This is a genomic window from Mesorhizobium sp. NZP2077 (assembly GCF_013170805.1).
Taxonomy (GTDB): Bacteria; Pseudomonadota; Alphaproteobacteria; order Rhizobiales; family Rhizobiaceae; genus Mesorhizobium.
The window spans coordinates 2982060-3094505 of the sequence record NZ_CP051293.1 but is presented as its reverse complement, the minus strand read 5'-3'; the positions used below and the strand labels follow the sequence as shown (position 1 = coordinate 3094505).

The window sequence follows — 112446 nt, the reverse complement described above, 5'->3', positions numbered from 1 at the left end:
GGTCGCCGTGCACCGGACTTTTCTCGACGAAGGCGACGCCACGGCCGTGGCCCGGCGCATCCGCGAGCCTGGTATGCGCCGTGGCGGTCTGATCCTGGCGGTGCCGGACGATCCGTTGATCCGTGCGGCCCTTGCCGAAGTCGAGGCGCAAGGCGTACCGACGGTCCAGGTGGTGACCCGCATCGCAGGCTCGAAGGCCGATTATGTCGGCATCGACAATTACGCCGCCGGCCGCATGGCCGCGCAGTTGATGAGCCGCATGCAGACGGGCAGTGGTGGCATCGTCGCGCTCTGCCACAGCCAGATCTACCAGGTGCACCGCGACCGCATCCGCGGCTTTTCCGATTATCTTGCCGAGCATCCGCGCGCCGACCTCACCTTCGCCGAGGTGCTGTTTGGCCATGACGAAGGGCGCCGCAGCGCAGACCTTCTGGTCGAGGTGTTGAGGCACCGCCCCGATCTCGCCGGCTTCTACAATGCCGGCGGCGGCAACGGTTCGCTGAACGAGGTGCTGGCTCGCCATCCGCGCCGCCATGAGATTTTCTTCGTCGGCCATGAGCTGACCGAGTGCAGCAGCGCGGCCCTGCGCGCGGGCACCATGGACGTCGTGCTCGACCAGGCGCCGGAAGCGCAGGCTCGCCGCGCAATCGATCTCATCCTGGCCCGGCTTGGCCTGCACGACCTGCCAATCGACAACCCGCCGATCCGCTTCATAACTTTCACCGCCGAGAACCTTTGATCTGATTTGATCAAGGAACAAGCGGCCTTCCGCCGGCCGCGATGCTACGCCTCTCGCAAATGGGAGGATCACTGGTGGCGAGACGGCTGACGGTACACGACCTGCAAGGCGCCAAGGGCAGCAAGAAATGGCTGCAGCTGCATGTCGACACGCCGTCCGAGGCGGCGGCCGCTGTCGCGTGCGACATCGTCATCCTGTCCTGCGAACCCGACCACAATCTCGAAGCCATTCGCCAGGCAGCACCCTTCGCCTTCCTCTCCGCAGGGATGCCGCATGGCGCGGTCGCCTCGCCTGACGAAGCGGTGCGGCTCGGCTTCGCGATGATGAAGCGCGGCGCCGATGCGGTCTATTCATCGCATTCGCCGCGCTTCATCGAGGCCATGGCGGCCGAAGGCATTCCCGTCACCGGCCATGTCGGCCTGGTGCCCAACCGCGCCACCTGGACCAATTTCCGCGCCATCGGCAAATCAGCCGAAGAGGCGATCACGGTGCTGCGCGCCGCCAAGGATTTGGAGAATGCGGGCGCCGCCTGCATCGAGGTCGAGGTGGTGCCGGTCAGGCTTGCCGAGCACATCACGCGCTCGACACCGCTGATCACCATGGGCATGGGCTGTGGCTCGGCCTGCGACACGCAATATCTGTTTTCCTCCGACGTGCTCGGCACCCACAGCGGCCACTATCCCCGCCACGCCAGGCGCTATGCCGATTTTGTCACGTTGGAAACCGAACTGCAGGAGAAGCGCATCGCCGCCTTCCGCGCCTTCGGCCGCGACGTGACCGATGGCCGTTATCCCGAAGCCCAGCACCAGGTGGACATGGACGATGCCGCCCATGACCGCTTCCTCACCCTCTCCCAGTCTTTGTGAAGCCAAGTCTTTGTGAAACCAAGACCTTGCGAGACCGCCATGGACGATCTGAAGTACGGCACACGCAACAAGCGCGGCGAATGGGCTCCGAACGAGCCTGCCGGCACGGCGCCGCTCTTTACCTTCCCGCCGCGACCGCTGGCGTTCCTCAAATGGCTGCCGCACTATTTCCTGCCCTACAATCTCCTCTTCGCGCTCTCGGCGGTGGCCTGGTGGCACTTCGTGCTGCCCGATGTCGAGGTGATGAAGACGCTTGGCTGGGACTGGATCCTGCGGCTGTTCCTCGTCAACTGTGCGGCATTGCTTGTGTTCTTCGGCGTCTTCGAACTCCGACTCTACATGTTGAGAAGCCAAGGCAACCGATTCAAATACAACGGCAAATGGCCGTCGGAGCAGAAGAGCAAGGCGTTCTTCTTCCAGAACCAGAACCTCGACAACATGCTGCGCACCTTCGGCACCGGCATGCCGATCTGGACGGCGATAGAGGTCGGCATTCTCTACGCCTACGCCAATGGCTATGTGCCGTGGCTGACCTTCACTTCGCACCCGGTCTACCTCTTCGGCCTGGCGCTGGCGGTGCCGATCATCCACGAGACGCATTTCTTCCTGCTGCACCGCGCGATCCACTGGCCGCCGCTCTACAAATGGGTGCATTCGGTGCACCACAATTCGGTGAACCCGTCGCCATGGTCGTCGCTGGCGATGCACCCGGTCGAGCAGTTCGGCTACCTCGGCGTGGCGCTCTGGCACCTGGTCATCCCGTCGAACCCGATCCTCGCGCTCTATCAGTTGCACTACGCCGGCTTCGGCGCCATTCCCGGCCATGTCGGCTTCGACAAGATCGAGCTGGGCGAGAATGCGAGCGTCGATAGCCATGCCTACATCCACTACCTCCACCACAAATATTTCGAGGTGAACTACGGCGATGGCCTGATCCCGTTCGATAGGTGGTTCGGCACCTTCCACGACGGCAGCAAGGATGGCGAGGCCCGCATGCAGGCCCGCTATGAGCAGAAGAAGGCGCGCGCCAACGCCGCCAACTAACAGCCCAAGCAGACAGCCACACGGATGGCGCCAGCCATCCACCCATCCATCCCGCAAGGGCCGGTAATCAAGGGAGGAGTGAACCGGCACTCCATCCAAGGGAGGAAACCGTGAAGAAACTTCTCATTTCGACTGCGCTGGCCACATTGATGTCGACAAGCGCATTCGCGGCCAAGATCGGCGTCAGCATCGTCAACTTCGACAACAATTTTCAAACGCTCCTGATCCACGGTATGCAGGACCACGCCAAGGAAAAAGGCGCCGGCATCCAGGTCGAGGACGCGCAGAACGACGTCGCCAAGCAGCTCGACCAGGTGAAGAACTTCATCGCCAGCGGCGTCGACGCCATCATCGTCACGCTGGTCGACACCAACGCGTCGAAGACGATCAGCGAGGAAGCCGCCAAGGCCGGCATTCCGCTGGTGTTCGTCAACCTCGAACCCTCGGAAATGAAGAACTTGCCGGACAAGCAGGTCTATGTTGGCTCCAACGAGGTTGAATCCGGCACGCTGGAAGCGTTCGAAGTCTGCAAGCTGTTGCGTGCAAAGGGCAAATCATCAGGCGCCACGGCCTACATCGTCATGGGCAGCCTCGTTCACCAGGCGGCCCTGCAGCGAACCAAGGATGTCGAGCAGGTCTTCGCCACCGACATGTGCAACTTCATCAAGGTCACCGACAAGCAGTCGTCGGAATGGGCGCGCGACAATGCGCAGAATCTGATGACCAACTGGCTGACGGCGGGGCCGGCGCCGGACGCGGTGATCGCCAACAATGACGAATCCGCAATTGGCGCCATACTGTCGCTCAAGGCCAACGGCGTCGACATGAAGAAGGTCGTGGTCAGCGGCATCGATGCGACGCAGGATGGCCTGCAGTCGATGAAGGCGGGCGACCTCGCGGTGACCGTGTTCCAGAACGCCAAAGGCCAAGGCGGCGGCGGCGTCGACGCGGCCCTTGCGCTCGCCAAGGGCGAGAAGGTCGATCGCGTCGTTTATGTCCCCTTCGAACTGGTGACGCCCGCCAACATGGCCGACTACCTCAGCAAGAACTAAGGGCCCACCGGGACCGCCATCGAGGCGGTCCCGGCAAGCCATCGCAACGGAGAAGAAATGTCCAATTGGATCAAGGCCTGCGGCCTCGACGACATCGAACAGGAAGGCGCGCGCCGTTTTGATCATGGCGGCCGGACCTACGCCATCTTCCGCTCGCCCGACGACGAATTGTTCTGCACCGACGGGCTGTGCACCCATGAGGCGGTCCACCTCGCCGACGGGCTGGTGATGGACTACGAGGTCGAATGCCCCAAGCACGGCGGCGCCTTCGACTATCGCAACGGCGCAGCCAAACGCCTTCCGCCCTGCATCAATCTCAAGAGCTACGCGGCGCGCTTGGAAGACGGCGCCGTGCTGGTCGACCTACCGGACTAGCTCAAAACAAAAACGACGCCGTCGCCGGGTTCGGTCCATCCCGTCCATCGGCCGAATCCATGCCGGCGATCGTCTCCAAATCCTGCGCGTCCAGTTCGAAGTCGAAGACGTCGAAATTGGCCACGATGCGGTCCTGGCGGACCGATTTCGGGATGACGATCAGCCCTTGCTGGAGGTGCCAGCGGATGATCGTCTGCGCGGCGGATTTGCCGTGCTTCCCGGCAATGCCGGCTATGGTCGGGTCGCTGAGCAGCCGGCCGCTGCCCAGCGGGCTCCAGCTCTCCGTTTGGATGTTATGCCCGGCATGAAATTCCCTGAGCGCGTGCTGCTGGAAACGCGGATGCAGTTCGATCTGGTTGACCACCGGGACCACACCGGTCTCGCCGATGATGCGCTCCAGATGGTCCTGGTTGAAATTCGAAACGCCGATCGACTTGATGCGGCCGGCCTGCTTCAATTCGATAAGGGTTTTCCAGGCCTCGACATATTTGTCCCGGCTTGGCACTGGCCAGTGAATCAGGAACAGGTCGATCTGCTCGACGCCGAGCTTCTTCATCGTGTCGTCGAAGGCTCGCAGGGCCGCATCGCGTTGGTGGGCGCCGTTTCGCAGCTTCGAGGTGATGAACAGCTCGCTTCTCGGCACATCGGAAGTGCGGATCGCCTCGCCGACCCCTTCCTCGTTCTGATAACCCTCGGCGGTGTCGATCAGCCGGTAGCCGGCCTTGATCGCCCAGCCGACCACATCAGCGGTGATGCCGTGATCGACCTGCCACACGCCAAGGCCAAGCTGCGGGATGGTGGCGCCGTCGTTCAGCGTGATCTGTTCGGGCATGGTCGGGTCCTTTGCGAAGAGATGTCCGGGCGGTCGCCCAACGCAGCCTATCTAGGCACGGACCGGGGCGACGACCAGTCGCCGGCGGACAAATTCGCGCGGCTCGACTTCACAACCCTGATGCCTCCGTCAGAGGAATAGGCTCATTTCGGCCGGCGCACCGCCCGCACCACCGCGGTGGATGTGCTGCCGCAGTAGAGGCGGTCGGCGCCGTCGGATTCCAGCCCCGAAATGCTCACCCCGGCCGGCATGTCTAGCCGCTCCAGAACCTTGCCGGTTTTCGGGTCGACGCGGCGCAGATCGCTCTCGTCACCTTCCCAGGTGGCGTGCCACAGCTCGCCGTCCACCCAGGTCACCCCGGTGACGAAGCGACTGGATTCGATGGTGCGCAGGATTTTTCCGGTTTCGGGATCGATCTGGTGGATTTTGCGCTCCCGGTACTGTCCCACCCAGAGCGTGCCTTCGGCCCAGGTCAGCCCGGAGTCGCGGCCACCGCCCGGCGCCGGGATCGTCGACAGCACCGCGCCGGTATCGGGATCGATCTTCTGGATGCGATCATTGGCGAGCTGGAAGAAATGCCGGCCGTCAAAGGCGGTGCCGGCATGGGCGGCGACATCGATCGACCGCAGCTTCTGCCCGCTTTCCGGGTCGAAAGCGTTCAGCCTGTCCCCCGAGGCGAACCAGACATTCTCGCCGTCAAAGCTCACCCCATGTATGCGCTCGACACCGGGAAAGGGTCCGTACTCGCGCAGGATTTCGGCCGGTGAATGTTTCATGTCTTGATCCTCGATTGTGGTCATCCACCCTTTCCTAACTACTTGGCAGCGGCGCCGGGAGTAACAAGGTGGTCGTGAATCCAGCCACTGGCGGCGTCATCCAGCGGCGCGCCCTTCCATGGCCGAAAGACTGCACCTTGCCGGCCTCGGCAAGCGGCTCGAGCGCCCGCTGCACGCTGCGCTGGCCGGTGCCAAGCGCCAGCGCCAGCGCCGAACTCGACCAGGCTTCGCCGTCGGCCAGCAGGGCCAGCACCGCCGCATGCCGCTCCTCGATCGGCCGCGCCAGCACCATCACCGCGCGCGCCTGGCGCGGCGCCAGCGCAAAACCGCGCTTGGTGGCACTGATGTCAGCCAGCGCGCCAAGCTCGGCGCGCAGCCGGCCGATCTCGACGCGCAGCCGCGCGCGATGCGATTCATCCGCATGCTTGCCGCCAAAGGCCCGCGCCACCAACTCCTCGCGCGACACATCCCCGGGCCATGCCTCGGCAAGCGCACGCGCGAGTGCGAACAGCACCGGCCGGCTGGCCAGCGAGACCGTTCCGTCCCCGGCGCGCACGGCATAGCGAAATGCATCGACGACCAGCGCCGGGGATGCCTGCAGCGCCTCGACCTCTTCGAGCAGCAGCGGCCGCTCCGCGCCTTGCGTGATCAGCCGCGCGGCGGGTGTGTCCAGCGCCCGGGACGCGCTATCGACCTCCGCCATGAGACCGGGAATGCCGGCCTGGCGGGCGGCGTGGCGCGCCCATTCGAGTGCTGCGCGCGCCGGCCGGGTTCTGAGCCGCCGCATGGCGATGCCGGCGACAGCGAGCTCATGCGCGGCCCGCGCGGCCGGCGGCAGCGGCGTCGGGTCGAGACCGGCCAGCACATGCTCGGCCTCGTCAAGCCGGCCGATGAGCAGCAGGCGCCGCACCTTGAGGTGGCCGGCATGCGCCGCGTTCAGCCGGTCGCCATGCTTTTCCAGCGTTGTGCGCGCCGCGTCGAGCGCCTTGGCCGGCCATCCGAGGTCACGCGAGACCAGCGCGATCTCGGCCTCGGCAACGACGCATCTGGCGCGCGCGACAGCCTCTTTCGGGCTGAACGCGCGAGCCGCCCGCCGCAAGAGCAGCTTGGCGCGGTCGAAGTCGCCGAGCTGCGCCATGGCGATGCCGCGCAGCGCCAGCGCCGGCGCATCCTCGCGCAGCGCAACGCGGTCGAGTGCGCCGAGCGGATCGCCCGCCGCCAGCGCCAGTGCCGCTGCCGTGATCAGCGAGTCCATTCAAATCCCGTCACACTTGTAACTCCCACCCCCACCGCATGCGGCCCTAACTTAGATCAACACCGCCGGCCGGCAAGCCGCACGGTTGACGCCTAAAATAAGCATCTTAGCTGTCGCTATTAAGCATCTCACTAGAGGTAGTTGAAAATGCCTGCAACCGAAGATCTCGAACACACCGCACGGCCCCGCCACCCCTGCTGCGCCGGGCCGGATGATGCAAATCCCGTCGCGGATGTAACTCACCCCACCCCGCTTCACCGCCCTAGCCTGGATACCCAGGCAACAACAAACCGCACCACTGGCAAAGGAAAAGACCAATGACCAAGCACATGACGATGCAGACCCCCCCGATCGTTTCACCGCAGGAATGGCAGGCCGCGCACGCGCAGCTTCTCGTCAAGGAGAAGGCGACGCTGCGCGCCAAGGACGCACTCGCCGCCGAACGCCGGCGCATGCCATGGGTCGAAGTGGACAAGGCCTATGTGTTCGAGGGCCCCAATGGCAAGGAAAGCCTGCTCGACCTGTTCGAAGGCCGCCGCCAGCTGATCGTCTACCGCGCCTTCTTCGAGCCGGGCGTCTATGGCTGGCCCGATCACGCCTGCCGCGGCTGCTCGCTCGGCGCCGACCAGGTCGGCCACCTCGCCCATCTCAACGCCCGCAACACCACGCTTGCCTACGCTTCTCGCGCGCCGCAGGCCGACATTGCCCGCCTGAAGACGCGGATGGGCTGGGACATACCCTGGTACACGATCACCGACAGCTTCGACAAGGATTTCGGCGTCGACGAATGGCATGGCCACAATGTCTTCTTCCATGACGGCGACCGCGTCTTCCGCACCTACTTCATCAACAGCCGCGGCGACGAGGCGATGGGCACGGTCTGGAGCTATCTCGACGCCACTCCGCTCGGCCGCCAGGAGATATGGGAGGATTCGCCCGAAGGCTATCCGCAGACCCCGCTCTACAGCTGGTGGAACTGGCACGACAATTACGAAGCCGGGGCCGACAAGAAATGGGCCGAAGTGTCCGCTGCAGGCGAAGCCGCGTTCAGGGACAAGGGCGAGCAGTAAGGGCCATCCAGCTTGGGTTCCTCTCCCTCACGGAGCGGGAGGAACCCAAGTCCTGGTCTCGGCCCCGCCAAGTCTCGCCAAAGGAAAAAGACCATGAGCGATATCCATTCAGGTACCGGCCGCGCGGCCGCCGAAAACACCGCCCCCCTCGGCATCGCCGACTGGCTGTGCCTCGCCGCGGCACCGACCTTCGCCGTGATGGCCCTGCTTTCCTGCATTCAAGGTGGCGACGCGGCCATGTTGTGCATGGGCGCCAACGCCTCTCCGCTGACCGGCATGGCAGCCATGTATCTCTTGATGAGCGCCTTCCACCTGGCGCCCTGGCTGCGGGTCATTTCAGGCCGCCAGGTCCGCTAGATTCGCGTCAAACTTCCCACATTTCGGAGACAGACAATGAAGCTCGTCAGGCTGAGGGCGCCCGGTGGCTTGGACAGGCTCGACCTGGTCGAGGAAGACCCGCCCCAGCCAGGGCCTGGCGACGTGATGGTCAGGATCCGCGCCTGCTCGCTAAACATGCGCGACGATTTCGCGGTGCAGGGCAAGACACCGCTCGCCGATGGCCGTGTGCCGCTGTCCGACGGCGCCGGTGACGTGATCGCCGTCGGCAGCGGTGTCGATGCGCTCAAGCCCGGCGACAGCGTCGTCAGCGTTTTCTATCCCTGGTGGCTGGACGGCGATATGACGCCCGCCACCAGGCACGATGTGCCGGGCGACAGTTTTGACGGCGTGGCCAGCGAATATGTCTGCATGCCGGCGCAGGCCTTCACCAGGGCGCCTCAAGGCTACACCCATGTCGAAGCCGCGACGCTGACCTGCACCGGCGTCACCGCCTGGCGCGGCCTGGTTGCGTGCGGCAAGGTGAAGCCCGGCGACACGGTGCTGGTCCTCGGCACCGGCAGCGTGTCGCTGTTTGCACTGCAATTCGCCAAGGCCGCCGGCGCCCGGGTCATCGCCACCTCATCCGATGAGGAAAAACTGGAAAGGCTCAAAAGCCTCGGCGCCGACGCCGCCATCAATTACAAGGCCGTGCCGGACTGGGGCCGCAAGGCCAGGGATCTGACGCACGGTCGCGGTGTCGATCACGTGATCGAGGTCGGCGGCCCCGCCACGCTGGCGCAATCGATAACCGCCTGCCGGACAGGCGGCCACATCGCCCTGATCGGCGTGCTGACCGGCTTTGCGGCTGAAGTATCGATCCCGGCAATATTTTCGAACCAGATCCGCATCAGCGGCATTTCCATCGGCAGCCGGGCGGACCAGGAGGACATGATCCGCGCGATCGATGTCAACCGCATCAAGCCCGTCGTCGACCGCCGCTTCCCGCTGCGCGACATCGCCGCCGCCTTCACGCATTACGCGGCCCAGAAGCATTTCGGCAAGGTTTGCCTGGAGCTTTAGGCGCTGCCGCGGACGCGGAGGTACTGACGACCTCGCTTTGCACCTTGCCCAACACCGCGGCAATCCATCAGCAACAGCTAATTGACAGCCTGCGGGAAACGGCGCTCACTGGCCTGTACAGGTGGATTGCAGCATCAGGCGGGCGACATCGGCCGCCGGCGTCACCCTGGGGAGGATGCCATGCCAACCGTAATCGGCCATCACAACATCTCGAAGGACACCAAGCACTGGCTCAGTTCACCCAAGCGCAAGGAGCTTTTCGGCTCGCTGGGGATCACCAACATCCGCACCTTCGTCGATCCGCAGAACCCGAAACGGGTGGCCGTGATGATGGACGTTCCCGACATGGATAAGATGGCGGCGCTGATGCAGAGCAAGGCGGCGGCCGACGCCATGACGCACGATGGCGTCGTGCCGGAGTCGCTGGTGATTCTGGTGGAAACGAAGGGGTAGTCACCAGTCGAGGCGGACGGCGATCTTGCCGAAATAGCCGCCCTCCGCAAGCACGCGGAACGCTTGACCGATGTCCGCGACGCTAAAGGTCCGGTCGATCACGGGCTCGATGCGCGCGGCGCCGATGGCTTGCATCGCACGACCGAGATCCTCGACGGAGCCGGTGTTGTTGCCTTGCACCCGCAGGGCCTTGACGATGATTGGCATCAGGTCGAGCTCGAACTTCGTTCCGGTCAGGAAGCCGATCGTGTAGATCAGGCCGGTCTGGCGGGCGGCGGCGAGCGAGCGGGTGAATGTATCGGGCCCTGCGGTCTCCAGCACCAGGTCGACGCCGATGCCATCGGTCAGGCGCCGGACCTCATCATCCCAATCGGGAAATTTGCGGTAGTTCACCGTCTCGTCGGCGCCGAGCGCACGCGCGCGATCGAGCTTGGCATCGGACGACGAGGTGATGATGACGCGGGCGCCCCTGGCCTTGGCAAGCTGCAATGCGAAGATGGAAACGCCACCGGTTCCAAGGAGCAGCACCGTCGAGCCCGGCCCGGCATCGGCGAAAGCGAGCGCATTCCACGCCGTGGTCGCCGCGATGGGCAGCGTGGCGATCGCTTCCCATGACAGATGGTCCGCCGCCTTCACAACCGATACGGCATCCACCGTCGCGATCTCGAGCAGCGAACCCGGCAGCGATACCCCGCGCATCGTATTTGCTTTCGCTGCCGTGGGGCGGCCCGCGACCCACAGCGCCTTGGGGTGAATGGCGACACGATCGCCGATCTTCAATCCGGTCACCCCGTCGCCGATTGCTATGATCTCGCCCGATCCGTCGGCAACCGGCGTCAGCGGAAAGACGATGCCGGGATATTGTCCCTTTGCAACGGCGAGATCGATGAAGTTCAGGCTGGCGGCGCGCATGCGCACATTCACCTGGCCGTGTTGTGGCGCCGACGGGTCGGGCAGCTCGATCTGGCTCAGAGCGTCGAGCGAGGGCTTGTTCAGGATGATGGCACGCATGTCTCGGTCCTTTCGGGATCATTGCACTGATATCATTTGACCTCTGCAAAAAATGAATTGAAGAGAGAGATCTTGCAGTTTATTGCTGCAAGATATGCAGCAATCGAATTCCGTTCCTGACACCGAAGCCTTGGCGGCGTTCATCGCTGTCGCCGAGGAAGGCTCGTTCAGCGCCGCCGGCCATCGCCTCCACCGCGATGCGACCGTCGTCTCGCGACGTGTCCAGAACCTGGAGCAAAGTCTTGGCGTCCGGCTGGTCGAACGCTCGACGCGCCGGGTGGTGCTGACGGAAGCCGGTGATCTCTATCTCGGTCGGATTCGCCCCCTGCTGGGCGGCTTGCTGGCTGCTGGCCTGGAAGCTGGGCGGTTCTCGGATGCGGAGCCGCGAGGCCGCCTGCGGCTGGCCTTGCCAGGCAGCTTTGGCCGCATGTGGCTGATGCCCATGCTGGTCGATTTCCTTGCGGCCTATCCCGGAGTGACGCTCGACGTCGCCTTTTCCAACCGTTTCGTCGACCTGATCGGAGAAGGCTTCGATCTCGCCATCCGCCTGGGGGTATTACCCGATTCGCGGCTTATGACCCGCAAGCTGGCGGAGCGAAAGCGGATGATCTGCGCTTCGCCCGCCTATCTTGGACGGCGGGGCGTCCCCGCGTCGCCCGAGGACCTCATCGGTCACGAGTGCCTTGTCTTCGCCGGCAAGACGAACCCCAATGCATGGGAGTTCATCATGCCTGGTGCGCGGCAACTCGTGGTGCCCATTTCAGGACCTTTCATCTCGGACGATGCCGAAGCCCTGGTTCTGGCCGCCATTGCCGGGCAGGGATTGCTCTATGCAACTGACTGGCTTGTTGGACGCGAGCTTGCCGACGGACGTCTCGTGCGGATTCTCGAAGGCTTTCCGGTTCCCAGCGAGGGCGCCGTCTATATGGTGCATCCCTCATCCCGCCATGTCCCGAACAAGACCCGCGCATTCGCCGACTGGATCGTCGAGCGGTTTTCCGGGCGACTGCCCTGGCAGGGATGACGTATTGCGAACGGGCGATCGTTCGGCCGCATAGACCATTCTCGCCCGGCAAAGCCAGCCATGGGCGCGGGATCCCTCCCGCGCCGATGCTGCTACCTCAATTGCACTTCGGCTTGGCGCCGTTGCAGGCGTCGACGAGTTCGGCCGGCGGATCCTTGTGGAAGACGGTCTTGTAGGATTCCAGCACGTTGGACTGCACCACCGGCAGCGACTGCACGCCGACCCAGGCGGGCGTGGGTTGCCCGATCAGCGCCTTCATCATGGCCATTGCCTCGGCGACGCCCTGGTCATAGGGGCGCTGCGAACCGGTTGCCTTGAGCGGACCGCCCTTGGCGATCTCGATCGCCGACTGCAGGCCGAGATCGACGGTGGTGATCGGAATGTCGATGCCTTGCGCGCGCATCGAGGACAGCGTGTCGAGCGCCGGCTGGTCCCACACCGCGTAAAGTCCCTTCACATCGGGATTGCCGGTGAGGAAGTCGCCTGCGATCTGCGACACTTTCGAGGGATCGGTGAAGTCGACCTGCTTCATGACGATGTCGGGCCGGTTCTTCTTCATCCACTCGCTGACGCCCTTGGTGCGCTCATTGGTGCTGAAATAGTCAACGCCGAAATTCACCAGGCCGATCGTGCCGCCCTTGGGCATGCAGGACGCCAGGATCGTCGCCGCGATCTGGCCATTGCCCTGGCTGTCGGCCGAGATCATCGAGGCAAAATCCTTTGGCGATGAGAGGCCAACCGGAATGCTGTCCATGAAAACCAGCTTGATGCCGGCCTCGCCCACCTTCTTGTAGGTCGGCGCCGTCGCGGTGAAATCAACGGGGATGGAAATGATGCCGTCGGGGTGCTGCTGGATGGTGTTCTCGATATCGGCGATCTGCTTGTCGACCTGATATTCGGCCGAGGCCACGCCGGTGACGGTGACGCCATATTTGGCCAGCGTTTGGCTGATGCCCGCCACTTGCAGCTGCGACCAGTCGAGGTTCACCGTCTGCATGGAAATGCCGACCTTGAACTTGCCGGCCTTGACCTTGGCGGCCTCGTCGTCGGTCAATTTCAGCTCGTCGGGCGAGGCTGCCTTTTCGCCATGCGGGCCCTGCCCGACAATGCCCTTAGGGCCGAGCGTGGCGAGGTCGACGCCGGTAACGCAGGTGTCGGGCGTCTGCGCAAGACTCAGGGACGTCGACAGCGCGAAGGCGCTGGCGGCGAGGCTCAATGTTCCGAACAGGATTCGTGCCGAATGTTTCATGACTTTCCTCCGTTGATTCTTGATGTTCGTATGCCGTTTGGAGCCGGCGGTTCTGCTGGTATTCGGTGATATCCGGGGATGCGCGCCTTACCTCCTCGTGAACGCGACCGCGGCGACGATGATTGCTCCCTTGATGACGAGTTGCAGCGACGAGCTGACGCCGAGCAGCACCAGCCCGTTGTTGAGCGTGCCGATGATCAGGCTGCCGAGCAGCGTGCCAAGCACGAAGCCGCGGCCGCCGAACAGGCTGCAGCCGCCGAGGATGACCGAGGCGATGACGTCGAGTTCCATGCCTTGCACCACGTCGGGCCGCGCCGCGTGCGAACGCGCCGACAGGATCAGCGACGCCAGCCCGGCGAGCGTCCCGGTCAGCACGAAGGCCAGCGTCGTGACCTGCTTGATATGGACGCCGGAATAGAGTGCCGCCGTCGGGTTGCCACCCGCCGCGTAAACCCGCCGCCCGTAGACGCTGTAGTGCAAGAGCAATATGCCGGCGACGGTGACGCCGAGCGTCCACAGGATCGGCGCCGGGATGCCAAGCACCGAGCCTTCGCCGAAGATCGCGAAATAATACTCGTTGGTGATGATCACCGGCTTGGTGTTGGTGACCATCAGCGCCAGGCCGCGCGCACCGCTCAACGTGCCGAGCGTCACCAGGAAGGACGGGATTTCAAGCCGCGTGGTCAAGACACCATTGATCAACCCGATCAGCGCGCCGGTACCCAGTCCCGCCACCGCGCCGACGACCCAGTTGTTGGCGACGAAAGCCATGGCCAGCGATGCGCTCATGCCCGACAGCGCCAGCGTCGAGGCGACCGACAGGTCGATCTGCCTGGAGATGATGACGAACGTCATGCCGACCGCAATGATCGAGACCAGCGTCGTCTGCCGGCCGATGTTGAGAAAATTGTCGATCGACAGGAACCAGGGCGACGCCAGGCTGAAGACGATCAGCATGATGGCGAAGGCGACGTAGAGCATGTAGGGACGCTCGCCTTGTAGCAGATGCCGCAGCGCCGAGCGACCGCCCGGTTGATTGACGGCAGCTTTTGCCGGGCTTTGGGTTTCGGTCATGCCGCGTGCTCTTCCGATGGCTGCGAAAGTTGAATCAGGTGATGGAGGTCCTCGGCGCTGCCGAATTCCTGCCGCGCAATCGTCTTGGTGATGCGGCCATCGACGACGATCGAGATGCGGTCGCAAAGCTGCAGCAGTTCGGACAGATCCGAGGACACCAGCAGCACACCACTTCCTGCCGCTGCCGCGGCACGAATGACGCCGTAAATCTCCTCGCGCGCGCCGACATCGACCCCTACCGTCGGCTCGTCGAGCAACAGCACGCGCGGCCGCGGCTCGTTCCATTTGCCGAACACCACCTTCTGCTGGTTGCCGCCGGACAGGTTCTTGACGAGGGTCGACGCACCTGGCGCCTTGACGGCCAGCCGGCGCATCGCCGCATTGGCGTGCTCGCTCGCCGGACCGCGCTGCAGCCAGCCGAGGCGCGAGAAAGTCGGCAACCGGGGCAAGGTCAAATTGCGCTCGATCGAATGTTCGAGAACCAGGCCCTGCAGATGCCGGTCCTCCGGCACCAGCGCGATGCCCTGTCCAATTGCCGCCGCCGGGTCTGTGCCCTTCAGCGACACGCTGTCGAGACTGGCCTCGCCCGACTGGACGGGCCGCAGGCCGAAGATGGTCTGCAGGATTTCGGTGCGTCCGCTGCCGATCAGGCCGGCGAGGCCGTGGATCTCGCCGCTGCGCAATTCGAGGTTGACGCGATCGAGCCGGTCATTGCTGACATCAGTCAATTCGAGCACGGGCTTTTGAGATGAACCAGGGGAAGTCGATGACGGCGTGCTTTGCCCGGCGCCGTCGGTCTTCAAAACGGCATGATCCGGCCCGACGATCGCGCCCACCAATTGCCGCATATAGGTTTGCGCCGTGACGAATGTTCCGGCGTTCTGCCCGTCGCGGAACACGGTCACCCGGTTCGAAATCCGGAACACTTCGTTGAGGCGATGGGTGACGTAGATCACCCCGACGCCGCGCGCGGCGACCGCGCGGATCGCCTCGAACAGGATCTTTTCTTCGTCGTCGGTCAGCGCCGAGGTCGGCTCGTCCAGGATAAGCAGGCGGACATCGCCCATCAGCGCCTTGGCGATCTCGGTCATCTGGCGATAGGCGAAGGGCAGCGACCCGACCATGGCGCGGGCATCGAGCGGAATGTTCTGCGATTTGAGGAAGGCTTCGGCCTGCGCCACCAGCTGGCGTTTTTTCAGGAAGCCAAGCCGCGTCTTCGGCTCTCGCCCCAAAAGCAGGTTGTCGGCGACTGAAAGGGACTCGACCAGGCTCAGATCCTGGTAGACGACCGCGACGCCGGCATCGCGCGACTGGGCGGGCGAGGCGAAGGAGACCCGCTTGCCGGCGATTTCGATCGAGCCGCCATCATGCACATGCACACCGCTCAGGATTTTGATCAGCGTCGATTTGCCGGCGCCGTTTTCGCCAAGCAGCGCGTGGACTTCACCGGATTGGATCTCGAGGCTGACGCCGCGCAGCGCATTGACGCCGCCGAACCGCTTCCTGACGCCCTCGACGCGCAGCAAGGGGGCCTCGGAAATCAGCGCAATCGAACCCTGTTCGATCATGACGCCCGCACTTCCTCCCTTTGACGCGTCCCCTACCCAGACTGTCGAGAGTCTCTTTTGAGACTTCCCTTACTTTTTTTGTGACTTTTCCATCAGAAGTACGAAATGTCAAACGGAGTCCGACGGCGGCCGGAATGAATCCGGCCCGACTTCGCCATGCTCGGTGACAATGGCGTCGAAGCCGTCCATGACCGAGAAAAAGGCGCGCTTGAGCTTGCCGATCTTGCTCGAGTCGATGACCAGATAGTTCTCGCGCGCCAGGCTCATCACCTTCTGCTTCACCACTGCCTCGTGAAAATGTTCGCAGGTGGCGCCGCGCTTGGCATCGACGCCGGCGGCCGACAGGAAGGCGGCGTTGATGCCGACGCTGTTCAAGATCTCGAAATCATGCGTGCCCGAGAACGACGCCGACGCCGGATGGTAGACGCCGCCCAGCATGATGATGGTGACATTGGCTTTGCGGCTCAGGCGCTCCGCGACATTCATGGCGTAACATATTGCCGTTATTCGATAATTGTCGGGAATGAGATCGATCAGATGGATCAGCGTCGTGCCGCAGTCGATGAAGATCGTCTCGTCGGGCCGTATCTTGCGCACCGCATACGCGCAGGCCTCGCGCTTCGCCGCCGCATGGCTGTCGGCCGCGGTCGCCAGCTCGTAGGGAATATCGGCCTCGATCTCGGCCGCCGCCAATATGTGTCCCCCGAGATAGGCGATCTGCCCCTTGTTGGTGGCGATGTCGCGCCGAACTGTCATCTCCGAGACGCCGAGAAGCGTCGCCGCCTCGCTGAGATGGATAACCCGCCGCTGCGACAGCAGATCGATCAGCCGTGCCGTCCTTTGCGCTTTGCGAGCAGTCATGCGTTGGGCCTGTGCATTCCCTGAAATGTGAGGAATTTAACAACTGTGCGCATTCAGTTGCAAGTGCGATGGTGCCGGGACGCCCGGCCATGGCAAACGGCTACGCCGAATTGACGGCTCACGGGAGCGAAGCGGCAAGAAAACCGCGATCGACCAGGTATCGGTCGAGTGTGTCCAAAAACGCGTCGATGTCGAGCCAGGCCGTGGCTGTGCGGGTCTGGATCCTCCGGCACCCGCGGCATCCCGCGCTGAGTTGCAGGCATGATGGTCTTTGTATTCAGGGCGTTGGCGAACCGGTCGCGATCAAAGCGGTTCATTGGCCGTCACGGCACCGGCCAGGTAGGAGATCTGGATGTCATGGCTGATCAGCGGTTGGAGATCGCTCGCCCGCTGCGTGAATTCCAACCCGCACCGGTCGACATAGGCACGATCGACGCGTTCGCAGAACCCGGGGTCGATGATCTTCTCGCCATCCCAGAAGACCGCGTGGCCGGTGTTGGCAACGGTCGGCGAAACCACGCCGATGATCGCCGGTTTGGCCCACAGCATGTAGATGCTGCTTAGCAGAACGAAGCCGCATTTGTTGGCGACGCCGCGCATGATCGAGTGGCTCATCGGCCCGCCGAACGGATAGGCAGGATCGCAGCCGCGCGCGATCGCCTCGATCTCCTCGTAGGTCCGACCCGTCAGCATCGCCAGCGCGCAAACCAGGCAGTCGTCATGGGTCCGCTGATAGACTGCGGGTTTTCCGGTATGGGCGCATTCGGTGGTCGGTGTCGGGAGCATCCGCGCCACGCGCCGCTCCAGCGCGTTCTCGAACGCCGCGAAGAGCTTGTGCATGGCGCCCTTCTTATAGGGAAAGATGCTCTCCCAATCCATCGAGTGGACGATCATCGCGACATCCGCCTCGAACACCAGCAGCCGGCCGTCGGCGAGTTCGGCGCAATCGATGGCGAAGTAGTCCAGCCCGAGACGTCGATGAAGCGCATCGAAGGAACGGGCGTGGCGCACGGCGAAGTCGCTGTCGAAATTGGCCATCCACAGCGCTTCCTCGGCACGCCTGTCTTCGTGCTCGGTCATGCCGGCATTGAGATAGTGAACCATCCAGTGCTCGGAGACTGCGAGATGGCTGGCATAGGGCCGCCCGTTGATGAAGGCCACGCGCTGCTTGCGGAATTTGTGGTCCGTTCCGCTATAGTCGATGAAGGGCGTGACGTAGAACTCGCGCTCGGCGTGCGAGTCCAAATAGGCTGAAAGCTCAGATCGCGTGGCGATCTTCTCCATGCCCTTGCCGGCATGCGTGCCGAGCGGGCGGACGATCACCGGGAAGGCGTTCGCCGCGAGGATCGCGCCGATCTCGATGTCCCCGCAAGCCAGTTGCTCGAGTAGGGCCCGATCGACGCGCGCGGCGGCAGGCGCAAGGATCGATGGCTCGTCCTTGAGCGCGTCCGCGACCCCGTCGCGGGACAGCGCCATGATCAGGCGCGGCGCATTGTTCATGATCGGGCCGGTCCAGCCGCGCAGCAACCGGTCGAGGTTCGCCAGCACCGGCTGATTTTCCGCCGACTCGCCGACCGCCACGAAGGCGACATCGTGCGCTGGAACATCCTTGAGGTCGGCGGTGTCGGCGTCGACATAGTGGAGCAGGATATTCGCGTCTGAGGCCTCGAGCAGGAACTCGATCGGCGTGTTGGCCATGAAGTCGCCGGCTGTCACGAATACCAGAACGTTTGGCCCTGTCCCCTTCCCGTTGCGTATCCGGTATTTTCGACTGATGTCGAGTGCGGCCTTCTGGCTGAGCACCGCCTTGTCTTCCTCACCTATGGCGTGAAGCAGGATCGACACATCCAGAAAAGCGGCGGAATCGGTAGTATCGGCGGAAACCCGACCGAACAGCTCGTTCCACAAGGGGGAAATATCCCTGCCCTCGAAGACCGCCCGCACGATGGGCGCCTTGCCCATGATCAGATTCTGTTCGTCGAATGCTTCGATTTGAACTGCCGCGCTTTTCAAGCCCTGAAGCCTTCCGTCACGCGGTGGTTACGGCCGGTTCAGCCTCCACGCCGCCCGCACGAATGTGCGGCGTCACTCTGGCCCCCGGCGCTTGTGCGAGCCTTGTGGTGTCCTGATGCAAAGCTGGGAATAATTCATGTCTGGCGGATCACAGGCGCAGGCGCGGATCGGAATTCGCGTGGGTTGGCGCGAGTGCGTCAGGTGCGATGTGCAAGATAGTCGCGAAGGCGGTGCAGGCGCCGTTGAATCTCCGGCGTGTCTAACAGAAATGAGCCGCCGCCGGGTCTGTACATCGCAAGGCTCATAACGGCACTTTGAACAAGCTCATCATCAGGATAGGCGTCGTCGAGCAACACTTCCAAGCTGTTGGCGGCTGCCAAGCTGGTGTCCTCGCCGCTGACAAACCTTGTGAGCACCAAGGCAAGATCGTCCAAGGTGTCACCCTTTCCCTGCCCCGAACCGCAAGCCGTCCATCAACAGCTTGACCAGCCGGCGCGAGCGGTCGCGCCACTCTGGCGTGTCGGGCGCTGAGTAGATGCCCGAAAGCGCATGCAGCACATCGGAGGCGTCGACATCGCCACGGATGGTGCCGTCGGCCACCGCCGCCTCGACCAGTTGCCGCAACGCCTGCGACACTCGCCCGGACGTGTCGGAAAACAGCGTCGAATTGGTGCTGAACAGGATGCGCAGGCTGGTCGCTAGGCCGCGTTTGGTGGCGATGTAGTCGACGAAGCGCTGCATCCACTGTTCCAGCGCCACATCGGACGGATGTTTTGCCGCGAGCTCACCAGCGGCCGCGCACAGGCCCTCCGCCTCACGCCGGTACACCACCTCGACTAGATGCTCGCGCGTCGGGAAATGCCGGTAGAGCGTGCCGATGCCGACCCCGGCGCGGCGCGCGATCTCCTCCAGCGAGGCATCGATGCCTCGCTCGGCAAACACCGATGCCGCCACCTCGACCAGCCGGTCGCGGTTGCGCCGTGCATCCGCGCGCAGCGGCTTTTCCACTGCGGCCTTCTCTTCGGCGATGTCGGCTACGGCCAATTTTTTCTCCACGGAAGAAATATGGGGGCTTGAACCCGGCCGGGCAAACCCCCACGTTATAAACGGAGGCGCCTCCGCTTTAGTGGAGTGCCCTTATCATATAAGAAGGGGAAGCAGTATGTCACGTCTTTCGAACCTGCAAGCCGACATCTCCCCTGCCCGCCTGTCCCCTGCCCGCCTGCCTCTCGGGAGATCCGCTGTCATCTCCACTTTCGCCCCGTCCTGACCATAAGGTTACCTTGCCCTTCTCCGGCAAGGCACCAGTTCACTTCCCATCCGCGTCAAGCAAACTGGAGCCAGACGCCCATGACCAGCCTTCCTATCACCCTCACCATCAACGGACACCGACACAAATTGGAGGTCGATCCGCGCGTAACCCTGCTCGACCTCTTGCGCGAGCGGCTTGACCTCACCGGCACCAAGAAGGGCTGCGACCGCGGCCAGTGCGGCGCCTGCACGGTGCTGGTCGACGGCAAGCGCATCAACTCCTGCCTGGCGCTGGCGGTCAGCCAAGACGGCGCCAATGTCTTGACCATCGAAGGCGTCGCCCACGGCGAGGAGCTGCATCCGGTGCAGGCCGCCTTCATCGCCCATGACGGCTTCCAATGCGGTTTCTGCACGCCCGGCCAGATCATGAGCACGCTCGGCCTGATCGCCGAGGGACAGGCCGGCGACGATCCCGAACGCATCCGCGAGGGGCTGAGCGGCAACATATGCCGTTGCGCGGCCTATGGCGGCATCGTCGAGGCCATCGTGGAAGCCCAGGAAAAACTTGCCACAGCCGACCGGAGGACCGCGGCATGAGAGACTTCGACTATATCAGGCCCGCCACCATTCCCGACGCCATCGCGGCGGCGGCCGAGCCGGGTTCGGCCTACCTGGCCGGCGGCACCAATCTGCTCGACCTGATGAAGGGCGGCATCACAAGCCCCGAACGCATCGTCGACATCACGCGGCTGCCGGAACTCAACCGCATCGAACGGCTGGACGATGGCGGCCTGCGCATCGGTGCGCTGGTCCGCAATGCCGATCTCGCCCACGACGCGGCGTTCGCAAAAGCCTATCCGGCGGTGGCAGAAGCGCTGCTGTCAGGTGCCTCGGCGCAGCTTCGCAACGCCGCCACTGTCGGCGGCAATCTGTTGCAGCGCACCCGCTGCAGCTATTTCCATGACACCGCCAGCGCCTGCAACAAGCGCGAGCCCGGCGCCGGCTGCGATGCACTGGGTGGCGAGAACCGCCTGCACGCGGTGCTCGGCTGGAGCGATGCCTGCATCGCCACCCATCCGTCGGACTTCTGCGTGCCGCTGGTGGCGCTCGACGCCGTCGTCGAGATCGAGGGCAAGAAGGGCCGGCGCCACGTCACTCTGGCTGAATTCCACCTTCTTCCCGGCGAAACGCCGCAGCGGGAGAATGCGCTGGAGCCCGGCGACCTGATCGTGGCGGTGCGCCTGCCGGCGGAGGCCGCTTCCTTCGCCGCTAACGCCCGTTACCTGAAAGTCCGCGAGCGCACCTCCTATGCCTTCGCCGTCGTCTCGGCCGCCGCGGCGCTTGTCGTCGATGGCGGCAAGATCCGCGCCGCGAGGTTGGCGCTCGGCGGCGTCGCGGCCAAGCCGTGGCGGGCGCGCTCGGCGGAAGCCGTCCTGCTTGGCGCCGATGCCAACGCGGCGACCTTCGCCAGTGCCGCCGACGCCGCCTTGGCCGATGCCAGCCCCTCCGGCGACAATGCGTTCAAGATCGAACTTGCCCGCCGCATCGTGGTCAGGGCGCTGATTTCTGCCCTGGCGGGAACGCCCGAGCGAATGCCTGCCCTGCCTGCCTCACCGTTCTCGAACATTCCCGGAGCGCGCCATGACGCTTGAACTCAGCCTCAACCAGCAACCAGCCCATGCCAGGCAGGGCTCCAGCATCGGCCAGCCACTGACCCGCCGCGACGGCTTCCTGAAAGTCACCGGAACCGCGCGCTACGCGGCCGACAACCATCCGCCCGGCATGCTCTACGCCGTGCTCGCTGTCTCCAGCATCGCGCGCGGCCGCGTTGCCTCGCTCGATGTCGAGGCTGCCAAAGCCCACAAAGGCGTCGTCGAGGTGATGACGCCACAGAACCGGCCGGCGCTCGCCATCGATCCGGATGCCAAGGACCATCCCTTCATGTTCCGGCTCGACCTGTTGCAGAACAACCGGGTCCGCTACCCCAACCAGAGCATCGCCGTGGTGATCGCCGAAACGCTGGAGGCGGCGACCGAGGGGGCGGCGCTGCTCTCGCCGCGCTATGAAGCGCTGCCGGCGCGCGTCGGTCTCGACGGTGCCGAAAGCTTCGTGCCGCGCGGTGTCGGCGTCGGCGGTCCGGCGGTGCAGGACAAGGGCGATGTCGAGGCCGGCCTCAAATCGGCGAAGACGCGCATCGAGGCCACCTACGAGACATCCGCCCAGTACCACAACGCCATGGAGCCGCATGCGATCGTCGCCGCCTGGGATGGCGACAAGCTGTCGATCGACACGCCGAGCCAGGGCCTGGCCATGGCGCAGGGCCGCATAGCCGGACTGTTCGGCATCGCGCCGCAAAACATCCACATCCGCAGCCCTTTCCTCGGCGGCGGTTTCGGTTCGAAAGGCATGATTTCCGGGCCTCAGGTGCTGGGCGTTCTAGCTGCGCGTCTCGTTGGCCGTCCCGTCAAGCTGGTGCTGCGGCGCGAGCAGATGTACGGGCCGGTCGGCCACCGCGCGCCAACGCGCCAGACCTTGCGCATGGGCATGGATGGCGAAGGGCGGCTGACGGCCATCGACCATCACGCCAGGACCACGTCGAGCACCTTCGACGATTTCTTCGAACCTGCGGCGGACGCCTCGCACACGCTTTATGCCAGCCCCGCCATCACCACCTCGCACGAGGCGGTGCGGCTCGACACCGGTACACCGCTGTTCATGCGCGCGCCCGGCGAAGCCACCGGCTCGATCGCGCTCGAGAGCGCCATCGATGAGGCGGCGCACGCCTGCGGCATGGACCCACTGGAATTCCGACTGCGCAACTATGCCGAGGTCGAGCCGATGACCGGCAAGCCGTTTTCCTCCAAGGCATTGCGCGAATGCTACAGCCAGGCCGCGAAGGCATTCGGCTGGGCGAGCCGCCCGCTGCAGCCCCGCTTGATGCGCGACGCCGACGGTTTCCTCACCGGCTGGGGCATGGGCACGGCGACCTTCCCGGCCCTCATGTTCCAGGCCGAGGCGCGCGCGGTGCTCAAGGCCGATGGCAGCGGCCTGATGGAGACCGGCGCGCAGGACATGGGGCAAGGCGCCTGGACCGCCTTCGCCCAGATCGCCGCCGATGGGCTGGGGCTCGACATCGACCAGGTCGATTTCAGGGCCGGCAGCTCCGACCTGCCCAATGCGGGCATTGCCGGCGGCTCCGGCCATACGGCGACGGCCGGCACGGCGATCCACAATGCGGGCGCCGCCGTGATCGCCAAGCTCGCCGATCTCGCCACCGCCAACGAGGCCTCGCCCCTGTTCGGCGCCGGCAATGAGGGCGTTGTTGCGCGCGGCGGCCGGCTGTATCGCCGCGACGACGAAAATCGTAGCGAAAGCTATGCCGAGATCCTTTCTCGCGCCGGCCTCGCCGAGATCGAAGGCCATGGCAAGGGTGCTCCGGATCCGGCGTCCCAGGAGACCTACGCCAAGCACGCGCATGGCGCCGTCTTCGCCGAGGTCAAGGTCGATCCCGATTGCGGCCAGATCCGCGTCACTAGGCTGGTCGGCGCTTTCGCCGCCGGGCGGGTCATCAATCCCAGGCTTGTGCGCAGCCAGTATTATGGCGGCATGATCTGGGGCGTCTCCTTCGCGCTGCACGAGGAAGCCATTACCGACCGGCGCTCGGGCCGGATCCAGAATGCCAACCTCGCCGAATACCATGTCCCGGTGAATGCCGACGTTCCATCGGTCGAGGCGCTTCTGGTCCATGAGGACGACCCTTACGTCAACGCGCTCGGCATCAAGGGCGTCGGCGAAATCGGCATTACCGGCACGGCCGGCGCGGTTGCCAACGCGGTCTGGCATGCAACCGGCGTGCGGCCCCGCCGCTTTCCGATCCGCATCGAGGACCTGCTGGTCTGAGAGAGACTGCGTAACAAACGGAAAGCCGGGCGCCTGGCTTTTCAGATGACGAATACCCGGAGCGACAGCGAAGGGACGGACAGGTGGGTCCCCGCCTGTCCAACACGCAATCAATCCCTTCAGCGTCAAGCAACTGGAGCCCGACGCCATGACGAAAACAACAATCCCCGTTCGTCTCGACATCAACGGCCAGCATCACGAATTGCAGCTCGAACCGCGTGTCACGCTGCTCGATGCCTTGCGTGACCGGCTCGGCCTGACCGGCACCAAGAAGGGCTGCGACCATGGCCAGTGCGGCGCCTGCACCGTGCATGTCGACGGCGAGCGCGTGCTCGCTTGCCTGACACTGGCGGCACAAGCCGAGGGTCGCAGCATCACCACCATAGAGGGGCTTGCACGGGAGGGCGAACTGCATCGCGTGCAGGCTGCCTTCCTCGAACAGGACGCCTTCCAGTGCGGCTATTGCACGCCGGGCCAGATCATGTCGGCGGTGGCCTGCATCCGCGAGGGCCATGCCGGCTCGGATGAGGAAATCCGCGAATACATGGCCGGCAATCTCTGCCGCTGCGGCGCCTATCCGCACATTGTCGCCGCAGTCCGTCAGGCAGCCCTGGAGGTCGCATCATGAGGGACTTTTCATACCTGCGCGCCACGTCGGTCGATGCGGCACGCCAGGCGGCCGCCCTGCCCGGAGCCATGCTGCTGGCCGGCGGCACGACGCTGATCGACCTCGCCAAATGCGGCGTCGCCGAGCCCGATAGCCTGGTCGACATCACCCATCTCAAGGGGCTGGACAGGATCGAAGTGAATGAGCGCGGCGCAACCATCGGCGCGCTCGTCAGAATGGGCCATGTCGCCGACCATGCCGACATCAAGAGCCGCTTCCCCGCCATCTCGGAGGCACTGTGGCAGGCGGCGTCCGCACAGATCCGCAACATGGCGACCGTCGGTGGAAATCTGATGCAGCGCACCCGCTGCCCCTATTTCCGCGATCCCGCCAACTTTTCCGCCTGCAACAAGCGTGTATCAGGCTCTGGCTGTTCGGCGATCGGCGGCGTTACCCGTGGCCACGCCGTGCTCGGCACCAGCGAGGCCTGCATCGCCATGTATCCCGGCGATCTCGCCACCGCTTTGGTCGCCTTCGACGCGACAGTCCATCTCGGCGAGCGTAAACTTCTGGTGGACGACTTCTTCCTGTTGCCCGGCACCACGCCCGACAGGGAACATGCGATCGAGCCGGGTGAGATGATCACTGCCATCGAAATCCCCGGCTCCGCCGCCGCCCGCCGCTCGACCTATCTGAAGATCCGCGACCGGCAATCCTATGAATTCGCCGCCGCAAGTGCCGCCGTCGGCCTCGAACTGGAAGCCGATGGCCGCACCATCCGCGACCTGCGCGTCGCGCTCGGCGGCGTTGCGACAAAACCCTGGCGTGCACGCGCCGTGGAAGACGCGTTGACAGGCAAGGTGCTGGAGCCGGAAACCGTCCGTGCCGCCAGCCTGCTCGCGGTCGAGGGCGCGGTCGACCATGGCGCCAACCACTACAAGATCGAGCTCGCGCCGCGCGTCGTAGCTAGAGCCATCCTCAAATTGGGAGAGACGGCATGACCGTTCACATCGCAAGACATGGCGACGCCTCCGATGGCGCGCTGGCGGAAGCCGTCGGCGGCCGGCTGTCCCGCGTTGACGGCCTGGCCAAGATCACCGGTGCGGCCAAGTACGCCGTCGAGCAGCAGCTCGAGGGCCTCGCCTATGCCGTGCTGGTCGAAAGCACGATTGCGTCAGGCAAGGTGTGCGCGATCGACACGGCAGAGGCGCAGGCTGCACCGGGCGTGCTGCAGGTGCTCACCCCAGACACCATCATCAGCCTGAAAACCGCGGCGGACTGGTTCGGCACGCCGCCGCCCGACCAGCCCTACTGCCCGCTGGCTCGCGACATCACCTTCTCGGGCCAGCATGTCGCCGCTGTCGTCGCCGAAACCTTCGAGCAGGCCGTCGCTGCCGCCGCGCTCGTCAAGGTCAGCTATGACCAGACGCCGGCAATCGTCGACCTCAGCGACGGCAAGGCCGGCGACGGCGTTCCGATCGACGCCATGACCAAGGAATGGGGCGATGCGCCCGCCGCCTTCGCTTCGGCGCCGGTGCGGATCTGTGCCGCCTACAACACGCCGCGCGAATACCAGGCGCCGATGGAGCCGCATGGGCTGATCGCGCGCTGGGAAGGCGATCATCTCACCGTCTGGGAGCCGAGCCAGTGGCTCGACGGCATGGCCCGCACCTATGCCGAATGGTTCGAAGTGCCGTTCGAGAATGTGCGGCTGGTCTCGCCCTATATCGGTGGTGGCTTCGGTTCCAAGGCGCTGGCGCTCAGCCATGGTGCGGTGGCCGCAAGTGCGGCCAAAATGCTCGGCCGGCCGGTGCGTCTGGTGATGACGCGGCCGCAGACTTTTACCGGCTACGGCGGCCGCGCCGCGACCCGGCAAACGGTGACGATCGGCGCCGACCGTGACGGCGTGATCCAGTCGATCGTGCATCGCGGCGTCAATGAAACATCCATCGACGGCATGTGGGTCGAGCCGCTGGGCTCGGTCACCTCGATCATGTACGCGACGCCGAATTTCTCCTCGAAGCAGAATGTCGTGCGGGTGAACTCGGTGGTGCCGGGCGCCATGCGCGCGCCGGGCGAAAACCCCTCGGCCTTCGGCATCGAAAGCGCTATCGACGAGCTTGCCTATGAGGTCGGCATCGATCCGCTGGAGATTCGCCTCAGGAACTACGCCGAGCAGGACCCGCACGCGAAAAAAGCCTGGTCGACCAGGCAGTTGCGCGAGGCTTTTGCCGCAGGCGCTGAACGTTTCGGCTGGTCGAAACGGACACCCGAACCGCGTTCGATGCGCGACGGCAACCAGCTGATCGGCTGGGGCGTCGCCGCCGGCACCTATCCGGTGCGGCGCGCCTATGGCGAGGCGATCGTGCGCATCCTGGCCGACGGCTCGGTCGAGGTCGAAAGCTCGTCGATCGACATGGGCCAGGGCACCTACATCATCCTGGCGCAGACCGCCGCAGAGACCATCGGCGTGCCGGCCGACGACGTGGTGGTGAAGCTCGGCGATTCCCGCTTTCCCCGCGCCGGCGTCACCGGCGGCTCGCGCCTTGCCGGTGTCATGACAGGTGCCGTCTACAAGGCCGCGACCTCGGCGCTCGACCAGTTGGTCGGCTTGGCCATCGGCGATCCGCGTTCACCCTTCCACGCGCTGCAAGCCAACACGCTGGTCGTCGCCAACGGCCGCATCGCTTCACCGCGCGGCGACGGTCTCTATGTCTCGATTGCCGAACTGTTCAAGAGCGTCGGCCGCGACCGGATCGAGGCCACCGGCGACACCATGCCGGCCAATTCGACCGCCGAGGAGCGCTACAAGAACTACACCACCATCGCCATGTCGCTGCCGCACACCGAAGGCGACTATTCCCGCCACTCCTGGTGCGCGCATTTCATCGAGGTGCGCGTCGACGAGGATTTCGGCACGGTGCGTGTGTCGCGCGTCGTGTCGGCGCTCGATTCCGGCCGGCTCTACAACCCGAAACTCGCCGAAAGCCAGTGGAAGGGCGGCATCATCATGGGCATCGGCCAGGCGCTGCTCGAGGAAGGCATCATGGACCGCCGCCACGGCCGCATCGTCAACAACAACCTCGCCGACTACCTCGTGCCGACCAATGCCGACATTCCCGACATCGAGGTGATCTCGGTGGGGATACCCGATTTGCACTCCTCGGTGCTTGGCGGCAAGGGCGTCGGCGAACTGGCCATTGTCGGCGTGGCACCCGCGATCGCCAACGCGGTGTTCCACGCGACAGGCAAGCGGGTGCGGGACCTGCCGATCACGCTGGAGAAGCTGATTTAGCGCCGTAACGGCCCGCTCGTATCACAACGGGAGGGCCGTCGTGCCGGCTCCGTCGGCCTACCCGGGAATATCCCAGTTCGATCGTGCCAGAACATCGGCGGGAGGAAGGAACTCTTCGGTCTTGATATCCCGGCGCTGGATCTCATCGGCGACAAATTCCTCGGATCCCCACCCGCCGCTTCTGATTTTCAACGGGATGCCGTCCTGCGTGAGACAGTGGTGAAGGCTCCCGTCCGCCATGTTCGGCGTCATGTCGAACCACGCGCATGGCACGCCCAAAACGCTACTATTTTTGCCGGTTCTTTTCGGGGTGCCGGCGCTGCCAAGACCATTGGGAAAGTAGATTCTTTGTCCGGGCAGGTATTTCTGCAGCATGGAGAGCCGTTCGAACGCGCCACCTTTGAGCGTATTGAAGGATAGTTGCTGCCCCGTCCGGTCGTTCCAGATGACGAGATATCGCCGCCCGTCAGCATATGATCTTTCATCGTATGTCCAGCCGCCGTGCCGGCGCACTGTCCTTGTCGCACCTTCGGAATGCATATGGAGGGCATAGTCAGGAGACTGTTCACCGTCGGTTGCGCCTGGCGCCGACTGGTCGTCGAAATGCAGCCATTGCGCGACGTCGAGCAGATCGGCGGGCGGCCTTACGTCCTCGGCGGGCACAGGCCGGCGTTCGAGCCTGACCAGCGTCACAAGCTCCTGCGGCGAACCACTGTTACCCAGCACCTTCGCGCCGATCTCAATCCCGTCGGCTGTCAGGCAACTCAGCCATTGTGGCCCGTTCTTCATCCTGTCCGGATCACCGCGCAGGAGTTTCCGCACGGTGCATGTTTCGCCGGCATGCAGTTCCGTTTGCCCGGTCTGGCTTGTTCCGCGTACTCCAAGCGACGATTCGGGTGTCTCGCGGTAAATCAGGACGGACGAATAGCTTGCCTGTGGATGTGGGCGGATGACGATAGACGTCTCAATTGCCGGATTTCCATAGATGGTCGCTTGCTGTTCGTCGACACGCACCCAACCGCCATGCTGTGTGACGATCCGCGTTTGTGGCCCGGTTGATTTCCCCCATGCCTGCTCGGTCGTCATTGTCGCGACGTAGTCGGGGACATCGGCCGAAGGCGCATAGGGTATGCCGCCTGCCCACGCAGGGGAACTTGCCAAGAGGAAGCCCGCCATGATCGATAGTTTCATCACGGCTCTCCCCTCGCTCCACATAGCTGCTTGGCTGCACGATTTCCCGCAACAGCGGCGATTTTGCGACGGCAGCACGCGAGTCAATCTCGGAGGCGGTGTTCCATGCCACCGGCAAGAGGGTGCGGTATTTGCCGATCACGCTGGAGAAGCTGATTTAGGGTGCGACGCGGAAGCTACTAATCTCCCCTCGAGGTAAGATGTCGCCAAAGGCGACAGAGGGGGTCGTCGCGTTTAGAGCGCCGACCCCGTCCGCGGCGGCAGGCCGAGCCCCGCCGGCCCCCTGGCCTGCCGGCCATCTCCCGAGGGAGAGTTGTACCTCCAGCGTCAGAACTTGTAGCTGAGCCCGACGCGGACATCGTGCGTCTGCAGATCGACATGCGTTTCCGTGAGCAGACCGGCTGCTATCGAGAGGTCCTTGCTGCCGAAGTCGGAGTAGCGATATTCGGCCCGCGCGATCCACCGGTCGGTGAAGGCGTGCTCGATGCCGGCGCCAACGGTCCAGCCGACATGGGTCTCATCGTGGAATGGTATTTGAACGGCGCCGCTGCCGCCGATCGCAGTCACTTCATACTTTGCCGCGGCCACGCCGGCAGCGATGTAGGGCAAAGTCCGGTCGAAAGCGTAGCCCGCCCGCAGCCGCGCCGCGCCCGACCACTTAAGTTCGCTCTTAAGCAATGTGCTGAAACCACCGCCACTGGCATCGAGGGGCGTCAGTCCGTCGGCATTGCTGTAGGCGATGTCAGCCTCGGCGCCGATCACGAAGCTGTTCGCCATCTGGTAATTGGCGCCGATATGAATGCCGCCAATAAAACCGTCTGGATCGAGGGGAAGGTTAAGGTCCGTGGCCCCGCCGAAGCCGCCGCCGGCGATGAAGAGATTGGACTTTCCGGCCACATAGCCGATGTCGACGCCGGCATAGAGGCCGGACCAGTCGTAGCCGGAAACCGGCGAAACCTCATTGATATCAGCCGCGCATGCTATGCCGATCGGCGCGAGGATGAAGGCCGTAGCGAGAAGGATCGTTTTCATTGTTGTCTGCCGCCCCAGGGTTGTGGTCCCCGCCGCGAAAATGCTCCGCGGCGATCGAGCACCCGGTGTTGCATTGTCAGGCGGTCACGTCTTGGGCTGGGCCGCACTGGAATTGTCGCGGACAGCGGGACGGCGCTTTCCCGGATGGTGTGGCGATTCAGCCGCAGTCGATTTGGCGTTCGACAGAACTGGCGGCGCGAGACTACCTGGCGCCGCTCGGCGTCGAGCCGAAGCGGCGGCGGAAGCAGCGATTGAAATAGGACACGTCGGAGAAGCCGCTGAGCAGCGCGATCTCGCTGATGCGCATCCGGTCGTTGCGCCTGTCGGAAAGCATCCGGTGCGCCCTCTGCAGGCGTAATTCGAGAATGCGCTCGGCAAAGCTCACCCCGGTTTCCTGCAGCAGGTCATGGACATAGCGCACGGAGAGCCGCAATTGCCCGGCAACGCTCTGGGCTGAAATGGCGGGATCGGCGAAATTGTCCCGCATTTTTTGCAGGATGGCCTGCAGCCTTGCCGCGCGCAGGCCGCGCAGACCCGCGAGTTCGGCGGCCTCGCCCTTGGCGCCGGTCGCCAGGCCGATCAGGTCGACGATGGTTTCGGTGGCATGGCCGACAAGATCGGGTGAGACCAGGGCCGGGCCAGCTTCCAGGAAGCTGCAATAGCGCTTGAGCATGTCGAGCGCCTCATTGTCGGCTCCGATGATCAACGCCAACCGGTCCTCGACATGCGTGAAGGCATTCTCCAACACGATGCGCGGGAGCACCACATTGGCCCAGACATTGTTGTCGCCGCCCGTCATCTGCAACGCCTCCGAAGCCGAGACCAATGCGGCCTCGCCCTTGCCCACACGATAGTCGCGGCCGATCTGTGTGCCGCTGAGCACCGTATCGCCATTGTTGACCAGCAGCAGATAGCCGTCACGGCCATCGGCGGCGATATTGCTCGCCTTGCGGCTGGCATGCCTGATGGTCCCGGCCATCTGCCCGAGCACCAGCGGTCCGATGGCCGTGGCCTCGATCGCCGCCTCGAACGACAGTTTTTCGGAAATCGTATATTCGACCGACCAAATTTCGGCGACGTGGATGTCCTGCCAAAGCGCGAACCGTGCGTGGTGGTCCAGATGCGAAGGCAGGTCGACCGATGAGAAGACATTCTTGTTCAAGCAGCCTGGCCTTTCCTACGCGCGCGTCTTCACTTGGACGCGCACCGTATTGGACCAGATGACGGCCTGTCCAGAGCAGGAAATACTTGTGCGCCTGGCGACAATTCCAATGCCGTTCTGGGCAAGAATATTTCCAGGACTTCATTGATCGAGCCGGTGGAATTCCGGAAATACTCGGAAATATCCGCAAGGGGGCGGCGGCGCCCGCCATCGCCAGGCTTGCCGATCCCGCCACCGGCAACGGAGCCTCACCGCTGTTCGGCGCGGCAACGAAGGCGTGCTGGGGCCGCGGCCGCGTCTACCGGCGCGACGATGAAAGCCGCAGTCGTATACCGCGACATGGCGAAATCCGCCGCCCGTCACCATATCATCACTGCCAGATGACGATTGTCCTCCAAGAGGCGCAGTCATGATCGTTTCCATGGATTGCCGGCCAACGGTCCCCCGACGGGGGCCGATTGACGCCCTTTGCGACACTTGCCGCGGCCTTACGCGATCGGAAGAGGTCGCGCCAACGGAGTGACGATCATGAACCCCATCACCTTGTTCCTCACCACGGTCTTCGCCCTTGCGGGCATCGGCCTCGGCGCCACGACGAACCCGTGGCTCGGGGCACCATTCATTATTATCGCACTGCTCATTGCCGCCTCGCTGAAGATGGCCAACACCTGGCAGAAATTCGTGGTCCTGCGCGCCGGCAATCTGCAGGGCGTCAGGGGTCCCGGGCTGTTCCTGATCATTCCGGTCATCGACAATGTCGTTGCGGTGATCGACGAACGCATCCAGACCAGCGCCTTCAATGCCGAGCAGGCGCTGACCAAGGACACAGTGCCGGTCGATGTCGATGCGATCATCTTCTGGCATGTCCATGACGCACGCCAGGCGGCGCTCGAGATCACCAATTACCGTGAGGCGATCGACCGCGTCGCACAGACATCGCTGCGCGAGATGATCGGCTCGTCGATGCTGTCCTCGCTGTTGTCCGACCGCAAGGCGGCCGACGAGCACCTGCGCGATGTCATAGGTCAGAAGACAGCCGAGTGGGGCGTCACGGTGATGTCGGTCGAGATCCGTGACGTCGCCATTCCCGTGGCGCTGCAGGATGCGATGTCGCGCCAGGCGCAGGCCGAGCGGGAGAAGCAGGCGCGTGTCATCCTCGGTTCCGCCGAGGCCGAGGTCGCCGGCAAGTTCGTCGAGGCAGCCAATATCTACGCCGGCCATCCCACCGCGCTGCAGCTGCGCGCCATGAACATCATCTATGAGACGACGAAAGAACGCGGCGCAACGATCCTGATCCCGACTGCCATGGTCGACAGCCTGAACCCGGCAGGCGCCTTTGTCCGCGCTGGTCAACCGGCAACGCCCAAGGGGGCTGCGTAGCGGCCCTAAGCGTGGCTGTGATACGACTGCAACTATCTTTTCAGGCAACCGGAGGACACACGATGGAGCATGCACGGAGCAAGATGGCATTTGCCGTTTTGGTATTAGGCTTGTCCCAAGGCCTCGGCGCAGCACAGGCAGAGCAGATCAAAGCATCCGGTTGCGCAAGAGCTGGCACCGAAGCCGGCTGCATCATTCTGCAGGATGGCAAACAAACATATGAAATTACCTCGGCCAGCCCGAAGCCGGCCATCGATACCTATGGAACCGTGACTGGCACTATCAGCAGCAAAATGACCATGTGCATGGAGGGCAAGCCGCTTGAAAACGCTGAATGGAAGCCGGATCCAACGAAGGCCTGCGCCAACTAGAGCAATTCCAGGAAAAGTGTGAAACTGGAACGGCGCAATCGGCAGATCCGCCCCCCTACTCCGGCGAAGGCACCGGCGGCTTCGAGGTCAGCGCCGTGCCAGCGGCCGCGACGATGACGGCGGCGATGCCGGCCAGTTGCGGTAGGGTCAGGCTCTCATGCAGGAACAGGAAGCCGGCCAGCGCGCCGAGCCCCGGTTCCAGGCAGGTCAGCGTGCCGTAGATACGGGCCGGCATGTGGGTCAGCGCCACCATCTCCAGGAAGAACGGCAGCGCGCTGGAGAACAGGCCGACAAGCAGCGCGCTGACCAGGATCGACGGCGCGAGCAGGCCCATGCCCGCTTGCGCCACGCCGAAGGGCAGCGCCAGCACGGCGGCGATCGCCATGCCGTAGGCGGTGGTGCGGGTGCCAAGCTCGGCGCCCGCCTTCTGCGCGAGCACGATATAGAGCGCCCAGAAGCCGCCGGCCGCCAGCGCCAGCATCACGCCCACGGGGTCGAGCGGCTGCAACGAATGGATGAAGGGCGAGAGCAGCACGATGCCGGCGACGGCAATCGCGATCCAGGCAAAGTCGCTGGCGCGCCGCGAGGCCAGCGTCGCCACCAGCAACGGGCCGGAAAACTCCAGCGCCACTGCGACGCCGAGCGGGATCCTGGCAAGGGCTGCGTAGAACAAAAGGTTCAGCGCGGCGAGCGTCACGCCATAGGCGACCAGCCATGGCAAGGTGGTGCGCGTCGGCCGCATCTGCCAGGGTCGCAGCACCGCGATCAGCATCAGCGCGCCGATGATCAGCCGCAGCGTCGTCGTGCCTTGCGCACCGATCACCGGGAACAGCGTCTTGGCGAAGGTGGCGCCGATCTGGATCGACACCATCGCGCCCATCAGCGCCGCGACGGGCAAGGGCGCCGCTTCGCGATTGGCAACCGGTATAGATGTCACTTCTGCTCACCCTTCCCTGCCGTGCCGGGCATCGCGACCGGCGGCATGACTGGCAGCTATGGCCTCCCCGGGCAGGCCTGTCGTGAGGCACGGAAAGACAGTCGGCTGGGGCAAGCGCTGGAATGGGTTCGGAAGTCGGAGAACACACTTCCGGCCATTCACGGCATTGTTGGGGCAGCCTGCCTAAGCGGTCGCGGCAACCGAGCGCTTGAAGACGATGGTGACCCGCGTGCCCTCGCTGGCGCTCGAATTCACGTCGAACTCCGCCTTGGCGTTTTCGGTCAGCGAACGCGCGATCAGCGCGCCGAGCTTGCCGGGCTTGGGCCAGGTCTCGCCATCCGGGAGGCCAATGCCGTCATCGGCGACGACAATACGGCAGCCATCGCCGTTGACGATGCTATGCAGCGTGATCGTGCCGCCGTCGCGCCCTTTGAAGGCATGCTTGAGCGCATTGGTCAAAAGCTCGTTCACCACCAGCCCGGTCGGCATGGCGACGTTGACCGACACCGGATAGGTATCGACCTTCATGTCGAGGCGAATGCCCTCGACCGCGTGCGAGTTCATCACCGCCGACGCGATCTGGCTGAGATAGACGCCGAGATCGACCTCGTCCTTATGATCGTCGCCCGACAGCGTCTGGTAAAGGATCGCCAGCGCGTCGACGCGGCCAGCCAGCCTCTCGAAGCGCTTCTGGTCCGGCTCGGTCGCGTTGCGCGTCTCCAGCCGGATCAGCGCGGTGATCATCTGCAGATTGTTCTTCACCCGGTGCTGCAGTTCGCGCAGCAGCGTGTCCTTCTCGCGCACCCGTTCCTCGACCGACACTGCCTCCTCGGTCTCGCCATGGGCCGAAACGTCGACCAGCGCCACCAGCCGGAAGCAGACCTTGCCATTGTCGTCCTCGATGACGTTGGAATAGACGTCGATGATCGCCGGCGTGTCCTGCGCCCGCTCCAGCCGGAACGTGCCGACAAAATCGGTCTCCTCGACCACCGCTTCGGACAGCGCGCGGTCCTTCTGCCGGTGCAGGCCGGTGCCGGAAAGCGCCTCCCAGTGCTTCTGGGCCAGCCTGACCGCCTTCAGGCCTGACAGTTTCTCGAATTCCGGATTGGCATAGACGACACGCTCCTTCGCGCCGAGGTCCGATACGGCTATGGCGATCGGCACCTGGTCGAGGAACTTCTTGAACTGTTCGCTTTCCAGCGCGCTGGCAAGGTCCGGCGTATCGAGCAACTGCTCGACCGCTTCGGCCTTCTGTGTATCGGATGTCATCTGCGGCGCCTGTGCTGTGCGTGGGCGCCATCAATATCAGCGATGCGGCATGCCCGCCATCACAATGCAGGAGGGGGCATTTTCGCTCGTCTTAGGCCGCCAAGATAGTCCGCCGCCGGTTCAGCCGCCGAACGACACGCCCCTGCGGCGCATCCCTGCCTGCACGCCGCGCACGATGAGCCGGGACAGCATCTCCATGTCCCAGGGCATTCCCGGGCGCCATACATCCAACAGCAAGGCGATCCTGGCTTCATCGGCGTTGTTCATCACCTCATGCGGGTAGGTGTCGTCCCAAAGCATGCCTTCGCCGTCGGTGATCCGTTTCTCCTGATGGTTGATCATCATGACGGTTGCCGGGCGGCCATCGGCCTGTCGCGGGATGACCAGGCCAAGGTGAAACCGCATGATGCCGCGGAAAGGTCCGCGATGACTGGGGATGTGCTTGCGCGGCGCGAGGAACGAAACCGCCGCCGATTTGACTTCCGGGCATTCGGCGAGCAAGCGGCTGAGAACCGGCATCCGCGCGAGGTTCTCCGGCACCGCCATGTCATAGGCCTTGAGCACGAACATGCGCCAGTCGAGGCCGTCATTGGCCGAGATATCGGCCTGCTCCGGCATGATGTCGTGGAAGAGCGGGACCTTGCCCAGATGCACGCCAAGCGCTTCATCGCGGATGTCGCGCCAGGCATCGGTGAATTTCGCCACGTTGGGAAATTCGCTGGCGGTATCGAGGATCGCCGGCGCGTCTATTCGCTTTTCGTAGACACGCCGGATCACATCGGATGCAAGATCGTAGGTATGGGACATCGCGTTGCCTCCGCCACATTATAACCGGACGGCTACCGGTTTTGCTTACACATTTTGTTCATTGTGCCGTCATCGTCGCCGCCAGCCGTGGCCCGGTCTTGACGTCGACGATCTCGGGCTTTGAGCTGTCGACCGCGCCGTCCCAGCCGCCGCCGAGCGCCTTGTTGAGGGCGATGTAGTTGGTCGCCAGAAGGACGCGGCTTTGCAGCAGTGAATCCTCGGCCGAATAGAGCGAGCGCTGGGCGTCGAGCACATCGAGAAGGCTGGTCTCGCCGGCCTTGTAGAGCGTGCCTTCGAGATTCGCGGCCTCGGCATAGGATTTGGCCGACGCGGCAAGCTTGCTGATCCGGATGCGCTCCTGCGCCGTCAGCACCAGCGCATTCTCGACATCCTCGAGCGCGGTCAGCAGCGAAGCGCGGTAGGCGATGAAATACTGGTCGCGCTGCGCGCGAGCGACATCGGCGGCCGCCTGCAACTGACCGGCATTGAACAGCGGCACGCTGAGCGAAGGCCCGAAGGACCAGCCGATCGACGAATTCTTGCCGAGATCGCCGAGATTGAGCGCCGCCGTGCTGATATTTCCCGTCAGGCTGACCGAGGGATAGCGCGCCGCCTCGGCCTGGCCAACCTTGGCGGTGTACTGTGCATATTGCCGCTCGGCCATGCGCACATCCGGGCGCGACAAGAGGATGTCGGCGGGAATCCCGGTCGGCATCGGCAAACGCGGCGACGGGATCGGCTTGCTCCGCTTCAGCCGCTCGGCGAGCGCCGCCGGCGGGCGGCCTGTCAGCACCGACAGGCGATGCACCGCCTCGGCATAGCTTGCCTCCAGCGTCGGCACCGCGGCCTCGGTGCTGGCAGCCTGCCCCATTGCCTTGGCGACATCGGCCGCCGTTGCCGATCCTGCCAGCAACATGATGCGGGTGAGTTCGGCGGTCTGCCGCTGCGATACGGCCGAACGCCTGGCGAGCGCGATGCGGGCCTGGTAGCCGCGCGCCTGGGTGTAATAGGACGCGACATCGCCAACCAGGGTCAGAAGAGTCGAACGCAATTCCTCTTGCGCCGCGTCGACGCCGTAGCGCGCGGCCTCGACGCCCCTGCGGTTGGCGCCGAACAGGTCGAGTTCCCAGCTGGCGTCGAAGCCTGCCTGGTACTCGCTGTAGATGGAATCGGTCCCCGATGTGGTCGCGGCCGACTTGTTGCGCGTCACCGAGCCGGAACCATCCGCCGACGGCAGCAATGTGCCGGCGCTCTGGCGATAGCTGGCGCGCGCCTCGCGGATCTTGGCCTTGGCGGTGGCGACGTCGAGATTGCCGGCGACGGCTTCCTCGACAAGCGTGTTGAGCTGCGGATCGCGCAGGCGCTGCCACCATCGCGACAATTGCGCCGGCTGGACGGATTTCGTCGGCTTCTCGCCACTCCAGTTCGCCGGCATCGGCAGGATGGGCATCCGATAGTCGGGGCCGACGACGCATCCGCTGAGCAAAACAGCCGTAATCATGGACACAATGAGCCGCCCCGCGGCAACCGGGCCACGTTCAAAACCTGTCATGGAAAGTTTCCTTATTGCTGGTTCGCCGTCGCCGGCTTCTCGTCGGTGCCCTGCCCGGTATCCTGCCCAGTATCTTCCTTGGCCGCCCCGCCCTTGAAGATGCGCCGCACCGTGACAAACAGCAGCGGCACCAAGAAGACGCCGATCACCGTCGCCGCGATCATGCCACCCATCACGCCGATACCGACCGAGTTCTGTGCCCCCGAACCGGCGCCGCTGGCGATGGCGAGCGGCGTCACGCCGAGGATGAAGGCCAGCGACGTCATCAGGATCGGCCGCAATCGTTGCCGCGCCGCCTCGAGCGTCGCCTCGACGAGCCCCATGCCGGCGGCCTGCCGCTCGATGGCGAACTCGACGATGAGGATGGCATTCTTGGCGGCGAGGCCGATCGTGGTCAGCAGGCCGACCTTGAAATAGACGTCGTTGGTCTGGCCGAAGAGGGTCGCCGCCGCGAGCGCCCCGAAAATGCCGATCGGCACCGACAGCATGACCGCGAACGGGATCGACCAGCTCTCATAAAGTGCCGCCAGGCACAGGAACACGACCAGCGCCGAAATCGCATAGAGCGACAGCGCCTGGTTGCCCGAAAGCCGTTCCTGGTGCGACAGCCCGGTCCATTCATGCGAATATCCGGCAGGCAGTTGCGCGACGAGCTTGTCGATCTCGTCCATCGCCGCACCCGAGCTCACGCCGGTGGCCGCCGCGCCCTGGATTTCGACCGCTGCCGAGCCATTGTAGCGTTCAAGCCGGGGCGAGCCGAAGGTCCAGTGGCTGGAGGCGAAGGCCGAGAACGGCACCATGGCGCCACTGGCATTGCGCACCTGCCATTTGTCCAGATCTTCCGGCTGCATGCGGAAATTCGCGTCCGACTGCATATAGACCGGCTTCACCCGCCCGCGATCGATGAAATCGTTGACGTAGTCGCTGCCCCAGGCGCTCGATAGCGTGTTGTTGATGTCGGAGAGGCTGACGCCAAGCGCGCTGGCCTTTTCCTGGTCGATGTCGATGGAGAATTGCGGCTGGTCCTCCTGGCCGTTGGGACGCGTGTTGGCCAGCACCTTGCTCTGCGCGGCCAGACCCAGAAGCTGGTTGCGCGTCTGGATCAGCGCGTCATGGCCGGCGCCGTTGACGTCCTGCAGGTAGAAGTCGAAGCCATTGGTGTTGCCAAAACCCTGGATCGCGGGCGGGGCAAGCGCGAACACCTGCGCGTCCCTGATCTTGCGGAAGGCACCCATGGCGCGGCCGGCGACCGCTTGCGCCGCCAGGGCCGGCGATGAGCGCTGGCTGAATTCCTTCAACGGCACGAACGCAATGCCGACATTCTGGCCGGCGCCGCCGAAGCCGAAGCCGGAAGCGGTGAAGACGCCCTGGACAGCCTCCTTTTCTTCCTTGAGATAGTGGTCGGTCACCTCAGCCAGCACACGCTCGGTCCGATCCTGCGTCGCACCGACCGGCAGCGACACGCTGGTGATCAGGATGCCCTGGTCCTCTTCCGGCAGGAACGAGCTCGGCAGCCGGGCAAACATCCAGCCCATGGCGACGACGATGGCGAGGAAGACGGCGAGAAAGCGCCAGGACCGGTTGATGATGCCGTGCGAGCCGTCGCGATAGGCTGATGTGCCGCGGTCGAAGACGCGGTTGAACCAGCCGAACGGGCCGGTCTGCGTGGCATGGTCCTTGGGCCGCCGCAAGATCGTGGCGCACAGCGCCGGCGTCAGCACAAGTGCTACCAGCACCGACAGCACCATGGCCGAGACGATGGTCACCGAGAACTGTCGGTAGATGATGCCGGTCGAGCCACCGAAGAAGGCCATCGGCACGAACACCGCCGACAGCACGGTGGCGATGCCGACCAGCGCGCCGGTGATCTCGCCCATCGATTTTCGCGTCGCCTCTTTCGGCGACAGATCTTCCTCCTGCATGACGCGCTCGACATTCTCGACCACGACGATGGCGTCGTCGACCAGCAGGCCGATGGCCAGCACCATGGCGAACATGGTCAGCGTGTTGACCGAATAGCCGAACAGCGACAGCACGCCGAACGTGCCGAGCAGCACCACCGGTACCGCGATGGTCGGGATGATGGTGGCGCGCAGATTCTGCAGGAAGATGAACATCACCAGGAACACCAGCACGATCGCCTCGGCCAGCGTCTTGACCACCTCCTCGATCGACAGCCGCACGAAGGGCGAGGTGTCGTATGGGTAGACGACCTCGACTCCTTGCGGGAAGGTCGAGCTCAGCCGGTTGATCGTCGTGCGCACTGCCTCGGCGGTGTTGATGGCGTTGGCGCCGGTCGCCAGGTTGACGGCGACGCCGGCCGCCGGCTGGCCATTGTATCTGGCCTGCGTCGTATAGCTTTCGGCGCCGAGCTCCACGGTGGCGACGTCGTTGAGGCGCACCAGCGAGCCGTCCGTCTGGCTCTTCAGGATGATGTTGCGGAACTGTTCGGCGGTCTGCAGCCGGCTCTTGGCCGTCACGGTGGCGTTGAGCTGCTGGCCCTTGCGTTGCGGCATGCCGCCGAGCTGGCCGGCCGAGACCTGCGTGTTCTGCGCCTCGATCGCCGAGGCCACGTCGCTCGGCATCAGCGTGTATTTTGCGAGCTTGTCGGGATCGAGCCAGATGCGCATGGCATAGCTGGAGCCAAACAGCTGCGTCGAGCCGACGCCTTCGACGCGCTTCAGCGTGTCGTTGATGGTGCTATCGACATAGTCGGCCAGATCGGTCGAGTTCATCTTGCCGTCACTGGAGACGAAGCCGATGACCATTAGGAAGCCGGTCGAGGATTTGGAGACGGTGATGCCGTTGCTCTGCACCACCTGCGGCAGCTGCGACTGCACCAGCTGCAGCTTGTTTTGCGTCTGCACCTGGGCGGTGTCGGGATCGGCGGCGGTGGTGAAGGTCAGCGTGATGGTGGCCGCACCGGTCGAGGTCGAGGTCGCCGTCATGTAGTCGAGATTGTCGATACCGGTCATGCCTTGCTCGATGACCTTGGTCACCGAATTCTCGACCGTCGATGCATCGGCGCCCGGGTAGGTGGCGCTGATGTTGACCGTAGTCGGCGCGATCTGCGGATATTGCGAGATCGGCAGCGTGCTGAGCGCCAAGAGTCCACCCAGCATGATCACGATGGCGATCACCCAGGCGAAGATCGGCCGGTTGATGAAGAATGCTGACATTGCTCAGTTCCCGGTCGAGGCGCCTTGCGCCGGTTTTTGGCCACTATCGGCCACCGCCGTGGAAGATGCGGACGAAGAGGTTTGCGCCCGATCCTTCACCTCGCCGGTCGTCTCGTCGATCGTCACTTCGACGCCGGTCGCATCACCGCCGGGGCGCACGAGCTGCAAGCCCTCGACGATGACGCGGTCGCCGTCGCCGACGCCCGAATCCACCAGCCAGTTGTTGCCGACGCTGTTGCGCACTGCGAGCACGCGCGTCTCGACCTTGCCCTGCGCGTTGATGACCATGGCGGTCGCCTCGCCCTTGGTGTTGCGGGTGACGGCGCGCTGCGGCACCAGGAAACTGTTCTGGGCGACGCCCTCTTCGACCAGCGCCCGCACATACATGCCCGGCAGAAGCAGTCGGTCGGGATTGGGGAACTCGGCCCGCAGCGCAAAGGTGCCGGTCGTCTGGTCGACATTGGCGCCGGCGAATTCCAGCTTACCGGTCTGGTTATAGATGGTGCCGTTCTCGAGCTTCAGCTTGACGCTGACATTGGGGCCGCTGAACTTCAGCCGGCCCTCATTGATCGCCTGGCGCAGATTGAGCAGATTGGTGCTCGACTGCGTGACGTCGACATTGATCGGATCGAGCGAACGGATGGTGGTGAGCAAGGTGTCCTGGTTGGCGGTGACCAGGGCGCCTGGCGTCAGCGACGACTTGTCGATGCGGCCGTCGATCGGCGCGGTGATCTTGGTGTAGTCGAGATTGATGCGCGCGGTTTCGACACTGGCCTTGGCGGACGCCACATCCGCATTGGCCTGCGCCAGCGTTGCCGCGGCATCGTCATAATCCTGTTTCGAAACAACGTTCTGCTTCAACAAGCCGGCATAGCGGTCGAACTTGGCCTGCGCCGTCGGTACCGCCGCTTCGGCCTTCTGCTGGGCTGCCTGCGCACTGTCATAGGATGCCTGGTAGCTCGCCGGGTCGATGAGGTAGAGCGGCTGCCCGACCACCACCTCGCTGCCCTCCTTGAACAGCCGCGCCTGGATGATGCCGTTGACCTGCGGGCGCACATCGGCGGTGAGCGAGGCCGACGTGCGTCCCGGCAGTTCGGCGGTGATCGCCACCGATTGCGGATGCAGCGTGACGACACCGACCTCCGGCTTGCTTGCACCGGCCATGCCGGCGGGAGCTTTGCTCCCCTCCTGCGAACAGGCCGCCAGAAGAACCGTGGCGGCAAGCGCTGCGGCCCATGGCGCGAGCCGGCGTACCGGCTGGGAAGACGGGCTAGACTGGATAGACATGGGCTGGATGATCTTTCGCTGGAGTTGCGGTCGCCGTCTGGCTGTCGGGATCGGATCGCTCCACCAGCAGCCGGGCAAGATGCCGGCCAATGAAGTGCTGGATGTCGTCCATGAAGGTGTAGACGACTGGCACGTGGACGAGACTGAGCACGGTCGAGGAGATGAGCCCGCCGATCACGGCGATCGCCATCGGCGCCCGCGTCTCGGCGTCGGCGCCGATGCCGAGCGCGATCGGCAACATGCCGGCGCCCATGGCGATCGATGTCATGACGATGGGCCGTGCCCGCTTGCGGGCGGCATCGAGCAGTGCGTCGAAGCGGCTCATGCCACGCTCCTTCTGAGCGACCAAGGCGTACTCGACAAGCAGGATCGAGTTCTTGGCCGCAATGCCCATCAGCATCAATATCCCGATCAGCGGCGATATGCCAAGCGCCTTGCCGGTGATCAGCATGAAGCCGAGCGCACCGCCGACCGACAGCGGCAGCGCGACCAGGATGGTCACCGGCTGCACGAAACCGCGGAAAAGCAGCACCAGCGTCAGGTACATCAAGAGAATGCCGGCGGCGATTGCGGTGGCAAAGCCGGAAAACAGCTCCTGCATGCGTTGGGCGTCGCCACGCGCCAGCTCTTGCACGCCGGCGGGCAGGCTGCGCATCGCCGGCAAGGCATGGATGGCCGTGGTCGCCTGGCCAAGCGTCATGCCGGAAAGATCCGCCTCTATCGTGGCGCTGCGGCTGCGCCCGACCCTTGTGATGCTGTTTGGCCCGGCATTGAAGCCGATATCGGCGACGGCGCCCAGCGGCACCGTGCCCTTGCTGCCGATCAGCGGCAGCATGGCCAGTTTCGCCGGGTCGTCGATAGCGCCGTCGGGCAAGGTCACGACGACAGCCACCTGGCGGTCGCCTAGATTGAACTTGGCCAGGCTGGTGTCGGTATCGCCGATGGTGGCGATCTTCACCGTCGACGCGATCTCGGTCGGTGTCACGCCAAGCTCGGCCGCCCTGGCGCTGTCGGGGCGCACGATCAGTTCCGGCTTGGTCGTCGCCGACGTCGAGGTCGGATTGATGAGGCCGGGCACCGACTTCATCCCATCGATCAGCGCATCGCTCGCCTTCTGCAGCGCCCCGCCATCGTCGCCGACCAGCGTGATCGCCACCTTGGCGCCGGCAAAGCCGTCGGCGCCGAACTGGATGCGGGCGCCCGGGATGTCGTTGAGCTTCGGTGACGCCTCGGCCTCGAACTGCTGCTGGCTGACGCTGCGCTCGCCGCGCGGCTTCAGATTAACGGTGACGTTGGCGCTGCGCACCTCGGCGGAGGTCGACCCACGGTTCGGCCCGCCGCCCGAGGTGGCCGCGGTGCCGATGGTGGCAAAGATGCTGTCGACGGCCGGCTCGTCCTTCAGGCGCCGTGTGATGTCCTGGACGACATCTGTCGTCTGTTCGATCGTCGACCCCGGCTGCAGCTCGACCGAGATCATCGAGCGGCCGCGATCGGTCGCCGCCATGAATTCGGTCGGCAGTTTCGTCGCCAGCGCCAGCGAACCGGCGAAGAAGGCGATGCCGGCGACAAGCGTGATCCAGCGATGATCGAGCGCCTTGCGCAGCAGCCAGAGATAGGTCGGCACCCAGGCCGGCAGGTCGTCCTCGCTGTGGCCGCCAGCGCGCACCAGATAGGCGCCCATCAGCGGCGTCAGCATGCGCGCCACCAGCAGGGAAAACAGCACCGACACGCAGACGGCGACGGCAAAGGAGAAGAAGAATTTTCCTGGAATGCCGGGCATGAAGGCGACCGGCAGGAACACCGCCACGATGGTCGCCGTGGTCGCCACCACGGCAAGCCCGATCTCGTCGGCGGCCTCGATTGCCGCCTGGTAGGCGCTGGCACCGGTCTGGCGCATATGGCGCACGATGTTCTCGATCTCGACGATGGCGTCGTCGACGAGGATGCCGACCACCAGTGACAGCGCCAGCAAGGTGATGTTGTTGAGCGAAATGTCGAATGCGGCCATGACCGCGAAGGTCGGGATCAGCGACAGCGGCATGGCGACCGCCGAGACAAGCGTCGCCCTGATGTCGCGCAGGAACAGCCAGACGACGCCGATGGCCAGCAGCGCGCCAAGCCACAGCGCCTCGAATGCGGCGTCATAGCTTTCCTGCACGAACCCGGAGGATGAGGTGACTTCAGTGAATTTCGCGGTGTCGGTCTTCGTCGCTATCTCCGCGATTGCGGTCCGCGCGGCTTTGACCACGTCGATCTCGCTCGATCCGACCGACCTGTAGACGTTGAAGGCGACGACCTGCCTGCCGTCGAGATAGGCGGCCTGGCGCGGCTTTTCCCAGCTGTCGACCACGCGGCCGAGATCCGAGAGCTTGACGCCGCCGGCGCCCGACAGCGCGATGCGGGTATCGGCCAGCGCCCCGACGGTGCCGGCACTGGCCAGCGTACGCACCGACTGCTCCTGGCCACCGACGCTGGTGCGGCCGCCCGGCTGGTTGACGTTGTTGGAGGCGAGCGTCTGGCTGACATCGCCGGCGCTGATGCCGAGTGCCGTCAGACGGTCCGGATCGAGCTCGACGCGGATGACGCGGTCGACGCCGCCCGAGCGGGTGATCTTGGAGACGCCGTCGACGCCGAGCAGCGCCTTGGCGACATCATTGTCGATGTACCAGCTCAGTGCGTCCGGCGACATAGAGGGCGCCTCGACGACATAGGTCAGCACCGAATTGCCTGACGCGTTCATCTTGGCCACGACCGGCGTCTGCGCGGCCGCCGGCAGGCTCGACTGCACCTCGGACTCGGCGTTGCGGACATCGTTGGTGGCGGTCTCGGGGTCGATGCCGAGCGTGAACTCGACGGTGGTGACGGACGAGCCCTCGCTGATCGAAGTCGAGACGTCGTCGACGCCTTCGAGCGTCGCCACGGCATTCTCGACCACCCGCGCCACCTGCACTTCCATTTCGCTCGGCGCCGCGCCCGGCTGCGAGACGGTGACGGTGACCGTCGGCAGGTCGATGTCGGGCATGTTGTTGGTGCGCAGCTCAGTGAAGCCGTAGAGGCCGGCAATGGTCAGCGACAGGAACAAAACGATGGTCGGCACCGGGTTGCGGATCGACCAGGAGGAAATGGCGTTCATCGCGCCGCCTCCGTCACCTTGCCGCCGGCGTCAGTGCCCGCTTGCGCGTCGGCGATACGCACCAGATTGCCGTCGCTGAGGAAGCCGGCACCGGCGACCACGACGCTGTCGCCCTCCGACAGCCCGCTTTCGATGGCGACGCGGCCGTTCTGGTGCGCGCCGGTGGTGACTGTGCGGGCGGCGGCCTTGCCGGCGGCATCGACGACGAAGACAACAGGTTTGCCGTCCTGCCAGACGAGCGCGGCCTCGGCGACGCTGAGGCTCTGAGAGGCGGCGCCTGCGATCGAGACGCGGGCGAACATGCCGGCTTCAGGCCCGAGCCTTCGCCGAGCGCGACATAGACGGTGGCGAGCCGCGTCGTCGAACTGACCGTCTGCGCGATCGAAGAGACGCTGCCGGCAAAAGTCCGGCCCGAAGCGTCGACGACGCTGGCCGCCTGCCCGACCGAAATCGCCGGCAGGTCCTTTTCGGGGACAAGCACGCCGACCTCAAGCCTGCCGTCGCGGATGATCTTCATCAGCTCGGTGCCGGCCTGGACGATCGAGCCGGCAACCGCCGGCCGGCTGGAGACGATGCCGTCGAAGGGCGCTCGGATCGTCGCCTGGTCGAGCTCGGCCTGCAGCCTGTCAGCGGCGGCCTTGGCCTGCTCGACCGAGGCCCGGCCGGTCTTGACGGCGGTCGCCTTGTCTTCCGCCGTCTCGGCGCTGATTGCCTTGCTGGCCAGCAGCCTGTCGGCGCGGCCGGCGGCGGACACGGCGGCGTCCAGCGTCGCCTGCGCCTGGTCGACCGCGGCCTTCTGCTCGGCCAGCTGTGCCTTGAGCACTGAGGCGTCGAGCCGGGCGACGACATCGCCGGCCCGCACATGGTCGCCTTCGCCAACCAGAAGCTCGGTCAATTTGAGGCTGGAGGTCTCGGCGCCGATGGTTGCTTCCTGCCAGGCAGCGACGGTGCCGGTGGCGCTGATCGACGAGGCGATCGCCTCGGAGCGCACCTTTTCGACCGCGACCGTCAGGCTGGCCCGCGGCGCCGCGACCGCCTGCGCGGCTGGCTCGACTGTCGAGCGGCCATAGGCGCTCAGCGCCGCCATGGCGACCAGGACGATCAGCACGCCGCCCATGACAAGATAAGTCTTACGCGATCTTGCGGTCATGATGTCCGTGGCTGTTGGGCTGCTGCGAAACCGGCAGCGACAGCCGCCAGGCGGCAAAGTGCAAGCGCACCGCGCCCTTCAGCGTGTCGGCGGGCAACGCCGCCGGCGCGGCGGCATGATTGGCGCGCTGACTGACCGAGAGCCTCGGGCTCATCGATGCGATCAGCCGCAGCATCATCATGGCTTCCCACATTGCCGTGTTTCCAGTGCATCGTTCGAACGGTGGGATGGCGGACATGGCCCGCCATCCCTGAAAAAACCGGCCGGCCCGAGAACGGGTTGGACACCGCGCCGGCCGGCGCAGCCGGAGGGAGTTGTCAGCCATTCCCGGGTTGGGGTGGCGGAAGCTGTCTGCCCTGGTCGGGCGGACCTCCAGGTCCGGCTGCATCTTCCGGCGGGCCGCCCCAGGGACCGGGGGGTGGTCCGTGGGGGCGTTCCGCCGAAGCCAGGATTTCGAGCTGTTCGGGCGTGAGCTTGGTGCGCAGCTCGGCGATCGCGTCTTTCAGTTTGGCGGCTGAAGCCGCGCGAGCCGTGACGTCATCGGCCAGCCTTTCCTGGATGGCGAAGGGATCGGGCCCGCCGCCCGGTGCCGCATCGGGGCCCTTGGCCTCGGGCTCGCCAGGGCCGGGGCCACCAGTGCCACCGGGACCACGGTCATGCCGTGGCGGCGAGAGCACGGCCTGCAGCGCGCTGGTATAGTCGCGCCAGGCGTCGAGCTGCTGGCTGCGGATGCCGACGCGCGTCTCCAGCGCCGCCAGCCGGGCGGCCAGCATGAATTCCGGCGGCGGTCCCATGCGGTGCGGGCCGAAGCCTTCGGGACCCTGCCGGCCAAAACCCTGGGGACCGGGCCGCATCGGCCCATGCGGTCCATTCTGGCCGAACCAGGGCATCGGGCCATGGTCCGGTCCATCCTGAGCCATGACCGGCGGTTCGCCGGGCGCGGCGCCGGGGTCGGGCTGAGCCGCCAGCACGGGGTGGATTGCGGCGACGGAAAACAGGCCGAGCGCAAGAAGTCTGCTTCGCATGACGATGTTCCTTTCTCTCATGCATCGGACGGCCATGAGGATAGGAAGCCTGTTTGTCTGCTTCACGTCGGCGTGTTGCCGAAGGTTTCCGCAAAAGGGCAATTTGTTTCCGAATGTTTCTGGCTCCGGGTCAGAAACATTGCGTTGCAATTTTCCATGCCGCTTTGGCGCGCGCTCCCTATAATCACGCCTAAGCAAGGGCACGAGCAATGCAGTCACAACCCCATATCCTCGTCGTCGACGACGACCGCGAGATCAGGACGCTGCTCGGCCGCTACCTCGACGGCCAGGGTTTTCGCGTCTCGGTGGCGGCCGACCGGCGCGAATGCGAGCAGAAGCTCGGCGCCGGCCAGTTCGACCTCGTCGTGCTCGACGTCATGCTGCCCGACGGCTCCGGCCTCGACATCTGCCGTGCCATGCGCGACCGCAAGCCGCATGTCCCCGTCATCCTGCTGACGGCGCTGAAGGAAGATGTCGACCGCATCATCGGCCTGGAGCTCGGCGCCGACGATTATCTCGGCAAGCCGTTCAACCCGCGCGAACTCACCGCCCGCATCCGCGCCGTGCTGCGGCGCGCCGCACCCGAGGAGGCGCCGGCGCCGCGCGCCCGCATCTACCGCTTTGCCAGCTACCGGCTGGAGCCGGACACCCGCAAGGTGATGGATGCGCGGGGCGAGCTTGTCGACCTCACCGGCGCCGAGTTCGACCTGTTGCAGGTGTCCTCGACCGCCCGGGCCGGCTGCTGTCGCGCGACCAGCTGCTTGATCTGACGCAAGGCCGCGAGCGCGACCCGCTCGAGCGCTCTGTCGACGTGCTGATGAGCCGGCTGCGCCGCAAATTCTCCGACACCGGCGACGGGCCGCTGTTCAAGACCGTGCGCAATGGCGGCTACCAGCTGACCGCGCGTGTCGACGCGGTGGAGGCGCAGGCGTGAACTCGCTGCGCCGCCGCCTCATCCTGCTGCTGGTTATTTCGATCGTCGGCGTCGTCGGCCTGGCGACGGCCGCCGTCATCAGCGTGCGCGGCGGCGGGCCGCCGCCGGAGCTGACCGTGCCCTGGATTGCCCAGCAGATGGAACTCGTGGTGCGGCTGCTGCCGGGGCCGATACCGGACGTGCTGCGGGTGCAATTCTCAGACCATCCGGCCGCCGGCAAGGTCGCCCGCCCGGAAACGGAAATGCTCAACGACATCCTGCAACGCCGCGGCTTCGACCTCCTAGCGATCATCAGCAAGAAGCCGGACGAACCGGGCCAGATCGCCTCGGTGCAGATGCCCGACAGGCGCTGGGCGATCATCGAGGTGCCTCACCTCAACCCGCCCGGGCGCGAATGGCTGATCCTGGCCGGCTGGATCTCGCTGATCGTGGCCGGCGCCACCGCCGTCTCGGTCTATTTCACCTCGGTGCTGATCCGGCCGCTCGAAATGCTGGAGGCCGCCGTCTCCAAGATCGGCTCGGACGGCGTGCTGGCCGCTGTGCCGGAAGCGGGCTCGGCCGAGGTCAAGGCGACGGCGCATGCGCTGAACCAGCTCTCGTCGCGGCTGCGCACCGCCATGGAAAGCCGCATGCGCCTGGTCGCCGCCGCCGGCCATGATTTGCGCACGCCGATGACGCGCATGCGCCTGCGCGCCGAGTTCCTCGACGAAGACCGCGACAAATGGCTTCACGACCTCGACGAGCTCGACCGCATCGCCGACAGCGCCATCCGCCTGGTGCGCGAGGAGGTCAACCAGGATGCCGTCGAGCCGCTCGACCTGCGCAAGATGGTGGAGGATATCGAAGCCGAGATGGCCACGCTCGGCCATGCCGTCTCGATCGGCCACGTCGACAAGGTGTCGGTGCGTGCCGGCGCGCTTGGCCTGCGCCGCGCGCTGCGCAATTTGATCGTCAACGCCGCCACCCACGGCAAGGCCTGCAGCATCGACCTCGCTTTGGACGACAAGCGCGCCGTGCTGACCATTTCCGACCACGGCCCGGGCATCCCGCCCGACCTGATCAACAAGGCCTTCGAGCCCTTCTTCCGCGTCGACCCCGGCCGCCAGCAATTCATCCCCGGCGCGGGGCTGGGTCTGGCCATCGCCAAGGAGATCATCGAGCGCTATGGCGGGACGGTGACGCTGGAGAACCGCAGGGGTGGCGGGCTGGCGCAGACGGTGGTGTTCGCGGCGGTGTAAGGGGCATCCCAACCCGGATTTCTGGTACTCGCCTAGATAAGAGACATCTAAAGAATACCCCCCACTTTCCACCCGCTGATCAATCGAGCCCCAGCCACACAATAAAGCTCGGCCCGCCAAGAATTTCAGTCAAAACAGAACTAATTTTCGCGGCCTGTTAAAGCGAAACTTCAGATTTATGTGCAATTTTCCTGCCGCAGACTTGGGGCCGACACTATCCGGCCCGGGGCGTGGAGACGGGTTCATTGCCGGAGACTGAAGCAACGACATCGGCGCTTGCGCAAACCGGACCTGTCGGCGCGCTGCCGGCCACGCTCGACGAATCCGCCGTTGTCGCGCTCGACGAGGCAGCCAAGGGCACCGGCTTCGATCCGGACCTGCTGCGCGCCACGCCAGCGCGCGACATCCGCCTGCAGATCGAGGCCATGGTGGCGCTTCTGGAGAAGGTCGACCATCGCAGGCTGCTGGCCAGGCAAGGCATGCTGGCGCGCATGACCGGCGCCGATGTCGAGGCGCGGCTGGAATTCGAACTCGCCGGCCAGCAGGTCATGATCGCCGCCAGGCAGCTGCGCCAGGCCGCCCAGAACGGCAAGCGCCTGCGCATGCTGATGGCCAAGGCGCGCGCGGATCTCATGGCCGAGCAATCCAGGCTGGAAGGCGTTATCGCTGCGGCAAGACGGCTGCTGGCCACCTCGCCCGGCAGCGACGATTTCGTCGTCGCCCGCTTCGAGCGCCGCCTGGCCTCGATGATGGCCATGCACGCAGCTAACATCCTCACCATCCAGCAGTTCAACCTGTCCAGCGAGGTGCTGACCGGCCTGCTCGACCGTTTCACCGATGTCGACACGCTGCTCCTGCCCTTATGGCAGCGCAATGTGCTGGCGCTTGCCCATGCCGCGGGCGCAGACACGCGCCGCACCGCCGCCGGCGACTTCGTCACATCGCACCAGAACCTGATCTCCTACCTCAAACAGGACGACGCTCATGACCTCCGCTAGCCAGCTTGTTCGCGACGTCACCCAGGATCTGAGCGTATCGGGCACCGTCGACCCGGAAGTGGCGCGGCTGGCCGCGACCATCGATTTCCACTCGCCGCTGTCGATCCAGGAATTCGGCAGCGAGGTGGCGGAACGCTCGGCCAGATACACCGACGAGATCCTGGCCAGCGCACGCACCGGCGACCTCGACGACACCGGCGCGCAACTCAACCAGATCGTTGTCGCCGCGCAGCAGTTCGATCTTGAATCGCTCGACAATTCGCTGGCGCGCACACCGCTGATCGGCGGCCTGATCAAGCGCTTCGTCATGACCAAGGAAAAGGCGCTGGCGCGTTTCGAGACGGTCAAGACGCAGGTCGACAAGCTGGTCGCCCAGGTCGAGTCGACCGCCGGCCTGCTCAACCGCCGCAACCGCGACTACCAGACGATGTATGAAGGCGTGCGCGAGGAATATGCGCTGCTCGGCCGGCATGTCGAGGCGATCACGCTGCGCCTTGCCGATCTCGACGCCGAGATCGCCGGCCTGTCGGCGTCCGATAACAACGACATCGACGGCAGCGAGCGCGTGGCCGTGCTCGAGGCCAACCGCAACCAGCTCGCCAAGCGGTCCGACGACATGCGGGTGCTGCAGCATGCCGCCATGCAGATGCTGCCCATGGTGCGCATCATCCAGTCGAACAATCTGTCGCTGGTCGACAAGTTCCAGACCATCCGCCAGCTGACGCTGCCGGCGTGGAAGCGCGCCTTCATGCTGGCGCTGACGCTGGACGAGCAGAAGAGCGCCGTCGAGCTGGCCTCGACCATCGACAATGCCACCAACATGATGATGCGCCGCAACGCCGAATTGCTGCACCAGAACTCGGTCGCGACCGCCAAGGCCAACCAGCGGCTGGTGATCGACATCGACACGCTGCGCGAGGTGCACCAGAAGATCCTTCTGACCCTGGCGGACGTGCGCAAGGAGCACATACAGGGCGCCGTCGAGCGCAAGCAGGCGATTGCCGAGCTCGAGCGGCTGCGCACGGAGATGACCGAGGGCGTCAAGGCCATCGGGCTTGCCGATGCCTGACACCCCGGCCTTCGTCAGGCGGCTGGCATCGTTGGGCAGCGGGCGTTCGACGGCGCCGGCGGCGCCTGGCCAGACAGGCACCGCACGGACCAGCTCGCCACCGCGCCCCGCACCGGTCGAGACCGGCGAGCCGAGCGAGCACGCACGCCAGCTCGGCGCGGTCTCCGGTACCATCCTGTTTGCGGGCGAGCTTCTGGCCTTCGTCGGCATGATCGTGGCTTTCCTGGCCACGCAGTGGTGGCCGGCCGATCCGGCGTCGCTGTCCGGCCTCGGCGGCTCGATCTACATACCGGACCTGCTGCAAAAGCTGATCGCGTTCATCGACCCGATGCCCAGGCCGCATATGATCGGCATCGGTGTCACCGAGATCAGGCTGACCGACACGATCATGCAGGTGATCCTGATCGCCGGCGCGGTGTCCATCCTGCGCGCACGCTGGGTGCTGGCCGGACTGATCTGCGGCTTCCTGGCCTTTCCCTGGCCGATGATCGGCTATCACTTCCCCTCGGCGCGGGTGGTCCTGTGCCTTTATGCCTTCATCGCGGTTTTCGCCATCTTGCGCTTGCCCCGGCGCGCCTTGTTCATCCTGATCCCGGTCGGCGCGCTCTTCGGACCGTTGATCATCGGGGTCGCGACCTCGGTTTTCATGCAGCTTTTCGGCGCGGCCGCGCCGCCGCGGGTGCGCTACAGCGAAGTCGCCTTCGCGCAGCTTCAGGCCAACCAGGGCAAACCGGCGACGGAAATGGCCAAGAACGGCAAGCCGGTCGTCCGCGTCACGACGCTGGCCGGGTTCGACGCATCGAGCCCGCAACAGCAGGCGGCCAAGGCCTATGTGATGGCGCAGGAACTGGCGCTGCGCGGCGATGCCGCCGGGGCCGCACAGGCAGCCCGCGACGCGCTCTCGGGAGACTTCGGCGCCAACGCTTTCGACCGGCAGCGCCTCGCCACCATCATGGATTTCGCCACCGCCGGCGGGGCCTCGGGCGATGCAGCGAAGGACACCTTGCTGTCGAGCTACCAGTTGCATCGCACACTGGCCTGGGCCGCCTTGGTTGTCGGCACGTTGCTGTGCCTGATCGGTCCTTTCGCCGAGATCATCGCCACGCGCATCGCCAGGCGTGCACGCCGCACCGACAAGGTGCAGCGCCAGCTCGAGGCGCAGCGCGCCGAGCTCGCCGGCACATCCGTTAACGGCACCTTCGGCAGGGCGCAATCCTTTGGCGTACAGTCCATCGCCGCCATGGACGCGGTGTCCGTCATCGCGGCCATCGCGCGCCGCTTGCGCCTCTATCGCCTCACCGCCATGGCGCTGGCCGGCCTCGCTTTGGTCAGCTTCTACTGGGCCTATGCGCTGCACCTGCCGCCCGCGGCCGCCAACGGCGCCTTCGACAACATCGCGCTGATCGCTCGTGCCGGCGAATTCTGGAAGGCGGCGGGGCTTGCCGCATCGGCCAACTTCCCGCTGCCAACGTTGCCGTGGACGCTGGTCGGCATGATGACCTCGCCGCTGTCGCTTTTCGCGCTTGCCGTGATCGTGCTGACCAGGTTCAGGAAATACGCACGCTTCGTGCTCGCCGGCTTTGCCGTCCTATTGCTGATGGTGCCGTTGCAGCAGATGGCGCCGGTGGCGACGCCGGCGCAGCCGGCCACCGCCTCGGCCTTCGGCCCGGAGCTGCGCGCGGCCCTGCTGCAGGCGGCTGGCCAGCCGGCCCCGGCGATCGATGGCTTGCGCACGAGCACCCCGGAACAGGCCGACCTGCCGCCGATCGACGGGTCGGTCGCCGCCTACACGCTGGCGCAGATTGCCTATGTCGAGAACCGGCCGGCCGATGCCGGCATGCTGCTCGCCCGCATCGTCGATCCCGGCGTGCTCATGGGCCGCATCAACAACCAGCGCGCCGACCTGATGCTGGAATGGGCGCAGGCGAACGGCTATCCCGCCCGCGGCCTGGATTGGACGCCGAACCTGCCGCAGCCGATGGCCGAGACGCGCGCGACAGGCCAGTTTTTCCTCATCGCCGGCTTGGCACTGCTGGCACTGCTGGCCGCCACGGCCGCACTCATCGCCATCGCCGGCCGGCGCTTGAGCCGCATCAGTTCACTGGTCGACGCCCGCCGCCAGATGCAAGCCTCGATCGACGCGGCGTGGTGAGGAAATGCCGTTAGCCCTACCCCGCAATCGCCATCGGCACGGCGCTCTTGTTGGGGATCTGGATATCGATCTCCAGCGTCGACATGGTCTCGCCGCGGTCCATCGAGACCTGCAGGTAATCCTGGTCGATCTGCACATGCTTGGCGATGACGGCCATGATCTCCTCGCGCAGGATGGAGACGAGGTCGGGGTGGTTGCGGTTGCGGCGCTCATAGGCGAGCAGCACTTGCAGCCGCTCGCGCGCCACCGGCGCGCTGGAGCGCCGCTTGAAGATGTCGAGCAGGTTCATGCCGCCCTCCTTCCCAAGAGACGATCGAGGAAGCCCTTGCGCTCGAAGGGCACGACGACCGGCAGGTCCTCGCCCTCAAGCCGCCTTGCGGCTTCGATGTAAGCCTTGGCGGCCAAATTGAGCGGCTCCGACAGCGTCACCGGCGAACCGAGGTTGGAGGCGCGCAGCACGTCCTGGCTCTCGGGAATGATGCCGAGCAGCGGCACCGACAGGATTTCCAGCACATCGTCGATGGAGAGCATTTCGCCGCGCGCGGCGCGCCCCGCGTCATAGCGGGTGACCAGCACGTGCTTGGCGATCTGCTCGCCCTGTTCGGCGCGCATGGTGCGGGCGTCGAGCAGGCCGATGATGCGGTCGGAATCGCGCACCGACGACACTTCCGGATTGGTGACGATGACCGCCTCGTCGGCAAAGCGCATGGCGAGCTGCGCGCCGCGCTCGATGCCGGCCGGGCTGTCGCAGAAGACATAGTCGAACACCGAGCGCAGCTTGTCGATGACTTCGCCCACACCTTCTTCGGTCAGCGCATCCTTGTCGCGCGTCTGCGAGGCCGGCAGCAGGAACAGCGTGTCGACCCGCTTGTCGCGGATCAGCGCCTGCGACAGCTTTGCCGTGCCCTGGATGACGTTGACGAGGTCGAACACGACGCGGCGTTCCGCACCCATGATCAGGTCGAGATTGCGCAGGCCGACGTCGAAATCGACGAGCGCCACCTTCTTGCCGGTCTTGGCCACGGCCGCTCCAAGCGCAGCCGTCGAGGTGGTCTTGCCGACGCCCCCCTTGCCCGAAGTGACCACCACTACCTTGCCCATGAAAAAGCCTCCGTTGTTATCAGTTTATTATCCGGCCGCCTGACGGCCGGTCTCAGCTCAATGTCTCGACGCGCAGGCCGTCGCCGTCGAGGAAGGCCTGCACCGGCTTGCCGCGCGACACCCCTTCCATCTCCTCGGCGGTGATGTACCAGCCGTCGACCGACAAAAGCTCGGCCTCGTTGCGGCGGCAGAAGATGCGCGCGCCGGTGTTGCCCAGCGCACCCGCCGAGGCCCGCCCGCGCAGCGTGCCATAGACATGGATCGAGCCGGCCGCGACGATCTCCGAACCGGACGCGACCGAGCCCAGCACGATGACATCGCCATGCGCATGCATGATCGCCTGGCCGGAGCGGATCGGCGCCTTGATCATCAGCGTACCCGAATCGTAATGCGAAACCTGCGGCTCGCTTTCCCCGGTCTTGCTTGCGCCAGCCTTGCCCTTCGCAGCGATGCCGGCGTCGGCCCGCGCATCCAGGCCGCGCTCCGGCGCCCTGCCCTCGGCCTTGCCCTCCGATGTGCCGGCACCCTCTTGCCCACCCTTGCGGCCAGGCAGCAGCCCATCCGTCGTCGCCTCCTTGGCGCCGACCAGCAAAGGCGGCAGGTCGGGGCCGAGCACAGCCCCTTCAAGCTCAATCGCATAGATGCGAATGCCGCGCGTACCAAGCTCCGCCACCAGCGCCGCGATCTCGCTCGGCTGCGGCTTCAGCACATTCAAATCGAGCAGCACCGGCCGCCCGGCAAAATAGCCCGGCGAGTTGCCGATCCAGTGATCCAGCCCCTGCAGCCACTCCGCCATGGGCGCTTCCGGGGTCAAGGTGAAAGCGACGAAAGAGCGGGCACGAAAGCGAATGGATTTGGCCTCGAGGGGAGCGGCAAAGGTCACGGCTGGCGAATCCTTACTGAGAGGTAAACGCTAGCGAGGGAATGGTTAACGAATGGTTAATAGGGGTGGTGGATGGGGGTGGAACTGGGCAGATGCGCGAGAATTGGAAGGTCGGCTACTACCCGGCGACGTACTGGTAGCGAGAGTAGGTCGGTCGGAACTCACTTCGAACTGACGGATTGAATTCAAGTAAACTCTAGGCAAGACTAGACCGCCACTGGGGGAACAATCTTGGCGCGTTCGTCACCATCAATAACCGCCCTCGCCTCATTGCTGCTATACTCGGCGCCATGGTCTGCGCAGGCCTCGGATTGTGGGGGGATACACGGCAGGAACACCACGTCGGAAACTTCAACTTTGTGACCAGTTCATGGGTTGAGGCCAGGGGCAACCTCAAACGCTATGTTTCCTGTGTAGGGAACTTCGATGCCGCCAGCGATCTCCTGGTAACTTGGTTCATCGCTGGGCCGTTCACATCCTACGTCCCTGCCACCGAGTCCACTGAGACACCGAGGATGAGCTCCGATCTCAACCCCCGGCCAATCAACGGCTGCATTAAGTTCGGAAACTTGAACAACTACACACCCGCGCAATTCATGGGATCGGCAGCTGACGAGGCTGAAAATGCGCATTCGAATGGATGTGCGGGACTGGCACCGTCTGGCGGCGACACCATTGAAGGAGCCTTTTTGACTGACGGCTGGAGCGACAACGTCCGTGTGTTCTTCCCCAGTGATCCTGACAACCCTCACGATACGATGCTCGAACTAACCGGTACTATAGGCCTCACAAATGTCGGCGAGGGGAACTATGAGAGCTTTTTCAAATACCGAGCCGCCCGGTATAAAGATCGACCTGATGGCCAACCCGGAGATGTTACTGTCACGCCCGTCTTTCCGTACGATAGGGAAAAATTCTTTTCGGCATACTATAACACCAATAAGGAAGCGGCGCGGCTTGGGAGCGACGGCAACATCACATTCAAAGTCGATGCACTCTCTGCGATCTGGCGTCCAGTACCAGCTTACTACGAGTTTCGAGACCGCCAGAACCGCGTTCTTGGAGCAATCCCGATGCCCTTGCTTGGTACGGCCGGTGCTAATTGAAAAAGTTGGAAAATACCTTTGAGGTGGTTCTCAGCGCGGTGCCCAGCGTAGCATTGGGGTTCGTCACGGCCTGGTACGATCTGCTAAGAGACACGGCACTCGTTCGCCCTGATATTCCAAACTTGGTGAGCAACATGGCAATCGCAATAGGCGCATTGCTGACAGTGTTTCTGGTGCTAATTGGCCGCGAATGGCCACCAGGATATAAGGCAGTGCTGGGGAAGCGCAGTCTAACCGTCGGCGTGATCCTCGCACTCTGCTGTTATGGATTTCGCCTTTTCCTCAGCTACCCCCGCAATCGCTTTGTCCAAGGCGTGGTTACAAACGTGTGGGACCTTTTTGCATGGGTTTGTATCGTCGCCTTTATCCTCGCGGTGACGTTCGCCTCAATGTATGCGTTATCGAGCTGGGCGAAAGACGCCGAAGAGGAATAGGCTATTGTAGCCGGCTGGCCGCTTTCCTAGCTGGTCAGCAATGGCAAGCGGCTTAGGAGCTGAAGCGTCTTGAGGACTTAACCCGCGCCGCTGCTGGCGTTGAGTTGCCGCCTACTGCTGATGTCGTGCGTCGGCTCAAAAAGCGCAGCCTGTGTCTTTTACCAAGCAAAAAGGGCTACCGTGGCCAACTGCAACACCGAGCAAACCATGCGCGGAGTCCGAAAGGTCGATTGGCATGATCTCCGGCAAGACAAAGCTCTTACCTCGACTGCGTACGCGGGCCCTGGGGACCCGCAGCACGCGCCCCGTTCGCAAGCAGGCCGACAGTTCGCGGCGTAGCGCTCCCCGACCCTGAACGAAGAGGGCTTGATAGATGGCTTCGTGGCTGATGCGCATCGTCTTGTCGTCCGGGAAGTCGATCGGCAAGCGTCGGGCGATCTGCTCCGGGCTCCACGCGCTGGCCCATCGCCGATCCTTTCGCGGACCGTGCCGGCGGCCCTTCCACCGAACGGCCGGACCAGGAACGGCGGCGCCACTTGGGGTCATGACGACGCCGGCCAGTCGCTGCTCCACATAAGTGCGCAAGGTTGTGTTGAGCGCAAGCTTGGTCGGTTTGGGCCGATGGGCCGATCGGTCGGCGTGCCATTGGGCTGTCGATGCACGATATTCCAGCCCGCCGCTGCGCGTCGCGGCATTGCGTCGTAGCTCACGGGAGATGGTCGAGGCGGATCGGCCAAGTCGGCGTCCGATCTCGCGTCTCGAAAGGCCCTGAACGCGAAGAAGTGCGATCTCCTCACGTTCCGCAAACGCAAGGTATCGCTCTGACGGCGGCTTGGTGGAAGATCTGAACATCGCTGGTGCCATGCCGCCCGCCTGTCGGAACAATCTGGTTCCAACAGGCTGCGACATACCAGCCGCCAGCGCAGCATCTTCGCTGGTCAGCCCCTGCGCTATCCCCAACCAGAATCGCTGGAGTTCAGATCGCCCCGCCACTGGCGGACGTCCCGGTGACGGCAACGGCGCCCGTCCAGAACGGTGGGATCGTCGCTTTCCAATGCCCATCGCAACCTCCTTCGTTCAGGTGTTGCGACGACCGCTTGAATCCGCCATGTATACACGCGACCTCGCTGATCCCGATGGCCATGCCGTGGGCGCGATGTGGATGGATTTTTCCGCAATGCCTTCCGGCGACAAGGCGGACTGACCTAGGTACTCCATCGAAGACATATGGCGGCGTAGCGCAGATTCCCCACCCCTTCAAAACGGATGCACGACCCAACGACACAGGCTATGCTGCCCCGATCGGGCCGACGTCATCCAAGGGGAGGACATGACATGCAGGCAATGCCGATAGCGCATCAGGCCGCGCAACCCGTGGCCGGCCCCGTATCCTCCCTGGCCGGCTATCCGGCCGCCGTCCTGTGCTGGCTGCTCTCGGCTGGTGTCTATATCGCGGCCAAATGGGTGGCGCCTGAAATGCCGCCCTGGGGCCTCTGCTTCTGGCGGCTGACGCTTGCTTGCGCCATCCTGCTGCCGATCGTGCACCGTCATCACGACGCGATGATCGGGCTTTTGCGAACGCGCGCCGTGGAGGTCGTCGCCGTGGGGGCGATCGGCCTCACGCTCTGCCAGGGTATGATCTACCATGGCCTCAACCACACCGACGCCACCACGGCCGGCATCATCATGGCGCTGTCGCCTGTCATGACGATGGTGCTCGCCCGTTTCGTGCTTGGCGAGCCGCTCGGGCTGTGGAAGTCGCTTGGCGCGCTGGTCGCGCTTGCCGGGATGATCTTCATCGTTGCCCACGGCAACCTGACAGCGCTGCTGCAACTCAAGGTCAATGCCGGCGAGCTGTGGATCGTCGGCAGCGCGTTCTGCTGGGGCCTCTACACGGTGCTCTTGCGCCGTGCCAAATTCGGCATCGAACTGCTGCCGATGGTCGTGCTGCTGCTCGGCGCCGGTGCGCTGGTCGCCTTGCCTTTCCATGTGTGGGAACTGTTCAACGACGAACGCTCCGCCATGAACGTCCACAGCATTCTGGCACTCGCCTATCTGGCAGGTCCCGGCGGCGCCTTGATGTACTATCTCTACAACAAAAGCGTGGAAACGCTCGGCGCGAGCCGGGCAAGCATGCTGCTCTACCTGCAGACGGTGTTCGTCGCCATACTCGCCTACCTGCTACTCGGCGAGGGCTTGCACGATTACGATCTGGTCGGTGCGGCCTTCATCGTCGCCGGCATCGTACTCGCCACCGTGGTCAGGCCAGCTCAACCACGCGTGGCGTAGACATCTTGCGAGTGACGGCAAGCCGCTAGCGCTTGGCCGACCGATGTCGGCTTTGGCGGTGCGTCACCATCGCGACAGGCAGAGGCAAGCCTCAATGCCGCTTGAAATACTGCACCTCGCGCTCATGCTTCTCCGCCGCCTCGCGGTTATCGAACGTGCCCAGGTTCCGCCTTTTCCCGGTCTTCTCATCCTTCTTGCGCGAATAAAGCCGGTATTTGCCGTCCTTGAGTTTGCCGATCATCTCGCTCTCCCTCGCTACGGATCGATCAGGATTTCCGCTTGGCCTTGAGGCCGCGGGCGGCTTGCTCCGTCGCGGCGCGGTCGTTGCCCAGGCGGTCGATCAGTTCCTGCGCCTCGTCGCCCGAAATGCCAGTGCGCACGGCCAGCGCTTCGACCTCCAGCACGTCGGTGCTGGCGATCTCGCGGGTTTCCGGCAGCGCGTCGTCGGCCGTCAGCGGCAAAGCGGCTTCGCGGTCGATCTCCATCGCGGCCTGGTGCCAGTGGCGATCGTGGTCGCCATCGGCGCCGCCTTCGCGCTGCCAGATGGCATAGGCGCGGTCACGGATCTTGTCTTCGCGGTCGTCGGTCATGTCGGCTTCTCCCTTGTGTGAGGGATGAACGCCGGGTTGCGGGGATTGATCCAAAAAATTTGCGTGATTGATGGGGTGGGTGGGAGCGGGCGAGGTTTGCGCCCCTCAAGTCCCTCAAACCGGCAACCGCACATCCCCAGTGAACTCGTTCTCCACGGCCAGCAATGCCGCCACCATGTCCTTGTCGCGCTGCCGCTTCTGCAAATAGAGCCCGAGCAGCCAATCCAGCGAGATCCTGCCGGCGCCGGCGACGGCCAGCACGACCATGCCGCCCGATATCGCCAGGTCCTTTTCGAAATGCAGAAGTTCGTTCTGGCTGGCGAAGTTGGTGTGGAACAGCGTGGCGGTTGCAAGGCAGAAAAGGCCAAGGCCGATGGCGCCAAGGCGCGTCAGCAGGCCCGCCGCCACCGAGAGGCCTGCCCCCAGTTGCAGCGCGATGGTGGCGACGAACAACGGCAGGCCGACGCCTTGGGCGGCCATCGCCTTGGCGGCGCCGTCGAAATGGGTGATCAGTGTCACGCCCTCATGCAGGAAGATGAAGGACATCAGCAGGCGGCCGACGAGCAGGGTCACATCCCTGATGTGGTATTTGATGGCGAGGCCGGTGAGCTTCGCGGCGAGTTCGGTCGGGTTCATGGGTCAGCCTCCAATTTTTTGGCACGGACAAGCGCCGCACGCCCGGTCGGGCGCGCGCGCGAATGGCGCTGCGATGTCGGTTGTTCGAAAAGGCCGGAGCCGGCTCGAGGGAGAGGCGCCGGCTCCGGCAATGGGCGCCAGCCACGAGCGCCCAAAGTGTGGTGGGTTGGAAGGGACGGATTTGCGCCAGCCCCCACTTCGTCGCGGCTTCGCCGCGCCGCCTCTCCCCCACGTCCGTGGGGGAGAGGAAATGGGTCGCGCTTTACTGCGTCACCTTGGTGTCGATGGCCTTCTGCAGGTCGGCAAGCTCTTCGCAGCCGGCAGGGCAGAGTTTCTGCAGCGAGGCCAGCTGGTCCTTGGCCTTGGCCATGTCGCCGGTCTCGACATAGAGCTCGCCCAGATATTCGCGGGCGGCCTTGTGGTCGGGCTTCAGCTCCAGCGCCTTGTTGTAGTAAGTCAGCGCGGTGGTGAAGTCGCCGGTCTTGCGCAGCGTGAAGCCGAGCAAATTGTAGACATCGGCCTGCTGGTTGTCCTGCGCAAGGTCACGCAGATCGGCCAGCGCGCCCTTGTAGTCCTTGGCGGCGATCTTGGCCTGGACGGCGGTAAGGTCGGGCGCATCGGCGCCTTCGATATTGTCGACCGCATAGGCCGGCATGGTGGTGGCGACGGGAACCACGGTCAGCACGGCGATGGCGCCGAGCAGGCCGCAGAGGGCGTGCTTGCCCAAGAATGATCGTTTCATTGTCTATCTCGCTTGGTTTGGGTTGCCGTGCTCAGATCTGAACCGGCGTGAAGCCGTATGCATTGCCGTCCTTGACGAAGACGCCCGTGCCGGGGAATGGGAAGTGCGACCCGGAAATGCGGATCTTGTCCGCGATCACCCGGTCGATGATCTTGTGGCGGGTGGCAATCGCCGTCGGCCCATCCTGGTCGTAGCTGCCCTGCCATTCCGGATGCGGCGCCAGAAGGGCGGGCACGTACATGGTGTCGGCCGAAATCATAAGCTGCTCCTTGCCGGAATTGGCGAGGTACACCGAATGGCCGGGCGTATGGCCGGGTGCGGCGATGATCTGGATGCCGGGCGCAACTTCCGCGCCGTCCTGGACCAGCTTCCAGTTCTTCCATTTCGGAAAATTTTCGGCGATGCGCTTGCCCGCCGGCTTGCGGCCGTCGGGCAGCTTGGCCAGGCGGCTCGGATCGGTCCACCAGTTATATTCGGTGGCGTTGACGATCAGCTCGGCATTGGGGAACACCGGCGTGTTGGTGCCCTTCTCCATCAGGCCCCAGACATGGTCGGGGTGGAAATGCGAGATCATGATGGTGTCGATCGCCTTGTAGTCGATGCCGGCGGCGGCCATGTTGGCCGGCAGATGCGTGGCGTTGGCCTGCCATTGGCCGACGCCCGAGCCGGCATCCATCATGATCAGCTTGCCGCCCATCTTGAGCACGACGACGGTGAGCGGAATGGGCATGAAGTCGGTGGTCAGCCCCGCCTTGGCGAGTGCTGCCTTGGTGTCGTCGACGGAAACATCCTTGATGAAGGCCGGGTCGTGCGGCTTCTTCCAGATGCCGTCATAGATGGCGGTCACCTTGATGTCGCCGACCGTGTATTTGTAGAAGCCGACGCTCGGCTCCACCGGCGTCTGCGCGAAAGCGGGCCGGGTGAACTCGAGCTTGCCGGCAAGGCCGAAGGCGGCAGCAGCGGCGGCGGACTGAAGCACTGTGCGGCGTGTCATGCTGAACATTGTGTGTCTCCTGTGGGTTGCGGGTGGTGGCTAAAGTCTGAAGGCAAGGAATTCAGAGGCGACGGAGGGACGCGGTGGCATTGCTGTCGACGGAGGCGACAGGCTGGTTTTCGGCGCCGAAATGGTCGCTGCCGGCAAAGGCAGCACTCGAGGCAAGCAACATCGCAGCCACGCCGAGAGCGAGCTTGGTCATTTGACCGATCCTTGTTTCGTTTCTTCGGGTCGCGGGCCGGATTGGCCCCGCTGAAGTGAAGACCCAGCAGGGCCGCGCTTTATTCCCGGCGGTGGTGAGATTTTTTTGGAGGGCCGGATTCAAAGGGTCGCGGCCAGGCAAAGCCTGGGTTGGGAGCGCCGACGCCTTCAAAGATCCGCCAGACTGCCTCGCTCAGACACACTTCAGAAACAATATTCAACAGTTCGGAAAAACTGGCGAAAAGATCGGATGGCATAAGCATCCCTCAACGGCCGGGAATCGGCCGCCGCACACGCGCATATCAGTCGGATGCAGTGGCAGCGCAGCCGGCAAGGCCTTGCCAATCTGGCGGCAGCCTGGCAATGCGCGGCCAGCACGGGAAAGTTTGGAAATGGACTACGGTATCGATATCGCCGCATTGGACAGGGACGCGGCAAGGCCGGGCAGAGAGCCCGAAGCGGGCGACGCGCAGCCGAAAACCGGCGCCGGCGCCGCAACGGTCGCGCGCGCCCAGATCCTGACGGGCGCCGACTTCGCCCAAGCGGGTCAGCCCGACGAGCGGCTGGACAGGGTCTTCGAGCAGCTCGCCGAAACATTCGCCACCTTGCCGGCGGTGATCTCCGACGGACGCAGCTGGACCTATGAGGAGCTGGACAGCCGCGCCAACCAGTTCGCCCGCGTGCTGATGAAGCGCGGCGTGCGGCCGGGCCACCGGGTCGGGCTCATTCTCGACCGGTCGGCGGAAACCTATGTCGCCGTGCTCGCCGTCGTGAAGGCAGGCGCCGCCTTCGTGCCGCTGGCCACCGCCTTTCCGCAAGAGCGCATGGCGCTGATCATCGAAGACGCCAGCGTCAGCCTTATCGTCACCATCGCCGCCTATGCGTCGCGCGCCGACCAGCTGCCGGTCCCCCATGTGCTGATCGACAGCGCCGCCGCCGAAATCTCCAAACAGTCCGGCGCGCCGCTGAAGCCACAGAAGGCCGCCACTGCCGGCGAAGACATCTGCTACATCCTCTACACCTCCGGCACGACCGGCAGGCCGAAGGGCGTCGCCGTCCGGCACCAGAGCTTCGTCAACTTCATCCGCGTCGCCGCCGCATCCTACGGCTACAAGCCTGGCGATCGCGTCTACCAGGGCATGACCATCGCCTTCGACTTTTCTTCCGAAGAGATCTGGGTACCGTTCGTCGCCGGCGCGACGGTGGTGCCGGCACCCGGCCAGATGCCCCTCGTCGGCGAGGAGCTCGCCGATTTCCTGCGTCTTCACCAGATCACCTGCATGGCCTGCAGCCCGACGCTTCTGTCGTCGATGACATCCGACGTGCCCAGCCTGCGCACGCTCCTGGTCGGCGGCGAGGCCTGCCCGCACAATCTGGTGGTGCGCTGGTCCAAGCCCGGCCGGCAGATCCTCAACACCTACGGCCCGACAGAGGCGACCGTCACGGCAACGATGGGCGCGCTGACGCCCGACAAGCCCGTCACCATCGGCGCGCCGCTGCCCACCTATTCCATCGTCATTCTCGACCCTTCGCTGCCGGAACTGGCCGAGCCCGGTGAACTGGGCGAGATCGGCATCGCCGGCATCGGGCTCGCCGTCGGCTATCTCAACCGGCAAGACCTGACGGACCAGAAGTTCATCCCCGATTTCCTCGGCCTGCCGAACAACCCGTCGCGACGCATCTACCGCACGGGCGACCTTGGCCGGATCAACGGCGATGGTGAAATCGAATATGCTGGGCGCATCGACACCCAGGTGAAGATCCGCGGCTATCGCATCGAACTCGGCGAGATCGAGGCGGTGCTGCTCGACCAGCCCGAGATCGCGCAAGCCGCCGTCACCACCTGGGAGATCGAGCCCGGCCGCGTCGAACTCGTCGCCTATTACGCGCGCAAGGCCGGCCAGCCGGCGCTCGCGCGCGCCGACATTGCCCAGACGATGAAGCGGCGCCTGCCGGATTACATGGTGCCCTCCTATCTGGAGGAGCTGCCGGCGATCCCGATGACGGTCTCCAACAAGGTCGACCTTCGCCAGCTGCCGAAGCCGACAAGTGTGCGGCTCTCCGCCGACCGAGCCATGGTGGCGCCCGGCAATGACGACGAGCGTTTCCTGGCCGAGGCGCTTGCCGCGGTGCTGAAATTCGACGACGTGTCGGTCGAGGACAATTTCTTCGACGATCTCGGCGCCAACTCGCTGCTGATGGCGCATTTCTGCGCCCGCGTGCGCACCCGCAAGGAATGGGCGACGACGTCCATGCGCGACATCTATCTCTATCCGACGGTCGCGCGCCTGGCCAAACATCTGTCCCTGCCGGAAGAGATGACGACGGCCACCAACGAGCCTGTCCTCACCCGCCGGGCCTCGAATTTCGCCTACTGGACCTGCGGCATGGCGCAGTTGCTGTTCTACGGCGCCTACAGCTATGGGGCGCTGTGGGCGATCAACATCGGCCTCAACTGGATGTATGACGCGCTCGACGATCCGCTGCAGCTCTACATCAGGTGCGTGGCGCTCTCATCGGGCGTCTTCTTCGGCATGACCGGCTTTGCCGTGCTGGCGAAATGGGTGCTCATCGGCCGCTGGAAGGCCGGGGCGTTCCCGATCTGGGGGCTGCGCTACTACCGCTTCTGGGTGGTCAAGACATTGATCCGCACCGCCCCCGTCGTGCTCTTCCGCGGCAGCCCGCTTTACAGCTTCTATCTGCAGATGCTCGGAACCAAAATCGGCAAGAACGCCGTCATCGAATCCCGCTCCGTGCCGATCGGCACGGACCTCATCTCGATTGGCGCCAACACCATCCTGCGCAAGGAATCGCTGATCCTCGGCTTTCGGGCGCAGTCCGGCTACATCCATATGGGTCCGCTGACCATCGGTCGCGATGCCTTCGTCGGCGTCGGCTCGACGCTCGACATCGACACCTCGATCGGCGACGGCGGCCAGCTCGGCCATTCGTCCTCGCTGCAGCGCGGGCAAAGCATCCCGGACGGCGAACACTGGCATGGCTCGCCGGCCGTGCCGACCACGGCGGAGTATTGCAAGGTGCGCAACGAGAACGCTTCCGACGTCAGGCGCTTCCTCTTCGAAGCGGTCCAGCTGATCGGGCTGTTTGCCGTCGTCATCCCGCTGCCGCTGCTGTTCCACAGCTATTGGGAGAATGTCGGCGACGACTATCAGGAAACGATCGGCCTGGTCGCGATCGGCACCACGGTCACGCTTTTCGGCTATATCGCGGCTGCTTTTCTCGCCGCGACGCTGCTGCCGCGACTGCTCAGCCTGGTGCTGAAGCCGGGCCGTACCTACGCGCTCTACGGTTTCCGTTACTGGCTGCAGGCGGCCACCGAATTCTCCAGCAATTCGCGTGTGCTGGGGCTGCTGTTCGGTGACAGCTCGGCGATCGTCTATTACATGCGCGCCATCGGCTGGAACCTCAACAAGGTGGTGCAGACCGGCTCCAATTTCGGCTCCAACCAGCAGCACGAAAACCCGCTATTGTGCGAGATCGGCAGCGAGACCATGGTGTCGGACGGACTGTTGATGATCAACATGCACAAGTCGGCTTCCGCGTTCCGGCTCGAGCCGACGCGCATTGGCGAGCGCAACTATCTCGGCAACAACATCTACTATCCGCCGGATGGCCGCACGGGCGATAACGTCCTGCTCGGCACCAAGGTGATGATCCCCATCGATGGGCCGCTGCGCGAGAATGTCGGCCTCCTCGGTTCGCCTGCCTTTGAAATCCCGCGCATGGTGAACCGCGACAAGGAACTCATCGCCGGCGTCGACGAGGCCGACCGGCGCAAGCGCATCCCGTTCAAGAACTTCCACAATCTGGTGACGATCCTGCTGTTCCTGGCAACGCAATGGGTCATGCTGTTCGCCACGCTGGCGATCTGGGACCGGGCGCTGAACTATTATACCGAATGGGCGGAGGTCGCTCTCTTCGTCGCCGTGCTTTTGACCTCGGCGATCACCATTCCGTTCTACATCCTGGTCGAGCGGGCAAGCCTTGGTTTTCGCAGGCTGAAGCCGCGGATAACGACGATTTACGACGTCGACTTCTGGCGTCACGAACGCCACTGGAAGCTGGCGGATTCGCCGATCGTGAACCTGTTTGGCGGCACGCCGTTCCGGCCGATCATCCTGCGCCTGCTCGGCGTCAAGGTCGGCAAGCGCGTCTATGACGGCGGAGCCAACCTTACCGAACGCTCGCTGGTCGAGATCGGCGATGACGCCACGCTCAACGAGGGCTGCGTCATCCAGGCTCACTCGCTTGAGGAAGGCGCGTTCAAGTCCGACTACATCCGCATCGGCAAGGGCTGCACGCTCGGACCGTCCGCCTTTGTCCATTACGGCGTCGTGATGGGCGAAGGATCGGTGGCCGATACCGATTCCTTCGTGATGAAGGGCGAAGAGCTGGAACCCTACTCCATCTGGCGCGGCAACCCGGCCAAGCTGCATCGCTTCGTGGTCCCGGTCACGGAAGACGGCGCCAAGGCGTCGGCTTGAAGGCCGCAGAAGTCCGTCTCGCTCCTGTGACCGAGGCCAACCGGGCCCTGGTCGCGGCGCTGGAACTGGCCCCGGAGCAGATGGATTTCGTCGCCAGCAATGCGGACTCGCTGCGCGAAGCCAAATCCGACAGGGACGCACGGCCGCGTGTCGTCATGGCCGGGGATCGTGTCGTCGGTTTCCTGATGTACGACGCACCGGAAGATGACGACGAGGCACGCATCTATCGCTTCATGATCGACCGTGCCAGCCAGGGCAAGGGCTATGGCAAGGCCGCGGTGCGTGAAGTGCTGAAGGAAATCTGCGGGCTCCGCCACATCAGGCACGTCTCGATCTGCTATGAACCGGAGAATGAAGCGGCGCGCCAGCTCTACCGCGCCGCCGGTTTCGTCGAAGAAGGGCTCGACGAGGATGGAGAAATGATCGCCGACCTCGTCCTGCCGAGGGATGACCGCCGTTGACGTTGCCGCCCTCCCCTGAAGGCGCGTTGACCGAGGCGATGGCGGCAATCGCGCCGCCAGGCGTCCGGACCGGATGCCGGCTGATAGGCGACGCGGACGAGGCTCATCTGCTGCCCGAAGAAGCGCGTTCCATCTCCGCGCGCCAGCCGGCCATGCGGCGCGCCAGCGGCGCTGCCCGCTGGATCGCGCACCGGCTGCTGGCCGATATAGGCATCGGCAACGTCGCCATCCCGCGCGCGCCGTCGGGTGCTCCCACCTGGCCGGACGGCATAATCGGTTCGCTCGCCCATGACGACGACATGGCCGTGGCGGCTGTCGCGCGTGTCGGCCGCATCGTCTCCCTCGGCATCGATGTCGAGCCGGCCCAGGCCCTGCCGGATGATATTTCCGCAATCGTTGCAACCGGCGCGGATCGGACCGGTGCGGCGGACCGGCTTCTTGCCGGCCGCATCCTGTTTTGCGCCAAGGAAGCGGTCTACAAGGCGGCCTATCCGCTCGATCGCGAGATCCTCGGTTACGAAGACATCGCCGTCGACCTCGATGCCGGCCGCGCGACGACGAAGACCGGCCGCAAGGTCAGGCTCGCATACTGCGTTGCCCCGCGCGTGGTCGTCCTGGCGTTTGTCGGCGAATAGCGCGCCACCCTATTCGCTCACGATCTCCCGATAGGTCCTCACCGCGCCATCCAGCCCACGAATGCGCCAAGTCTCCCCTTCCCGTCCCTCGACAGGACACGGCCCGAGCGGCACTTTGCCGCCGCCTTCCGGCAGGTCGAGCACATAGACGGGGTTGCAGATGCCGGACAGGCGCGCCCTCAACGCTTCCACCAGCGCCTGGCCCTCGGCAATCGTCGTGCGCCGGTGCGCCATGCCGCGCGCGAGGTCGCCATGGTGCAGGTAATAGGGTTTGACCCCCAGCCGATACATCAGCTCGCGGCAGAGCTCTTCCAGCACCTCGACGCTGTCATTCACGCCTTTCAGGAGAACGCTCTGGTTGAGCAGCACGAAGCCCGCCTGCCGCATCGTCCGGCAGGCCGCCTCGGTGGCATCGGTGATCTCGCGCGCGTGGTTGAAATGGGTGACGACGGTGACCATCAGCCGGCCCTGCAAGGCTTCGACCAGCCCCGACGTGATGCGCGACGGCAGCGCCACCGGCACGCGCGTGTGGATGCGCAGCAACCGCACATGCGGTATGGCCTCGACGCGCGCGCGGACTTCGGCCAGGGCCTTGTCGGGCAGCGACAGCGGGTCGCCGCCGGTCAGGATCACCTCGCGGATTTCGGGATGATCCGCGATATAGGCCAGCGCCGCCTCCAGCGCCTCGCGTGTATAGCCGCGGCCGATCGAGGTCAGCGACTCCTTGCGGAAGCAGAACCGGCAATAGACCGCGCATTGATAGGTCGGGAACAACAGCACCCGGTCGGCATGGCGATGCGTCAGCCGGGGCACCGGGCTGAAGTCATGGTCGGCGATCGGATCGCCAAGCTCGCCCTCCGTCTCCACCAATTCGCCTGGTGACGGGATCACTTGCGCGCGGATCGGATCGGCCGGGTCGTTCCAGTCGATCAGATCGAGATAGGCCTTTGGCGCACGTACCTTGTGCAGCGCGGCGGCAGCTTGTACCGCTGCGCGCTCGGCCGGCGACAGCGGCAGCAGGTCGAGGTCGCGCACATGGCGCACGCCCTGGCGGACATCGTCCTGCCAGTCGGGGGCGCGGGTTGCATCTTTAAGGTCGATCATGGCAGCTCTCGGAGTGATCGCGCGGACCTATCGGCCGGATGGACGGCGCGGTCAACCGTCACCGGAAGCCAACGACGCCCGCCGCGCCGTCGGGTGCCAACCTTTATCAGGGCATCCAAGACGTGCGCCTTTTATCCGCGGTCGTTGACTCCAGTGCAAATTCGCACGCCAATGTCGGTGCATATTCCGAGCGGGGACCTGCGATGAAAAGAGCTTACGTCAAACCGGTGCTGGCAAAGCACCAGAAACTCTCGGCCGTAACGGCCCAGGCAATCAATTCCAACGACTCCCAGGCGCCTGAGTAAACCTGAACGCAGGCCGGCAAGACGAAGTCGGCGCCAACCTCGTCTACACCGCCGCTTTCGACCCACCCACCAACCCCAGCCGCAGCAAGCTCTCGGCCGTGGCGACAATCGCCTCTTCGGCCGGGCGCGGCGTCCAGCCGAGCAGGCGCGTTGCCTTTTCGCTGGTGGCGTCCATCATCACGCCGAGATGCCTGGCCAGCATCTTCGTCGTCGGATCGCCGCGCAGCGCCAGCAGGCGGATCACCCAATTGGGGATCTCCCGCCTCGGCACCTTGGCTGCGGCCGCGCCCATCCGCCGGCGTAGTACCTTTGCGACATCCGCCATCCACAGGCTGTGGCCCGAAATGCCGATGAAGCGCTCGCCCTTTGCCGCCGGACTGGTCATTGCCAGCAGGTGCAAATCGGCAAGGTCGCGCACGTCGACATAGCCTGAGTTGACCTTTGGACAGCCGGGCATGCCGTCCATCAGCCGCTTGATCAGCCCGATCGAATGCGAGAAGTCGGCGGCGAGAACCGGGCCGAGCACGGCGACCGGATTGACGACGGAGAGTTCGAGGCCGTGGCCTTCCCTTGCAATAAAGTCCCAGGCGGCGCGCTCCGACAGCGTCTTCGATTTCTGGTAGGGCGCGACAGTGCCGCTAAGGTCAGTCCAGTCGGTCTCGTTGAACGGCCGGGTCTGCGGCGCATGACCCATGGCGACAGCGCCGATGGCCGAGGTCAGCACGACACGTTTCACGCCAGCATCGCGCGCGGCCTTGAGCACCCGCAGCACGCCGTCGACGGCCGGCCGCACCCAGTCTTCCTCGCGCGTCTGGCTGCCGGAGGGCGTCGGCGAGGCGCCATGCATGACATAAGCACAGCCGGCGACCGCCTCCGCCCAGCCGGCGTCCGCGGTCAGGTCTGCGGCAACGAAGGACAGACGGTCGCCGGGCTCCGCGCCGCCTTCCCTCAGCATCGTGCGCACCTCGGCTTCGCGCTTGAGCGAGCGCACCGTCGTGCGCACGCGATAGCCGGCGTCGAGCAGCTTGAGGATGCAGTGCGATGCAATGAAGCCTGAGCCGCCGGTTACCAGCACCAATTCGTCTTTCATGTCGGTCTCCTGATATCTCCGCCGCTCGCGGCGGCCTTTCATTGGCCATCAGCTATGCCCGCCAGTTCGGATTGTGAATGTTTGAAAATCCGCATAAATTGCGCGAAAGTACAAAAATGACCGGCGATCCCTTCTCCGACATCCTCAAATTCACCAGCGCGCAGACCATGGTGACGGGCGGCTTCACCGCCGGCGGGCCATGGGCGCTGCGCTTTCCGGCGCCCGAAAAGATCAAGTTCTTCGCCGTGGTGAAGGGCAATTGCTGGATCCGCCTCGAGGGCGAGGACGAGCCGGTGCATGCGCTGACAGGAGATGTGCTGCTTTTGGCGTCCCGGCGCTCCTTCATTCTGGCCAGCGACCTGTCCGTGCCGCCGCTCGACGCCATGGCGGTGTTCTCTGGCTGCAAGATCGCGCAACTCGGCGACGGCGAGGATTTCGCGCATATTGGCGGCCATGTCCTGCTCGACCAGGCGAGCGGGCGGCTGCTGGCCGATGTCTTGCCGCCCTGGATCCACATCCAGGCCTCGTCGCCGCAAGCGACGATCCTGCGCTGGATCCTAGACCAGGTGGTGCGCGAGCAGGCGGATGGCCAGCCGGGCGCCAGCCTTGCGTCGGCGCAGCTGGCGCAATTGCTGTTCATCCAGGTGTTGCGGGCGCATCTGCAGACGTCGAGCCTGATGCCCGCCGGCTGGCTACGCGCGCTCGCCGATCCGCGCCTGGCGCCGGCGTTGCGGCTGATGCATGGCGACCCCGGCCGCGACTGGCATCTGCAGGAGCTTGCCAGGGCCGCCGCCATGTCGCGCACCAGTTTTGCCTTCCATTTCAGGCAGACCGCCGGCGTCGCGCCGCTGACCTACCTGACGCAATGGCGCATGCATCTGGCCGAACGCGCCTTGCGCGAGGAAGATACGCCCGTAGCGGTGCTTGCCCGCTCGCTTGGCTACACCTCCGAAAGCGCCTTCAGCAATGCCTTCAAGCGCGCCACCGGCACAGCACCCAAGCGATATCGGACCGCGGGGAGAGCCGAGCCTCCGGACAACGCCGAAGCACAACCGCTGGGCCTGGTGTCTTGAAAAATCAGGCGAGGCGGAGGCCCGAGACAAGTGGACAGCTCGGGGCTGTCCAGCTGGCCCCCGCCTGATGCATGCCGCCCCAAAGGGGACATCGGTTTTCAAGGAACCGACATGCAGGCCCGCGGACAGATTGGACGTTGGCGTCCGCGGCGGCCAGTCGTCATATGACGAGTATCAGCCCAGAGCGGCTACTCCTTGGCGCGGTAGGCTTCCGGGATGACGAACACTTCGTCGGCGCGGCCATAGCCGCCATCGGCGACTTCCTCGACCAGCACCATCGTGGTGGGCCGCACGACCTCGCCGAAAAAGTCGACGAACATGGCTGTGGTCCGGTGGATGAGGTCTTCCTTCTGCGCCTTGGAGAGTGCGGCCTGCGGTACTTTTATGTTGGCGAATGGCATGATCGTTTCCTTCTCTGTTGCGGTTGGGTTTCAGGTTTTGGGCTGGACCGGGGCCCTGGAGACACCGGCGACGGCCTCCTTCAGATAACGCCGCCATTGACGCGGATGATTTGTCCGTTGACCCAGCCGCTGTCCGGCCCGGCGAGGAACGAGACGACGCCGGCAATGTCGTCGGGCTGGCCGAGCCTGCCGAGCGGGCTCATCTTGGCCGTAGCCTCGATCTGCGCCGCGCTCTTGCCGTCCGTGAACAGCGCGGTCTCGACCGGTCCGGGCGCCACGGCGTTGACGGTGACGCGGCGCGCGCCAAGCTCCTTGGCCAGGATGTGGGTCATCGCCTCGACGGCCGCCTTGGTGGCGGCATAGACGCCGTAGCCCGGCTTGTAGAGGCCGACGACGCTCGAGGAGAAATTGACGATGCGGCCACCATCGCGCAGGCGTTTTGCCCCTTCCCGCATGCCACGGAACACGCCGCCGAGATTGATCGCCACCTGCGTGTCGAACGCGGCGTCATCGGTCGCGGCGATCGGCGAAGGCTTCATGATGCCGGCATTGTTGACAAGGATGTCGACGCCATCGAACGCCTTCTCGCCGGCGTCGAACAGCGCGGCAATGCCTGTGGGATCAGCGATATCGGCCTGCACGGCGATCGCCTTGCCGCCTTCGGCTTCGATCGCGCCGACGACCGCTTCGGCCTCGGCGCGGCCGCGTGCATAGTTGACGACGACGGCGATGCCGTCGGCGGCGAGCCGCTGTGCGATCGCGGCACCAATGCCCTTGGAGGCGCCGGTCACGATCGCGGTTCTGGTTGGGTTACCCGTACTTGCGTGCCGGTTTGTCATAGAAGTCTCTCCGTGTTGTCAGTGACACGGATATAGACCTTGCCATCTTCCGGATAATCAGCCGCCCCTTGACATCACTATTCGGAAATTGCGAACAAAGCCGATGGATCGCTTGGACACGATGCGACTCTTCGTTCGCGTGCTCGAACGGCGCAGCTTCACCGCTGCCGCCGCCGATCTTGGTCTGCCGCGCTCAACCGCGACGGAAGCGGTCCGCCGGCTCGAAGAGTATCTCGGCGCCCGCCTGCTGGAGCGGACGACGCGGCAGGTGAACGCCACGCAGGACGGCGAGGCCTATTACCAGCGCTGCCTCTCCATCCTGGCCGAGATCGAGGATGCGGAAGCCGCCTTCCGCAACGCCGAGCCCTTCGGCCTGCTGCGGATCGACGCCAGCACGCTGCTCACCCGCACCTTCCTGCTGCCGCGCCTGCCGGAGTTTTTGGCTCGCTATGTCAGGATCGACCTGCGGATCGGCCAGAGCGACCGGCTGGTCGACCTCGTGCGCGAGGGCATCGATTGCGTCATCCGCGTCGGCGAACCGCGCGACAGCGGCATGATCATGCGGCGGCTGGCCATGATCCGCGAGATGACTTGCGCCAGCCCCGCCTATCTCTCTCGCCACGGGATACCCGCCTCCCCCGACGCGCTCGACGGCCACCAGGCGGTGGGCTTCGTCTCGTCGCGCAGCGGCGAGGTGCTCCCCTTCGAATTCACCGTCGCCGGCAAGACCCGCGAAGTCCGATTGCCCGGCCGCGTCGCCGCCAACAATTCCGACACCGCCGCCGACCTGGCGCGGCTCGGCCTCGGCCTCATCCAGGCGCCGCGCTATCGCTTCGAGAAGGACCTTGCCGACGGCACGCTGGTCGAGGTGCTGGCCAGCTACCCGCCATCGCCGACGCCGCTGTCGGCGCTCTACCCACAGAACCGGCAGCTCTCGCCACGCCTGCGCGTCTTCCTCGACTGGGCCGCGCGCATCTTCGCCGAGGCGAACCTTTAGAACGAGGGACAGGCATCGATCGTTGCCCATCATGGTAGCTCGCCGCTATCGACCCCATCCCCGACGAAACCGTAGATGTTGAAGCAAAACGGCATTACTCTGCGCAGTCTGGGATCTAGGGGCAAAAGGATGGATTTCAGCACAGGCCATGGCTACCTCCTCATCGGCGGCCTCATCCTGGTTGGTGCCGGGCTGCTGATCCTGTCGCTGATCGTCAATCTTCGCGTCGCCCACAGCGTGCGCGACGACGTGCGCCATCGCGAAAAGCTGCTCGAATATTACCGCAACATCTTTTCACAGCTGGGCGTGATCCTGATCGGCATCGGCGTGTCGCTGTTCATCTTCTTCTTCCAGCAGAACTATCAGGACCAGCGCAGGCGCGAGACGGAACTGCAGCAGGTTCTCACCAAGCTTGCGGCGCGCATTGCCCGCGGCGCCCCCGTCCTCGGATCGCTTGGCGAATTCGACGCGCTGCTGGATGAAGGCGGACCCTATGTCAGTCCGGAACTTGGGGGAACGAACGCCGCGGTCAGCGCGCAGGGAACCGAGCTCGGCAAGCAGGTCGCCGAGATCCTTCGGGTCGAGCGCGACGTCGATATCAGGGACTTCGACCTCCTGAACCTGTCGCGCGATTTCGAATCGTCGTTCGTCGTCAACGAGCTCGATCCGACGCTATGGTTCAACATCGTGCGCGACGAGAGCGAGGTCAAATACGCCACCACCCAACTCGCCCTCGACTACAAGGACCTGCAGGACGCAATCGGTGGCGATCCGGTCGAGGTCGCGCTCGCCGATCCCGAAAAGCAGCGCAAGGTCAAACATGAGGTGCTCGACATCTTCTACGACCTGCTGCGTCAGCGCAGCAGGCGATTTCTCGGCCGCGCGTGCTGGCTCTTCAGCAACGGGCGCGGCTTCGTCACCCTCGCGCCGGTCGACGCGATCGAGGCCGATGCCAGGTCGCACCAGGAATGGATCGACCGCTCGAAACCTTTGCTGACCCAGGCGAAGTCGGGCAACGGCGATTGCTCCAAACTGCTTCAGTTCGGCGCGCCATCGTGAGTTGAGAACCGGTGGGCAAGGCCGGCGCTTTGGTGTCAATCCAATCACTCTCAACAACGGGGGCCGACCTATTGCGGACTCTTAGTTGCGGGGGGCGCTTGACGCGATCCGCCCCCTGAGGCGTCCTTCGTTTGTTACTTGGTGAATAGCGGCTTTGCGCCCTATTGCTGTCATTGATGGACACCGCGTCGTAGCCCAGAAGCAGACGTCAGTGGCGAAGTGCAATGCCGTGGCTGGCCGCTGTGCCGGCTGAACGAATTGACGATAGTCAATGCCGAAACCCGGCTAATTCGCTTCCTTGACGGGGCTGCATACGGAGCGGGGCGAGGTCAAAATCGGCCAGTTGTGCCGGCAGGCCTATGGCTCCGAGGGTTGCACTGATGGGTTTCGGCACTCATTCGGGAACGGTTGCAGTGGCCTCTGAATGGGACGTACCCATGGAGATCAAGACCGTTCTCCTAGCGCAAATTGCGAAGTCGATACCGTGGAGCATATCTGATGGGCGCATGTGGTATATGGGAGATTGCGTGAGATCAAGGACGCTGCACCGTCAGCGCGCTAGTTGGACGCCATGCTCTTTTCCACCCATTCGCAGCAATCGCAGAATCTGGTCGAGGGGGAGGCGCTGCCTTACACTTTCGTGCGGTTCATCTTCGCCGCGAGCGGATGGCATCAACTCGCCGTCTCGGCTATTTCCGTCGCCGTCTTCCTGTTGGATGCAGCACCGATCGAAACGCAGCGCCGGATCATCGACGCCGCGGTCAAGGGCGGAACAGCCTCGACGATCCTGACCCTGATCGCGGCCCAGTGCGCCCTGATCGTCGCCTTCAGCCTCAGCAAGCTCGTCATGAACGTGTATCGCGCCTGGCTCGGAGAATCCGCCACGCGGGCGCTGCGCGTGCTCATCGAGGAGCGACTCGCGCGAACCGACGTACCTGAGGACCACCCGAACAGCGGCACGGGGCTGGCGATGATCTTCGCCGAGGCCGACGATGTCGGAGTCTTCGTGGGGTCGAGCATCAGCGAGCCCATCGTCGAGGCCGGCTTCCTGATCAGCGTCTTCGCCTATCTCGCGGCGCTGGAAATCCGCATGGCGCTGCTGAGCCTCGCCGTGCTGGCACCGCAATTCGTCTTCGTCCCGCTGATGCAGCGCTCGATCAACCGACGCGTCGCGCGCCGAACGCAGACGCTGCGGCAGTTCGGCAACGACGTGCTCGCGGCCGTGCCTTTCATCGGCAACGGCCGCAATGTCGAGCGCCTCGACGAGGTCTTCGCGCTGGACATGGGCGTCATCAAGCTCAAGTTCTCGCTGAACTTCCTGATGAATCTTACCTATTCGTTCGGCAACATCCTTGTTCTCGGCATTGGCAGCCTGCTCGTCATTCGAGGACAAGCCGAGATCGCGACGGTGATCACCTTTCTCTCGGCGACGGGGAAGGTCGTCGATCCGTGGAACGACGTCGTCGACTGGGCGCGGAATTTCTCGGTTGCGGCCGTGAAGTACGAGCTGATCGTGCAGGGCATCGGTGTGACCGGTGGAGACGGGGCGCCGAAGCCAAAAGTGTCCCTGGCGAAGGACAGGATTTAGGTCGACTGAAGACCACGCCGATGCATTCGCTCAGGAGGGAGGGCGCGAGCCCTACCGGGCTGCGCCCGATGGCGTTCCCGTGTCCCCGGCGGCGCGGCCTTCATCGCCAGGGGCTTCATCGCTTCCGCCAGCCTCCAAACGCTCAACCTCCCGTCCGGACAGCTGTGAGGCGCTATGCGAACAGACCGGCCACGAGCAGTTCCTGCTGGACATTCGCCGAGGTTTCGTGAGCAGCCTGCGCACCGCTTCGGCGCAGCCCCGGTGACCCCGCTCTCAGGGGAGGGACCGGGAGTTTGACCGACGTGTTGAAGGCACTTGCCCAACGATCTTCCGGATCGCTCGGCGGAAGCGTTCTCCCTGGGTGGCCCTGGATCCGCACAACCTCATGAAGCCTGTCCTCTGGGAGCTGCCGATCAGGCGCAGCCCACCGAGAGGTCGGTTCGAAGGCTCAAGGCAAAGGTCGGCTTTCTGGCTCGATCATCCTAACAGCCGCCGGTTCGCTTCCGGCCCCGTCCCGGTCGTTGAGAAACGCACGTCCGAACAGCAGCTTCTGGCGTAACGTGCTCGCCTAACAACTGAGCCGAACGGCAACTCCACCCTGCCAGCCCTTAGTCACCCACCCGCCGCAGTGTGCCGAGACGGTTGTCGTCGAGGAAGCCTATGGTCATGGCCGACGCCTTGCCGTCGGGGCCGACGACGAAGCTCACGCCGGTCGGCCTGTCCGGCATCTCGGCGTCGGGGAAGGTCAGGAACAGATCGCCGTCGAAATGCGTCAGTGAGTAGGACCGGGCGCCGGCCGGGCCGACCTTGAGCACAAGGCTGTCTCCCGCGCTCGCCACGACCGCGTCGCCGAAGAAGTCGTTGATGTAGCGGCCGGCATAGGCACCGGCCGGTGCGCCCGGCCTTGCCGGAGACGGCTTCGTGGCATAGGTAGCCTTGGCCGCCTCGACCACCGGCCCGAACATGCCGCCGTAGATGCCGTCCCACGCCTTGATCCAGTCCTTCTCGACCGAACCCTCGAAAACGAGATCGGCAAAACTGTCGGACAGCCCCTCCGGCACGCCTGTCGGGAAGGCGTTGGCGAGGATGACGATGCCAAGCTTCTCCTCCGGGAAGACCGTCACCAGCGTACGCGCGCCGACGCTGAAGGCACCCGCATGGCCCCAGCTCAGGCCATGGCGGCCGAATTCGACATTCCAGCCGAGGCCGTAGAACGATGCGCCGCCCGAGACAGGGTTCTTGCCCCGCGTCATCAGCGGCACATGCGTCTGATCCAGCGCATCGGCGGCAATCACCGTCTTGCCTCCATAGGCCCCGTTGCCAAGGATGAGGCGCACCCATTGCGAGAGATCGCGTGCGGTGGAACTGACGCCGCCCGCGGGCGCCTGCGCATCCGGATCGCGCTTTATCTTCGCGGCCCAGGCGCCATCGACCTTGATGTGGAGTGCCGCGCGATTGGCGTGCTTGACGAAATCAGCGAGACGCGAACTGGTCGAAGCCATGCCGACCGGACGATAGAGTTTCTCCTCGGCGACCTCCTCCCAGGGCTTGCCTGTCGGCATGGCGGCCGCGATGGCGCCCTCGGTCAGTCCGAAATTGCTGTAGGAATAGCCGGCGCGAAAGCTCGACGATGGCGGCACGAACCGCAGCCGATGCAGGATCTCGGCCCGATCGTAGCCAATGTCCTCGAGGTCGTCTCCGGCAGTGCCCGGAAGCCCGCTGCGGTGCGAAAACAGGTCGCGGACGGTGAGTTGACTGGTTGGATAGGGATCGGCCAGCCGGAAGGCCGGATCGAGGTCGGTGATCTTAGAATCCCAGGACACGATTCCGTCGCTGACCAGCGCCGCCACCACGGTGGCGGAGACCGGCTTGGAAAGCGAGGCGATCTGGAACACCGTGTCCGGATCGACGGCCTCCGGCTTGCCGGCCTCGCGATGCCCGAACCCTTTCAGGAAGACCACCTGGTCATCATGCACGACCGCTATGGCGAGACCGGGCACGCCACCGTCGGAGACGGCGGCTTGCGCCAGCGCTTCCAGCTTCGGCAGGGCGGCAGCTATGCGCTCGGGTGTGACGGGGTCGGCCAATGCGGCATGGGGCCAAAGCACCATTGCGGCGATGGCGGCCCAAATCCTCAAATGACAGAGTTTCCGATCAAGCCGCATGCTCGCGCCTCCCCTCCGTGCGTCCACCCGACAATAGTACAGCCTGGCGCCGGCGAGGCCAATGCTGGCTCACCTCTGGACTTTCGCCGCAATCGACCCGCGCTGCGTTTTCGGGCAATCTCCCGGCGGCGCACCCATGGGGAGAAGATGCGCCGCCGAGGGAGGATTGCCATGACCAGGACGCCAGCAGCCAGCCTGCCGCGCTACGACGATGCCGTTGCGCGCTTCCGCATCGAGGATGAAGTCGCCAGGCTGCACGGCGACCCCGTGACCGGCATTAATGCCTACGTCGAATGCTGTGGCCGCCATACCGGTGAGAACCGGCTGGCGCTGCGCGCGATTTCGGCCGGCGGCGAGTTGCGCGAGTTCAGCTTCGACGACCTCGACGCCCTATCGGGCAGCGTTGCCAACCTGCTCAAGCAACTCGGCGTCGGTCCCGGCGATGTCGTCGCCGGCATGCTGCCGCGCATTCCCGAACTGGTCGCGCTGATCCTCGGCACCTGGCGCATCGGCGCCGTCTACCAGCCGCTGTTCACCGCCTTCGGCCCGAAGGCGATCGAGCATCGGCTCGGCTACAGCGGCGCCAAACTGGTGGTGACCAACCCGGCCAATCGCGGCAAGCTTGAAGAGATGGAGACCTGCCCGCGTGTGGCAACCATCCTTGGCACCGGCGATGCCTTGCCCCAAGGCGACATCGATTTTCGAACCGCCCTCGCTGCCGCCTCGCCGGATTGCGAACCCGTCATGCGCAAGGGCGATGACCTGTTCATGATGATGTCGACTTCGGGAACAACGGGCCTGCCCAAGGGCGTGCCGGTGCCACTCAGCGCGCTGCTCGCCTTCGGCGCCTATATGCGCGACGCCATCGGGCTCCGCCCCGACGACATCTTCTGGAACATCGCCGATCCCGGTTGGGCCTATGGCCTCTACTACGCCATCACAGGCCCCTTGCTGCTTGGCATCGCCACCACCTTCAACGAGGGCGCCTTCACCGCCAAAAGCACATACGACGTCGTCGAGCGGCTCGGCGTCACCAGCCTGGCCGGCTCACCCACCGCCTTCCGCATGCTGCTCGCCGAAGGACCCGAGGCCGCCGCCCGCATCAAGGGCCGGCTGCGGGTGGTGAGCAGCGCCGGCGAGCCGCTCAACCCGGAAGTGATCCGCTGGTTCGACGCTCATCTTGGTGCGCCCATCCACGACCATTACGGCCAGACCGAGAATGGCATGATGGTCAACAACCACCATGGCCTTGGGCATACTGTGCGTGCGGGCTCCGCCGGCTTCGCCATGCCGGGCTACCGCATGGTGGTGCTGGACGAGGCCGACAACGAACTCGGCCCCAACCAGCCCGGCATCCTCGCCGTCGACATCGCCAACTCGCCGCTGCGCTGGTTCGACGGCTATCACCAAGAGCAGACGCCGGCGATTGTGGGCGGCTATTACCGCACCGGCGACACGGTCGAATACGAGCCGGACGGCTCGGTCTCCTTCATCGGCCGTGCCGACGATGTCATCACCTCGTCAGGCTATCGCATCGGCCCTTTCGATGTCGAAAGCGCGCTCATCGAACATCCCGCGGTCAACGAAGCGGCCGTGGTCGGCGTGCCCGACCCGCAGCGCACCGAAATCGTCAAGGCCTTCGTCATCCTGGCGCCGGCCTACCAGGGCAGCTCGCAGCTGGCCGAGGAGCTTGCGCAGCATGTCAAAAAACGGCTTTCGGCCCACGCCTATCCGCGCGAGATCGACTTCGTGGCGGAGCTGCCGAAGACGCCAAGCGGCAAGATCCAGCGGTTCCTGCTGAGGAAGGCGGAGGTGGAGAAGCGGAAGGGGTGAAGCGGACCTCGAGGTAGAAACTTCGCTTTGCACCAAAGCGGCCTGTCAAAACCCACCAGCCATGAAGGCTCGAGGCTCGGCCGAACAAAGCTATTGGCTATCGTTCTTGATGCTCTGCGTGACGTTGATCCCGTCCGCCTCGATCGTCAGCGTCTCATTCAGTTCGGAACCGCTGGCTTCAATTGACTTGGCAAAGCCGACCAATTTCGCTCCCGGATCGGGTGGCCGACCCATACCTGGGTTATCAATAATATTAAACGAGTATTGCGCGATCCATAACTGCTTGTCCGGGTGCACGGATCCCCATGTGTTCGTCGTTTTGACGTGCTTTCGTACGTAGTATGCGTTGGTCTCCGCGTAGTACCAAAATACGGAAAGATGAAGGGCGCTGTCGAACTGGTCGCAACCGCCGTTCGGATTCAATATAAGCCATCCGCGAGACATGAAGGAATCGTAGCCCGGCTGGGCGTATCCGATAGAAAAATAAACAGTCTGCGAAAAATTATTGCATATTCTTATTTCTGCCGAAGCGCGCTCTGCATATATCGCCAAGGGAAGCGTGAGCGATAGAACCGAAAGGACACGTCGTAAGGCGGACATGCTAACCCCCATCGGGACGGAGCGGTCCGAACAATCCAACCCTCTTTCCGCCAGCCAAGACAAGTGCGTTGGCGGAGGCCTCGTGGGTACGCCATCCCTCGTCAAACTTGCGATGACGGCCAGTGTAGGTCATCGACGACCGTATCAGGCTGACGGCAATTTGTCACTTGGCGTCCACCACGCGCAATGCGCTTTTCGTATGCACCGCCTCAGGCATCAAAGTGCCGGCGGCGAAGGGCTCTCCGGTGGACCAAGGGCATGACGGTCTGCAATTTCGAGAAAATGGCGGCATGCACCATTTCGGCGGCACGGCGAGCGAGCAGACCGACTTCCGACACACCGTGGCGATGAAGCTCGACCATCGCCGAGGAAGCCTCATGGCGCCGATCAAGTAGGAAAAGCGTCATGCCGTGCAGTCAGCTCGGCAAATAACCGAACCGTTCCATTTGAGCATGGTGCTTGGTTACGATCTGGTCTACCTGGCTCGGCGTTAGAACCTCGCGCCATTGATCGGTTTTGCCCGCACGGAAGAAGTTCGCCGTGGCCGCTTCAGGTCGCTCCCGAAAACCGCCCTCCTTTTCCTCGGCCTGCAGTCTCTCGAATGACGACATGTCGAGCGCGCTGTCGAGTTCGGCGGCAGATGGATTCATCTTGAGATGATTGGCAAGTCCGGCGAAGGTCTTGGCTTGGTCGGCGAGCATGTCTTCATATCGCATGACGTAGATTGCCGCATGCCCCGACCGGGTCCAGCTGTGCACATGCTCGCTCCAGGAGCCCCAGATTTCGTACACCTGCTTTTCGCTGATCGTCGTGCGCATGCCTTCACAGGCCATGAAATCGATTGTCTCATCGATTGGCCTGCCGCGATGGTGCGACAATGAGATGACCACATCGAGCGGGTTCCTGACGATGTAAACGGCGCCCGCCGTCGCGGCGGGACTGATGACTGGCTGACCCTCGTCCATCAGCAAGGCATTGTGCGTCTTGATAAAGGCGACACCACCCGCTTCGTCAGCGATCCTGATCTGAACCTTGGGACGCAGCGTCGGAATCAGTTCCATGTCTTCCTTGGTTATTTCCCGCCCGGCCAGGACGGAATAGCGCCATCTCCCGGCCTCGCCGCTGGAGAAGCGCCCCATATTGTTGATCGACTGCGCACCAGCCTCGCCATGCAAGACCCTCAGGAGGCTGTGAAGGAAATGCCGCGTCCAGGTGTTGCCGGACTTCGGGTATGACGCCAGCCAAACTATTCCGGATTGATGGGACAAACTGGCCTCCTTACCGCCTTGCCACCGCTGGTAGCGTCTCTGGCATTTTTTGCAACAGACGCGAGAATTCTAATTTAATAATATCCGCGTGAGTTGAATATTTAATCAGCCCGGCCTCATGTGACGTTGGGGAATTAATTGGGCTTGGGAATCATCATGCATTTGAGAAAAGTACTGCTTCTGGGCGTCTCGTCCATTGCGTTGGCGGCCTTGGCGCCGGCGGCGCCCGCCGCCGATCTCGCCGATACCTCGCTTCCGGTTGCAGCTTCGTTGCCGCTGACGGTCTTCATCGAAGGTGGTGTGAACTGGGCGAATGGCGACCGTCTGTATCCGAACACGCCTCCCTGACTTCTTCTCTCCCTTCGCGGGAGCAGGCGGTGAAGTAGCAGCGGGTCTCGACTACCGCATCAATGAAGCCTGGCATGTCAGCGCAGCCTTCCGCTACGGCTGGAACAAGCGCAACAAGAATCACGACGCGACTGAAGTCGTCACCTTTGCGCGGCCGCCGGGAGACGGCACAAGCGGACCCAACAGCTCATTTGACACCACGGACGCGCGTGCCGGAACGGTCCATGTGCGCTCGTCGCATTTCGTTGCCGATTTCGCGGTGGGCCGCGACCTCGGCATCGGAGCCGGACAGGCTCAGGTCAAGCTTGGGCTGCGCTACGCCGACCTGAGCGAGAAGATAAGCGGTCCAGGTGTTGCTTACACCGATACCGGCTTGGGATCGCTGACGTCTACGGACAGCGCCTATCTGAAGAGCCGCTTCCAGGGCCTCGGCCCACGCATCGCGGTCGAAGGCAGTATGCCTATATCGGGCCAGTGGGGCGTGGACTATGGCGCGGGCGCCGCGTACCTGTTCGCTCTCAAGCGCGACCGGACATTTACGGTCGAACAAGGTGCGACGATCAACCAGTCCGACAAAAAGGGCGTGTTCAACCTCGATGCGTCATTGGCGTTGACATACAACTTCACGGAAACCACCAAGGTGGCGGTGGGATATCGAGCGGATGCGTATTTCGACGCCTTGCCTGGAATCGATTTCACGAAATCGGGCGGCGGATCTGATACCACCCGTGTCTATCACGGGGCGTTCCTGAGACTGACGACCAACTTCTGACCGTCTCACGCATTGTGACGCAAAAAGCCCGCCGACTTCCGGCGGGCTTTTTTTGCGCCGAGAGGCCGGTTGACAAAGCCACACATGCCCACTGCCGGAAGGCTGTCGGCGCAGTGGCGAGTGGCCCAGTGTCAGATCTTCAAAAATCGATAGGCGAAGCGATCGGTCTCGCCTTTGATCGAGGGATCGAAGACCTTGATCGAGTGCGGATCGTCCTTGTTCGCGAGGATGGTGCTTTCCGCGTCCAGTACGAAGCCGGCCGCCTCCACCTCCTCGCGAACGGAGGCAGGGTCGATCCGGTGCAGCGCCTGAGTGTCGCTCGTGCCCGACCCAGGGGCGGCGGCGTGGTCGACGATGACGTAGGACCCGCCGGGCTTCAGGCGCTTGTAGACGGCTCGATTGAAGTCGGCCGCCGTCGCGCCCTTGGCCTGAATCAGCTTGGTGTGGAGATCGTGGTAGAACAGGTGCATCCACAGCACATCCGCTGGTTGCGTGGCCTCCGGCATCGCCACGAGGTCCGCGGAGACGGCTTCGACGTTCTCTCGGCCCGGCTCCTTCGCGAGCGTCCGCATGAGGCCGACCGGATCGTTCTTGAAGTGGGCGACTTCGGCCGGCACGAAGCTGTAGACTCGACCCTTTGGTCCGACGATGTCGGAGAAGAGGCGCGTCCAGTCGCCGTCGCCTGGGTAGACGTCGATCACGGTGGAGCCCGCATCGATGCGTGCGAACCTGATCAACTCGGATAGCTTGGATTGGTCGTACATCGGAAATCTCCTTTACGGTTGGGCATTAGACGAGGGCGCGGCGTACAATGGGGAGGTTTTCGGCTGATCCACCGCCTTCCCCGAACCGATAGCCGCAGTCGGCCAACGCTAGACAGGCCCGGGCGCGTCCAACTGCGCGGCCCGGGCCAGCGCTTGCGTGTCGACGTATTCACGGATGTTGGTCAGTCTACCGTCCCGGACCGTGATGGCGAAGATCCAGTCGTCCTCGAACGTCTTGTTCGTGGCTTTGATCCTCCCCGTAGCGACGCCGACAACCAGGACCCGGTCTCCTTGCGCCACGAATTCCCGGGGTTCCGCGGACGTTTCTATCGACCTGGATGCCGTCTCGAGCAAATCCGCCAGCCCGGCGTGTCCGCGGCGCGTTCCGGCCAGCGGCCAGTCCTCGCCCGGAATGATCCACTCGATGTCTTCGGCGACCAGCGCCAGCAGAGCCTCCCTGTCACTGCTGCCGATCGCGGCGAAGAAGTCCTTCACGGTCTGGATGTTCTTCTCAATGCTCATGGGAATTTCTCCATTTCGCACGGATCGCATCACGCTCGATCCGATCCGTGCATCTTGGCCCTGCCGGTGGGCACGTCGTGTTCATCAGTCGAACTTGACCAGGTCCTTGAAGATCAGCTGACCCCAGCTATTTCCGCGCGCCTGGACGAGCAGCCCACCTTCCGACAGCCCGCCAAGTTTGATCGGCGCGAAACCGAGCTTTTCCGCGAGCGCACCGATCTCCGCCGCGGCAGCGTCATCGTCGCTCGCCAGGAACACGACCCTCCTGCCACCATGTACGGCCGGATCGTGGTCAAGAACGGCAGCGACCAGATGGTTGAAGCCCTTGACCAGTCTGCCGCCAGTGAAGGCCTGCGCAACGAACCTGGAAGAAGGCTGTCCCCCCAGTTTTTCTGGCGGCACGCCGTAGGCATTGGTCACATCGACGATGGTCTTCCCCTGCCAGGTGGCGAGCGCCTTCGCGACCTCTGGGTGCGACTCGAAACGGACAGCCAGAAAGATGATGTCCGCCTTGAGGGCGTCCGCTAATTTTTTGGGGATGATCGTGGGACCGATCGCGGTCGCGGCGGATGCAAAACGTCCCGGGTCGCGCGTGGTTGCAACGGATACTTCGATGCCCTTGCGGGCAAACGCCTTGGCCAAAGCCTGGCCGATATTGCCGAAGCCGATAATTGCGTAACTCATAATGTTTCTCCTGTCTTGTATTGGAACTAAAGTCTGAGAGGCGGGGGCACTACTGGCGCGGCTGAAGGGCCTGCCACGGGACCCCGCCGGGCTCAGACCTGCGCCCAACCACCATCGACGGCGAGATCTATACCGGTGATGTAGGAGCTTTCATCGGAGGCGAGGAACGTGAGGGCAGCCGCGATTTCCTCGGGCTTGCCCCTGCGACCCATCGGGATCGCTGCAGCAAACTGGGCGACCGCCTGCTCGGCTTGCTCAGCTGTAAGGCCGGTCGTTGTCGCCAAGGCGGGAGTCTCGATCGCGCCAGGGCTCATCGTATTGACGCGGATATTGCGGTCCTTCAGCTCCATCGTCCAGGACCGCGAGAAGCTGCGAACAGCCGCCTTGCTTGCTGCGTAGGTGCTGAACGCTGGCAGCCCCATCACATTCGAGACCGAAGAGTTCAGAATGATCGATCCGCCGTCTTTGAAGATGGGAAGGGCCTTCTGCACCGTAAAGAATAACCCCTTCACGTTCACATCGAAGGTCTGGTCAAAATGGGCCTCGGTGGCTGCCGCGAGTGGCGCGACTGTCCCTGCGCCCGCGTTTGCGAACAGAATGTCGATGTGGCCATGTTTCTCTTTCACGGTGGCGTAGAGCCGGTCCAGATCTTCCAGGCGTGAGACGTCGCCCACGACTGTTGTCACGTTTCTCCCGATGAGGGCCGCGGCCTCCTGTAAGACTTTCTCGCGTCGCCCAACGATCACGACGTGTGCACCTTCTTCTGCAAAGCGCTTGGCCGTCGCCAAGCCAATCCCGCTGCTTCCGCCCGTGATGACTGCGACTTTGCCTTCAAGTTTTTTCATGATGTTCTGTCCTTGGTTGTGTTGCCCTGACGCGGATCGCGCCGGGGTCAGAGTTGCGCCAGGCCGCCGTCAACGGCGACTTCGCTGGCGGTCATGAAGCTGCTGTCCGACGATGCGAGAAAGGCGGCCACCGCCGCGATCTCCGCCGGATCAGCCATGCGCTGGAGCGGAGTCATCGCGCCGTAGGCTTTCTGGCCCTCCTCGCCCAGCGCTTCCTTCGCGAGTTCGGTCGCCGTCGCCCCCGGCGACAATACGTTGACCCGGATGCCGGTGCCCTTCAGGTCTTCCGCCCAGGTCCGCGCCAGATTGCGCACTGCCGCCTTGCTCGCGCTATAGGCAGTGAATCCCTGAGCACCGGTGGTGCCGGCGCTCGACCCGGTCAGGATGATCGAACCGCCCTTGCCCATCAGCGGCAGCGCCTTCTAGACCGTGAAGATCGTGCCCTTCACATTGGTGTCGAAGGTTTCGTCAATGTGCTCGGCGGTGATCTTGCCGAGCGCGAGCGGGCTTCCCGCCCCGGCATTGGCGAAGACGATATCGAGGCTTCCGCGCTCGGCCTTCACCGCCGCGTAAAGACTGTCGAGATCGGATTCATCAGAGACCGAGCCCTTTACCGCTCGGGCATTGGGCCCGAGCTGGGCCAGTGCGGCGTCAAGTGCTTCCTGCCGGCGGCCGAAGATGAAGACCAAGGCTCCCTCCTCGATGAAGCGCTTTGCCGCCGCGCGGCCTATGCCGGTGGCGCCGCCGGTGATGACGGCGGTCTTTCCATTCAATCTGGTCATGACGTGCATCCTTCCAGGCTTGCGCCTTGGTCATTCGGGAACGCCCCGAGACCACCAAGATGGGTCTGCCCGGGTCGGTCGTTGAGTGAGGAAGCGCGCACATCGGTGGTGCGAAATCGATCCAGTACGGCTATAACAGCAGCCGCAACGATAAGGTTCCGCCGGAATTGGACCCCGCTCGTCGACAAGTGTTGTGATGGCCGCCCTGTCCGGTTGCAGATAGTTTAGGGCTTTGGAAGGCGCACCGCGCGGTGCGGGATTGCACCATGATCGACTGGGATGACGTTCGCTACTTTCTTGCCGTCGCACGCGGAGGCTCGGTGCGGGCCGCCGCCAAAAGCCTCGGCGTCAACCACGCGACGGTGCTGCGACGCATCGCCCAGCTTGAGGAACGCCTCGGGGCGCAGATGTTCGAAAAGCTGCCTTCGGGCTACCGCCTGACGGCCGCGGGCGAGGAGGTCCTCGAGCTCGCGGAACAGATGGAAGGGTCGTCGTACCAGTTGGAGACGCGCGTCTTCGGGCGCGACCAGAGCGTGCGCGGGCTTCTGCGGGTGACGCTGGCTCCGACCCTTGCGACACACCTGCTCATGCCGGACTTCGCCGATTTCGCGCGTCTGCATCCAGACATCGAGATGGACATCCTATCCTCCGGCGAGCTGGCAAATCTGACCAACCGGGAGGCCGACGTCGCGATCCGTGTCGTCTACGACCGCAAAACCCTGCCGCTCAATCTTCACGGCCTGAAGGGACCGGAGCTGTTCGGCAGCGTCTACATGTCCCGGGATCGACTAGCCGCGTGGCGCGCTGGCGCGCCTGATCGCCTCCGTTGGATCGTGATAAGCAGTCATGGCATCCCGGATTGGGCCCGCGAGGTTCCCACCACGGGGGTCCCGTTCAGGACCACGGACGGCGAGGCGCAGATCGTTGCCGTACGGCAAGGGCTCGGAATGACGACACTGCCGTGCTTCATTGGCGATGCCGACCCCCTGCTGGCGAGGGTGCCGGGTACCGACCTGCACATGTACGGAACGCTCTGGCTTCTCACACAGGGCGAGACACGCAAGACGAAACGTGTGCGGCTCTTCACCGAATTCGTATCGCGCAGGCTCGCCGTGTACGCGCCACTTCTCGCCGGACTGTCTGCATCGCGCGACTGACGCGCGGCAAGCGTCGCCGGCGACGCTTGCCGAGGACAAGAAATGACTTGCACGCAGTAGCTTTATGAAAACTGTCGGTAAGGACGTGGCGTTGGTGGCTCTGCCCAATTCAACGCTCAAGGTGATGTGTTCGCCTGAGATCAGTGCGCCACGCCATCCGCAGCGTGCAGAAGCCTCCAGGCCAAGCCGAGACGGCCCATGGAATTGCGAGGCAAAATGTTCCGCGGCGACATCCTCCAGGCCGTCATCGATGAGCGCCTCGATGCTTTCGCCGCATCAGGGCGAGCTGCATCTGCCTGGCGTGTTCCCGGTCGGCCTCTCGCATGATTGCCGGGCTGACCGAGGCACGACAACAGAGCGCTGGCCTCGGCTGTTACAGCAGTAATCGCATCTTCGATCTTCATTCTGGCGACCTCATCAAGAATGATGCTGACGCCTCCCCGCAAGGCGACGGTGGTCCGTCGCTTCTTTTCTAGAGTTCAAGCTGCCGCGCGTTCCCGAAAACGGCGCGCCAGTCTGAAAATTGCTGTCTTCTCCGGGTCCCCCAAGCAGCCTGGTTTGGCGGCCTCGTTTGGCCAAGACAATATCCGCCAAATTTGATTCAAAGGCGAACGGATAGTTAACTGATGGTTAATGACGGCGCTTGGCTTGCCTCCCCGATGAAGATGTTTCGTCTCGACGGTTCCTGCCGCGCAATCGCCGCAAAGCTGCCCGATGGCTGCCTTGCCTGTTGATCGCCACGAAGAAAGGTTCTGTCATGCGGTTGGTCTGGACGGTCATGTTTGCACTTGCGAGCAGTGCGGCTTTCGCCGCCACGCCCGAGGACGATTATATCGCCGCGCGCGACAAGGCGATTGCGGCCATCGCGGCGATGGACAGCGCCAACACCCCGGTGGAAACGCTGGATGCGGCCAACGAAAAGGCCCGCGCCGATCTCGAAACGCGTCTCAACGCCCTGCTCGGCCCCTTCACGGTCAAGGATTTTCCGGCAACCGGCACGATCAACCTCGAGAGCCTCAGCTCCTCCGATGTCGGCTTCGGCATGCTGGACGGGCTGCGCCACGGCACCGAGGATGGTCCCAGCATCGTGGCCTCGACGCGCGGGCTGGTCGAGCGCTGGCTGCAGTCACGCGCCGCCGAAACGGACGCCGATCTCAAACTGCCCACCAGCTTCGACGCGGCGCTGAAGCTCGATGCCTTCTACACCCAGGCCATCGGCAGCGACGCCGCCTTCACCGGCACGCTCGACTTTAAGCTGAAGACGCCCGAGGGTGCCGACATGGCGATCGCACGGCTCGGCGGCTGGGCACAGGATGTCGGGCCGAACTACGACCAGGAAGTCGTCGTCACGGTCGTCAAGGGCAACAGCGTGCTGATCGCCGAAGCGCCCGCAACACCGGCCATCCCCAAGATCGCGGCCTGCGACGCCGTGTGGACCGCCGCCGACGCCGCCGCCCAGAAACTGGCCAAGCAGGCCACCGACGAGAGCGACGAAACCACATCCGATGCCGCCAACGCCGCTTGGACGAAAGGCGACAACGACTTCCGCGCCTGCCTGGGCAAGAGCCTGCCGGCGGATGCCGCCTTCCCGACGCTCCTCGCCCAAGCGCAGTCGCTGGCGGATCATATGGCCGGGAAGTAGGCGCGAGACGAGCGCGACGCCGACGCTGCCGATCACCCCCTCGTGGGGGAGATTGGCAGTTTCGCCGCCGGCGCCCAGTTCTCACCCCTCTTGTCACCCTGCCATCCCGTCACAATATTGTCGTCGTGCTGGCACCTGCCGAGTTGCCAGCACCGCTAAAAATGGTTGAAAGGAAGGCCTGCCTGCGCCCCGGCGCGACAGGCGGACGAACAGCGTGGGAAAATCGAAATGACGACGGACACCAAAGCAACCGAAACCAGGGCGTTCGAGGCGGATGTTTCGCGGCTGCTGCACATGATGGTGCATTCGGTCTATTCCGATAAGGACGTCTTCCTGCGCGAACTGATTTCCAACGCCGCCGACGCCTGCGAGAAGCTGCGCTTCGAGGCCGTTAGCCATCCTGAGCTCCTGGGCGACGACCCCAAGCCGCGCATCTCGATTTCGGCTGACGCGGACAACAAGGAGATCACCGTCGAGGACAACGGGATCGGCATGAGCCGTGACGATATGGCCGAGGCACTGGGCACCATCGCCCGCTCGGGCACGCGCGCTTTCATCGAGCGCGTCGGCGCCGGCACAGAAGACACGCAGCTCATCGGCCAGTTCGGCGTCGGCTTCTATTCCGCCTTCATGGTCGCCGACCGCGTCGACGTCATCAGCCGCATGGCGGGGAGCGAGGAGGCCTGGCGCTGGTCGTCCGACGGCAAGGGTTCCTACGAGATCGCGCCCGCCCCGCTCGACGCCGCACCCAAGCGCGGCACCCGCGTCGTGCTGCATCTGATGGACGACGCCGTCTCCTACACCGGATCCTACCAGCTCGAGCAACTGGCCAAGTCGCAGTCGGGCCATGTGCCTGTGCCGATAACGCTCGTGGAAAAGCCCGGCGCCGAGGCGCGCGACATTGCCGATGGCACCGCACTCTGGGTCCGGCCGAAGAGCGAGATCAAGCCGGAGGAATATACCGATTTCTACCGTGGCCTGTCCGGCCAGTATGACGAGCCGGCCGCCACCATCCATTTTCGCGCCGAAGGACGGCAGGAATATTCAGTGCTCGCCTTCGTGCCTGGCTCACGCCCGTTCGATCTCTTCGACCAGGACCGCAAGGGCCGCATGAAGCTCTATGTGCGCCGCGTCTTCATCACCGACGAGGCCGATCTTCTGCCGCGCTATCTGCGCTTCGTGCGCGGGCTGGTCGATTCCGCCGACCTGCCGCTCAACGTCTCGCGCGAAATGATCCAGGAAAGCCCGCTGCTGGCTTCGATCCGCAAAGGCCTCACGAACCGCGTGCTCGGCGACCTCGTCAAGCTGGCCGAGAACGACGCCGAGGCCTATGCGAAAATCTGGGAGAATTTCGGCGTCGTTCTCAAGGAAGGGCTCTACGAGGATCATGAGCGGCGCGAACAATTGCTGAAGCTCGCCCGCTTCCACTCGACCACATCGGGCGAAGGCTGGCGCGGCCTTGCCGACTATGTCGCCGCCATGAAGGAAGGCCAGAAGGCGATCTTCTTCATCGCCGGTGACGACCGCGCCCAGCTCGAAGCCTCGCCGCAGCTCGAAGGGTTCAAGGCGCGCGGCATCGAGGTGCTGCTCTTGACCGACCCGGTCGACAGCTTCTGGGTGACGATGGCGCCGGACTTCGACGGCAAGCCGTTCAAGTCTGTCACGCAGGGCGGGGCGGAGCTGTCCGACATTCCCCTGCTCGACGAGGCCAAGAAGCCCGAGACAGTGGTAACGCCGGAGGTCGACAGCTTCCTGGCCTTCGTCAAATCAGCGCTTGGCGATGCCGTTTCGGACGTGAAGGCGTCCGACCGCCTGACCGAAAGCGCCGTCTGCCTTGTCGCCCCCGAACACGGCCCCGACCGGCAGTTCGAGCGGCTGATGAACGCCGCCGGCCGCCTCGACAAGGCAGCCAAGCCCATCCTCGAGATCAATCCAAGGCACGAGCGCGTGCTGGCGCTCGCCAACCTCGGCGACGACGAGCAGGCCTTTAAGGACGACGCCGCCCACCTCCTCTACGACGAGGCGCGCGTGCTCGACGGCGACAAGCCGGCGGACGCCAGGGCATTTTCGGAGCGTCTGGCCCGGCTGATCGCGCGCGGCATCTCGAAGGGCTGAGGCAGTGCCGACCGACCGTCCCCGACACTGGCTCAATCGCCGACTGTAGACATCAAGCCTCCAATCACCCAATCTTGGCCCCGGGAACAAAACAGGCGCTTCAAAGCGAGCGCACCGGGTGCTCATGAAACGACGATGGACATTGTATGATCCACGGCTGGCCTGGATGCTGGTCGCGCCGGTGTTCTTGCTGCTGATCTTCTTCCTGGTGCTGCCGATCGCGGTGATGGCCGCCTACACCTTCTTCACCTTCGTCACCGCCGGGGTGGAAACCAGTGCGCTGACGACGGCGAACTGGCACGAATTCCTGACCGACAGCTATTATTCCGGCTTCCTCCTGAAGACGCTGAGGGTCGGCGCCATGACGGCGGTGCTCTGCGGGGTGCTCGGCTATTTCCCGGCCTATTTCATCTGGGCCACGACCTTCAAGCACAAATGGCTGCTATTGCTTCTGCTCATCGTGCCGTTCTGGATCAGCTTCACCATCCGCACCTTTTCCTGGATCAACATTCTGGGCGAACAGGGCGTCATCAACGTCGCGCTGCTGAAACTGGGGATAATCAACGAGCCGCTGCCGATGCTTTACAACGAGGGCGCGGTGATCCTCGGCATGCTGCACTTCCTGCTGCCCTACATGATCCTCAACGTCTATGTCAGCCTTGAAGGCATCGACCGCACTCTGATTTCGGCCGCTCGCTCGATGGGCTGCACCAGCGCGCAGGCGTTCCGCGAGGTCACGCTTCCGCTGTCCCTCCCCGGCCTGGCGGCAGGCCTGCTGCTCTGCTTCGTGCTGGCCGCCGGCAGCTATGTGACGCCGCAGCTGCTCGGCTCCGGCCGCGACGCGCTGTTCGGCAATTTGATCTACGACACCATCATGGGAGAGCTGAACTGGCCGATGGGCGCAACGCTTTCGATCGTGCTGTTCGTCGTGCTCGGCTTCTTCGCCGCCGTCTACACCCGCTACATGGGCATGTCGCAGATCGTCAAAGGACTTGGTGGATGAAAGCCAGGCGCAAGCAGGAAGGAAGATGGGCCTGGCGGCTGACCGGCTTCGTCACACTCTGCGTCTACATCTTCATGTTCGCGCCGATCGTGGCAACGGTGATCCTGTCGTTCAACGCCTCGATGTTCGGCGGCTTCCCGATGACCGGCTTTTCCCTGCAATGGTACGGCAAGCTGATGGCCAACGAGCAGGTGCTGGCCGCCTTCCGCACCTCGCTGTGGATCGCGTTGGTCACCGCCGCCGTCACCACGGCAATGGGCGTCGTCACGGCGTTTGCGCTGGTGCGCTTCGAATTTCGTGGCAAGCAGGCGCTGAGCACGCTGGTGATCCTGCCGGCGCTGGTACCGGAGACCATCCTCGGCGTCGGTCTCTTGGTGCTGATCAAGGCGATCGACCAGCCACGGACCATGCTGTTGCTGGTGCTCGGCCATATCCTGCTCGCGGTGCCCTATGTGGTGCTGATCACCCAGGCGCGCATGGTCGGCATCCGCCGCGTCTATGAGGAGGCGGCGCTCTCGCTCGGCGCCTCGCGCTTTTCGTCCTTCCGCGAGATCACGCTGCCGCTGCTGATCCCAGCGGTGGTGGGCGGCGCCTTGCTCGCCTTCACCATCTCCTTCGACAACACCTCGGCCAGCCTGTTCTGGCGGCCGGCTGGCGTGGAAACCATGCCCACCCAGATCCTTTCGATGCTCAAGATATCGATCAGCCCGGAGATCAACGCGCTCGGCACCGTGATGATCCTGGTGACCGTCGGCATACCGCTGCTCGGCGGCCTGATCCTGCAAAGCCTGACCAGATTGAAAAGACGCGGCCAACCCAAGGAGGAAGCACGATGAAACTGTCCAATGGAAAGCGGCTTGAAAGGCTGCACGATAGATATCAAAACGGTGATCTGAGCCGCCGAACTTTCCTGACGCTGAGCGCCGCCGCGGCGGCCGCGGTGGGCCTCGACATGGCCTGGATGCGGCAGGCGCTCGCCGCGGTCGAAGAGGTTCGCTTCGACGGCTGGGGCGGCACGGTGCAGGATGCGATCGACAAATATGCCTTCCAGCCCTACACGACCAAGACCAAGATCAAGGTGGTCCAGGGCACGTTCGGCGACGAGGACGAGATTATCACCAAGATCAAGACCGCCAAGCCCGGCGACTACCAGGTCATCCATTCCTCCGGCGTCAATTACTACATCAAATACGTGAATGGCGGCCTGACCTCGGAGATCAACGAGGCCAACATTCCCAATATGGCCAATGTGCTGCAGCCGATGATCGATCCGTTCCGCAAGCTGACGCCGAAACTCTCGGCCGTGCCTTACGACTACGGCACGACAGGCATCGCCTACAACACCAAGGTGATCTCGCCCGAGGAAGCCAAGGAAAAGGGTGCCGCGCTCCTGCTCGACAAGAAATATGCCGGCAAGGTCGGCGGCTATGACGACATGACCACCCGGGTCTGGTACGCGGCGCTCGCCACCGGACAGGACCCCAACAACCTCAAGGATATGGACGCGATCTGGGCCAAGGTGCGCGAGACGCGCGACCTCGCCAAGAAGTTCTGGAGTTCCGGCGCGGAGCTGATGGACCTGCTTTCCAAGGGCGAGATCGTGGTCACCGACGCATGGTCGGGCCGCGTCGCCGCCTTGCAGGACCAGGGCGCACCGATCGGCTATCTCGACCCTGCAGGTTCCTATGCCTGGATGGAGGACATGCTGATCCTGAAAGGCTCGCCGATGGCCGAGTGCGAGGAGTTGATCAACTTCATGCTCGACCCGGCGACCTCCATCGCGGTTGCCGAGGGCCAGAGCTATCCGCCGTCGCTCGACCCGACAAAGGTCAAGCTCACCGAGAAGATCGAGAAGCTGCCGGCCTTCGACAAAACGGGCACGATGAAGGCGCTGACCTTCGCCGACCCCGTCTACTGGGCAACCAACGAGGACGCCTGGACCAAGCAGTGGAACAGGATATCGAAAGGTGCCTGACAGCCAGGCCATGACATCCAATCCCCGGCCGGCTTCGGCCGGGGCAGCAGGCGTAAGCGCGGCCGCCGAGACGAACAGCCCGGCGGTCGAGTTCCGCGACATCGACATCGCCTATGGCAAATTCGTCGCCGTGCGCGATTTCTCGCTCTCGATCGCCAAGGGCAGTTTCGTCACCTTGCTCGGGCCTTCGGGCTGCGGCAAGACCACGATCCTGCGCTCCATCGCGGGCCTGGTCGACATTTCGGGCGGCCAGATCATGATCGACGGGCGGCGGGTCGACGACGTGCCGATCTACAAGCGCAATATCGGGCTGGTCTTCCAGAGCTACGCGCTGTTCCCACACAAGAACGTCTTCGACAATGTCGCTTTCGGCCTGAAGTATCGTAACGCGCCGAAGCCCGAGATCGTGCGCAAGGTCGGCCAGGCGCTCGAAATGGTGCGGCTGCCGGGCAGCGAGAAGAAGCTGCCGTCACAGCTGTCGGGCGGGCAGCAGCAGCGCATCGCGCTTGCCCGCGCCATCGTCTTCGAGCCGCAGGTGCTGCTGCTCGACGAGCCGCTATCGGCACTCGACGCGAACATGCGCGAGGAGATGCGCGTCGAGATCAAGAAGATCCAGAAGGAAACCGGCATCACCGCGATCTTCGTCACGCACGACCAGGAGGAAGCGCTCTCCATGTCGGATCGCATCGTGGTGATGAACGCGGGCGCGGTCGAGCAAATCGGCACGCCGGAGGAGGTCTACGAGCGGCCCGCCACGGCCTTCGTCGCCAATTTCCTGGGCAAGGCCAACATGCTTGCCGGGACCGTGAGCCGATCCGGCCAGGCACTAGTGGTGGTGCTTGCCACCGGCCAGACGATCAACGTGACTTGTCCAAGGCCGCTTGCCGATGGCAGCAAAGTCACTGTCGTGCTGCGGCCGCAGAAACTGTCGGTCGGCGCGGCGGCGGGCGCCAACCGTCTGTCCGGCCGCGTCGTCTCGGCGTCCTATCTGGGCGGCAGCGCGATCTACGAGATCGACATTGGCGGCAAGACCAGCATCCGCGCCAACGCGCCGATCAGCGGTCGCGTCCTTCGCGAAGGCGAGACGATCGATCTTGGATTCGATCCGCAGGACTGCGTCCTGCTCGACGAGGACGGTCAACGGATTTCCTGAGAGCCAAGACGGCTCAGGCGCCGCTGAGGCGGCACGTCGCGGCGGGCTTCAGTGCTCCGCAGCAGCGGCGGGCCTGCGGTTGGGATGCCTGAGATGGGTTGGGGTGATACCGGTCTGCTGGCGGAACACGCGGCTGAAATGGCCGGCATTGGTGAAGCCGCAGCGGTAGGCGATGTCGCCGATCTGCAGGTCGCTGCCTTCCAGCAGCGACTTCGCATGATGCACCCTGAGCGCGAGATAGGCCGCCATCGGGCCTGTGCCCAGCTCTGAGCCAAAAAGCCGCTCGAGCTGGCGGCGCGAGCAATTCAGGCGGTCCGCGATCTCGCCGACCGACAGTGTCTTCTGAAGGTTGCTCTCCATCAACAGCAAAGCGCGCTTCACCGCACGGCTCGACGCCGCTGGAAACAGGTCGCCGACGGGCTGCACGTCGCGGCTGCTTCTGATCCGGTCGAGTACCAGGATCTTGGCGGCCTTTTCCGCTGCCTTCCGGCCGATGAACTGGGACACGAAATGGCCGGCAAGGTCGGCAGCACCCGTGCCGCCGGCGCAGGTCGAGCGGCCCCGATCGACGGAAAACAGGCTGTCGGCATGGGCGTTGACATCGGGGAACTGGCTGCGAAAAGCCTTGATGTGGAACCAGCTGACGGCGGCAGCGTAGCCGTCGAGCAGGCCGTAGCGCGCCAGCACGAAGCTTCCCGTGCAGAGCGCCGTCAGCGGCACACCCTTCTCGGCGGCGCGCAACAGGAAGGCCTCCTTGTCGGAGCTCAGGCTGCGGTTGGTGTCGAGCAGGCCGCCGACCACCACCACATTGTCGAAATCCTCGGGATTGCCGATCCCCTTGGTCGGCAGCAATTCGACGCCGCAGCTCGCCCGGATCGGCAGGCCGCGTTCGCCGACGATCTCCCAGTCGAACTCGATCCTGCGGCTGCGGTCGCCCTCATCGCCCGCCAGCCGCAGCGTGTCGATGAACAGCGACAGCGGCGACAGGGTGAAATCGCGAACCAGGAGAAACGCAAACCGTCTGGCCATGGTGTATCCGGAACCGTCCCCTCGCCGTGCTGGAGCCTATCATCGCCGATGCCTATGCTTTGGCACAGGCGCCAGGGCCGCGCTTTTCAGGAGCGGCCACCGGATGTCGGAGATGAGATCGAAGACCCTGGGATATCGGCACACCGCATCGTCAGCCGGGCCGCGTCGATTAAAAAGCCCAGGGAATTTGCCGATGGACTATCGGAATTGATCGACATCGCACGGCGCGAGAAAAACCCTATCGTGTTTGTGTGAGCAGACGATCTAGATCTGCGGTTCCGTCTTCGATCCTGGGTGAGCTTGCCCCAGGCGTGGCTCCGTCCCGGCCAGCAGCCGCCGGATGTTGGCGCGATGGCGCGCGATCACATAGAGGCCGCCGGCAATCACCAGCAGCCGGTAGGACAGCGGTTGCTCCATGCCAAGGACGAGAACGATCGCGGTCAATGCCGCCAGCATCGAACTCAGGGAAACAATCCTGGAAAGTGCCAGCACGACGCAGAAAACCGCTGCCGCGCCCAGACCGATCGGCCAGGACAGCGCCAGGAGCACGCCCAGCCCCGTCGCGGCGGATTTGCCGCCGGTGAAATTCAACCAGATCGAACGGCCATGCCCCAGCAGCACGGCAAGTCCGGCCATGCAGACGGCCCAAGGCACGAAGCCTTGCAGGTCAAGCCCTGCCGGGGGCGTGAGGAACGGCAACGCGTAGAGCCAGCGGACAAAGACGATCGCCGCCACGCCTTTCAACACATCGACCAGCAGCACCACCAGGGCAGGCCCTTTTCCCAGCGTTCGCAAGACGTTGGTTGCGCCGGTTGATCTGGAGCCATGCTGCCGGATATCGATCCCTTTGAGCAGTTTCCCCGCTAGATAGCCAGTGGGCGTGGAACCGAAGAGATAGGCGATAGCCAACCCAGCCACGCTCGCCATCCAGAAAACCATGGGATTACCCTGTTGCGGATCAGCCGTCATAACCTTATATAGCCGCTGTCGGAAAAGGCAGGGTTGGTTTGGTAAGCCCAACTCCTTTCGGTAACGAAAGCTCTGGTCTTTGGCTTCGTGCACGAGATCCCCACGACGAACATCGGACGCTGTTGAGCGCCCAATCGTTCGTCCGTGTGGAACTCAACTCGAGGAACGCTCCGGTCGAACACATCGACCAAGGAGCAGTTCATGCACAACCACCATTCGAATCCCTATGATGTCGCGATTGCCGGTGCCGGTCCTGTCGGCCTGTTTCTCGCCTGCGAGTTGCGCCTGGCAGGCCTCCGCGTGCTGGTGCTGGAGCAGGCCGAGAGCCCGAACTCACCGCTGAAGCGGCTGCCCTTCGGCATGCGCGGCCTTAACGTGCCCACCATCGAGGCCTTCCATCGTCGCGGCCTGCTGCACGACATCGCGCCGCCCGCGAAGGATGGTTCGGGCGGCGGCACATTGGCCGCCGCGCACTGGATGCAGCAGCCGCGCCGCCCGGGCGGCCATTTCGCCGGCATCCAGTTCTACCTCGACGCCGTCGATAGCTCGAAATGGCCCTATCGTCTGCCAGGCCCGGCGGACACCGCGATGGCGATCGAGATGGGGCATCTCGAAATCGTGCTTGCCACCCGCGCGACCGCGATGGGCGTCGAGATCAGGCGCGGCCTCGCCGTCGACGGCTTCGACCAGTCGGACGAAGGCGTGACCATCCGCGCCGGTGGCGAGACTCTTCACGCAGGCTGGCTCGTCGGTTGCGATGGCGGCCGCAGCACGGTTCGCACGCTTGGTGGCTTTGCCTTCACCGGCACCGATGCCGAGTTCACCGGCTATTCCGTCGAAGTCGAGATGGTCGATCCGGACACACTGAGCCTCGGCCGCCACTACACGCCGACGGGCATGTACACCTACTCAAAGCCAGGCACCATCGCGATGGTCGAGTTCGACTGGGCCGCTTTCCACCGGACGGAGCCGATCACATCGGAGCATGTGCAGGCGGTGCTGCGCCGCGTGTCCGGCACGGACGTCACCTTGAGCGCTCTCCACCTCGCCACGACCTGGACCGATCGCGCCTATCAGGCGACCGCCTACCGAGACGGGCGGGTGCTACTTGCCGGCGATGCGGCGCACATCCATTCGCCGCTGGGCGGCCAGGGGCTCAACCTCGGGATTGGCGACGCGATGAACCTTGGCTGGAAGCTTGTCGCCACCATCCGCGGCGACGCGCCGGCCGGCCTGCTCGACAGCTATTTCGATGAACGGCATCCGGTCGGCGCGCAGATCCTCGACTGGTCCCGCGCCCAGGTCGCGCTGATGCGGCCAAGCCGCAGTTCGCGCGCGCTGGAAACCATCATCCGCGAGCTCATCGACACGCGCGACGGCGCGACCTATTTCGCCGAGCGCGTCTGGGGCGTTTCGCTGCGCTACGATCTTGGTGGCAGCCACCCATTGGTCGGCCGCAGCGCACCTGATTTCGAACTGGCCGACGGCACGAGGCTCGGCGAACTCTTGAGCAACGGGCAAGGCCTGCTGCTGGACTTCACTGCCCGCCCTCCCCTTGAGGCGCTTGCCAGCCGCTGGAATGGGCGGATCCCCTATGTTTCCGGCAACGCCAGGGACCGGCTGGGCCTGAGCGCCCTGCTCGTGCGCCCCGATGGCGTCGTCGCCTGGGCCAGCGATGCTGATCCTGACCTTGAGGAGGCTGCCCGGGCCGCATCGCGATGGTTTGGCGAACCCAGCGCGTGAACCTGCCTGAACAGCGACAGCCTGCGTGTCTTGCCGCTGACTAAAATTGTAATAGTTGTTGCCGCTGAGTTTTTAGGAAATCTGTTGCAAGCTGCCACGGAACCAAGAAACGAGAAACTCATAATGCCAGCGATATCAAATAGAAGAATTCCTCTACTCGCGATCTTTGCCATACTAATACTGATCTGCATCAGCCAAATAAGGCTAGTCCACGTCAGCGTGTCGAACCTCCCGAGCCAGCCGGGGCTCCCCACCTTCGGCAGCAGCCAGACGGGGCTCCCGACCTTCGGCAACAGTGTTGGAAAGTCGCTCAACGAAGGCAATGCGCGCAACGGCGCGGAGGGGTCTTCAAAAAAGGACGGCCAGGAACTTCGCGACGCACTGGCGAAATTTCAATCCGACGGCCCCAAAGCGTCCGGAGAGCCCAAAACTGAATAAAACCCGTCAAGCTGTCCGTCGATCCCGCTTTTCGTCGATTTTGCACGCGTGGCGTTCGTTTCCAGCCATTCTCGCGCCTTTGGCCCCGCACCCGGGTGCGGGGCGGGGCATTGAGGTTCGCACGGCGAAATCCCATGTCAAAACCAGGGTGCGTTGTCGGGAATGACGCCGGTCGATCGTCCTCTGGGTGCAAGCGCCAGAACTGGACACGAACCACCGGAGCCTCCAATGATCCCCACCATCACCGCCTTTGAACGATCGCCCGATGGCGGCAAGGGACTGGCGCGCGATACGCGCGTTCGCTGGGCGCTCGAAGAAGTGGGGCAGCCCTATGAGGTTCGTCTCGTTTCCTTTGCGCAGATGAAGGCGCCTGGCCATCTGGCCATCCATCCCTTCGGCCAGATCCCCACCTATGAGGACGGTTCTCTGTGCCTGTTCGAGACCGGCTCGATCGTCTTTCATCTTGCCGAGCAGCATGCGGGCCTGCTGCCCCGGGAACGCAATGCCCGCGCCCGCGCGATCACCTGGATGTTTGCCGCGCTCAACACCGTCGAGCCGCCAGTCCTCGACTTGACGACGGCCAGGATATTCGAAGCTGACAGGCCGTGGAGCGAGGAGCGCCTGCCGCTGGTGAAAGACCGTGTTCGGGCAGTGCTGGACAAGCTCTCGGCCTATCTGGGCGCCGCAGAATGGCTCGATGGTGCATTCAGCGCGGGCGATCTGCTGATGGTATCGGTGCTGCTTCGCCTGAGAATGTCGGGCATTCTGGACGAATATCAAAACCTGGCCGCCTATGTGGCGCGCGGCGAAGCGCGGCCCGCTTATGCAAGGGCCTTCGCCGCGCAATTCGCCATCAACGCCCCATCGTAAAGCCGAGCGCCAGCCGCCTGAGCCCTTCGGCGACCACAGTGGCGGTAAGCGAAAGTCAGGCAAGCACGGCCGCAGCGGGCGGCGGGTCGCGGTCGTCGGATAGCGGGGCGTATCGGGCATAGAAAGTGCTCAAGCGCGCCTGCCCGTTCGAACGCGACCAGAGTGTCTCCTCCAGTTTGAACATGTTTACGAGCGGCATCGTGGCGTGGATGACAACGGCAACATCGCGGCTTTCCTGGTCCTGGATCTGGCCGCGGCGACTCTTCAGTTCGCTGATGATGCCGCCGGCATAGTCCGCAGGCGTCACCACCTCGACCCTCATGATCGGCTCGAGCAATTGCACGCCGAGATGCGGCGCGGCTTCGCGAAAGCAGGCGCGGCCCGCAACCTCGAAGGCCAGGGCCGAGGAGTCGGTCTCGTGCCAGGCCGCGTCCACCAGCATCGCCTTGACGCCGAGCATCGGAAAGCCCGCAAACGGCCCCTGCGACAGGATGCTGCGCAGCCCCTTTTCGACCCCCGCCACATAGTCGTTCGGAAGCGCACCGCCGGCGATCCTCGACGCGAAGACCAAATCCGGATTGTGCGCGTTCGGCTCGAACATGATCTTGACGCGGGCGAACTGGCCGGTGCCGCCAAACTGCTTCTTGTGGGCGTAGTCCTGTTGATGGCTGCGGGTGATCGTCTCGCGATAGGCAATCTGCGGGGCGCCGACATTCACCGCAAGATTGAACTCGCGGCGCACGCGGTCGATGATGCTCTCGAGTTCAACTTCGCCCATGGCGGCGATGATTGTCTGACCGGATTCCTCGTCCCATTTGACGTGGAAGCAGGGATCCTCGTCCGCCAGCCTCGACAGGACGATACGCAGCTTCCCCTCATCGGCTCTCGACTTCGCCTCGATCGCGAATTGCAGCAAAGGCCATGGCGCAGCAGGTTTTTCCATGACGATAGGATCGCAGTTTGGCTGGATGTCCGCAACGAGTCAGACGCGTTGACGATCTAATGTCGGCCGCGCCCCCGCTACCTGCCGAAACCAATCAGCGGTCCTGCGGCCAGGTCCCTAGGCCGGCCATATCGGTCAGGCGGATCGCGGCCAAGGTCTCGATTTCCCTGGAGATCGGCGTCTGCCGGATGCTTTGCGCCTCAGGCTCGCTCTTGGCGGTGGTGAAGCGGGCTTGGCCAATCATGGCTCGAACGGCGGTCAGCATGCGTAATGTCCCTTCGCTTGTCCTGGGCGAAGAACTTGGCGAATGCATTTACGTTCCAAGGGCCTCTGACAAAACGCTTGCGCCCAACGCTTCGACGCTGGGACCGGCATCTATGTGCTGATCGATGTCGGCGCCGGCACGGGCTACGGATATTTCGCCTTTGCGACCGCAGGGTTCAGATCGCCCTGCAATTCCTTCGGCAGTGGAAGGCTCGAGCATTGCAGGTGCACGTTGCGGGCGAACAGCTTTCGCTGCTTCTGCTCGTGCTCCTTGGTGGCCGCGATGATCCCTAGCCCATACGGGCCGAGTGCCGCGAGCTCCCAACCCGGATGTTGTTTCTCGCGAACAGCGTAGTCGGAAGCCGCCGCCCGGGCCTGCTGGCATTCCGGCGACGCCCATTTCGGATCCTGCGGCGAAAGCGACGCGCCATAGTCGACCGGAGAGGTCGCGCATCCACCCATCGTCGCGGCCAATGCGGACAACGCAATTCGCGTCGCAATTCTCATCCCCAAGCCCCTTCCCGTGAATCGCCTCATCTTAGAGCCCGCACGCACATGGCGAAACGGCGCCCTTGAGCTGTCAGAATCGCCAGACGATCACGTATACGCGATATCAAGCCCTTGCGCTTGCCATCGGCGCCGCTTCATGGCGATGTTCCCGCAGCCCGATTCAAGCGGCATGCTTGGAACCAAATGACGGGCGAGACTGTTCAGTTGAAACTTTGACACGACGCTGACATCCAAGCCGGCAAAGCGGCGACATTTCAGGAGTTCCTACCATGACTATCTCGTCCGGATTTCGTTCAATCGCCGTTGCCGCCATCGCCACCGCGGGCATCGGTTTTGCCAGCGCCGCGCATGCCGACAGCGGCACGATCCGATTTGCCGTCTACAAGGCGGCCTTCTTCGTCGGCGGCTCAGGCGGCGAAGGCACGTTCACCTTCCACGGCAAAAGCTATCCCATTTCGATCGGCGGCGTCTCGGGCGGCCTCGCCTTCGGCGTTTCCAAGACCTACTTCCACGGCACCGTGCGCCATATCAGGCGCGCCCGCGATGTGACGGGTGTCTACGGCGCGGCGGGCGGCGGCGGCACCATCGGCAAAGGCGCCCAGGTTATCCTCATGACCAACGACAAGGGCGCCCAGCTTGAACTCACCGGCAAGCAGGTCGGGCTGCAGGTCAACGCCGATCTCAGCGGCATGGCCATCTCGATAAGGTAAGGGCCCCGTTCCTTTTACTGGCAAACGGACCCAAAAGTCCCAAGGGCGGCGTCGGCTCGACGACCGCCCTTGTTTTCAGCTTCGCAACCCCGGCGCTTCCTGCCCCGTGCGCTCGACATATTCCGTATAGCCGCCGCCATAGGTGTGGATGCCTTCCGGCGTCAGCTCCAGCACGCGGTTCGACAGTGCTGCCAAAAAGTGCCGGTCGTGCGAGACGAACAGCATGGTGCCCTCATATTGCGACAGCGCCTCGATCAGCATCTGCTTGGTGGCGATGTCGAGGTGGTTGGTCGGCTCGTCCAGCACCAGCAAATTGGGCGGGTCGAACAGCATCAACGCCATCACCAGCCGCGCCTTCTCGCCGCCTGACAGCACCCGGCATTTCTTCTCGATCTCGTCGCCGGAAAAGCCGAAGCAGCCGGCGAGCGCCCGCAGCGGCGCTTGGCCGGCCTGCGGAAAATTGTCTTCCAGCGTCTGGAACACCGTGCGCTCGCCTTCGAGCAGCTCCATGGCATGCTGGGCAAAATATCCCATCTTCACGCTCGGCCCCCGCGCCACCGTGCCGGTATCGGGGTCGGAAGCGCCGGCCACCAGCTTGAGCAGCGTCGACTTGCCGGCGCCGTTGACGCCCATGATGCACCAGCGCTCGCGGCGGCGGACCTGGAAGTCGAGCCCCTCATAGATGCTGCGGCTGCCATAGGCCTTGTGCACGTTCTTCAAGGTGACGACATCCTCGCCGCAGCGTGGCGCCGGCTGGAACTCGAAATTCACGATCTGGCGGCGCTTGGGCGGCTCGACGCGGTCGATCTTGTCGAGCTTCTTCACCCGGCTCTGCACTTGTGCGGCATGGGAAGCGCGCGCCTTGAAACGCTCGATGAAGGCTATCTCCTTGGCCAGCATCGCCTGCTGGCGCTCAAACTGCGCCTGCTGCTGCTTGTCGGCGATCGCCCGCTGCTGCTGGTAGAATTCGTAATTGCCGGAATAGGCGGTCAGCGAGCCGGCGTCGATCTCGACGATCTTGTTGACGATGCGGTTCATGAACTCGCGGTCGTGCGAGGTCATCAAGAGCGCGCCGTCATAGCCCTTCAGGAACTGCTCGAGCCAGATCAGGCTTTCCAGATCCAGATGATTGGACGGTTCGTCGAGCAGCATGACATCGGGGCGCATCAGCAGGATGCGGGCCAGCGCCACGCGCATCTTCCAGCCGCCGGACAGCTTGCCGACATCGCCGTCCATCATCTCCTGCGAAAAGCCGAGGCCATCCAGCACCTCACGCGCCCGGCCGTCGAGCGCATAGCCGTCGAGCTCCTCGAAGCGATGCTGCGCCTCGCCATATTTCTCGATGATCTCGTCCATGCGATCGGCCTGATCGGGATCGGCCATGGCCGCCTCGAGTTCCGCCATCTCGGCCGCCACGTCGCTGACCGGCCCGGCGCCGTTCATCACTTCGGCGACCGCACTATGGCCCGCCATGTCGCCGACATCCTGGCTGAAATAACCGATGGTGACGCCGCGATCGACCTGCACCTGCCCCTCGTCGGGCTGCTCCTGGCTGGTGATCATGCGAAACAGTGTCGTCTTGCCGGCGCCGTTTGGCCCAACAAGGCCGACCTTCTCGCCCTTCTGCAGGGAAGCCGACGCCTCGATGAAGACAAGCTGACGGCCGTTCTGCTTGCTGATGCTTTCAAGTCTGATCATGCGGAGTCCGAGGAATTGGAACTTGGGAGGATTTCCCCGGGGCATACGCGATGGCGAGCGCTAGAGGAAGAGGCACAAGCGCCGCAGCAGGCGGAACTCCCTTCCTTCCCCGCTTGTGGGGTTAGCAGCCGGTTCGCGAAGCGAATTCATCGTGCCAGTGGCACGATGAAAGGCCGGCGAACGCCGGGACGCTGCGGAGCAGCGGGGACCCGGCAGGTGGATCGGCCACCCCCGGCCCTTCGCATGGCTCAGGGCGTTCGAAGCTCGAAAAGCCAAGCAATTGGCTTTTCGTTCGCTGCGCGAACCGCTTCTCACCCCACAGGGGGGAGAAGCGAAAACCCTCGCAGACACACTCCAGAAACAAGATTCAACATCCGGGAAAAACTGGCGAAAAGATCGTCTGCGATAACCATCCTCGTAGCAACCGGACAGCGGTCGCCACATCAACGCAAAGGGATGGTCCCGACAATGCAACGACGTTCGACCGGATGGATGGGTGCCCTCGCAGGCATTTCGCTCGCCATGCTTGCGGTCTCGCAGTCGGGTGCGGAAGCGGCGGTTACCCGGAGCGAATACTGCAGCCGGCTCGGTCTTCAACTCGACGGAGCCATCCGGACCAAAGCCGAACCCGGTGCCAGTGCGAGCCAGCTCGCGCAGGCAACGGCACTCCAGGACAAGGCGAACCGGTTCTGTTCCGAGCGCAAGCAGGCGCAAGGCATCCGGACCTACGCCAACGCCCTGAAACTTCTAGGCGTGACGCCGGTCGACCTCGACCAGTGACAGCAACCATCAACATCTGAAGGCAGCCTATCATGAACAAGCCCCTCCTCTCCGCCCTCGGCCTGGCCATCGCTCTTGGTCTGGCCATGCCGGTTGTCGGCGCCGCCAATGCGGCAGCCACGACCACCACCACCACAACGACCGCTCCGGCGACGACGACCGCCCCCGCTACCGCTCCGGCGGCTCCCGCTGCCGTGGACGCGGCGAAGACGCCGGTCAAGGCCGCACACAAGCACCACAGGCACCACAAGAAGCACCACAGGCCTGTACGCAGGCACGCTCACCGGCACGCGGGCAAGAAGCACGGCCACCGGCACGTCGCCAAGAAGTACCACCACACGCGCACCCACAAGAAGCACGGCCACAAGCACGCCACGGCTGCTTGATATCGTTTCTCCCTTCTGACTTCCTCCCGGGAAAAGGCCGCCACTCGCAGCAAGCGAGGGCGGCTTTTTCTTGTGTGCGATCGAGGCGAGGCAGCTCGCTGGACACGTGTAAAAACAGACACTTGCAGCAATTCGGCGATTCAGATGGTGAGCTGTTTCATGCGACGCTGGGTTTTCACCACGGCAGCCTCTTGCCGTCGCGAAAAAAGCCGCCGGTCGGGCCGTCATCAGGCAAGGTCGCGGCCCAGACGATGCCGGCAGCCCCTTGCGCCACTGGGCGTCCGCCCGGGCCGCCCATATCGGTGGCGACCCAGCCGGGGCAGACGGCATTGACCAGCACGCCGGAGCCGCGCAGTTCCGCCGCCAGCACGCAGGTCAGCGCATTGAGCGCCGCCTTCGAGGTCGAATAGGCCGGCGCCCCCGCCCCCATCGAGGCCAGCGAACCGCCTTCGGACGACACATTGACCAGCCGGCCATGACCGCCCGCCTTGAGCAGCGGCGCGAAGGCGGCCGCAGTGCGCCAGGCGCCGAAGACATTAGTCTCGAATGCCTCGCGGATCACGGTCCAGTCCGGCTGCAAGGCGCGCGAGCCGGTGTCGTAGTGGATCGCGGCATTGTTGATCAGCACGTCGAGCCGGCCGAACCGGCGCTCGACCTCTGCGGCTGCCCTTGCTACGGCGTCAGGCGCAGCGACATCGAGCGCAATCGCTTCGACATGGCCATCGAGCCCTTTCGCCGCCGCGTCGCCCTTGGCGAGGTCGCGCACGCCGAGCAGCACGGTGAAGCCGAGTCTCGCCAGCTGGCGGCCGGTCTCCAGCCCGATGCCGCGATTGGCGCCGGTGATGAGGGCGACTTTGCTTGGGTGGGTGGTCATGCGGGGATGCCTCTGTATGTCGTCTCAGGGAAAGATGGCACGGGCGGAATTGATTTATTAGGTGGTCGAGATCGCAATCATTGCGCGATGGAGCGCATGAATTAATTGCGCAGGAATCGGGTGTCGGCAGACGTCACGTCATGCGATCGTCCAGCCATCACGAGGACCAGCCATGCTCACGCTTCACGATTATCTGCCATCGCAAAATGGCTGGAAAGTCCGGGTCCTGCTCGGCCTGCTGAAAATCCCTTACGAAACCCGCATCGTCTCGATTTTCGAGGGCGAGAGTCATACCGATGCGTTCTACAAACTGAACCCGGCCGGCGCAGTCCCCGTGCTTCAGCTCGAGGACGGCAGCGCCATCGCCGAATCCAATGCGATCCTCACCTACGTCGCCGAAGGCACGCCGCTGTTGCCGGCGGACCGCTACGCCCGCGCCAAGATCATGCAATGGCTGTTCTTCGAACAATACAATGTCGAGCCCGTCATCGGCTCGCTCCGCTTCTGGACCTTGACCGGGCGGCTGGAGCGCAACCAGGCCATGGCTGCCGGCAAGCGCGAGGCCGGCGCCCGCACGCTCGCGGCCCTGAACCGCAGCCTTGTCGAGACGCCGTTCCTCGCCGGAACCGACCTCACCATCGCCGACATCGCCATCTATGCCTACAGCCACCGCGCCCAGGATTGCGGGTTTTCGCTTGCGGACTATGAGGCATTCCTCGCATGGACCGGCCGCGTGCGCGACGCCATCGGCCAGGGCTATCCGGTCCATCCCTACAGCATCGACCCGCACTCGGGCGCCTGAACGCCTACTTCTTGCCCTGCGGATAGATCGTCTCGCCGCGCTTCAGCATCGCCACGAAGGTCTCGATCTTCTTCCGGCGTCCCGCCTCGGTCTTCATATTGTGGGTGCGGAAGGCGAGCGAGAAGCGGTTCTGTGCGCTGAGCTTCTCCAGCATCGCCTTCGCCGCCGGCTCGGCGTCGATCGCCGCCTGCAAATCGTCGGGGATTTTCATCTCCTTGCCGCTGCCATAGGCACGCGCCCAGCGTCCGTCGGCCTTGGCGGCCTCGACCTGGCTCAGCCCATGCCCGGTCATGCGGCCCTCCTCGATGAGCCGCGCGACATTGTCGATGTTGATCTTGCTCCAGATGCTCTTCTTGCCGCGCGGCGTGTAGCGCTGGAGAAAACTGTTCTCGTCCAGCCCCTTGCGCACCGCATCGATCCAGCCGAAGCACAGCACGACGTCGATGGCCTCCTTCGGCGTGATCGACTTCAGCCCCGACGCCACCTTGTGCACCTTGATCCACACCTCTGTTTCCGTGCCGTGGTGCTGACCGAGCCAGGCATAGAAACTCGCCGCGTCGGGGAATTCCCGGACCTTGCCCGGATCGACCTTGACCGGCGCCATCAGCGGGCCTGCCCGTTCAGAATTGTTGTCGCCGGCGTCGCAATCATCTTGCCTCCGTCATCGTCCGAATCCCGGCATCATGGCATGGTCTATTGCCAGCTTTCGTCAGCAGCGGGATGCGCTGCCGCGAAGCCGGGGAACGCATCATCCAACGCCGCGTTGCCGCAAGAGTGCAACCCGCCCGATGGAGGACCCTGTGGCAATAGAAACCATTTTCGCCCATGTCAGTTGCTCCGACCTCGAGGCCAGCATCGGCTGGTACGAAAAGCTCTTCGGCAAGGCACCGCTGCGCCGGCCGATGCCGGGGCTGGCCGAGTGGCAATTCACAGATAGCGCCGAGGTACAGTTGTTCGAGGACGAGGACAACGCCGGTACCTCGACGCTGACGCTCGGCGTGCTGCCGCTGGCGCCCGAGCGACAGCGGCTTGTGGATGCCGGCCTCGAACCCGGACCGGTCGAAGAAGCCGACGATTTCTGGATCATGCGCATGCGCGACCCCGACGGGAATCTGGTGGTGTTTGCGAGCGCGGAACGCGAATAGGAGGCGACGCTTCGCCGCTTGCAAGGAATGAGCGGCGCGCCCTGCCCCTCCGGTCGGCGTCAGACCGGTGGCGGTGCTGCCGGCGTCAGCCCGTGGCGGCGCATGATCTCCATCATCTTGGCCTTGTCCGGCGGGCCACCGGCGGCGGCGTTGAGCAAGCCGAAGGCTTCGCGGAAATAGTCCGGGCCGATCGCCGCCGGCGTGATGACGCACAGCGCCTTGGCATCCCTGGTGCCATTGTTGTCGAAGCGATGGACGGCTCCGCGCGGGATGCAAAGCGCCTCCCCCGGCCCAACCTCGATCGGCTTGCCGTTCACGGTCCAGGTCAAAACCCCATCGATGCCGTAGATCGTCTCCTCATAGTGATCATGGCTGTGCGCCGGCGCGGGCAAGCGCTGCGCGCCCGCCACCATCAGCTCGAAAGCGGCGACACTGCCGTTCGAATTTTCGCCCGATACCAGGAAGCGGACCGACAGCCCCTTGGTGCCGATGGCCTCATTTGATGGGTTGACCCGAAGATTCATCACGGACATTGCGCAAACCCCTCCGGTAAATTACATTTACCGGCTATCAGTAAACTCAATTTACCGGATCGTCAATGGCCACCGCAGCCGAAGTATTGCAGACCAAAACCGAGGACCTTTTGATCGGCGCCCTGCTGCGCGTGCCGGCACAGGCGATCCAGCGCCGGCTGATCAAGGAACTAAACGCCGCCGGTTTCGACGAATTGCGCCTGCCGCATATGGCAGTGCTGCAGTTTCCCGGCCCGGATGGCGCACGGCCTGGCACCATTGCCGAGCGTGCCGGCATGAGCAAACAGGCGATCAACCAATTGCTCAGCAGCCTCGAAGGTTACGGCTACATCGTCCGCTCCGACGGCGAAGGCAGCGCGCGCGTGGTGCACTCCACCGAACGCGGCCATGCCGCCTTCTGGAAGATGGTCGACATATTGCGCGACATCGAGGAGGAGTGGCGCAGCGAACTTGGGCCGGAGCGTTTTGCCCAGCTGAAAGCACTGCTGTTCGTCGTCTGGGACAGCCCGCTGGTGCGCTGAACGAAATGGCGCTTATGCGCGGACACCATCGGCCTCTCCGATAACACCATCGGTTTCTTCCGTTTCCGCTCGGCACACCGACCTGCCAATCCCCTGCCCTTGTCCCAATCCAGCAAAGGCAGAGCGAAATGAGCATTTCAAACCAGAAAATCCTGATCGTCGGCGGCGGCTCCGGCATGGGCCTGGCGCTGGCCAGGCGCTGCGTCGAGGCCGGTGCCGAAATCGTCATCGCCGGGCGTACCCAGGACCGGCTGCAACGGGCACGCGAGGAACTCGGCAATCCCCTCGGCCTGGCGTTGACCGTGGTCGACATAGCGCGGGAAGACCAGGTCGCGGACCTGTTCGCGCGCATCGGCGGGCTCGACCATATCGTCAGCACGGCGGCCGACATCGAGGGCGCCTACAGGCTGGTGCCGGAAGTTGACCTCAAGGCGGCGCAACGCGCGGTCGACAGCAAGCTCTTCGGCCCGCTGCTGCTTGCCAAGCACGGCGCCCCACGGCTCGCGGCTGGCGGCTCGATGACCTTCGTTTCCGGCATCGCCGCCTACCGGCCCGCCGCGCGCGGCTCGGTCGTCGCCGCCGTCAATGCCGCACTCGAAGGGCTGGTGCGGGCGCTTGCCGTCGAACTCGCGCCGGTCCGCGTCAACGCCGTCTCGCCCGGCTGGGTCGATACCACGATCTGGGCGCAGGTCGCTGGCGACCGCAAGGCCGAAATGCTTGCCGCGATGGCCGAGCGGCTGCCGGTCGGCAGGATCGGCCAGCCCGCAGACATCGCCGACGCCATTATCTTCCTGATCGGCAATGGTTTTGCCACCGGAACGATGCTGCATGTGGAAGGCGGACACCGGCTTGTCTGAACTGGACCGGCGTCGGGAACTGCTTTCAAAGCAAGACCTTGGGCCGACTTGTCGATTCAGGTTCTGAACTGATTCGAGAGGGTTTCAGCGCCAGCGTGTCGCGCGCGGCGGCGAGCAAGTGCCTGAGCGCCGGCGGCTGGACGCGCCGGCGGCGCCAGATCATCGTCAGCGGTGCCGCCTGTGCCAGGCCAGGCCACGGCAGTTCAATGAGATCGCCACGCTCAAGCGCGTCGCAGACCGCGAGACGTGGAACGAGGCCGAGCCCAGCGCCGGCCGCCACCAGCCGGGCAATGGCGCCGATGCTGCCGACTTCGGCAGCAAGTTTTGGCGCCGCCGTGCCCGCCTCGGCAAAAGCGGTGTCGAACAGATGCCGGTAGATGCATCCAGGCTCGGTCGCTACGAAACGCAGCGCGGCAAGGGCGACAAGGTCGCGTGGCGCGGTGCCTTGTCCCGGCGCCGCCACCAGCACCAGCGGTTCGGCGCCTATCGTGCGCCTGGCCAGGCGTTCATCGGCGCCGTTCGTACCGTCGCGACGCTCGAAGCAGAAGGCGACATCGATGTCGCCGTCCTCCAGCAGGCGCCGCAGCGTGCCGCTGTCGGTCACCTTCATCCGCACGGTGATATCGGGATGGCTGGCCTGGAACCCCGGCAGCCACGGCGCCAGCCGTGCCGAGGCGATCGTTTCCAGCGCGCCGATGGTCAGCGTTCCGCTTGTCTGCCCGGCAGCGGCCAGCACGGCCGCACGCCCCTCGGCGTCAAGCCGCAGCAACTCTTCGGCGATCGGCTTCAGAGCCAGCCCTGCCGGCCTCAGTTCCAGGCCGGACTTCGAGCGCGTGAACAAGGCGGCACCAAGTTCCGCCTCCAGCGACTGGATCTGGTCGCTGACACTCGATTGGGCGAGGTTCACCGCCTCGGCGGCGCGGGTGATGTTTCGGCTGCGCGCCACCGCGAGAAAGGTCCTGAGCAGTCTTGGATGCATTACCGACGCAACACGGCTACTGCAGCTGCGGCTTCTTCAAGAAACTGCCGCGGTCCGCGGATTTGACGCGCAGCCAGGTCTCGCGGCCGTCGCGCACCACCCGCATCGGGATCTCGGCGCCCGCCGAGCCGCTGTCCCACAGTTTGCGATAGAAA

The 112446-nt window shown here is 64.3% G+C and carries 108 protein-coding genes and 4 pseudogenes (2 of these 112 running past the window's edge); 55 read left to right on the top strand and 57 right to left on the bottom strand.

Annotated elements, in window-relative coordinates; all coding sequences use genetic code 11:
• From HGP13_RS15350 to HGP13_RS15330, 5 genes are all read left to right on the top strand, one after another.
• On the top strand, nucleotides 1–739 hold the 3' portion of the coding sequence (locus HGP13_RS15350) for a LacI family DNA-binding transcriptional regulator (RefSeq protein ID WP_172234722.1). The gene continues 269 nt to the left of window position 1, outside the view; 739 of the gene's 1008 nt are visible here — the last part of the coding sequence; its start codon lies off the left edge, out of view; its stop codon occupies nucleotides 737–739.
• Between the two features lie 74 nt (nucleotides 740–813).
• Nucleotides 814–1605, top strand: coding sequence for a 3-methyl-2-oxobutanoate hydroxymethyltransferase (locus HGP13_RS15345; protein ID WP_172226802.1), 792 nt, complete (start codon nucleotides 814–816; stop codon nucleotides 1603–1605).
• 39 nt (nucleotides 1606–1644) lie between these two features.
• Nucleotides 1645–2649 (top strand): sterol desaturase family protein, encoded by a 1005-nt coding sequence (locus tag HGP13_RS15340; RefSeq protein ID WP_172226799.1) that lies wholly within the window; start codon nucleotides 1645–1647, stop codon nucleotides 2647–2649.
• Nucleotides 2650–2759: 110 nt separating this feature from the next.
• Nucleotides 2760–3701 (top strand): substrate-binding domain-containing protein, encoded by a 942-nt coding sequence (locus HGP13_RS15335; RefSeq protein WP_172226796.1) that lies wholly within the window; start codon nucleotides 2760–2762, stop codon nucleotides 3699–3701.
• 57 nt (nucleotides 3702–3758) lie between these two features.
• Nucleotides 3759–4076, top strand: coding sequence for a MocE family 2Fe-2S type ferredoxin (locus HGP13_RS15330; RefSeq protein ID WP_172226793.1), 318 nt, complete (start codon nucleotides 3759–3761; stop codon nucleotides 4074–4076).
• A 1-nt stretch (nucleotide 4077) separates the two neighbouring features.
• On the opposite strand, the gene HGP13_RS15325 is transcribed toward HGP13_RS15330, so the two are convergent.
• The 3 genes from HGP13_RS15325 to HGP13_RS15315 all read right to left on the bottom strand — a co-directional run bounded on the left by HGP13_RS15325 (nucleotide 4078) and on the right by HGP13_RS15315 (nucleotide 6939).
• Nucleotides 4078–4908 (bottom strand): aldo/keto reductase, encoded by an 831-nt coding sequence (locus HGP13_RS15325; RefSeq protein WP_172226790.1) that lies wholly within the window; start codon nucleotides 4906–4908, stop codon nucleotides 4078–4080.
• Between the two features lie 143 nt (nucleotides 4909–5051).
• Complete coding sequence (locus HGP13_RS15320; RefSeq protein ID WP_172226787.1) at nucleotides 5052–5684, bottom strand: PQQ-binding-like beta-propeller repeat protein; 633 nt, start codon at nucleotides 5682–5684, stop codon at nucleotides 5052–5054.
• 34 nt (nucleotides 5685–5718) lie between these two features.
• The gene (locus HGP13_RS15315) at nucleotides 5719–6939 is read right to left on the bottom strand and encodes a helix-turn-helix domain-containing protein (protein WP_172226784.1); all 1221 of its coding nucleotides are present in this window, start codon (nucleotides 6937–6939) and stop codon (nucleotides 5719–5721) included.
• A 317-nt stretch (nucleotides 6940–7256) separates the two neighbouring features.
• Here HGP13_RS15315 and HGP13_RS15310 point away from each other — a divergent pair, with 317 nt between their 5' ends.
• The 4 genes from HGP13_RS15310 (at nucleotide 7257) to HGP13_RS15295 (ending at nucleotide 9860) form a co-directional block, all read left to right on the top strand.
• The gene (locus HGP13_RS15310; protein WP_172226781.1) at nucleotides 7257–8009 is read left to right on the top strand and encodes a thioredoxin family protein; all 753 of its coding nucleotides are present in this window, start codon (nucleotides 7257–7259) and stop codon (nucleotides 8007–8009) included.
• Nucleotides 8010–8102: 93 nt separating this feature from the next.
• Nucleotides 8103–8366, top strand: coding sequence for a hypothetical protein (locus tag HGP13_RS15305; RefSeq protein WP_172226778.1), 264 nt, complete (start codon nucleotides 8103–8105; stop codon nucleotides 8364–8366).
• Nucleotides 8367–8402: 36 nt separating this feature from the next.
• Nucleotides 8403–9407 (top strand): NAD(P)-dependent alcohol dehydrogenase, encoded by a 1005-nt coding sequence (locus tag HGP13_RS15300; protein ID WP_172226775.1) that lies wholly within the window; start codon nucleotides 8403–8405, stop codon nucleotides 9405–9407.
• Between the two features lie 180 nt (nucleotides 9408–9587).
• Complete coding sequence (locus HGP13_RS15295; RefSeq protein WP_027062013.1) at nucleotides 9588–9860, top strand: hypothetical protein; 273 nt, start codon at nucleotides 9588–9590, stop codon at nucleotides 9858–9860.
• On the opposite strand, the gene HGP13_RS15290 is transcribed toward HGP13_RS15295, so the two are convergent.
• The gene (locus tag HGP13_RS15290; protein WP_172226772.1) at nucleotides 9861–10871 is read right to left on the bottom strand and encodes an NAD(P)-dependent alcohol dehydrogenase; all 1011 of its coding nucleotides are present in this window, start codon (nucleotides 10869–10871) and stop codon (nucleotides 9861–9863) included.
• Nucleotides 10872–10965: 94 nt separating this feature from the next.
• Here HGP13_RS15290 and HGP13_RS15285 point away from each other — a divergent pair, with 94 nt between their 5' ends.
• Nucleotides 10966–11895, top strand: a complete 930-nt coding sequence (locus tag HGP13_RS15285) for a LysR family transcriptional regulator (RefSeq protein WP_172226769.1) — start codon at nucleotides 10966–10968, stop codon at nucleotides 11893–11895.
• Between the two features lie 97 nt (nucleotides 11896–11992).
• Here HGP13_RS15285 and HGP13_RS15280 read toward each other — a convergent pair whose 3' ends face one another.
• The 7 genes from HGP13_RS15280 to HGP13_RS15250 form a co-directional block, all read right to left on the bottom strand.
• Nucleotides 11993–13144, bottom strand: coding sequence for a substrate-binding domain-containing protein (locus tag HGP13_RS15280; protein WP_172226766.1), 1152 nt, complete (start codon nucleotides 13142–13144; stop codon nucleotides 11993–11995).
• Between the two features lie 87 nt (nucleotides 13145–13231).
• The gene (locus HGP13_RS15275) at nucleotides 13232–14218 is read right to left on the bottom strand and encodes an ABC transporter permease (protein WP_172226763.1); all 987 of its coding nucleotides are present in this window, start codon (nucleotides 14216–14218) and stop codon (nucleotides 13232–13234) included.
• On the bottom strand, nucleotides 14215–15786 hold the full coding sequence (locus HGP13_RS15270) for a sugar ABC transporter ATP-binding protein (protein ID WP_172226760.1): 1572 nt from the start codon (nucleotides 15784–15786) through the stop codon (nucleotides 14215–14217). The genes HGP13_RS15275 and HGP13_RS15270 overlap by 4 nt, the downstream gene beginning before the upstream one ends.
• A 108-nt stretch (nucleotides 15787–15894) precedes the next feature.
• Nucleotides 15895–16647 carry a DeoR/GlpR family DNA-binding transcription regulator gene (locus HGP13_RS15265; RefSeq protein ID WP_172226758.1) on the bottom strand — a complete coding sequence of 251 codons (753 nt, stop codon included), beginning with the start codon at nucleotides 16645–16647 and terminating at the stop codon, nucleotides 15895–15897.
• 303 nt (nucleotides 16648–16950) lie between these two features.
• Nucleotides 16951–18609 (bottom strand): tetratricopeptide repeat-containing protein, encoded by a 1659-nt coding sequence (locus HGP13_RS15260; RefSeq protein ID WP_210266363.1) that lies wholly within the window; start codon nucleotides 18607–18609, stop codon nucleotides 16951–16953.
• Nucleotides 18610–18857: 248 nt separating this feature from the next.
• On the bottom strand, nucleotides 18858–19094 hold the full coding sequence (locus HGP13_RS15255; protein WP_172226756.1) for a hypothetical protein: 237 nt from the start codon (nucleotides 19092–19094) through the stop codon (nucleotides 18858–18860).
• A 4-nt stretch (nucleotides 19095–19098) separates the two neighbouring features.
• A complete protein-coding gene (locus HGP13_RS15250; RefSeq protein WP_246707393.1) occupies nucleotides 19099–19704 on the bottom strand; it encodes a TetR/AcrR family transcriptional regulator in 606 nt (201 codons plus the stop codon).
• 306 nt (nucleotides 19705–20010) lie between these two features.
• On the opposite strand from HGP13_RS15250, the gene HGP13_RS15245 reads away from it, so the two are divergent.
• The 6 genes from HGP13_RS15245 to HGP13_RS15220 all read left to right on the top strand — a co-directional run bounded on the left by HGP13_RS15245 (nucleotide 20011) and on the right by HGP13_RS15220 (nucleotide 27713).
• Complete coding sequence (locus HGP13_RS15245; protein WP_172226752.1) at nucleotides 20011–20508, top strand: (2Fe-2S)-binding protein; 498 nt, start codon at nucleotides 20011–20013, stop codon at nucleotides 20506–20508.
• Nucleotides 20505–21563 (top strand): xanthine dehydrogenase family protein subunit M, encoded by a 1059-nt coding sequence (locus tag HGP13_RS15240; protein ID WP_172226750.1) that lies wholly within the window; start codon nucleotides 20505–20507, stop codon nucleotides 21561–21563. Before HGP13_RS15245 ends, HGP13_RS15240 begins: the two co-directional genes overlap by 4 nt.
• Nucleotides 21553–23811, top strand: coding sequence for a xanthine dehydrogenase family protein molybdopterin-binding subunit (locus HGP13_RS15235; RefSeq protein WP_172226748.1), 2259 nt, complete (start codon nucleotides 21553–21555; stop codon nucleotides 23809–23811). Before HGP13_RS15240 ends, HGP13_RS15235 begins: the two co-directional genes overlap by 11 nt.
• A 148-nt stretch (nucleotides 23812–23959) precedes the next feature.
• On the top strand, nucleotides 23960–24439 hold the full coding sequence (locus HGP13_RS15230) for a (2Fe-2S)-binding protein (RefSeq protein WP_172226746.1): 480 nt from the start codon (nucleotides 23960–23962) through the stop codon (nucleotides 24437–24439).
• A complete protein-coding gene (locus HGP13_RS15225; RefSeq protein ID WP_172226744.1) occupies nucleotides 24436–25419 on the top strand; it encodes a xanthine dehydrogenase family protein subunit M in 984 nt (327 codons plus the stop codon). The genes HGP13_RS15230 and HGP13_RS15225 overlap by 4 nt, the downstream gene beginning before the upstream one ends.
• The gene (locus HGP13_RS15220; RefSeq protein ID WP_172226742.1) at nucleotides 25416–27713 is read left to right on the top strand and encodes a xanthine dehydrogenase family protein molybdopterin-binding subunit; all 2298 of its coding nucleotides are present in this window, start codon (nucleotides 25416–25418) and stop codon (nucleotides 27711–27713) included. Before HGP13_RS15225 ends, HGP13_RS15220 begins: the two co-directional genes overlap by 4 nt.
• Before the next feature lie 57 nt (nucleotides 27714–27770).
• Here the strand turns inward: HGP13_RS15220 and HGP13_RS15215 are convergent, their stop codons facing one another.
• The 3 genes from HGP13_RS15215 to HGP13_RS15205 all read right to left on the bottom strand — a co-directional run bounded on the left by HGP13_RS15215 (nucleotide 27771) and on the right by HGP13_RS15205 (nucleotide 31098).
• Nucleotides 27771–28904, bottom strand: coding sequence for a hypothetical protein (locus HGP13_RS15215; RefSeq protein ID WP_246707392.1), 1134 nt, complete (start codon nucleotides 28902–28904; stop codon nucleotides 27771–27773).
• Nucleotides 28905–29231: 327 nt separating this feature from the next.
• Complete coding sequence (locus HGP13_RS15210; protein ID WP_172226736.1) at nucleotides 29232–29936, bottom strand: outer membrane protein; 705 nt, start codon at nucleotides 29934–29936, stop codon at nucleotides 29232–29234.
• Nucleotides 29937–30138: 202 nt separating this feature from the next.
• Nucleotides 30139–31098 (bottom strand): AraC family transcriptional regulator, encoded by a 960-nt coding sequence (locus HGP13_RS15205; protein ID WP_172226733.1) that lies wholly within the window; start codon nucleotides 31096–31098, stop codon nucleotides 30139–30141.
• 528 nt (nucleotides 31099–31626) lie between these two features.
• Here HGP13_RS15205 and HGP13_RS15200 point away from each other — a divergent pair.
• Together HGP13_RS15200 and HGP13_RS15195 are read left to right on the top strand one after the other, a co-directional pair.
• Nucleotides 31627–32478 (top strand): slipin family protein, encoded by an 852-nt coding sequence (locus HGP13_RS15200; RefSeq protein WP_172226730.1) that lies wholly within the window; start codon nucleotides 31627–31629, stop codon nucleotides 32476–32478.
• Nucleotides 32479–32540: 62 nt separating this feature from the next.
• Nucleotides 32541–32849, top strand: a complete 309-nt coding sequence (locus HGP13_RS15195; RefSeq protein ID WP_172226727.1) for a hypothetical protein — start codon at nucleotides 32541–32543, stop codon at nucleotides 32847–32849.
• A gap of 55 nt (nucleotides 32850–32904) precedes the next feature.
• On the opposite strand, the gene HGP13_RS15190 is transcribed toward HGP13_RS15195, so the two are convergent.
• The 10 genes from HGP13_RS15190 to HGP13_RS15145 all read right to left on the bottom strand — a co-directional run bounded on the left by HGP13_RS15190 (nucleotide 32905) and on the right by HGP13_RS15145 (nucleotide 47188).
• Nucleotides 32905–33786 (bottom strand): DMT family transporter, encoded by an 882-nt coding sequence (locus tag HGP13_RS15190; RefSeq protein ID WP_172226724.1) that lies wholly within the window; start codon nucleotides 33784–33786, stop codon nucleotides 32905–32907.
• Between the two features lie 183 nt (nucleotides 33787–33969).
• Nucleotides 33970–35055, bottom strand: coding sequence for a histidine kinase dimerization/phosphoacceptor domain -containing protein (locus tag HGP13_RS15185; protein WP_172226721.1), 1086 nt, complete (start codon nucleotides 35053–35055; stop codon nucleotides 33970–33972).
• A 120-nt stretch (nucleotides 35056–35175) separates the two neighbouring features.
• Nucleotides 35176–35862 carry an aspartyl/asparaginyl beta-hydroxylase domain-containing protein gene (locus HGP13_RS15180; protein WP_172226718.1) on the bottom strand — a complete coding sequence of 229 codons (687 nt, stop codon included), beginning with the start codon at nucleotides 35860–35862 and terminating at the stop codon, nucleotides 35176–35178.
• Nucleotides 35863–35920: 58 nt separating this feature from the next.
• The gene (locus tag HGP13_RS15175; RefSeq protein WP_172226715.1) at nucleotides 35921–37414 is read right to left on the bottom strand and encodes an efflux transporter outer membrane subunit; all 1494 of its coding nucleotides are present in this window, start codon (nucleotides 37412–37414) and stop codon (nucleotides 35921–35923) included.
• 11 nt (nucleotides 37415–37425) lie between these two features.
• Nucleotides 37426–40593 (bottom strand): efflux RND transporter permease subunit, encoded by a 3168-nt coding sequence (locus HGP13_RS15170; RefSeq protein ID WP_172226712.1) that lies wholly within the window; start codon nucleotides 40591–40593, stop codon nucleotides 37426–37428.
• 3 nt (nucleotides 40594–40596) lie between these two features.
• Complete coding sequence (locus HGP13_RS15165; RefSeq protein WP_246707391.1) at nucleotides 40597–41880, bottom strand: efflux RND transporter periplasmic adaptor subunit; 1284 nt, start codon at nucleotides 41878–41880, stop codon at nucleotides 40597–40599.
• The gene (locus HGP13_RS15160; protein WP_246707390.1) at nucleotides 41864–45013 is read right to left on the bottom strand and encodes an efflux RND transporter permease subunit; all 3150 of its coding nucleotides are present in this window, start codon (nucleotides 45011–45013) and stop codon (nucleotides 41864–41866) included. The genes HGP13_RS15165 and HGP13_RS15160 overlap by 17 nt, the downstream gene beginning before the upstream one ends.
• Nucleotides 45014–45026: 13 nt before the next feature.
• Nucleotides 45027–46163: an efflux RND transporter periplasmic adaptor subunit gene (locus HGP13_RS15155; protein ID WP_172226709.1), complete on the bottom strand. Its 1137-nt coding sequence runs from the start codon at nucleotides 46161–46163 to the stop codon at nucleotides 45027–45029.
• Nucleotides 46144–46401: a hypothetical protein gene (locus HGP13_RS15150; RefSeq protein WP_246707389.1), complete on the bottom strand. Its 258-nt coding sequence runs from the start codon at nucleotides 46399–46401 to the stop codon at nucleotides 46144–46146. Before HGP13_RS15150 ends, HGP13_RS15155 begins: the two co-directional genes overlap by 20 nt.
• A gap of 79 nt (nucleotides 46402–46480) precedes the next feature.
• A complete protein-coding gene (locus HGP13_RS15145; RefSeq protein WP_172226706.1) occupies nucleotides 46481–47188 on the bottom strand; it encodes a hypothetical protein in 708 nt (235 codons plus the stop codon).
• Between the two features lie 209 nt (nucleotides 47189–47397).
• Here HGP13_RS15145 and HGP13_RS15140 point away from each other — a divergent pair.
• The 5 genes and pseudogenes from HGP13_RS15140 to HGP13_RS15120 all read left to right on the top strand — a co-directional run bounded on the left by HGP13_RS15140 (nucleotide 47398) and on the right by HGP13_RS15120 (nucleotide 53579).
• Nucleotides 47398–48122: pseudogene (locus tag HGP13_RS15140) on the top strand (response regulator).
• Nucleotides 48119–49360 (top strand): ATP-binding protein, encoded by a 1242-nt coding sequence (locus tag HGP13_RS15135; protein WP_172226703.1) that lies wholly within the window; start codon nucleotides 48119–48121, stop codon nucleotides 49358–49360. Before HGP13_RS15140 ends, HGP13_RS15135 begins: the two are co-directional and overlap by 4 nt.
• Before the next feature lie 245 nt (nucleotides 49361–49605).
• Nucleotides 49606–50358, top strand: a complete 753-nt coding sequence (locus tag HGP13_RS15130) for a hypothetical protein (RefSeq protein WP_172226700.1) — start codon at nucleotides 49606–49608, stop codon at nucleotides 50356–50358.
• Nucleotides 50345–51427, top strand: coding sequence for a toxic anion resistance protein (locus tag HGP13_RS15125; protein WP_172226697.1), 1083 nt, complete (start codon nucleotides 50345–50347; stop codon nucleotides 51425–51427). Before HGP13_RS15130 ends, HGP13_RS15125 begins: the two co-directional genes overlap by 14 nt.
• The gene (locus HGP13_RS15120; protein WP_172226694.1) at nucleotides 51420–53579 is read left to right on the top strand and encodes a hypothetical protein; all 2160 of its coding nucleotides are present in this window, start codon (nucleotides 51420–51422) and stop codon (nucleotides 53577–53579) included. Before HGP13_RS15125 ends, HGP13_RS15120 begins: the two co-directional genes overlap by 8 nt.
• Nucleotides 53580–53595: 16 nt before the next feature.
• Here the strand turns inward: HGP13_RS15120 and minE are convergent, their stop codons facing one another.
• The 3 genes from minE to minC are packed head-to-tail and all read right to left on the bottom strand — an operon-like array spanning nucleotide 53596 to nucleotide 55563.
• A complete protein-coding gene (minE, locus tag HGP13_RS15115; RefSeq protein WP_172226691.1) occupies nucleotides 53596–53868 on the bottom strand; it encodes a cell division topological specificity factor MinE in 273 nt (90 codons plus the stop codon).
• A complete protein-coding gene (minD, locus tag HGP13_RS15110) occupies nucleotides 53865–54680 on the bottom strand; it encodes a septum site-determining protein MinD (protein ID WP_172226688.1) in 816 nt (271 codons plus the stop codon). The genes minE and minD overlap by 4 nt, the downstream gene beginning before the upstream one ends.
• Before the next feature lie 52 nt (nucleotides 54681–54732).
• On the bottom strand, nucleotides 54733–55563 hold the full coding sequence (minC, locus tag HGP13_RS15105) for a septum site-determining protein MinC (protein ID WP_172226685.1): 831 nt from the start codon (nucleotides 55561–55563) through the stop codon (nucleotides 54733–54735).
• A gap of 515 nt (nucleotides 55564–56078) precedes the next feature.
• Here minC and HGP13_RS15100 point away from each other — a divergent pair.
• On the top strand, nucleotides 56079–56669 hold the full coding sequence (locus HGP13_RS15100; protein ID WP_172226682.1) for a hypothetical protein: 591 nt from the start codon (nucleotides 56079–56081) through the stop codon (nucleotides 56667–56669).
• A complete protein-coding gene (locus HGP13_RS15095) occupies nucleotides 56666–57103 on the top strand; it encodes a hypothetical protein (RefSeq protein ID WP_172226679.1) in 438 nt (145 codons plus the stop codon). Before HGP13_RS15100 ends, HGP13_RS15095 begins: the two co-directional genes overlap by 4 nt.
• Nucleotides 57104–57367: 264 nt before the next feature.
• Here HGP13_RS15095 and HGP13_RS15090 read toward each other — a convergent pair.
• Nucleotides 57368–58165, bottom strand: a pseudogene (locus tag HGP13_RS15090) (helix-turn-helix domain-containing protein); the annotation flags it as partial.
• Between the two features lie 273 nt (nucleotides 58166–58438).
• Here HGP13_RS15090 and HGP13_RS15080 point away from each other — a divergent pair.
• On the top strand, nucleotides 58439–59392 hold the full coding sequence (locus HGP13_RS15080) for an EamA family transporter (protein WP_172226676.1): 954 nt from the start codon (nucleotides 58439–58441) through the stop codon (nucleotides 59390–59392).
• Nucleotides 59393–59483: 91 nt separating this feature from the next.
• Here the strand turns inward: HGP13_RS15080 and HGP13_RS15075 are convergent, their stop codons facing one another.
• The 6 genes from HGP13_RS15075 to HGP13_RS15050 all read right to left on the bottom strand — a co-directional run bounded on the left by HGP13_RS15075 (nucleotide 59484) and on the right by HGP13_RS15050 (nucleotide 62556).
• Nucleotides 59484–59633, bottom strand: coding sequence for a hypothetical protein (locus tag HGP13_RS15075; RefSeq protein WP_172226673.1), 150 nt, complete (start codon nucleotides 59631–59633; stop codon nucleotides 59484–59486).
• A gap of 25 nt (nucleotides 59634–59658) precedes the next feature.
• Complete coding sequence (locus tag HGP13_RS15070) at nucleotides 59659–59982, bottom strand: DUF2934 domain-containing protein (RefSeq protein ID WP_172226670.1); 324 nt, start codon at nucleotides 59980–59982, stop codon at nucleotides 59659–59661.
• Between the two features lie 114 nt (nucleotides 59983–60096).
• Nucleotides 60097–60618 carry a DoxX family protein gene (locus HGP13_RS15065; protein WP_172226667.1) on the bottom strand — a complete coding sequence of 174 codons (522 nt, stop codon included), beginning with the start codon at nucleotides 60616–60618 and terminating at the stop codon, nucleotides 60097–60099.
• A 262-nt stretch (nucleotides 60619–60880) separates the two neighbouring features.
• Nucleotides 60881–61360 carry a tetratricopeptide repeat protein gene (locus HGP13_RS15060; protein ID WP_172226664.1) on the bottom strand — a complete coding sequence of 160 codons (480 nt, stop codon included), beginning with the start codon at nucleotides 61358–61360 and terminating at the stop codon, nucleotides 60881–60883.
• A gap of 31 nt (nucleotides 61361–61391) precedes the next feature.
• Nucleotides 61392–62363: an MBL fold metallo-hydrolase gene (locus tag HGP13_RS15055; protein ID WP_172226661.1), complete on the bottom strand. Its 972-nt coding sequence runs from the start codon at nucleotides 62361–62363 to the stop codon at nucleotides 61392–61394.
• A 52-nt stretch (nucleotides 62364–62415) separates the two neighbouring features.
• Complete coding sequence (locus tag HGP13_RS15050) at nucleotides 62416–62556, bottom strand: DUF680 domain-containing protein (protein ID WP_172226658.1); 141 nt, start codon at nucleotides 62554–62556, stop codon at nucleotides 62416–62418.
• A gap of 391 nt (nucleotides 62557–62947) precedes the next feature.
• On the opposite strand from HGP13_RS15050, the gene HGP13_RS15045 reads away from it, so the two are divergent.
• Genes HGP13_RS15045 through HGP13_RS15035 form a run of 3 tightly spaced genes read left to right on the top strand, consistent with a single transcriptional unit; the run spans nucleotide 62948 to nucleotide 68156 of the window.
• The gene (locus tag HGP13_RS15045) at nucleotides 62948–67060 is read left to right on the top strand and encodes a Pls/PosA family non-ribosomal peptide synthetase (RefSeq protein WP_172226655.1); all 4113 of its coding nucleotides are present in this window, start codon (nucleotides 62948–62950) and stop codon (nucleotides 67058–67060) included.
• On the top strand, nucleotides 67057–67521 hold the full coding sequence (locus HGP13_RS15040; RefSeq protein WP_246707388.1) for a GNAT family N-acetyltransferase: 465 nt from the start codon (nucleotides 67057–67059) through the stop codon (nucleotides 67519–67521). Before HGP13_RS15045 ends, HGP13_RS15040 begins: the two co-directional genes overlap by 4 nt.
• Entirely contained in the window at nucleotides 67518–68156 is a 639-nt protein-coding gene (locus HGP13_RS15035; protein WP_246707387.1) for a 4'-phosphopantetheinyl transferase superfamily protein, read from the top strand. The genes HGP13_RS15040 and HGP13_RS15035 overlap by 4 nt, the downstream gene beginning before the upstream one ends.
• A 9-nt stretch (nucleotides 68157–68165) precedes the next feature.
• On the opposite strand, the gene HGP13_RS15030 is transcribed toward HGP13_RS15035, so the two are convergent.
• On the bottom strand, nucleotides 68166–69260 hold the full coding sequence (locus HGP13_RS15030) for a KamA family radical SAM protein (protein WP_172226652.1): 1095 nt from the start codon (nucleotides 69258–69260) through the stop codon (nucleotides 68166–68168).
• Nucleotides 69261–69298: 38 nt separating this feature from the next.
• Here HGP13_RS15030 and HGP13_RS15025 point away from each other — a divergent pair, with 38 nt between their 5' ends.
• Entirely contained in the window at nucleotides 69299–69565 is a 267-nt protein-coding gene (locus HGP13_RS15025) for a hypothetical protein (protein WP_172226649.1), read from the top strand.
• 43 nt (nucleotides 69566–69608) lie between these two features.
• Here HGP13_RS15025 and HGP13_RS15020 read toward each other — a convergent pair whose 3' ends face one another.
• Nucleotides 69609–70655 (bottom strand): aldehyde reductase, encoded by a 1047-nt coding sequence (locus HGP13_RS15020; protein ID WP_172226646.1) that lies wholly within the window; start codon nucleotides 70653–70655, stop codon nucleotides 69609–69611.
• 116 nt (nucleotides 70656–70771) lie between these two features.
• Between HGP13_RS15020 and HGP13_RS15015 the strand changes: the two genes are divergently transcribed.
• Nucleotides 70772–71728, top strand: coding sequence for an AraC family transcriptional regulator (locus tag HGP13_RS15015; RefSeq protein WP_172226643.1), 957 nt, complete (start codon nucleotides 70772–70774; stop codon nucleotides 71726–71728).
• A 188-nt stretch (nucleotides 71729–71916) separates the two neighbouring features.
• Here HGP13_RS15015 and HGP13_RS15010 read toward each other — a convergent pair whose 3' ends face one another.
• Both HGP13_RS15010 and HGP13_RS15005 read right to left on the bottom strand, forming a co-directional pair.
• Nucleotides 71917–72129, bottom strand: a complete 213-nt coding sequence (locus HGP13_RS15010) for a 4-oxalocrotonate tautomerase family protein (protein WP_172226640.1) — start codon at nucleotides 72127–72129, stop codon at nucleotides 71917–71919.
• An 80-nt stretch (nucleotides 72130–72209) separates the two neighbouring features.
• Nucleotides 72210–72968: an SDR family oxidoreductase gene (locus HGP13_RS15005; RefSeq protein ID WP_172226637.1), complete on the bottom strand. Its 759-nt coding sequence runs from the start codon at nucleotides 72966–72968 to the stop codon at nucleotides 72210–72212.
• 103 nt (nucleotides 72969–73071) lie between these two features.
• On the opposite strand from HGP13_RS15005, the gene HGP13_RS15000 reads away from it, so the two are divergent.
• The 3 genes from HGP13_RS15000 (at nucleotide 73072) to HGP13_RS14990 (ending at nucleotide 76612) form a co-directional block, all read left to right on the top strand.
• On the top strand, nucleotides 73072–73965 hold the full coding sequence (locus HGP13_RS15000) for a LysR family transcriptional regulator (RefSeq protein WP_172226634.1): 894 nt from the start codon (nucleotides 73072–73074) through the stop codon (nucleotides 73963–73965).
• 129 nt (nucleotides 73966–74094) lie between these two features.
• Nucleotides 74095–75024, top strand: a complete 930-nt coding sequence (locus HGP13_RS14995; RefSeq protein WP_172226631.1) for a hypothetical protein — start codon at nucleotides 74095–74097, stop codon at nucleotides 75022–75024.
• A 571-nt stretch (nucleotides 75025–75595) separates the two neighbouring features.
• Nucleotides 75596–76612, top strand: coding sequence for an ABC transporter ATP-binding protein (locus tag HGP13_RS14990; RefSeq protein WP_172226628.1), 1017 nt, complete (start codon nucleotides 75596–75598; stop codon nucleotides 76610–76612).
• Nucleotides 76613–77220: 608 nt separating this feature from the next.
• Here the strand turns inward: HGP13_RS14990 and HGP13_RS14985 are convergent.
• A complete protein-coding gene (locus HGP13_RS14985) occupies nucleotides 77221–78777 on the bottom strand; it encodes a serine hydrolase (protein ID WP_172226625.1) in 1557 nt (518 codons plus the stop codon).
• A gap of 171 nt (nucleotides 78778–78948) precedes the next feature.
• Here HGP13_RS14985 and HGP13_RS14980 point away from each other — a divergent pair, with 171 nt between their 5' ends.
• Nucleotides 78949–80610 carry an acyl-CoA synthetase gene (locus HGP13_RS14980; protein WP_172226622.1) on the top strand — a complete coding sequence of 554 codons (1662 nt, stop codon included), beginning with the start codon at nucleotides 78949–78951 and terminating at the stop codon, nucleotides 80608–80610.
• Nucleotides 80611–80700: 90 nt separating this feature from the next.
• Here HGP13_RS14980 and HGP13_RS14975 read toward each other — a convergent pair whose 3' ends face one another.
• Nucleotides 80701–81210, bottom strand: a complete 510-nt coding sequence (locus HGP13_RS14975) for a DUF1036 domain-containing protein (RefSeq protein WP_172226619.1) — start codon at nucleotides 81208–81210, stop codon at nucleotides 80701–80703.
• A gap of 167 nt (nucleotides 81211–81377) precedes the next feature.
• Between HGP13_RS14975 and HGP13_RS14970 the strand changes: the two genes are divergently transcribed.
• A complete protein-coding gene (locus HGP13_RS14970) occupies nucleotides 81378–81605 on the top strand; it encodes a hypothetical protein (protein ID WP_172219730.1) in 228 nt (75 codons plus the stop codon).
• A gap of 21 nt (nucleotides 81606–81626) precedes the next feature.
• Here the strand turns inward: HGP13_RS14970 and HGP13_RS14965 are convergent, their stop codons facing one another.
• The gene (locus HGP13_RS14965) at nucleotides 81627–82478 is read right to left on the bottom strand and encodes a sulfotransferase domain-containing protein (protein ID WP_172226616.1); all 852 of its coding nucleotides are present in this window, start codon (nucleotides 82476–82478) and stop codon (nucleotides 81627–81629) included.
• A 138-nt stretch (nucleotides 82479–82616) separates the two neighbouring features.
• Between HGP13_RS14965 and HGP13_RS14960 the strand changes: the two genes are divergently transcribed.
• Nucleotides 82617–82826 (top strand): hypothetical protein, encoded by a 210-nt coding sequence (locus HGP13_RS14960; RefSeq protein WP_172287179.1) that lies wholly within the window; start codon nucleotides 82617–82619, stop codon nucleotides 82824–82826.
• On the top strand, nucleotides 82792–83598 hold the full coding sequence (locus tag HGP13_RS14955; protein WP_172226610.1) for an Lpg1974 family pore-forming outer membrane protein: 807 nt from the start codon (nucleotides 82792–82794) through the stop codon (nucleotides 83596–83598). Before HGP13_RS14960 ends, HGP13_RS14955 begins: the two co-directional genes overlap by 35 nt.
• A gap of 131 nt (nucleotides 83599–83729) precedes the next feature.
• Here HGP13_RS14955 and HGP13_RS14950 read toward each other — a convergent pair whose 3' ends face one another.
• The 5 genes and pseudogenes from HGP13_RS14950 to HGP13_RS14930 form a co-directional block, all read right to left on the bottom strand.
• A complete protein-coding gene (locus tag HGP13_RS14950) occupies nucleotides 83730–84362 on the bottom strand; it encodes a class I SAM-dependent methyltransferase (protein ID WP_172226607.1) in 633 nt (210 codons plus the stop codon).
• A 108-nt stretch (nucleotides 84363–84470) separates the two neighbouring features.
• Nucleotides 84471–84884, bottom strand: a complete 414-nt coding sequence (locus HGP13_RS14945; protein WP_172226604.1) for a nuclear transport factor 2 family protein — start codon at nucleotides 84882–84884, stop codon at nucleotides 84471–84473.
• 84 nt (nucleotides 84885–84968) lie between these two features.
• Nucleotides 84969–85571, bottom strand: coding sequence for an NAD(P)-binding domain-containing protein (locus tag HGP13_RS14940; protein ID WP_281411001.1), 603 nt, complete (start codon nucleotides 85569–85571; stop codon nucleotides 84969–84971).
• Nucleotides 85572–85660: 89 nt separating this feature from the next.
• Nucleotides 85661–86413: a glucose 1-dehydrogenase gene (locus HGP13_RS14935; protein ID WP_172226590.1), complete on the bottom strand. Its 753-nt coding sequence runs from the start codon at nucleotides 86411–86413 to the stop codon at nucleotides 85661–85663.
• Nucleotides 86414–86460: 47 nt separating this feature from the next.
• Nucleotides 86461–87195: pseudogene (locus HGP13_RS14930) on the bottom strand (SDR family oxidoreductase).
• Between the two features lie 266 nt (nucleotides 87196–87461).
• On the opposite strand from HGP13_RS14930, the gene HGP13_RS14925 reads away from it, so the two are divergent.
• The 7 genes from HGP13_RS14925 to HGP13_RS14895 all read left to right on the top strand — a co-directional run bounded on the left by HGP13_RS14925 (nucleotide 87462) and on the right by HGP13_RS14895 (nucleotide 96240).
• Entirely contained in the window at nucleotides 87462–88352 is an 891-nt protein-coding gene (locus HGP13_RS14925) for a LysR family transcriptional regulator (protein ID WP_172226587.1), read from the top strand.
• 778 nt (nucleotides 88353–89130) lie between these two features.
• Nucleotides 89131–89994, top strand: coding sequence for a hypothetical protein (locus tag HGP13_RS14920; RefSeq protein WP_246707386.1), 864 nt, complete (start codon nucleotides 89131–89133; stop codon nucleotides 89992–89994).
• Nucleotides 89995–90222: 228 nt separating this feature from the next.
• Nucleotides 90223–92109, top strand: a complete 1887-nt coding sequence (gene htpG, locus HGP13_RS14915) for a molecular chaperone HtpG (RefSeq protein ID WP_172226581.1) — start codon at nucleotides 90223–90225, stop codon at nucleotides 92107–92109.
• Nucleotides 92110–92251: 142 nt separating this feature from the next.
• Nucleotides 92252–93112 (top strand): ABC transporter permease, encoded by an 861-nt coding sequence (locus HGP13_RS14910; protein ID WP_246707385.1) that lies wholly within the window; start codon nucleotides 92252–92254, stop codon nucleotides 93110–93112.
• The gene (locus tag HGP13_RS14905) at nucleotides 93109–93948 is read left to right on the top strand and encodes an ABC transporter permease (RefSeq protein ID WP_172226578.1); all 840 of its coding nucleotides are present in this window, start codon (nucleotides 93109–93111) and stop codon (nucleotides 93946–93948) included. The genes HGP13_RS14910 and HGP13_RS14905 overlap by 4 nt, the downstream gene beginning before the upstream one ends.
• Nucleotides 93945–95087, top strand: a complete 1143-nt coding sequence (locus HGP13_RS14900) for an ABC transporter substrate-binding protein (protein WP_172226575.1) — start codon at nucleotides 93945–93947, stop codon at nucleotides 95085–95087. The genes HGP13_RS14905 and HGP13_RS14900 overlap by 4 nt, the downstream gene beginning before the upstream one ends.
• Nucleotides 95080–96240 carry an ABC transporter ATP-binding protein gene (locus HGP13_RS14895; RefSeq protein WP_172226572.1) on the top strand — a complete coding sequence of 387 codons (1161 nt, stop codon included), beginning with the start codon at nucleotides 95080–95082 and terminating at the stop codon, nucleotides 96238–96240. Before HGP13_RS14900 ends, HGP13_RS14895 begins: the two co-directional genes overlap by 8 nt.
• Before the next feature lie 48 nt (nucleotides 96241–96288).
• Here HGP13_RS14895 and HGP13_RS14890 read toward each other — a convergent pair whose 3' ends face one another.
• Together HGP13_RS14890 and plsY are read right to left on the bottom strand one after the other, a co-directional pair.
• Complete coding sequence (locus HGP13_RS14890) at nucleotides 96289–97269, bottom strand: GlxA family transcriptional regulator (protein ID WP_172226569.1); 981 nt, start codon at nucleotides 97267–97269, stop codon at nucleotides 96289–96291.
• Nucleotides 97270–97533: 264 nt separating this feature from the next.
• Nucleotides 97534–98208, bottom strand: a complete 675-nt coding sequence (gene plsY, locus HGP13_RS14885; RefSeq protein ID WP_172234716.1) for a glycerol-3-phosphate 1-O-acyltransferase PlsY — start codon at nucleotides 98206–98208, stop codon at nucleotides 97534–97536.
• A gap of 231 nt (nucleotides 98209–98439) precedes the next feature.
• On the opposite strand from plsY, the gene HGP13_RS14880 reads away from it, so the two are divergent.
• From HGP13_RS14880 to HGP13_RS14870, 3 genes are all read left to right on the top strand, one after another.
• Complete coding sequence (locus HGP13_RS14880) at nucleotides 98440–99981, top strand: FAD-dependent monooxygenase (RefSeq protein WP_172226566.1); 1542 nt, start codon at nucleotides 98440–98442, stop codon at nucleotides 99979–99981.
• Nucleotides 99982–100065: 84 nt separating this feature from the next.
• Entirely contained in the window at nucleotides 100066–100419 is a 354-nt protein-coding gene (locus HGP13_RS14875; protein WP_172226563.1) for a hypothetical protein, read from the top strand.
• Between the two features lie 228 nt (nucleotides 100420–100647).
• Entirely contained in the window at nucleotides 100648–101289 is a 642-nt protein-coding gene (locus HGP13_RS14870) for a glutathione S-transferase family protein (RefSeq protein WP_172226560.1), read from the top strand.
• 55 nt (nucleotides 101290–101344) lie between these two features.
• On the opposite strand, the pseudogene fusA reads toward HGP13_RS14870, so the two are convergent.
• The 3 genes and pseudogenes from fusA to HGP13_RS14855 form a co-directional block, all read right to left on the bottom strand.
• Nucleotides 101345–102241 (bottom strand): annotated as a pseudogene (fusA, locus tag HGP13_RS14865) (elongation factor G); the annotation flags it as partial.
• Nucleotides 102242–102326: 85 nt separating this feature from the next.
• A complete protein-coding gene (locus HGP13_RS14860; RefSeq protein ID WP_172226554.1) occupies nucleotides 102327–102497 on the bottom strand; it encodes a hypothetical protein in 171 nt (56 codons plus the stop codon).
• 143 nt (nucleotides 102498–102640) lie between these two features.
• Nucleotides 102641–103003 carry a hypothetical protein gene (locus tag HGP13_RS14855; protein ID WP_172226551.1) on the bottom strand — a complete coding sequence of 121 codons (363 nt, stop codon included), beginning with the start codon at nucleotides 103001–103003 and terminating at the stop codon, nucleotides 102641–102643.
• 272 nt (nucleotides 103004–103275) lie between these two features.
• Between HGP13_RS14855 and HGP13_RS14850 the strand changes: the two genes are divergently transcribed.
• Nucleotides 103276–103716 carry a hypothetical protein gene (locus HGP13_RS14850; RefSeq protein ID WP_172226548.1) on the top strand — a complete coding sequence of 147 codons (441 nt, stop codon included), beginning with the start codon at nucleotides 103276–103278 and terminating at the stop codon, nucleotides 103714–103716.
• 75 nt (nucleotides 103717–103791) lie between these two features.
• On the opposite strand, the gene HGP13_RS14845 is transcribed toward HGP13_RS14850, so the two are convergent.
• Nucleotides 103792–105414 (bottom strand): ABC-F family ATP-binding cassette domain-containing protein, encoded by a 1623-nt coding sequence (locus HGP13_RS14845; RefSeq protein ID WP_027052319.1) that lies wholly within the window; start codon nucleotides 105412–105414, stop codon nucleotides 103792–103794.
• A 468-nt stretch (nucleotides 105415–105882) separates the two neighbouring features.
• On the opposite strand from HGP13_RS14845, the gene HGP13_RS14840 reads away from it, so the two are divergent.
• The gene (locus tag HGP13_RS14840) at nucleotides 105883–106194 is read left to right on the top strand and encodes a hypothetical protein (protein WP_172226544.1); all 312 of its coding nucleotides are present in this window, start codon (nucleotides 105883–105885) and stop codon (nucleotides 106192–106194) included.
• A gap of 32 nt (nucleotides 106195–106226) precedes the next feature.
• Nucleotides 106227–106580, top strand: coding sequence for a hypothetical protein (locus HGP13_RS14835; RefSeq protein WP_172226541.1), 354 nt, complete (start codon nucleotides 106227–106229; stop codon nucleotides 106578–106580).
• A gap of 175 nt (nucleotides 106581–106755) precedes the next feature.
• Here the strand turns inward: HGP13_RS14835 and HGP13_RS14830 are convergent, their stop codons facing one another.
• Nucleotides 106756–107454: an SDR family NAD(P)-dependent oxidoreductase gene (locus HGP13_RS14830; protein ID WP_172226538.1), complete on the bottom strand. Its 699-nt coding sequence runs from the start codon at nucleotides 107452–107454 to the stop codon at nucleotides 106756–106758.
• Between the two features lie 172 nt (nucleotides 107455–107626).
• Here HGP13_RS14830 and HGP13_RS14825 point away from each other — a divergent pair, with 172 nt between their 5' ends.
• Nucleotides 107627–108256, top strand: coding sequence for a glutathione S-transferase family protein (locus tag HGP13_RS14825; protein ID WP_172226535.1), 630 nt, complete (start codon nucleotides 107627–107629; stop codon nucleotides 108254–108256).
• A gap of 4 nt (nucleotides 108257–108260) precedes the next feature.
• Here the strand turns inward: HGP13_RS14825 and HGP13_RS14820 are convergent, their stop codons facing one another.
• Complete coding sequence (locus tag HGP13_RS14820) at nucleotides 108261–108860, bottom strand: YdeI family protein (RefSeq protein WP_172226532.1); 600 nt, start codon at nucleotides 108858–108860, stop codon at nucleotides 108261–108263.
• Here HGP13_RS14820 and HGP13_RS14815 point away from each other — a divergent pair.
• Nucleotides 108847–109401: a VOC family protein gene (locus tag HGP13_RS14815; RefSeq protein ID WP_172226529.1), complete on the top strand. Its 555-nt coding sequence runs from the start codon at nucleotides 108847–108849 to the stop codon at nucleotides 109399–109401. The genes HGP13_RS14820 and HGP13_RS14815 overlap by 14 nt on opposite strands.
• Nucleotides 109402–109460: 59 nt before the next feature.
• On the opposite strand, the gene HGP13_RS14810 is transcribed toward HGP13_RS14815, so the two are convergent.
• On the bottom strand, nucleotides 109461–109934 hold the full coding sequence (locus tag HGP13_RS14810; RefSeq protein ID WP_172226526.1) for a cupin domain-containing protein: 474 nt from the start codon (nucleotides 109932–109934) through the stop codon (nucleotides 109461–109463).
• A 65-nt stretch (nucleotides 109935–109999) separates the two neighbouring features.
• Between HGP13_RS14810 and HGP13_RS14805 the strand changes: the two genes are divergently transcribed.
• Nucleotides 110000–110455, top strand: a complete 456-nt coding sequence (locus HGP13_RS14805) for a MarR family winged helix-turn-helix transcriptional regulator (RefSeq protein WP_172226523.1) — start codon at nucleotides 110000–110002, stop codon at nucleotides 110453–110455.
• 128 nt (nucleotides 110456–110583) lie between these two features.
• A complete protein-coding gene (locus tag HGP13_RS14800) occupies nucleotides 110584–111312 on the top strand; it encodes an SDR family oxidoreductase (protein WP_172226520.1) in 729 nt (242 codons plus the stop codon).
• Between the two features lie 25 nt (nucleotides 111313–111337).
• Here the strand turns inward: HGP13_RS14800 and HGP13_RS14795 are convergent, their stop codons facing one another.
• Both HGP13_RS14795 and HGP13_RS14790 read right to left on the bottom strand, forming a co-directional pair.
• Nucleotides 111338–112291 (bottom strand): LysR family transcriptional regulator, encoded by a 954-nt coding sequence (locus HGP13_RS14795; protein WP_172226517.1) that lies wholly within the window; start codon nucleotides 112289–112291, stop codon nucleotides 111338–111340.
• A 16-nt stretch (nucleotides 112292–112307) separates the two neighbouring features.
• Nucleotides 112308–112446 carry the 3' end of a S1C family serine protease gene (locus tag HGP13_RS14790; protein ID WP_172226514.1) on the bottom strand. It continues 767 nt past the right edge of the window, so 139 of the gene's 906 nt are visible here — the last part of the coding sequence; its start codon lies beyond the right edge, outside the window — the gene reads right to left on this strand; its stop codon occupies nucleotides 112308–112310.

Coding starts and splice junctions, on each gene's coding strand:
- HGP13_RS15235 (WP_172226748.1), top strand. CDS start 21,553: ATGACGCTTGAACTCAGCCTCAACCAGCAACCAGCCCATGCCAGGCAG.
- HGP13_RS15285 (WP_172226769.1), top strand. CDS start 10,966: ATGCAGCAATCGAATTCCGTTCCTGACACCGAAGCCTTGGCGGCGTTC.
- HGP13_RS15305 (WP_172226778.1), top strand. CDS start 8,103: ATGAGCGATATCCATTCAGGTACCGGCCGCGCGGCCGCCGAAAACACC.
- HGP13_RS15005 (WP_172226637.1), bottom strand. CDS start 72,968: ATGACAAACCGGCACGCAAGTACGGGTAACCCAACCAGAACCGCGATC.
- HGP13_RS15055 (WP_172226661.1), bottom strand. CDS start 62,363: ATGTTCAGCATGACACGCCGCACAGTGCTTCAGTCCGCCGCCGCTGCT.
- HGP13_RS15330 (WP_172226793.1), top strand. CDS start 3,759: ATGTCCAATTGGATCAAGGCCTGCGGCCTCGACGACATCGAACAGGAA.
- HGP13_RS15165 (WP_246707391.1), bottom strand. CDS start 41,880: ATGTCTATCCAGTCTAGCCCGTCTTCCCAGCCGGTACGCCGGCTCGCG.
- HGP13_RS14810 (WP_172226526.1), bottom strand. CDS start 109,934: ATGTCCGTGATGAATCTTCGGGTCAACCCATCAAATGAGGCCATCGGC.
- HGP13_RS15145 (WP_172226706.1), bottom strand. CDS start 47,188: ATGCGAAGCAGACTTCTTGCGCTCGGCCTGTTTTCCGTCGCCGCAATC.
- HGP13_RS15120 (WP_172226694.1), top strand. CDS start 51,420: ATGCCTGACACCCCGGCCTTCGTCAGGCGGCTGGCATCGTTGGGCAGC.
- HGP13_RS14800 (WP_172226520.1), top strand. CDS start 110,584: ATGAGCATTTCAAACCAGAAAATCCTGATCGTCGGCGGCGGCTCCGGC.
- HGP13_RS14870 (WP_172226560.1), top strand. CDS start 100,648: ATGATCCCCACCATCACCGCCTTTGAACGATCGCCCGATGGCGGCAAG.
- HGP13_RS15225 (WP_172226744.1), top strand. CDS start 24,436: ATGAGGGACTTTTCATACCTGCGCGCCACGTCGGTCGATGCGGCACGC.
- HGP13_RS15310 (WP_172226781.1), top strand. CDS start 7,257: ATGACCAAGCACATGACGATGCAGACCCCCCCGATCGTTTCACCGCAG.
- HGP13_RS15015 (WP_172226643.1), top strand. CDS start 70,772: ATGACCGGCGATCCCTTCTCCGACATCCTCAAATTCACCAGCGCGCAG.
- HGP13_RS14845 (WP_027052319.1), bottom strand. CDS start 105,414: ATGATCAGACTTGAAAGCATCAGCAAGCAGAACGGCCGTCAGCTTGTC.
- HGP13_RS14905 (WP_172226578.1), top strand. CDS start 93,109: ATGAAAGCCAGGCGCAAGCAGGAAGGAAGATGGGCCTGGCGGCTGACC.
- HGP13_RS15280 (WP_172226766.1), bottom strand. CDS start 13,144: ATGAAACATTCGGCACGAATCCTGTTCGGAACATTGAGCCTCGCCGCC.
- HGP13_RS14945 (WP_172226604.1), bottom strand. CDS start 84,884: ATGAGCATTGAGAAGAACATCCAGACCGTGAAGGACTTCTTCGCCGCG.
- HGP13_RS14880 (WP_172226566.1), top strand. CDS start 98,440: ATGCACAACCACCATTCGAATCCCTATGATGTCGCGATTGCCGGTGCC.
- HGP13_RS14975 (WP_172226619.1), bottom strand. CDS start 81,210: ATGTCCGCCTTACGACGTGTCCTTTCGGTTCTATCGCTCACGCTTCCC.
- HGP13_RS14955 (WP_172226610.1), top strand. CDS start 82,792: ATGGCGACCGTCTGTATCCGAACACGCCTCCCTGACTTCTTCTCTCCC.
- HGP13_RS15150 (WP_246707389.1), bottom strand. CDS start 46,401: ATGTCCGCCATCCCACCGTTCGAACGATGCACTGGAAACACGGCAATG.
- HGP13_RS14860 (WP_172226554.1), bottom strand. CDS start 102,497: ATGCTGACCGCCGTTCGAGCCATGATTGGCCAAGCCCGCTTCACCACC.
- HGP13_RS14835 (WP_172226541.1), top strand. CDS start 106,227: ATGAACAAGCCCCTCCTCTCCGCCCTCGGCCTGGCCATCGCTCTTGGT.
- HGP13_RS14825 (WP_172226535.1), top strand. CDS start 107,627: ATGCTCACGCTTCACGATTATCTGCCATCGCAAAATGGCTGGAAAGTC.
- HGP13_RS14850 (WP_172226548.1), top strand. CDS start 103,276: ATGACTATCTCGTCCGGATTTCGTTCAATCGCCGTTGCCGCCATCGCC.
- HGP13_RS14980 (WP_172226622.1), top strand. CDS start 78,949: ATGACCAGGACGCCAGCAGCCAGCCTGCCGCGCTACGACGATGCCGTT.
- HGP13_RS15290 (WP_172226772.1), bottom strand. CDS start 10,871: ATGCGTGCCATCATCCTGAACAAGCCCTCGCTCGACGCTCTGAGCCAG.
- HGP13_RS14795 (WP_172226517.1), bottom strand. CDS start 112,291: ATGCATCCAAGACTGCTCAGGACCTTTCTCGCGGTGGCGCGCAGCCGA.
- HGP13_RS14995 (WP_172226631.1), top strand. CDS start 74,095: ATGGATTTCAGCACAGGCCATGGCTACCTCCTCATCGGCGGCCTCATC.
- HGP13_RS15070 (WP_172226670.1), bottom strand. CDS start 59,982: ATGACCGACGACCGCGAAGACAAGATCCGTGACCGCGCCTATGCCATC.
- HGP13_RS15060 (WP_172226664.1), bottom strand. CDS start 61,360: ATGAAACGATCATTCTTGGGCAAGCACGCCCTCTGCGGCCTGCTCGGC.
- HGP13_RS14985 (WP_172226625.1), bottom strand. CDS start 78,777: ATGCGGCTTGATCGGAAACTCTGTCATTTGAGGATTTGGGCCGCCATC.
- minE (WP_172226691.1), bottom strand. CDS start 53,868: ATGAACCTGCTCGACATCTTCAAGCGGCGCTCCAGCGCGCCGGTGGCG.
- HGP13_RS14840 (WP_172226544.1), top strand. CDS start 105,883: ATGCAACGACGTTCGACCGGATGGATGGGTGCCCTCGCAGGCATTTCG.
- HGP13_RS14990 (WP_172226628.1), top strand. CDS start 75,596: ATGCTCTTTTCCACCCATTCGCAGCAATCGCAGAATCTGGTCGAGGGG.
- HGP13_RS14890 (WP_172226569.1), bottom strand. CDS start 97,269: ATGGCCAGACGGTTTGCGTTTCTCCTGGTTCGCGATTTCACCCTGTCG.
- minD (WP_172226688.1), bottom strand. CDS start 54,680: ATGGGCAAGGTAGTGGTGGTCACTTCGGGCAAGGGGGGCGTCGGCAAG.
- HGP13_RS14900 (WP_172226575.1), top strand. CDS start 93,945: ATGAAACTGTCCAATGGAAAGCGGCTTGAAAGGCTGCACGATAGATAT.
- HGP13_RS15185 (WP_172226721.1), bottom strand. CDS start 35,055: ATGACATCCGATACACAGAAGGCCGAAGCGGTCGAGCAGTTGCTCGAT.
- HGP13_RS15125 (WP_172226697.1), top strand. CDS start 50,345: ATGACCTCCGCTAGCCAGCTTGTTCGCGACGTCACCCAGGATCTGAGC.
- HGP13_RS14920 (WP_246707386.1), top strand. CDS start 89,131: ATGTTTGCACTTGCGAGCAGTGCGGCTTTCGCCGCCACGCCCGAGGAC.
- HGP13_RS14805 (WP_172226523.1), top strand. CDS start 110,000: ATGGCCACCGCAGCCGAAGTATTGCAGACCAAAACCGAGGACCTTTTG.
- HGP13_RS14855 (WP_172226551.1), bottom strand. CDS start 103,003: ATGAGAATTGCGACGCGAATTGCGTTGTCCGCATTGGCCGCGACGATG.
- HGP13_RS14925 (WP_172226587.1), top strand. CDS start 87,462: ATGATCGACTGGGATGACGTTCGCTACTTTCTTGCCGTCGCACGCGGA.
- HGP13_RS15270 (WP_172226760.1), bottom strand. CDS start 15,786: ATGATCGAACAGGGTTCGATTGCGCTGATTTCCGAGGCCCCCTTGCTG.
- HGP13_RS15245 (WP_172226752.1), top strand. CDS start 20,011: ATGACCAGCCTTCCTATCACCCTCACCATCAACGGACACCGACACAAA.
- HGP13_RS15210 (WP_172226736.1), bottom strand. CDS start 29,936: ATGAAAACGATCCTTCTCGCTACGGCCTTCATCCTCGCGCCGATCGGC.
- HGP13_RS15180 (WP_172226718.1), bottom strand. CDS start 35,862: ATGTCCCATACCTACGATCTTGCATCCGATGTGATCCGGCGTGTCTAC.
- HGP13_RS15050 (WP_172226658.1), bottom strand. CDS start 62,556: ATGACCAAGCTCGCTCTCGGCGTGGCTGCGATGTTGCTTGCCTCGAGT.
- HGP13_RS15020 (WP_172226646.1), bottom strand. CDS start 70,655: ATGAAAGACGAATTGGTGCTGGTAACCGGCGGCTCAGGCTTCATTGCA.
- HGP13_RS14935 (WP_172226590.1), bottom strand. CDS start 86,413: ATGAAAAAACTTGAAGGCAAAGTCGCAGTCATCACGGGCGGAAGCAGC.
- HGP13_RS14950 (WP_172226607.1), bottom strand. CDS start 84,362: ATGTACGACCAATCCAAGCTATCCGAGTTGATCAGGTTCGCACGCATC.
- HGP13_RS15160 (WP_246707390.1), bottom strand. CDS start 45,013: ATGAACGCCATTTCCTCCTGGTCGATCCGCAACCCGGTGCCGACCATC.
- HGP13_RS15155 (WP_172226709.1), bottom strand. CDS start 46,163: ATGACCGCAAGATCGCGTAAGACTTATCTTGTCATGGGCGGCGTGCTG.
- HGP13_RS15100 (WP_172226682.1), top strand. CDS start 56,079: ATGAGCTCCGATCTCAACCCCCGGCCAATCAACGGCTGCATTAAGTTC.
- HGP13_RS15240 (WP_172226750.1), top strand. CDS start 20,505: ATGAGAGACTTCGACTATATCAGGCCCGCCACCATTCCCGACGCCATC.
- HGP13_RS15220 (WP_172226742.1), top strand. CDS start 25,416: ATGACCGTTCACATCGCAAGACATGGCGACGCCTCCGATGGCGCGCTG.
- HGP13_RS14820 (WP_172226532.1), bottom strand. CDS start 108,860: ATGGCGCCGGTCAAGGTCGATCCGGGCAAGGTCCGGGAATTCCCCGAC.
- HGP13_RS15230 (WP_172226746.1), top strand. CDS start 23,960: ATGACGAAAACAACAATCCCCGTTCGTCTCGACATCAACGGCCAGCAT.
- HGP13_RS15340 (WP_172226799.1), top strand. CDS start 1,645: ATGGACGATCTGAAGTACGGCACACGCAACAAGCGCGGCGAATGGGCT.
- HGP13_RS15080 (WP_172226676.1), top strand. CDS start 58,439: ATGCAGGCAATGCCGATAGCGCATCAGGCCGCGCAACCCGTGGCCGGC.
- HGP13_RS14830 (WP_172226538.1), bottom strand. CDS start 107,454: ATGACCACCCACCCAAGCAAAGTCGCCCTCATCACCGGCGCCAATCGC.
- HGP13_RS15275 (WP_172226763.1), bottom strand. CDS start 14,218: ATGACCGAAACCCAAAGCCCGGCAAAAGCTGCCGTCAATCAACCGGGC.
- htpG (WP_172226581.1), top strand. CDS start 90,223: ATGACGACGGACACCAAAGCAACCGAAACCAGGGCGTTCGAGGCGGAT.
- HGP13_RS15265 (WP_172226758.1), bottom strand. CDS start 16,647: ATGACTGCTCGCAAAGCGCAAAGGACGGCACGGCTGATCGATCTGCTG.
- HGP13_RS15075 (WP_172226673.1), bottom strand. CDS start 59,633: ATGATCGGCAAACTCAAGGACGGCAAATACCGGCTTTATTCGCGCAAG.
- HGP13_RS15030 (WP_172226652.1), bottom strand. CDS start 69,260: ATGATCGACCTTAAAGATGCAACCCGCGCCCCCGACTGGCAGGACGAT.
- HGP13_RS15200 (WP_172226730.1), top strand. CDS start 31,627: ATGAACCCCATCACCTTGTTCCTCACCACGGTCTTCGCCCTTGCGGGC.
- HGP13_RS15065 (WP_172226667.1), bottom strand. CDS start 60,618: ATGAACCCGACCGAACTCGCCGCGAAGCTCACCGGCCTCGCCATCAAA.
- HGP13_RS15325 (WP_172226790.1), bottom strand. CDS start 4,908: ATGCCCGAACAGATCACGCTGAACGACGGCGCCACCATCCCGCAGCTT.
- HGP13_RS15295 (WP_027062013.1), top strand. CDS start 9,588: ATGCCAACCGTAATCGGCCATCACAACATCTCGAAGGACACCAAGCAC.
- HGP13_RS15170 (WP_172226712.1), bottom strand. CDS start 40,593: ATGTCAGCATTCTTCATCAACCGGCCGATCTTCGCCTGGGTGATCGCC.
- HGP13_RS15300 (WP_172226775.1), top strand. CDS start 8,403: ATGAAGCTCGTCAGGCTGAGGGCGCCCGGTGGCTTGGACAGGCTCGAC.
- HGP13_RS15000 (WP_172226634.1), top strand. CDS start 73,072: ATGGATCGCTTGGACACGATGCGACTCTTCGTTCGCGTGCTCGAACGG.
- HGP13_RS15215 (WP_246707392.1), bottom strand. CDS start 28,904: ATGAAACTATCGATCATGGCGGGCTTCCTCTTGGCAAGTTCCCCTGCG.
- HGP13_RS15260 (WP_210266363.1), bottom strand. CDS start 18,609: ATGGGCAAGGCGCCCATCGTGCGGGCGGTCTTCGAGGGCAGGGATATT.
- HGP13_RS15315 (WP_172226784.1), bottom strand. CDS start 6,939: ATGGACTCGCTGATCACGGCAGCGGCACTGGCGCTGGCGGCGGGCGAT.
- HGP13_RS15045 (WP_172226655.1), top strand. CDS start 62,948: ATGGACTACGGTATCGATATCGCCGCATTGGACAGGGACGCGGCAAGG.
- HGP13_RS15175 (WP_172226715.1), bottom strand. CDS start 37,414: ATGACAGGTTTTGAACGTGGCCCGGTTGCCGCGGGGCGGCTCATTGTG.
- HGP13_RS15195 (WP_172226727.1), top strand. CDS start 32,541: ATGGAGCATGCACGGAGCAAGATGGCATTTGCCGTTTTGGTATTAGGC.
- HGP13_RS15025 (WP_172226649.1), top strand. CDS start 69,299: ATGGACGGCGCGGTCAACCGTCACCGGAAGCCAACGACGCCCGCCGCG.
- HGP13_RS15010 (WP_172226640.1), bottom strand. CDS start 72,129: ATGCCATTCGCCAACATAAAAGTACCGCAGGCCGCACTCTCCAAGGCG.
- HGP13_RS15320 (WP_172226787.1), bottom strand. CDS start 5,684: ATGAAACATTCACCGGCCGAAATCCTGCGCGAGTACGGACCCTTTCCC.
- plsY (WP_172234716.1), bottom strand. CDS start 98,208: ATGGTTTTCTGGATGGCGAGCGTGGCTGGGTTGGCTATCGCCTATCTC.